Below are 83193 nucleotides of genomic sequence, written 5' to 3'. Positions count from 1 at the left end.
TGATTGCTCAAATACTTGCTGGCGTGCCGCCGTCCCGAAAGACGCGCGGCTCGCTTTGATCTGCGTGAGCTGATCAGTAAGTTGTGCGCGGGCCGTTTTGCGCGGCCGTTGCCTATTGTTGACGTTTTGCTGTTCAGTTTTCAAGGTTCATGGTAAGAATTTTGGAGCGGGTGAAGGGAATCGAACCCTCATCATCAGCTTGGAAGGCTGAGGTTTTACCACTAAACTACACCCGCATATCATATAGAAGAAAACCAATTTGGAAATTGGCGCGCCCGAGAGGACTCGAACCTCTAACCGCTTGATTCGTAGTCAAGTACTCTATCCAATTGAGCTACGGGCGCTTACAAGCGAGATATGGTGCGGCCGAGAAGAGTCGAACTTCCACGGGATTTCTCCCACTAGGCCCTCAACCTAGCGCGTCTGCCATTCCGCCACGACCGCATTAATATTATTTTAAGGACAAATTCTATTGTAGAACATGTTCACTTCATTGTCAACGAGGAACTTCACTTTATTTTCAGCTGAACGTTTTAGGTTCTAGCAAAAAAATGGCTGGGGTACCTGGATTCGAACCAGGGCATGACGGGATCAAAACCCGTTGCCTTACCGCTTGGCTATACCCCAATAAAATGGCGGTCCCGACCGGGATCGAACCGGCGATCTCCTGCGTGACAGGCAGGCATGTTAACCGCTACACCACGGGACCATTTGGTTGCGGGGGCAGGATTTGAACCTGCGACCTTTGGGTTATGAGCCCAACGAGCTACCGAACTGCTCCACCCCGCGACAATAATATAGGTGATACTTTGTTTCTCTTACGCTTGTTTCGTAATGGACATCTGCATCGCCTTCGGCTGCTTCGATGTTACTTCGCCGTCTTCGTACGGCTCGTTGCTCCACCCCGCGACAATAATATAGGTGATACTTTTTTTCTCTTACGCTTGTTTCTCGATCACCCGGAAACTTCGCTGCTTATTCTACAATAACAATTAGCTTCAATTGCTTATGTATAAAAGATGACCCCTACGGGATTCGAACCCGTGTTACCGCCGTGAAAGGGCGGTGTCTTAACCGCTTGACCAAGGGGCCAAAAAATGGCTCCGAAGGTAGGACTCGAACCTACGACCATCGCATTAACAGTGCGGTGCTCTACCACTGAGCTACTTCGGAATAGTGTTGCAAGTGCTGTTTAAGTACTTGTCGACTTTTTCTATTATAAAGAGGTCTTCAAGAATCGTCAACACTTATTTTCCATTTCTTTTATTATTTCAGAGCAAGCTTTCCGGCGCATCTTCCGCACCGGTACCGCTCTACATTCATCCGTATTTTCCGGACATATTCTGTATTGCAGGCGACGCACTCGTAAAGGTACCGGTTTGCCGGACGTTTCGCTCTTTCCGGCTCCACCGAAGAACAGAAACGGGGAGATCCAGTTTCTTTCAACAGCGCCCGGAAATCAGCATCCCGATGCTTATAGCCTTTCCCTTCGATGTGCAGATGGTAATGGCACAGCTCATGCTTGATGATCCCTTCAAGTTCACTGTAGCCGAACCTCTCATATGACTTCGGATTGATCTCGATGTTATGGGAACGCAGCAGGTATCTGCCGCCAGTCGTCCGCAGCCGGGCATTGAAGACACCGGCATGCCGGAACGGCTTATGGAAAACAGTTTCGGAAATCTCTTTGATGAGTTCTGTCAGCTCCAGGTTATTCATGTGGGCTCCTTCAATTCAAAGACCGGCCGAAGAGCCGCTCTTTTTAGCGCTTCTTCGGCTGATCGTTTTCTTATTGTACTGATTGTTCTTTTGGCGGCAGCATCGTCAACGCAATCCGCCCTTTTTCCTTCTCGACTTTCTCGACCCAAGCTGTCACGATATCGCCTACCGCCACTACTTCAAGCGGGTGTTTTACAAAGCCTTTTTTCAATTTCGAGATATGGACGAGTCCGTCCTGTTTTACGCCAATGTCCACAAACGCGCCAAAATCGACAACGTTCCGGACCGTCCCTTGCACTTCCATGCCCGGCAGCAGATCTTCCATCTTCAATATATCGTTTTTCAGCAAGGGCTGCGGGAATTCATCGCGCGGATCGCGGTTCGGCTTTTTCAAGGCGTCCAGAATGTCTTGGAGCGTCACTTGTCCCACGCCCATCTTTTCACTCAACTCTTGCAGATCAAGCTGCTCCAGCTTTTCGGACACTGCCAGCTTGCCGACGTCTTTCTTGTCCGCTCCGACCAATTCGAGCAGCTTCTCGGCCACACTATAGCTTTCAGGGTGGATGCCGGTCGCATCAAGCGGGTTCTTCCCTTCCGGAATGCGCAGGAAGCCGATCGCCTGTTCATATGTTTTCGCTCCGAGCCGCGGAATCTTTTTCAGTTGGGCACGGCTTGTGAAACGGCCGTTTTCGTCACGTACCTTGATGACATTTTCCGCAACTGTTTTGCTGAGGCCCGCAACATACTGGAGCAGTGAAGCTGAAGCTGAGTTGACGTTTACGCCTACTTGGTTAACAGCCGTCTCAACTACGAACGTCAATTGATCGGCCAGCTTCTTCTGGGAGACATCGTGCTGGTACTGCCCCACCCCTACCGCTTTTGGATCGATCTTCACCAGTTCCGATAACGGATCCTGAAGGCGGCGGGCGATGGAAGCCGCACTGCGCTCTTCGACTTGAAGGTCCGGGAATTCTGCCCGTGCAATTTCCGAAGCGGAATAAACGCTGGCGCCGGCTTCGTTCACGATGACGTATGAAATATCAGCGTCGGTTTCAGACAGGAAATCTGCAACGAATTGTTCGGTTTCCCGAGAAGCCGTTCCATTGCCGATCGCCATGATCTGGATCGGGTAATCGGAGACAATCCGTTTCATGACCCGTTTTGCACCGGCTGTATCGTTTTTCGGCGCATGCGGATAAATGACGGCAACTTCCAAGAGTTTCCCTGTCTCGTCAATAACCGCCAGCTTGCAGCCAGTCCGATATGCCGGGTCAACGCCCAACACCATTTTGTTTTTCATCGGCGGCTGGAGCAATAAATTCCGCAGGTTTTCCGAGAAGATATGGATGGCCTGCGTTTCGCCTTTTTCACTCAGCTCGGTGCGGATTTCCCGCTCGACCGAAGGCTGGATCAACCGCTTGTAGCTGTCTTCGATTGCTTCGGCCACGATGCCGGCCGATGGAACAGACGATTTGATCCATTTGTTTTTCATTAACGTGACGATCCGGTCCGTCGGCGGCTGGATGGAAACGCGCAGCACATCCTCTTTCTCCCCGCGGTTAATGGCAAGTATGCGGTGCGGCACGATTTTGCTGATCGCTTCTTCGTATTCGTAGTACATTTCAAAAACCTGTTTCTCGTCCCCGTGGCCTTTTTTAGCGGCGGTCAGGATTTTCCCGTCTTTGCGCGTCATGTAGCGGACTTTTTCACGGATATCCGGGTCATCGGCGAAGAGTTCGGCTAGGATATCCTTCGCCCCTTGAAGCGCATCTTCAGCAGACGCAACGCCCGCTCCTTCGTCCACAAATTCCGCTGCCTTTTTCACAGCATCTTCCCTTGAGAATTCCATCAGCCAATCGGCAAGCGGCTGAAGCCCCCGCTCTTTTGCAATGGTCGCTTTTGTCCGGCGTTTCTGTTTGAACGGGCGGTACAAATCTTCCAGCCGCTGCAAGACAGTCGCCGCCTGGATTTCTTTTTCAAGTTCCGGCGTCAGCTTTTCCTGCTCGGCAATCGAGCGGATCACTTCCGTTTTCCGCTGCTCTAAATTCTGGATATATGTATATCGATCATCGATCGCTTTGATCTGGACTTCATCAAGTGAACCCGTTGCTTCTTTCCGGTAGCGCGCGATAAACGGAACGGTATTGCCGTCTTCGATCAACGCGATTACTTGCTTCACTTGGTCTGTACGCACGCCGGTTTCTTTGGCGATTAACGCATGGATCTTCTGCATTTCCACAAAACCACTCCCCTTAATTTCCTGACAATGCTTAGGCGGCCATCAAGCTCCGGCTTATGCCTGCCGAACCTAAACGGCCGTTTCCGCTTTTCTTTTGTCCAGCTCCAGCGCCTAGGCCCTCGAGGCCGTTTCCGCTTTTCTTTTGTCCAGCTCCAACGGCCAGGTTCTCGGGTCATAAGCCAGCTTGGCTGTGCGGCTGAAAACACCCCGCTTCGCCAGTCCGCCGAAAAACCTTATTGCTCCTGCAGCACTATGTGCTTCGTCGCAAAGAGATGATCCAAACTTCGTTTGGCCCATCTCTTGCCTGTCGAACCTAAACGGCCGTTTCCGCTTTTCTTATTTTATCACACAAAAAAGAAGCCTACTCATTTGAGGAGGCTTCCAGCTATGAACGTGGCGTCGTCGCCCGTTTTGATTTCGCGGAGAATATCGTAATAAAGGCGTTCAGGTATTCCTGCCTGCCTCATCATTGCTTTCGGATTTCGCAGTTCCACTCCATCGGAATGGATCAAGAACAAATCATCTTCTACATAAGTGTAGAGTTGGGTGCGCAACTTTTGCGGACGCCCGGATAAATACCCCATCACCGGCAACGGGTAAATCATTTCGTTCGTGCCTTTTCGGTAGAGGTAAAAGCGGATATTGCCCACACAGCTGTATTCCAGCGTCTTCTTTTTAAAGTCGACTTTGAAAATCGCTACAGCAGCTCCTCGTTTTTGCACCATCAACCCATTGAAGCGCTGCATGAGCGAATCAATCGTTTCATGATGGTATTCTTCAAGAATTTGGGGAATGACCTGCGAAGATTCCCTCGCAATTGGCCCATTTCCCAGACCGTCGGCTATGGAGCAAATGAAATACTCGTCCGTCAGCACTGTATGGTAGCTGTCGCCGGACTCGTAATTCCCTTTTTTTGCTTCATTGAAGATACATGCTTCCACAAATTGGTGTCGGATTGTTTCCACTACGACACTCCACCAGCAGCCAAAATAGCCTCTTGCAATTTTTTGATCGCTTTCCGCTGAAGGCGGGACACATGCATTTGGGAAATCCCCAGCTTATCGCCCGTCTCCTTTTGGCTCAACTGCTCAATATACGTATATTGAATGATCTGCTTTTCGCGTTCAGACAGCACATTCATCGCATTAGCTACGAGCATGCGCTGATCCGCTTTTTCGTACCCGTCGTCTTCTTGCCCGACAACGTCAAATAAAGTCACCGTACTGCCATCGGAATCGGCTTCAAGCGAGTGATCCATGGATAAAGCTTGATAGCTCTTGCCCATTTCCATCGCTTCTAGTACGTCATCTTCGTCGACATCCAGGTATTCAGCAATTTCCCATACTTGCGGCGAGCGCTGAAGTTCCCGTGTCAGCACTTCAACTGTTGATTTGATGCGAGGCCCCAATTCTTTTATGCGGCGCGGCACATGGATCGCCCACGTCTTGTCCCGCAAGAACCGTTTGATTTCTCCGATGATGGTAGGCACTGCAAATGCTTCAAAACTTCTGCCAAAAGAAGGGTCATAGCGCCGGATTGCTCCGAGGAGCCCCAGCATCCCGACTTGCGCAATATCTTCATGGTAAGATTTACCATTAGAATATTTCCGCGCAATGGATTCTACCAGTCGTTTGTAATTCATCACCAACATTGTCTGGGCTTCTTCATCTTCCGTTTTCTGATAAGCCTCGATCCATTCAAGCACCTGCTCTTTGGTCGGCTGATTAGGATGAGATCGTTTCGACATCCTCTTCCACCTGCTCTCCTCCAACATACTTTGTCATGAAGACCGTGACACCTTCTTGATGATGTACTTTTACTTCATCCATCAAAGTTTCAATCAAATACAGGCCAAGACCTCCTTCACGAAGAAAAGCCCCTTCCTCCTGGTCATGGTACGGGCCCACTTTCGCTTTTGTTTCCTCGAAATCAAAACTCTGCCCATGATCCGCTACCATTATTTCTATTTTATCGCCGTAAAGCGCACAGCCGATAACCACTTCGCCTTCTTCACCTTCTGCGTAAGCGTGCTGGACTGCATTCGTTACTGCTTCACTTGAAGCGATTTTCAAATCTTCTATATCATCAAATGTGAAACCGATGCGGCTCGCCAATCCTGAAATCGTCAACCGGGCTACCCCGACATATTGCGATTTCGCCGGCACTCTCATTTCAACATAATCGAAAGGACGCATATTAATTACCACCTTTTCCAACTGATTCGATATCCATGATATCGCCCAAACCAGTTATGTCGAATAGACGTTTCAAACGTGAGGAAAGCCCTTTTAGCTTCACATGTCCGCCTTTGGCATTCACCGATTTATAGAAAGCCACAAAAACTCCCAAACCTGTGCTGTCCATATAATCGACGTCGGATAGGTCCAACTCGGCATTCAAACCGTCTTTATTTTGGTGCAATTCTAATTTTTCACGAAGAACCGGTGCTGTATGCGCGTCAATCTCGCCGCGGATAAAGCCAGTCAATTTGTTGCCCGCTTCTTCTAATTCAACTTGAATATTCATTTATATGACACCCCGTTTTTTATAATTCGCATGAACTTAAAAAAGCCATCGTAAGTCTAAATACCACCTCGCGGTGATTTTTAAACCTACATACTGACTTTTTTATAAATTACTAGCGTAAAATCGTCATGAAGCTGTGCATTTTGCATCCGTTCCAGTTCATCATAGACATGCTGGACAATTGCTTGTGCAGGCTCGTCTTTTTTCTCTTCAATCAATTGGAACAGCACTTCGCGTTCGATGAAGCCTTCATCTGTACGGCCTTCTGTAACGCCGTCCGTCATCATGACGACCATATCATTCTGCTCCAGTTGAACCGTATGCTCTTCATAGACAGCGGCAGGCGAGACGCCGAGCAGCAGCCCTTTTGCATACAATTCACTGAACTCGGCTGTTTTGGCGCGGTATAAGATTGCCGGCTCATGCCCAGCCGATCCATAAGTCAACGTTCCATTGTCGGCATCGTACCTTCCGTAGAACATCGATACGAACATGGAATCATCGATACTTTTTTCCACTACCCGATTGATGACGCCGAGGACTTCTTTCGGTGTGGCCGGGGAATTGTTCAGGCTGTCCATGCCGAACTTGACCATGGACATGCAAAGAGCCGCCGGGAGGCCTTTGCCGATTACATCCGCAACTGCTATGCCGGCATGGCCGTCTGCATCACTGATAAAGTATATGTAATCGCCGTTCATTTTCTTCGCCGGGATTGACAGCAACCCGATATCCAAACCTTCCAGAACCGGCAATGAGGTTTTCAGCAACGTCTCCTGGACGTTTGCCGCTAAATCCATTTCCACCCGGATTTCTTCCTGCCGCTGCAATAGGCTTTGGCGCTCCTGCAATGCCAGGCCGTAATTGATCATCATTTCAATGAGGAAATCAAAGGAATGCCAGACAACGTCCGGCAAATCTTTGTAAATTTCCTGCATGGCCGCTTTATGGACACTGATGACCTCTTCAGGTGAAATATTCTCAGAAATCAGCTGCCGGCTGAAGTTTTGCCCAACGTACAGGTTCTGCTCCGACTGGCGCTGCATGTATTGATTCAGAATTTCCTTGTACTGATTTTCGATTTTGTGGACCATATACGCTCCCCCTATCGAAGCCATTTCGTAGCTCTAATATCTGTCCCTTCTCCTGGGATCGTATCGATCTTGAATTCATCCATTAACCGTTTGACTCCTGGCAATCCAGCTCCTAAACCGCCTGAAGTCGAGAATCCGTCTTCCATCACTTTGCGGATGTCGGGAATGCCAGGCCCCTGGTCAGCGGCGATAATTAAGATGCCCTTAATTCCATTTTCTGACAATTGCTGAATTTCAATTCTTCCTTGGCCTGCATATAAATAAATGTTGCGGGCAAGTTCGCTGATTGCAGTCGTGATACGGGCTTGGTCCACTGTTCCAAAACCCAATTCTTTCGCGACATTGCGGCCTAATTGCCTAGCAGCGACAATATCCCATTCCGTTAAAATTTCCACCGAAGACTGGTTGCTCATTCTTAAGCCTCCAATTCCAGTTGAAGTTTATCCAACCCATTTTCGAGATCCAGTGCTGTCATAACGTCTTCAAGTCGAATTCCTAACTCGATTAAAGTAATAGCCACTGCTGGTTGGATACCGGTAATAACCACTCGCGCTCCCATTAAGCTTGACATGCTGATCACGTCTCCCAGGACCTTAGCGATAAACGAATCGATAAAGTCAACGGAGGTCAGATCAATCACCACACCGCGCGCGCTTGTTTCATGCAGTTTGTTCAGCAAATCCTCTTGGAATTGAATTGCTGTCTGATCGTCCAGCTCCCATTGGATGGAAACGATCAATGTATCTCTAAGCTTTAAGATCGGAATACGAAAGTTCATTCTGCTTCAACCTCCACAATTTTGCGATTTGTCCATGCGAGTGCCTGCTCCACTCCACGCTGCAAGGTACTAGTTGTTGTAAATTCATTCAGATTGATGCCGAGGGTTACGATGGTCTGGGCGATTTCCGGACGGATTCCGACCAGCATGCATTTCGCTCCAACCAAACGGACTGCGTCGGCTGCCTGGATAATGTGGTGGGCCACCATCGTATCAACGACCGGAACGCCTGTGATGTCCAGCAATACCACTTCTGCCCGGTGGTTTACAACGCCTTCAAGCAGGTTTTCCATGATCAGTCTTGCGCGCTCTGTGTCAATCGTGCCGACGAGCGGCATGACGGAAACTTTATCAAATACAGGAATCAGCGAGGCTGACAATTCCTGCAAAGCGATTTTCTGCAGGCTGACAGTGCGTTCCCATGTTTTCGAGTATGTAGCGACTGTGCTGTCACGGATTGGTATGATCCAATTATTGAACTCTTTGAAGAATGCACGGAAATTCTCTTGGGTAATGAGGCCCGCATCTTCCATTCCTTCGAAAACCACTTCCGAGAAATGATCGATCGCTTTGGTCACGAATGTCACCGACCAGCCCAGGCGCACCACTTTTTCCGCAAAGTCATTCAGGCGGCTCTCATAAGCCTGGTGGCTTTCCAGTAGATTTGACAGCATCAAATCTGCAAATTCCTTGCTCGTCTGATCCATCAAATCTTGCGGCATCATTTGAAAAGATCGTTCATTTTTCTCGTTCTTCATCAATTCCTGCCACTTGGCAATGATTTCGCCATTATTCTGTTGAATATATTCAGCCATTTTCTTATTCATCTTTTACCAGAAACCTCCCTGTACTTCTATGCAACGTTCATTTCCCAATGCATTTAGGTAATCTATCTTTTATTGTATCGGAAAACGCAATTTTTCACATCTTTTTTGTCAGGGGGCTTTTGCTTTCCTGGCAAAACAGGCAAAAACGCCTGATGCATATTATACATCAGGCGTTTTTGTTAGGAGTATGTATGCTTAGAATTTCACAAGGCCAACACTGATTTCGAGTGCCTCGTCTACTTTTTCCATCAATGAATCATCAAGCTGGGTAATTTTATCTGTCAATCGGGATTTGTCGATCGTACGCAATTGTTCAAGCAAGATGACTGAGTCGCGCTCAAATCCATATTTCTTGGCGTCGATTTCCACATGGGTCGGCAATTTCGCTTTCTGGATCTGCGCAGTGATAGCTGCGATGATCACAGTCGGACTGAACCGGTTCCCGATATCATTTTGAATCACCAATACGGGGCGGGTCCCGCCTTGCTCAGACCCGACAACTGGTGAGAGTTCTGCAAAAAAAACGTCTCCACGTTTTACAATCAAATTGTCAACCTCCGCTTACAAGTCGCACGGTCGTGTGCTCCGCTTCGTACTCTGCATGAGAACATTCACAAGCGATGGATAAATTGATTTGTGACATCTCCACGTAGCCTTTGATCATTGCTTCCCGAATATGATGTGAATCGTATATATTTTTCGTTACCCTTTGCGTTGAAACGTAAACATAGTCTCCGCGCTCTTGAAACCGTTCATCTGAATGCGTAGTCAACTCTGATATCAATTGTTTAGGCAGTTTCACTACCACTTCTCTTGGTTTAGATTCCTCGTACACAGCCGACACCTCCGAAAATCCCGTTCTTTCTAACTTCACCCCTTCATCTTAACATCTACTAGACGCGCTGAAAAGGCATATTTGAAAGAAGGACTTTCTACCGGTAAACTCTCGGAACTCTTTTTGTTAAATTACAGGGAATTTCATAAGGAATGGTGCCCAATTTTTCTGCCCATTCATTGATTCGAATTTCGGCATTTTCCTGCTTCCCGATTAACTGGACCTTCTCTCCCGCAGGCATCTCCTCCGGAATCCGGATCATGCACTGGTCCATGCAGATTCGCCCGATAACCGGCGCACGGTGCCCGCGCACCAGCACTTCCTGCCCTTGGAGCCCGCGGAGCATGCCGTCTGCATAGCCGATCGGCAGCGTCGCTATCCATTCATCTTCCTCGCTGACGTAGGTCGCTCCATAGCTGACCGCTTCTCCCGCTTTCAGCTTTTTCACCTGGACAATTTCCGTCTCCAGGCTCATGGCCGGCTCGAGGCGGAACGGCATTTCCTGTTCAACATATGGCGACGGAGCGATTCCGTACATCGAGATGCCGATGCGCACTGCATCATATGCCAGATCCGGATGCATGAGCGCCGCGGCGCTATTGGAAACATGGACAAGGACATCCGGATCTCCCACCTGGTGGATGATTTCTGCCATTTGGCGGACTTGCTGGCGGAACAAGCCGCCTTCTTTTTCATCCGCCGTGGCAAAATGCGTGAACAGGCCTTCGAAGGCAAACGGCTGGCTGCGGATAAAGCGGATCGCTTCTTCCGCTTGTTCGTATGCTACGCCGATCCGGCGCATGCCGGTGTCGACTTTTAAATGGAGTTTAAGTGCAGGAAGCGAAGGGTCGATGGCTTCCTCCGCCATCCGGAGCCACTCGAGCGAAATGGCGGCCACCGCGATTTGCCGTTCCTGAGCTACCGGGATGAACGCTGCCGGAGTAGCCCCGAGCACCAGCAGTTTTACGTCAAATCCCTGCTCCCGCAGATAAAGCGCTTCGTCCGGTGTCGCTACCGCCAGAAACTTGACGCCGCTTTCCACAGCCCGCTTCGCCACTTCCACTACGCCGTGCCCGTATGCATCAGCTTTTACAACTGCAATTTGCTCCGTCTCCGGCGAATGCTTTTTAAAAGCCGCCAGGTTGTTTTCGATTGCCTTGAGATCTATGACCGCTTTTGTCGGCCGGTAAAATGCCTTCATGATTCCACTCCTATTCAAGATTGCAGAAGAACTTGCGCAGCTGCGTATTCCTTCGTATGTGTGATGGACACGAGCCCCGTTTCCTGTTGGCGGAAAAAGATGCCCGGCTTGCCCTTGGGGTCTTTCCGGATTTCGATATCCTGAAAAGAGCATCCCGCCCCGATTCCCGTCCCATTCGCTTTTCCGAATGCTTCTTTCGCGGCAAAGCGCCCGGCCAGAAACTCCGTCTTGCGGGCCGGGGACAAGGCGGCGTATTCCGCCAATTCCCGCTCGGTCAGTATGCGTTCGCGGAACTTGGCCGATTTGCCGTCGATTCTCCGGATGCGGCCCAGTTCAACGATATCCAGTCCGATTCCAATAATCATAAATGTTTCTCCTTTCATTCGCAAACGCTAAAAAGGTATAATTACTTGTATGAAAAAGAGGTGACCACATTGTTTATCCGCACAGAAAGTTTTTCGCAATACTTGCGCATGTACCCGGTCGTGTCCACATTGCTTGCCATTAATATAGCGGTCTACCTCCTCGGTTGGCTGCCCATTATCGGCGAATCGATCTATTATTACGGCGTCGGTTCCAATTCTCTTATCGCCGCAGGCGAATGGTGGCGTTTCATCACGCCGATGTTCCTGCACGCCGGCCTCATGCATTTGCTGTTCAATATGTTTTCGCTGTTCCTGTTCGGGCCGGAGCTTGAAAAGCTGACCGGCAAAGTCCGCTTTCTGACGGTCTACGTATTGGCGGGCCTTTTCGGTACCATCGCCACGTATTTCTTGCAGGATTCCACTTATTTGCATGTCGGCGCTAGCGGTGCGATTTTCGGTATTCTTGGTGCATTCGGAGCGTTGCTGTATTACGGGCGCCGCGCGCTGCCTCAATTGCGGCAGATCATCCTGCCGATCATCCTGATCAGCATCGTCATGACATTCCTGACGCCGAACATCAACGCCACTGCCCATATCGCCGGAATGATTACCGGATTTTTGATCGGATTGAGCTATTTCCATCCGAAACGCATCGTCAGCTGGAAAAAGAGAAAATAAGGTCAGCCGGAGAACAACTCCGGCTGGCTTTTTTCTTGCGCTGCGGCTTTTTGATTGGAAGGCTCATACCACGCAAGAATCCGTGCCGCATCCTCCCCGTCCATATGATCGACCCGCGCCGCCGCGCCAAGCATGCCCGATTTGATCGTCGCCTGGATGGAAGCGATCCCTTTGCGCCGCTGGAAATAGCTTTGGCTTGCCTCGATGGCCTGCACCCTTCTTTTCATGATGTAGAAAGTATGTTTGCTGATGCCCCTGAAGCGCATCGCTATCTGTCTGCCGACAAGCGCATAGCCTACCGTGCGGTGCTGCCAGATCCCCAACAGGACGATTGCCGGAACAAGCAGGAGCGACCAAAGTCCGTATGGAAAAAAGAAATAGCTGACAGCGCCGGCCACCGGAAGCACCCATAGGAAATCGAGCCGGTAGAAAAAGCGCCGGCTTCGCTTCGGAGCACCGATCATCTGAGGCTCCCACTGCATTTCTGGAAAAAGTTCCGCTAGTACCGGCAGGATTACCGAGCGCTTAGCGAGCGGGAACAAGCGGATTTTCTCGTCTTTGTCGCCGATCGATCCGCCGGCGCTTTCGACCGTCACAGTTGCATATCCGAACAGTTCACGGAGCGGGTTTTCCGAAATCTTGATGCCCTGAACCCGTTTGAACGGAACGGAAATCTTCTTTTTCTCGAGCAGCCCGCGGGTGATGTAGATATTGTCTTCATCTGTCTGGATCGTGAATTGGTAGTTTGCGAAAATGGTCAAAAATACGGAAATGACCCAGGCAATTGCCAGCACCAGGAAAACCGAAAGTGCTACGATCAAATAGCCGAAGCGGAGAAACAGCATCACTTCCTCGTAGATCGCTTCATACGGAATAAGATCCGAAAACTGCGATAAAAACACGGCCACAGCTGACAGTACCACCCCGATGCCGCCGGATGTTGTCGCGAGAACGACCAATTCCTTGAGCGTCATGCGGTAAAGCACTTTGACGCTTTTTTTGGCTGGGACCTGCTCTTGGGCTTCGGGCTCCCCTTCCGGACGGACGCCGCGCTTCGCTTCTTCCATCTTGCTTTCGATGCGGTCGGCATCTTCCTTGGAGATGGCGGTCAGTTCCGCTTCTGATTCCCCGATTTTTCCGGAACCGGCCGTCTCCACTTTCACCTTCACCAACCCGAGCGGGCGATGGAAGATCCCTTCCGTATAATTAAGGCTCTGGATGCGGTCAAACGGGATATACCGCTTCTTTTTGATGAACAAACCGTATTCGATCCGCAATTCCCCGTCCTCGAACCAGTAGACAAAGCGTTTCCATTTGATAATGCCGCTGACGAGCATAAACAGAACAACGACCAAGCCGACCAGAAACGGCAGCATGCCTTGCCAGCCCTGGCTGAACATTGAGCCCGCTCCGCCGTCCCGGAATAAATTCACCCCGAAAATGACAATGAAAGGGAAGATCAGGTCTTTCAGCCCTTTGATGAAATTCAAAAATGCGGCAATGGGATGCAGTTTATAGCGCTTCTCAGACATCGTCTTCCGCCACCCTTGCCAACACGGAAATCCGTGCTCTGAGCTCATCAGCTTCTTCAGTGACAAGTGCCGGAATCGTGTGAGTAGTCGCTGCAGTAGAAATGGAAATTTCAGCCAAATTGTATTTGCGCAAGAGCGGCCCTTGGGCCGTGTCCACATGCTGCACCCGGACCATCGGGACCAGAGTTCTTCTAACGATGAATAGCCCGTGCTGCAGCTCGATTTCCTGTTCCCTTACCTCGTACCGCCAGCGCTGCCAGCGGATTTTTGGGAAAAGGAAAATGAGCGTAAAAGCGGCAAGAAGAAGAATGCCTATGTATATCGAATAAAGCCAGGACGGCCATTCAAAAAAATAAGTGAGCGCCCAAAATCCGGCAAGAAAAAGCGCAATTACCAGCGTCTCGATACTCCCGTATAGGCGCCATACGGTCAAGCCCTTTCGGGAAATCTGGTTTTTCGGCTGATTGTTCATGGGGTCTCCTCCAATTCTGTCTTTCTTCATTATAATACGGTCAACCACAGCAAACGTTTCAGTCTATTGTACCTGAAAATCGAGACGCAAAAAAGGCAGGCATGAAACAGTTGCTGTTTCGTGCCTGCCTTCTATACATAGAACCTGCCTTAAAAGGCGATTCCGTTTTTCATTCTTATGATTCGTGTCTGCGAGTGCGTCCTGGACGCCCTCCGCCACTTGCACTGCCTTCACGGCGACGGCCTGCGCCTGCACCTGTGCGGCTAGAAGATGGACGGCCAGAACCAGTTGAACGGCTGCCTTTATAACCGCCGCCTCCACTGCTGCGTCCGCCTTTGCCTTTATAGCCTCCGCCTCCGCGGGATGGCAATGGGCGTTCTTCAGAAATTGAAACCGGTACATCTTCCGGCTCTTTCGTCATTGTTTTAAGAGCTGCTGCAATCAAATCAACCGCATCAAACTTCTCAAGCATTTCTGCCGCGAATTCGCGGTAGTCGCCCAAGTTGTTTTTCTCAGTCATTTCTTGCAATTGTTCCATCGCAACGCGCTTTTGGCCAAGTACAGCCTCATCAGCAGTCGGAGGAATCAAAGCTTCCATTTTTTTCTTCGTTGTGCGTTCAACGATGCCCAAGTAGCCCATTTCACGTGGTGTTACGAACGTGACCGCGACTCCTTTTTTACCTGCACGGCCAGTACGGCCGATACGGTGGACATAGCTTTCAGGATCTTGTGGAATATCGAAGTTGTATACGTGTGATACACCTGAGATATCAAGTCCGCGAGCTGCTACGTCAGTTGCAACCAAGATGTCGATTTTGTTTGATTTGAATTGCTTCAACACAGACATGCGTTTTGCTTGGCTAAGGTCGCCGTGAATTCCTTCAGCTACATAGCCGCGGATATTCAACGCTTTTGCCAATTCATCAACACGGCGCTTTGTGCGTCCGAAGATGATTGCAAGTTCCGGCTGTTGAACATTGATCAAACGTGAAAGGATGTCGAATTTTTCGCGTTCTACCGATTTAACGAAGAACTGCTCGATGTTTTCAACAGTCATTTCTTTTGATTTGATTTTAACGATTTCAGGCGTCTTCATGAATTTCTCTGCAATGCGGCGGATTGCATCCGGCATAGTTGCTGAGAACAATAGTGTCTGGCGTTCTTCTGGCACGCTTGACATGATTGTTTGGATATCTTCGATGAAGCCCATGTTCAACATTTCGTCTGCTTCGTCAAGGATCAATGTGTTTACATTGTCCAATTTAAGCGTACGGCGGTTGATATGGTCAAGCAAACGTCCTGGTGTACCAACGATGATTTGTGGGCGGTTTTTAAGTGCACGGATCTGGCGGCTGATTTCTTGGCCACCGTATACTGAAAGGATGCGCACATTTTTATCTTGGCCCAGTCTGTAAAGCTCTTCTGAAACCTGAATTGCTAATTCGCGAGTTGGCGCAATTACCAAACCTTGGACATTGCCGTCTTTAGTGTCGATTTTTTCGATCAACGGAATACCGAATGCAGTTGTTTTACCAGTACCTGTTTGTGCTTGGCCGATAATGTCCTTGCCTTCCATACCTAAACGGATTGTACCTTCCTGGATTGGTGTTGCTTCTTCAAACCCCATGCGTCGTACGGACTTTAAAGTTGTTTCGCTAATATTTAACTCTGAAAATTTTACCAAATGTTTTCAATCTCCTTTTGTCTTCATCTTATTTACAAATGGTGTACATTTTAGATGAAATCGTGACAAAGTCGAGCCTTTATGAGGAAGTTTCACGTCGAAAATCATGCTCTGTAGTTTTAAGTCAGAGGGGATGTGTGAACAGAAAAAGCTCGGGCGTTGCCGAGCGGTCTGATCGGCGGGTTTTTTCATGCCCGGTAAGTAGAACAAACCGTTTTGCTCAAAAAAATACCCTTCACAGGGAAGAGTTCTCAAAAATGTATCCATTGCTTTCATTAGAATAACACGATTATTGGGCACTTGCAATCAATACGCAAAGGTTCCAATAATCAGTTTACTCTAAGCCTTTTTTCATAAATGCCAATGCCCGCCCGAACCAATCTTCACAGTCATCGCTGTAGCAGATCAAATGCCGGCCGGTCGCCGAGTGGATGACCAGCTTTTCTTCAGAGGCTATGTTGTCATAGATGAACTCGGACGCTGTGGCCGGAACAATTCCGTCTTTCAGCCCCTGCACAATGCAAACCGGGACACGGATGCTCTGGTAAAACGGGTTGACCAGCTTCACCACTTTCAGGAATTCGAATGTCGAGAGCATCGGCGTGTGGAGCAGTTTGTATTGGTAATGACGGAACATCTCGTTTTCTGCCAATTTCCGTTTGGCCGCATCCGCCGCCATGCCTTTCATCTCTTCCATGATTTGCCCGACGCTGATATACTTGGCAGCTGCGCTCAGCAGGACCAGTTTCTCGACCTTATAGCGCATCGCCAAGTACAAAGCGATCAGCCCGCCCATGGAAAAGCCCACAATGATGATGCGGTCCGTTTCTTTTTTCAGCTCGCGAAGGGCCAGTTCCGCCTCCATCAGCCAGTGGTCCGCAGTCATTTTCTTCAATGCCAAGGTTTCTCCGTGGCCAGGAAGCGTCGGCACTTTCACTATCCAATCCGTCTCTTGCATGATGTAGTCGGCAAAGGGCTGCACCTCGTAAGGGCCGCCAGTGAAACCGTGGATGCAAAGAACACCGGTCTTCATGCGGGTTCCCTCCTACTTCTCTTGTGCCGTGAACGGTTCAATGACTTTTTCAAGCGCCATGCCGCGGGATCCCTTGACCAGGATGACCGAATTCTCCGTGATGTGCGCTTTTAGAAACTCAATGATCGGCGTGTAATCATCTTCACTCCAGACCAATTGGCCTCCGAACGAACCATCCAGTTTGTCGTACAGCCATTTCATCCGCGGCCCGTACAAGCAGACGCCGGCAATTTCAGAACTGATCGATTTCGCGACGGCTTCATGGTATTGCCGTTCGTCGTCGCCCAGTTCGAGCATATCGCCGAGCACCAGCCATTTGTCTTCCTTCATCGTCGTCTCGCGGATGAAATTCAGTGCCGCTTTCATCGAAGACGGAGCTGCGTTATACGCGTCGTTGATGAACGTTGCGCCGTTGTCCGCCTGGATGATCTGCATGCGCATATCCGTCAGCGCTGCATCCTTCAGAGACAGCCGGATTTCTTCTTCCGTCAGCCCCGCTTCCAGAGCAACCAGAATAGCAGCCAGTGTATTTTTGACCTGATGCTCCCCGAGGACCGGAATGGTGAACGCCGCGTCGATGATGCCGCTGACAAGGAAGCTGCTGCCGGTTTCAGTCGCCTTGATGTCTCTTACCGCGAGTTCATTGTTTTCATCGAAACCGAAAGATACCGCTTGCGGGAAATCTTCCACAAAAGGCAGCAAGAGCGGCTCGTCACCGTCGTAGAACAATTTGCCATGGCTCTCGAGTCCCGCTGTAATTTCGAACTTCGCTTTCGCGATACCTTCCCGTGAACCCAAATCCTGCAAATGGGCTTCCCCGATGTTGGTGATGATCGCATAATCCGGACGGGCGAGTTCTGACAGGAATTCGATTTCGCCGAAACCGCTCATGCCCATTTCCAGCACCGCAAACTTCGTGTCTTCATCAAGCGATAAGATTGTCAGCGGCAGGCCGAGTTCATTGTTCAGATTGCCTTGCGTTTTCTGCACTTTAAAATACGGCTTTAAGACGCTTGCGACCAGGTCCTTGGTCGATGTCTTGCCGTTTGAGCCCGTGATGCCGATGACGATCGTCGAAAGTTCGTCCCGGTAGGCGCGCGCCATTTCCTGGAGCGCCGTTTTGCAGTCGTCAACGAACAGAAGCGGAAGGTCTTTCGGCGGATTCGGCTCATCGCGCTGCCATAGGCTTGCCGCCGCTCCTGCCTCGAATGCCTGATGGACATATTTATGGCCATTGACATTTTCGCCGCGGAACGGCACAAACAGATCGCCCGGCTTGATCGTCCGCGTATTGATCGACACGCCTGTCACTTCAATGCCTTTGAAATTCGTTTTTATGCCCAGCCATTTGGCTACTTGCTCAATCTTCTTTTTCATACAACGTCTCCACTCAGTCTATTTTTACTTGCAGCATCTGTTTTTCTTCAAAGCGTTGGAGCGCCAAGCTGATGAGGCGCTCGATCAATTCCGGATATGGAACCCCTGTGTTTTCCCATAGCAGCGGGAACATACTGTAAGGCGTGAAACCCGGAAGCGTGTTGACTTCGTTGATCAGGATGTCGTTCTCTGCCGTGACAAAGAAATCGGCGCGGACCAGTCCGGAGCAATCCAGTATTTTGAATGCCTTTATCGCCGACTCCACCAGCTCCGCGTAGACCGTTTCATCCAGTTCCGCCGGGATGATCATGGCCGTGTTGCCGTCTTTGTACTTCGCTTCGTAATCATAGAATGCTTTCAGCGGTTTGATTTCGCCGGCAACGGAACATTGCGGCTGATCATTGCCGAGGACGCCAACTTCGATTTCCCGTGCAACGACGCCTTGTTCGACGACGATTTTACGGTCGAATTTCAACGCCTCTTCCACCGCTGCCGCCAATTCTTCTTTGTTGTCGGCTTTGCTGATGCCGACGCTTGAGCCGAGGTTCGCCGGTTTGACGAATACTGGCCATTGCAGTTCTGCTGCAACTTTGTCGATCAGCCCATCGCGGTCCTGCTGCCATTCGCTACGGATAAAGTAAACATAAGGCGTCTGCTTCAGTCCTGCGATCTCGAACAATTGCTTCATGACGACTTTGTCCATGCCGGCAGATGAAGCCAGCACTCCGTTCCCGACATATGGCAAGTTCATGACTTCAAGCAGGCCCTGTACCGTGCCGTCTTCACCATTCGGTCCGTGCAGCAACGGAATGATCACTTCCAGGCTCCCCTCTGCTTGCGAGGGAAGGAAGCCGGAGATATCATTCGGATTCGCTGTCCCCTCGTCCAATTGCAGCTGTTCGATCGATTGGGCAGGCCCTTCGAGCATGCGCCCTTTTTTCCATTCGCCTTCTTGCGTTATATAAATAGGATAAACTTCGTATTTTTCGAAATTGAGCGCTTGTGTTACCGCGCGGGCAGTGGAAAGCGATACTTCATGCTCTGCCGACTTGCCGCCATATAATAAACCGATCTTCTTTTTCATCCCTAAAACCTCCGCTATAGTCCAGCTCAAGAGCACCGTGGCGCTTTCACTTTTGGATTTCTTTTTGCATATTGCTTAGTTTATCATGAACAGCTAAAGACGAAAAATTTTTTCAGGCCAGCTGCACAAAAATCTGCCCGGCTCAGAGTCTATACAAGTCCATAAAAAAATGATGCTTGTTTCCAAGCATCACTTCCATTCCTTCAATTTGCGGTCGAAGATGATTTTGCGGTCAACGTCCTGCTTCAGATAATCCCGGATATCCGACCAAAATTCATCCAGGAAGGAAATTTCCTCCACCGAACGGATATGCAGCTCAATGGTGTTTTTCGTTTTCTCCGGATCTGCAAGGGAAATGAGCGCCCCTTCCCGGTAGTCGTTTTTCAATGAATCCAGAATATCTTTCGGCAATTCCGGAATCAGGTCTTTTGTTTTGCGGCGCCAAAAGTTCTGGCCGTTCGCTTCTCTCCGGATCACTTGCGTGAAGTAATTTCCGACAAGTTCGTTCAGCCGCTCCAAGTAGCGGAAATAAATTTTCGTCGTCTGTTCTTCTTCGCTCGACAAGTAAACGAATTCGTTTTGCAGCGTCGCATAAAAAGGCGGGCGTACCGCTTCTTTTTTATGGCCGACGTACAAAAGCTCCGCCTGTTCCTGCGGGGACAAGGAATTCAGCTGCCGTTCGTTCTTGAAATCGATCCAGCAGAACTCGCTTTTTTTATTGCCCATCGCTTTTCGGAACTGGGAGAACTCTTCCTGGGCAACAAATTCCAAATGCGTATGCATGTTAAAAGACGCATCATCATAAGAATGCTTTAACAATAATAAATTTTTCGGCATTTTCACAGCATCCATGAATTGGGCAAACGTAAGTCCGCTGAAGAGGGCGAATCCTTCGGCTTCGTTCAGGTATATGTAAAGATGCTGTATATAATAGTCCGCGTTCAACGGTTTTTTAACCATGTCCCCCACTCCATTTCCTTTTACATTATACGACCAAACCAATGAAATATGAAACATACTAGCTCTAATGGCGTCATTACTTTTGGTATAGGCATATTTTCTAGGAATGCGCTATAATGTTAACCGACTCTCAATCTTAAAAAAGTACAGGTGAAACGAATGCAAAATAACAAGAGCTTTGCCGATCGCATCGATTGGTCGCTCGCTTTCATACTCTTTCTCTTCTTTATCGTCAGTCTGATCGCCATTTCGTCGGCCCAGACTTCCGGACAGTATTTAACGAATTTCGTGCCCAGGCAAGGGCTTTTCTATATCATATCCATCTGCATGATTTCCGTCCTCATGTATTTCGATCCGGACCAGTATAAGAAAATGGCCTATTATTTATACGCCTTGGGAATTTTCATCTTGATCGTCCTGATGATTTCCCCGGACGGCCCCGGCCAGATTGCAGAACCCGTCAACGGCGCGAAAGCTTGGTTCCATACGCCGTTTGTCAACATCCAGCCCGCGGAGTTCATGAAAACCTTCTATATATTGGCGCTGGCCAAGATGATTTCGGCCCATCATGAAAAAAATCCCTTGAAGACCGTAAAAACCGATTTTGTCCTGCTTGGCAAAATCCTCCTTACGTTGAGCATCCCGCTCGGCTTTATCCTGCTGCAGCCCGATTTGGGAACTGCACTCGTTTTTATCGCAATCACGCTGGCGCTGACCGTTGTGTCGGGCATCTCGTGGAAAATTATTGCCCCGAGTTTCGGCGGGGTGGCCGTTCTCGGCGCTACGCTCCTTTGGATGGCGGTCAACATGCAGCAATTCTTGTCCGATAATTTCGGGTTGAAGCCGTATATGTTCGAACGGATCTATACGTGGCTGGACCCTTATAGCTATGCGGATTCAGGCGGCTATAACCTTATTGCCGCGATGAACGCCATCGGGTCAGGAGAAGTTTTCGGGAAAGGCTATCAGGGACGGCAAGTCTATGTGCCGGAGAACCATACCGACTTCATCTTCACCGTCATTTCGGAAGATTTCGGTTTTATCGGGGCAAGTACAGTCATCATCCTGTTTTTCATGCTCATTTACCATTTGACGAAAATCACGCTCGAGCTGAAGGATACATTCAGCACCTATGTATGCGCCGGCATCATTGCGATGATTACGTTCCATGTGTTCCAGAACATCGGCATGACCATCCAACTGCTGCCGATCACCGGGATTCCGCTGCCGTTTATCAGCTATGGAGGCAGTTCGCTGATCGGGAACATGCTCGCTCTCGGCATCGTATTTAGCATGAAGTTCCATCACAAAACTTATATGTTCGGCAATGATAAAGAAGTTGACTAAAAAACTCCGACGCCGGGCGTCGGAGTTTTTTATGTAAGCTCATTGAATTTGCGGGGTTTGCGGCAAAGCCAAAGCTTTCAGTAATTCCACTCGTGATTTTGTGATTTTTGCTTGGATTCCCAGTTTCGATAAATTTGAAACGATTTTGCGAACTTCTACGTCTTTCGCCATCCATATCACCTCTTTATATTCTGCATACTGTATAAACGTTTCCGGCCAGCCGTTAGTTTCATATGTAACTACGAAATATTTGACTTTTCTGTGTCTACGTATATAATACCATCTTTTCAAGAGTTTAAACTTTTCATTTTGATGACAATGTGAAGAAAGTGTTAATTCTTTTATTCCCTCCAGCACGGGTGCTATGATGAAAATGGAAATAGCAAACGCTGTTTCTCCAAAATCCTATCTGAGGAGGAAGATAAAATGGCAGAACAAGTGACTTTACCGGTTAGCGGCATGTCGTGCCAGCATTGTGTAGGAAAAGTGCAAAAGAGCGTTTCCGCATTGCCAGGCGTGGATAAAGTGGACGTTTCGCTTGAAAATGCTTCTGTAGAAGTGGCATATGACAAGTCCAGCGTTTCCGTCAGCCAGATTGCTGAAGCGATCGAAGACCAAGGCTACGAAGTAGGAGCAGCAAAATAATAAAAGCAACACCTTATAAAGAAGGGTGGGGGAATCTCGGATTCCCCCACCCTTTTCATCTGCTTGCGTCCGCCCACCTAAAGAGAACCGCCGGCAGGACAAAAGCCAGTGCTGCCATTCGTAAAAAAGTGCTTTCTGTTTCCTTCGTTGTTGTTCCTTGCAAACAAAGGTAAAATGAAAGCACAGCCTTATGAGAAAGCAGGAATACTACTTATGAAGAAAACCATTCTTTTGTTGATGTCTGTCCAATTTTTCGTCTATCTCGGATTCGGCATTATTATACCGGTCCTGCCGGAAGTCATTGTCGAGCAAGGATTTGCGGAAATCCATGTAGGTGGATTGATCACGATCTATGCGCTCGCTTCCTTTTTCACCGCCCCGCTTTGGGGGAAGCTGTCCGACAACACCGGGCGAAAGCGGCTGATCTTGGTCGGCCTTGCCGGATTCAGCCTCAGCTTCTTCCTGTTTTCCCTGTTCCTCGATAACCTCGTGCTCTTGTATGCTTCGCGCATCATCGGCGGATTGTTCTCGGGTGCGCTTTATACAGCGGTAACCGGGTATGTCGCGGATATCACGACCGATGAAGAACGCAATAAATACATGGGGCTGCTCGGCATGTCCATCGGCCTCGGGTTCATTTTCGGTCCGGCCATCGGCGGCTTGCTCGGTTCCATCTCGCTTTCCTTGCCGTTCACAGCCTCGGCAGTCCTCATTTTACTGCTGATGGCCTATGCCGCTGCAGTTTTGAAAGAGCCGGTGCGCCAAGGCGAAGCCGTCAAACGCAAATTGCTTCCTAAAGGCGGCGCCATGCTGTGGAACTACCGGATCCGGTATTTGTTCCTGATGTCGTTCATGGTGACGTTCCTATTGGCCGGCCTGGAATCGACGTTCCAATTGTTCCAGATCGAACAGATCGAAATCACACCGCTCCAGCTCGGCTATTTGTTCATCGCAAGCGGGCTCGTGGATGCAGCCATCCAAGGAGGTGTTGTCCGCCGCATCAAGGACGGCGCTGAAACCAAATGGATCATGGGCGCCCAGGTGGTGACAGCAGCCGGACTCTTCATGCTTCCGTTCACGTCGAGCTTAGTGTTCGCCGGAGTCGCCCTCAGCATTTTCACCGCCGGCAACGCCTTGTCGCGAACGGCGCTCGTGTCGCTCACGTCCAAGGAATCGGGCGGCAAATACGGCACTGCTGCCGGCATGACCTATTCAATGGACAACGTCGGCCGCATCATCGGGCCGCTGTTCTTCACCTGGCTGTTGACGCTGCAGTCCGGCTCGGTCTATTATTTGTCCGGCGCATTGGCGCTTTTGAGCATCGGGCTCATCGTTCTTTATAAATCATCCGCTAAAACGCTGCGGACCACAGAAAAAGCAAGCGCCTCCGTGTGAGGCGCTTGCTTTTTGTTGTTCATCTTAGGCTTTCAGAGCTGTGAGTTTCATTTTAATAAGGCGTGCCACCGTTTACGTGGATGACTTGGCCGGTGACGTAGGATGCATCGTCCGAGGCCAGGTAGACATACGCCGGAGCCAGTTCGTCGGGCTGTCCGGGACGGCCGAGCGGCGTGCTTTCGCCGAACCCTTCCACTTTCTCCGCCGCAAACGAAGCCGGAATCAGCGGTGTCCAGATCGGACCTGGCGCCACTGCGTTGACCCGGATACCTTGTTCCGCCAAAGAGCCGGACATTGCACGCGTGAATGACAGGATGGCGCCTTTGGTCGCCGAATAGTCGATTAGGGTCGGCATGCCCTGGAACGCGGTGATCGACGTCGTATTGACGATTGCGCTTCCCGGTTTCAAATGGTCGAGCGCCGCTTTTGTCAGGTGGAACATGCCAAAGACGTTCGTGCGGAACGTCCGCTCCAATTGCTCGGTGGTGATGTCCTTGAGCGATTGCTGGATGTGCTGTTCGGCTGCGTTGTTTACCAGGATGTCCAGCTTGCCGAATTCATCGATCGTTTTTTGGACCGCTTCCTGGCAAAATGCCTCATCGCCGATGTCGCCGGCAATCGTCAGGCAGCGCTGCCCTTCCTGTTCGATAAACCCTTTGGTCTCTTCGGCATCTTCATGTTCATCAAGGTACATGATGGCTACATCTGCGCCTTCTTTCGCGAACGCTACTGCGACTGCACGGCCGATGCCGCTGTCGCCCCCTGTAATCAACGCGGTCTTGCCGGAAAGACGCTGCGCTTTGCCTGCCAGATTCTGCTTGAAGTCCGGGCGCGGCTCCATCTTGTTTTCAAAGCCGGGCTGGCGTTCCTGTTCCTGGGCCGGCACGTGGGAAATTTTATCTTTCTCCATCATCTTTCACCCTTTCCGTATTTTTCATGTCTCTGGCATTTTTCCCTTTGGCCGGCGACTTAAACCTGCCCTTCCGTTGCACATGAGCTGTAGGGAACCGGCCGCACCCCCATAGCCAAGGCGGCTATGGGGGTGCAGGTGTTATCAGGCAGGTGACTTTATTTCATGTAGCGGTTTCACTGTTTTTGGAGAACCGGTTTCTCAGGCATATCTCCTGCAAGTTCAGGGTATGCTTCTTTCAGGACCGATGGGCGGATCATATAGGCGATCAACAGGAACAGGCACAAACTGCTTCCCCATATGACGTATTGGGCAGGCAGCAGGTCGTACAGGAGCCCGAACAGGAGATAGCCCAGCGGCATCATGGCCATTGCCATCGATTCGAGGATGCCGAAGACGCGTCCGCGGTATTCTTCGTCTATATCTTTTTGCATCAGCACACCGATCGGCGTATTGACAAAAACGTTTGAAATGCCGAACCCAAGCATCAGTGCGAGCAGCACGGCCACATTGGCCCAATAGGACAATTCCATGACCAGCGGCAAGCCCATGCCGGCGAGGATTGCAGACATGACCAGGACGCCGCGCTTTGAAGACAGCAACGGGTATTTCAATTCTTTTCGAACGGAAAAATAAATGGAGGCCAGAAGCATGCCGACGGCAATCATCGCTTCGATAAACCCGAAATGGGTCGCTTCGATTTTCAGCCGCTGTACGGCGACGAATGGCAAGCCGATCATCAACGCCGAGAAAAAGAAGTTGAGCCCGATCGCTGCCGTCACGATGGTCATGATCACCCGATTGGATTTCAGGTAGACAAAGCCTTCTTTCATGCCTGCGAGCACCGACCCCTTCGTCTCTCCCACCGTTTCAGCAGCCCGGTTTGTGAAGAGCTTGAAATTCATCGTGGATTCAAGCAGAACCGCGAGCAGGCCAGCCGCAATCTGGATCATCAGGAAGACGTTCATGGAGACGAAGCCGAACAGCATGCCGCCGATTACAGGCCCTCCGATGGTGGCGATGGAAATGGCCGACTGGTTGAACCCCATCGCTTTCTGGATGCGGTCCGGGTCGATCAAGTTCGCAATGGCAGAGGAGAATGTCACACTGGTGAACATTGTGCTCAATGATATTAGCACCGTGGCGGCGTAGATTGCGACAAGCGATAATCCCTGGAACAAGCTATAGGCCAACAGGCCGCTGACTGCCAGGACACCGGCAAGCTGCGAAACGATGATGGTCGCTTTTTTCGGGTATTTATCAGCTACATAGCCGGCGAACGGCGCCATCAAGCTGCGCGGCAGGATGCTGCAAATCAGATTGACCGCAAAGCTTGCGGCCGACCCTGTTAAAGCCAGCACATATAAGCTGATGCCGAAGGTGTAGACGCTGCTGCCGAACGTGGAAATCAGTTTGCTGATGGTGAAGGTGTAAAGGTGATACGTCGCTTGTTTGACGGATGCCGAATGGGTCATGTTCATGCCCTCCATATTAGTTTAATTTAATTAAACAAAATATAGCACGATTTTTCTGGCGCCGCAAGCAAAAGTTGAATATAATTAAACCAACTCAAAAAGAGGGTGATGGAATGGAAACGCTTGGAGAACGTATCCGCAAATTGCGGAAAGAAAAAGGGCTGACCTTGCAGGCGCTTGCCGGCAGTGAGATGACCAAAGGCATGCTCAGCCTGATTGAAAACAATAAAGCGAATCCTTCTATAGAAAGCTTGTCCTATATCGCACAGCAGTTGGAAGTCGATCGCAACGAGCTGCTTGAAGAAGTGCCGACCACAGAGCTCCGCGGCCTCCTGCAGGAAGTGGAGAAACTTTATAAAGAAGAACTTCGCGAATTGAATGACTTCAAGCCGATCATTGAAAAGATCGCCCCATATGCCGACAAATTGCCTTACCGGTATGAATCTGCCCGGCTCCTTGAAATCTACAGCCGCTGCCAATACTATGCGAAAATGTCTGACTGGCAGAAAGCGCTCGAAAAATCGGAAGAGATGTACGAGGGGCTACACCTCGTGAATAACAGCGCAGATGTCCACATGTTCCGCGCCATGATGAAATTCAATGAACATAAATACGCCGAATCCTTGGAAATGCTGCAAGGCTCCCGCCGCTCCTTTGAAAACCGCAACGCTGTGCTGGATTCATTGAAAAAGCTGGATTTCGATTTTCTTGAAGCGATTCTGTATTTTGCGCTCGGCAAGGATGAAGAAGCGGTAAATTTGATGGATGAAGCCATCGAGTACAGCAAGGAACACCAGATTTTTTACCGTATCAATGACCTGTACCGGGTGATGGGCTTCCACGCGATTTTGACCGGCAACCGCGAAAAAAAGGAGTATTACGTCCATAAGCTCCGGCTGTTCGCCGATTTTTCAGATGACGATAAGATCCAGACCACCCTTGATCTTTTAGAAGCCCATGACCTGAATTCGTTTATCCACGATTTCGATAAGGCGGAAGCGCTGGTTGACCGGAACCTTAAAAAAGACAAAGACGGTGATCATCATCAATTCTATCTCGAAAAAGGCAAAGCGCTTTACGGCCAAGGAAAGCTCGACGAAGCGCTCACTTGGCTGAAGCGTCATCGAACTGCTGACTTCCTGCATCACCCCTATGATTTGGCGATGAATTATGAAAAAGACGCCTATATGGCACTGATTTATGAGGCGCAAGGCAAACATAGCTTGGCTAAAAAGCATGCAAAAACCGCCAAAGAGCTGATCGAACCGATGCCCGATTTGCCTTACAAGCAATTCATCCTGGACGTCTATCGGAAAATCAATGGCTGACATGTTTTGCTTTGCATATAAGATAAAGAAAAAATCCCGCCGGACTCCGGCGGGATTTTGCAGACTGTAGACAAAGTCTAATTTGAATAAATAGAGATGCATAAGCCCGACCAGGCTGGCCACTTCGCTTTCCGTGGGCTCGGCTTCAGCCGCTTCCCTTGCTCCTGCGATTACTCGTCGCAAATTGAAAAAACATTCGCTTCGCTCAGTCCAGGGTCTTCAGCTCGAGTCGCTTCGCTGCTCCCACAGGAGTCTCGTGGCCAGCCCGGTCGGGAGACTCCTGTATCTAATAGATAAGATAAGGACTCTGATTCTGCTTTAATCTATAGAGAGCAAGCCGCTGGCTTCAGGATTCGGAACGAAAGGCGGCGAGCAAGTTGGTCGAAGGCAGTTCGGCCGACTTGTTTGCGACGAAGCAGCGAAGCGATGCAGGAGCACCGGTTTTCCCTGCGGGATAGCGAAGTGCCGAACTAACTCGGACGCCAGTCCGAGTTAGTTCGGCGCGAGCCCGCGGAAAGCGTCCGCCTGAAGTGGAGAATCCAACACAGCTTTCGTTAGTTTTATTCATCTACTTGAAAAATTATTCTTTTGTCTATAAGCTCAAAAATCCCGCCGGACTCCGGTGGGATTTTGTTATTCCATTTTTTTAAAAACTTCTTCGATGGGATAAAGGCTCAAGTCGATTGCGAGCTCTTCACCGAGTGCCAGTTTCGCAAGTTCGCGGCCTAGATACGGCCCAGCCGTCAATCCGGATGCCCCCAGCCCATTCGCTGCAAACAGGCGCGGATGCCCCGGAACGGCCCCGATGAACGGCAGTGCGCTTGTAGTAGCCGGGCGGAATCCCGTGACTGCGCCTGCCAATTCGCAAGCGGCAATGCCGGGTGCTGCATCAATGGTCTTGTCGAGGATATGGTGGATGCCGCCTGCCGTCAGTTTCATATCGAAGCCTGCATCGTTTTCATGCGTCGCGCCCGCGACGATCCTCCCGTCTTCGAACGGGACGATATATTGGCCGTACGGCACCATTGCGACCGGCCATTGCCCGGTCGCTTTTTCGTCATTCTGCAAATGGAGGATCTGCGCTTTTTGAGGCACCACATCAAGCAGCAGGCCGAGCGGCTTGAACAAGTCTGCAGCCCAAGCGCCTCCTGCAGAGACGATGCGATCTGCAACATAGTCGCCGCTGTCTGTCCGCACGCCTGCCACTTGCCCGTCTTCGACGATAAGCGCGGCATCCCCGTGCACTTGTACGGCGCCGAGGCTGACGGCTGCATGGATGAGCGCATCACGGACTGCCCGGCCATCGACACGCGCCGCCCCTTCTACATAAAGCGAACCGTAGTGTTCGGAAGCGAACGGGAACCGTGCCCTTGTTTCTTCTGGAGAAAGCCTGCGCACTTCCCCCATTTCGGGCGCACCCAACCGCCGCTCGCGCGCTTTCTCCTCCATTTTATCAAGCTTGCTGTCCTCGTGGATGCTGACGATGCCGACTTGTTTATAGCCGGTTTCGTGTTCGCCGAGCGCTTCCAGCTCCCGGATCAATTCCGGATAATAGGCAGCCCCGCCTTTTGCAAGTCCATACCACGCCTGGTTTCTCCGTTGGGAAATCCAGGGGCAGACGATGCCGGCAGCCGCTCCGGTCGCTTGGCCTGCGTCCCCCCGGTCAATCAGCGTAACCGCAGCTCCCGCTTTTGCTGCGTGATAGGCTGCTGAAGCCCCTAAAATTCCTGATCCGATGATGATAACTGATTGCATATGAACACCTGTCCCTTTTTTGTCTTATCCCTTCATTTTACTGGAGAACAGAATGAGACTCAAACGAATGAAAGGAATTTCCGCCTTTCCTGATTCGATTCGAGGAATTGGGGTAAAACAACCTATAGAGTGAATCGAGAGATCCGGAGGAGGAAAATGATATGGAAAGAAGTACATCAACCGAAAAAGTGCTGCCGGTAACTTCATTCAAGAGCGGTTCCGGCATCGAAGTGGTGCCAGGGGTTTATTGCTACACAGTCCAGGTGGCCAATGTATTTTTCATCGGTAACCCAGCCGTCAGCAACGAATGGGTGCTGGTCGACACCGGCATGCCCGGCATGGCCTACCGTGTGCTTGAAGAAGCGGAAAACCATTTCGGCCCGGACCATAAATTGAAAGCGATCGTCCTGACACATGGCCATTTCGACCATGTCGGCGGCGTCATCGATATCCTTGAAAAATTCAAGGTGCCCGTCTATGCCCATCCGCTTGAATTCTCTTACTTGAAAGGGGCGACCGACTACCCGGAACCGGATACTACGGTCGAAGGCGGCATTGTCGCAAAGATGTCCTGGGAATTCCCGAACAAAGCGATCGACATTTCAGCCCATCTGCGGGAACTGCCGGCGGACGGCACCATCCCTCCTCTGCCGGGCTGGCGCTGGATCCATACACCGGGCCATACCGAAGGGCACGTCTCCCTGTTCCGCGAAGACGGACGTGTGCTCCTTGCAGGAGATGCCTTTGTGACAGTCAAACAGGATTCGTTGTACAAGGTTATTGTGCAGAAAAAAGAAATACACGGCCCCCCAGTCTATTTGACGACCGATTGGCGTGCGGCCTGGGAATCCGTTGTGAAATTGGCGGACCTGCGCCCCTCTGTTGCAGCAACCGGCCACGGCAAGCCGATGCGGGGAGCCCAATTGGCAAAAGGGCTTGTTGACCTTGCGGAGAACTTCCAGGAACGGGCAGTCCCGAAATACGGGAAGTTCGTCGAACACCAGGCAAATTAGTTTTTACTTCCCCTGATTTTTCAGGGGGTTTTTTTATGAAAAACGGGCTTGAAAATCTTTTTGTAAAAAACATGGGAGAAAGTGTTTAGAGATTTCAGAAATCGGGTATAGGAATAACCCGGTCTAAATATTTTTGCTAGACCGGATATTTACGGAATGGAGATGAGCACGATGACGAAAAAAGCGCTTTTTGTTTCCGACCACGGCGACCCGCTTGCTAAACTCGGCGGAAAACAAGCCGGCGGTCAAAACAATTACGTAAAACAATTAGCCCTTGCCCTCGAAAAAGAAGGCTGGCAAATAGATGTAGTGACCCATTGGTGCGACGCTTCAGCTCCGAAGATCGAACAATTTGGAACTGCTTGCCGGGTGATCCGCATCGAGGCCGGCTATAAAGGCTTCGTATCAAAAGATGAAATGTATACAATGCTTCCCGCTTTCTATAAAGAAATGAAAGAAGAACTCGAACTCGAAACATATGATATGGTCCATACCCATTACTGGCTGTCAGGACTGCTCGGAAAACGTTTAAAAGAAGAATTCAACTTGCCGTTCGTCCACACGTCCCATTCTTTAGGCTGGGCAAAAGCGAAAGCTACCGGCATCAAGGATGCGCGCCGCATGAAAGCGGAAAAAGCCATTCTGAAAGCAGCAGACCGCATCATTGCCACTACCAATAACGAGAAGCAGCTCATCCTGGAAAATGTCGATTCACCTTCTCCTATCAAAGTGATCCCCATCGGGGTTGACCAAGCATTTAAAGTGCGTGGAATCCGTACACATCTCAGAAAAAAGTTCGGTTACGAGACACCCCTCTTTGTCTTTGCCGGAAGACTGGAAGAAACGAAAGGCATCTACACCTTGCTGGAAGCTTTCCGTTTGCTCGCTACGAAAAACGATACCGCCTCTCGTCCGCAGCTATTGATTGCCGGCGGCGAAGAAGATGCCATCGATCCGGAAACAAAGTTGCCGACGGATCCAAAGATGCGCGAAATTCTGGCAGGCATCGAAGACCGGGTTGAATTTCTCGGGCCACAGTCACAGGAAGAACTGGCGATGCTGTTCAATATCGCGACAGCCACCATTGTGCCGAGCTATTACGAATCATTCGGAATGGTTGCCGCAGAAGCACAGGCTTGTGGCAGCCCTGTCATTGCCTCCGATGTGGGCGGCTTGAAGAACGTTGTACAGGACGGCATTACCGGCCTTCTGGTAGAGACGAAAAACGAAATCGACTTGGCGATCGCCATGGAAGTGCTTTCCATCAACACCCTTCTCGTTGAGCGCCTTAGCCGCCAGGCAGTGCGCATTGCACGCAAGGATTTTGACTGGGAAGCGATATCAGCACGCATCGACAAAATGTATGAGGTGATCATCAGTGCACGGAGCAAAGCATATACTAGCAACAGACCTGGACGGGACGCTAGTTGGTGACCCTGAGGGCCTGCAGCAGCTATTGAATTTTTATGAAGAACAGGTTTACGACGTCTCCTTGGTCTATATCACGGGACGCTATTACGATTCGGCGATGGGATTGATCGAACAGGAACAATTGCCGATGCCGGATGTATTGGTCACGGATGTCGGAACGAGCATCTATGCCGGACAGCCTTTCCGGAAAGATCCGGAATGGGCAGCCCGTATGCGTGAAGGCTGGCAGCCGGAGCGCATCGAAGCGATTGCCGCTTCGATTGAAGGGCTCACGAAACAGCCCTTGCCGCTCGAGAACCGCTGCTCGTATTTCGCAGACGGCTCCAGGCCGGTTGAGGAATTAAAGCTTCAGCTGGAAGAAGCCGGCATTTTGCACAAGTTGGTATTCAGCGGCGGACGGGACGTGGATGTCCTGCCCCATCGGAGCGGAAAAGGCGAAGCGCTCGAATACCTTTTGGAAAAATACCAAATTGAAGACGCAAAGCTTTTGGTGGCAGGCGATTCCGGAAACGATTTGGAAATGCTGTCTCTCGGCTTCCCTTCTGTCATTGTTGGGAATGCCCAGCCAGAACTCCTTGATAGCCCGGAACACCCAATGATTTACCGTGCGACCAAACACTGCGCAGGCGGCATTCATGAAGCCTGGACCTATTTCCATAGCGAGTAACCTTCCACGGCCCCAAAAGCCTTTGGAAGGTTATTTTATTGACAGGATTCGGCCATGCCTTGAGTAATCATTTGTTTTTTTATTTAATTGGTTTATATTTAGTAGAAAGGCAGTTTCATGATATCCACAAAACCGGCCGTTGCCCTATACATAGCGGGCTTGATATTGCGCCATGAACAGGAGGAAATTGAGATGAGTAAAGTCGCGAATTTGCAAAAAGAGTCCATGGTCATGTTAAAAGAAACAAGCCGGACTTTTTTCATCCCAATCAATTTTTTAGAGCCCACGTTGAAAAAGACGGTTGCGTCTGCATACCTGTGTATGAGAGCGATCGATGAAATCGAGGACCATCCGGAGCTGGAAGATGCAGCGAAACAGAAATTGCTGCTTGAAATCAGCCGCATGCTGCAGACCACATTCGACCGGACTGCCTATGAAGCCCTCATCAAGCCGTACCTTCACCTTTTGCCGCCCGTGACGCAGCGCCTTGCGGATTGGATCAGCGTCTGCCCGGCGGAGATTGTCGGCAAAGTGAAAGAATCGACTTCTGAGATGGCCGGCGGCATGGCCAAATGGGTGGAAAAGAAGTTTTCCATCGAGACCCGGGAAGATTTGGACGACTATACGTATTATGTGGCCGGGCTCGTCGGTACAATGCTGTCGGATATTTGGAAGTGGTACGACAACACGGAAACGGATCCGGACCTTGCCATCGGTTTCGGCCGCGGGCTGCAAGCGGTCAATATGCTGCGCAATTTCGATGAAGACCTGGAACGCGGCGTCTCATTTGTGCCAAAGGGCTGGAACCGGGATGACATGTTCCAGTATGCGAACGAGCATCTTGCCCAGGCGGACCTGTATGTGAAGCCTATCCGGAACAAACGGATTCTGATGTTCTGCAAAGTGCCATTGGCGCTTGCCCATAGCACGCTGAAAGCTTTGAAATCCGGAAAAGAGAAGATGACCCGGAAAGAAGTCGAAGGCATTGTCGAACAGCTGAAAGAACAAGAACAAATCAATTAATTAGCCGAAACGCATTCATTTGGATACTGGATGCGTTTTTTATTTGTCCCAAAAGGGAAGTGAAATAAGAATATATACTTACTTCTGCCGGAACTCTTTTTCATATTTTTCGTCCAAATAGTCTATACTGAATGGTATATGAATACATATCAAAATGGAGGATTCCCATGACCGTCTCAATTATCGGCATATTGACTGCCGCAATTTTCCTGATCAATATTTTCCTTGCGGCTGCGCTTGTTTTCCTTGAACGGCGCGACGCTACTTCTACATGGGCCTGGATTTTGGTGCTGTTTTTCATTCCGATTTTCGGCTTCTTCATCTACCTTCTGCTTGGCCGGAGACTGCGGAAAAAGACCCTCTTCAAATGGGAAGGCCGTTCCCGCGTCGGCATCGAATCATTGATCTCCCATCAAATGGAGCTGCTCCATGAAGGGAAATTCGATTTCAGAAATCCGGATGTCAACAACTACAAGGACATGGTCTATTTGCATCTGCGGAACAACGGCGCTGTTTTGACACAGGACAACTCGGTCCGAATTTTCAACGACGGACGCGAAAAATTCAATGCGCTGATCGAAGATATGGAGAACGCCAAAGACCATATCCATATCCAATACTATATCTTCCGTCTTGACGAACTCGGCACCCGAATCATGAAAGTCTTGACCGCCAAAGCAAAACAAGGGGTCAAAGTCCGGTTGATGTATGACGATATGGGGTCGCGCAGTTTGAGCAAACGGCATTTCCGCGAGTTCGTCAAAGCCGGCGGCGAGGTGGAGACCTTCTTCCCTTCCGTCTGGCCGCTGATCAATCCGCGGCTGAATTATCGCAACCACCGGAAAATCGTTGTCATCGATGGACGTGTCGGCTATATCGGCGGATTCAATGTCGGCGATGAGTATTTAGGGTTGCACCGCAGATTCGGCTATTGGCGGGATACCCATCTGCGCGTCGAAGGCAGTGCCCTCCACCCGCTCCAAACCCGCTTTATCCTGGACTGGAACCAGGCATCCGCCAGGCACGACATCGAATACGATGAATGCTTCTTCCCGGCAATTCCGGAAAAAGGCAATACCACCATGCAAATCGTTTCAAGCGGACCTGATGAAGAATGGGAACAAATCAAGGATGGCTACTTGAAATTGATCAACATGGCAAAAGACTACATTTATATCCAAACGCCGTATTTCATTCCCGATCCGAGCTTTTATGACGCCATCCGGATTGCCACGCTGTCCGGCATCGACGTGCGCATCATGATCCCAAACAAGCCGGATCATCCTTTCGTATACTGGGCGACGTACTCTTACGCCGGGCAATTATTGAAAGCCGGGGCCCGCGTATTCATCTACAACAACGGATTCCTGCATACCAAGATGATTGTCATCGACGATAAAGCTTCGACCGTCGGCACAGCAAATATCGACGTGAGAAGCTTCAAGCTGAACTTCGAAGTGAATGCCTTCATCTACGATTCAGCTGTTTCGAAAGATCTGGCAAACCTATTTTACCAGGATATGGAACTTTCCGACGAACTTACTTACGAAACGTATTTGGCACGGACACGCATGATCAAAACAAAAGAATCGATCGCCAGGCTGCTGGCACCAATCTTGTAGCAATAGTTAAAAGGCGTTTCCGGAAATCCCGGAAACGCCTTTTCTTTGTGGTATAAAGTTTCAAATGCGCCAATTATTGCACGCCTAAATATTGTTCGAGCGTCATGCCTGTCGAGAAAATCTTGGCAGCCGCTTCAGTTCCGACATAGCGGAAATGCCACGACTCATGCATATAGCCAGTCAGGCGTTCGGCGCCTTCCGGATAACGGAGGATAAAGCCGAATTTATGGGCATTCGCTTTCAGCCACTTGCCCCCTGCAGTTGCCCCGAACGATGTCGACGCCCAATGCTGCTCTTGCCCCGCTTCCCCGATATCGAATGCCAGGCCGGTCTGGTGCTCGGAAAAACCCGGACGGGCGCTGTAGCGGTCAGCCGCTTGCTGGCCGTCTTTTGCGACATAGCCCTCGTAAAGGACTTTTTGGCGGGCGAATTCACGGTAGGTGCTAAAAGCATGCAAATTGATGCCCTCCGCCTTCGCGGCTTGTTTCATCGACTCGAAAGCAGCACGCGCTTCTTTGCTTTCCCCCGGCGCGTAATTCTGCGGCAACGGGTAATGCTTGTTGGCCAGCAGGATCCCTTTGATGAATGTCGGCTTCTGCGGCAAAGTGATGTTCGGCGGATACTGCGTGGCATCAGCCGGTTTCTCCTGCACTGCAGGCTTCTCTTCTGCCGGCGGCGCTGGTTCTTCCGGTTCTGCCGGCGTTTCCGGGGCTTCTTCCGCTGGTGGTGTTACCGGTTCGGCTGGCGTTTCCGGTGTTTCTTCAACCGGCGGGGCCGGCTCAGCCGGTGTTTCCTCCTGCGGGTTTTCCGGAACCGGCGCTTCTTCTGTCGGCGCTTCCGGCTGTCCATCCGGCACTTCCGTTTCGGTCGACCGGAATGCCGACAGGCTGCGCTCCACGTTCCAGTCATTGGCAAACAGCCAGGAAGCCGCTGCTAATACTGCTAACGACAAAACGCCGATAAGGGTCCATTTTATATAAGGTTTCTTTTGGTTTTGTTGGAATGAATTACGGGATTTCATAGCTTGCCTTCCTTCTTTGGACTTCTTTGTCATTTTACCATTTGTTTCTGGGAAATTCCCCTTAAACAAGTGAACATTCGGTATACTTTATCATAGACATTATCGGAATGCGGTGAAGTAGTGAAAAAAATAGTTATATGCCGCTTCGGCCGCTTTGGGCAGAGCAAAGACGATTGCTCCTGCGCAAGCTCGTCGCAAAGGCGCTGCCGAAAGTGCCCGGCATCACCTTGGCTCCCGCAATGAGCCGGGAAGGACACCCGTCTCATTGCTTCGCCTAGCCCGAGGACGCGCCGGCGCTGGTAGAATTCTTTGAAAGCTGATAACTTCACCTAGTGAGCAGTACTGTTCAAGATATGAAGCAAAACGGCGGAGAAAACCGTACTGCTCCTGCAGCACTGCGTGCTTCGTCGCAAAGACTTGCCCTCGCAGGCTTCGGGTAAGTCTTGCCTGCGGGAACAGCGAAGTGCTGAGATCCACTCGGGCGTTTAGCCCGAGTTAGCTCAGCGCGAGCCCGCGGCAAGCGCAGCTGTTTTGCGGAATATCGCCTACTACTAATCTCTACTTCACCGTTTCCCGAAGATACGAGGTAATTACTATGAACAATCAAAAATGGCTTTCCCTTAACTTTTTCGCTTTTTTCTTCACCTGGGGCGTCGTCCTGCCGTATTGGACCGGCTGGCTGACGAATGAAAAAGACATGAGCGTTTCTGCAGCCAGCATCATCATGGGCGCCGGCATGATTGCCCGCTCCTTATCAACGCTGCTGTTCTTCCCCGTCATGACCCGCCTGTTCTCACTCGGGCGCCTGATGCAGTGGCTCGCGATCGCTTCTGCGGCCATCATGGCCCTGTACATACCAGCAAACTCATATGCCCTGCTGTTCATCATCACATTCGCCTTCAACCTGGTTTATCCGAATCTCTTGCCCGCCATGGAAAGCGGCGCGACGCTTTTGATGCAGACTGACCGCATCCATTACGGCAAGAGCCGTTCCTTCGGTTCTGTCGGCTATACCATCGCATTGCTGCTGGTCGGGGCGGCCACTGCGGTTTGGCAGGAGAGCGCCATCCTTTGGGTGATGCTGGCCGGGCTCGTTTTCATGGCCTTTACCCTGTCAGCCACTTCGCCCATACCCTTGCAGGTCATTCCAGAACGCAAGAATCCGGCTGCCAGCGGCGCAGTTCGGCATCTGCTAAAATCAAAAGCGTTCGTGACCATCCTGGCAGTGACTACATTGCTGCAAGGCGCACATGCCGCCTACTATAATTACGGATTCATTTACCTGCAGGATCTCGGAGTCAACAGCTTTTACATCGGCATCGTGCTGAACATCGCCATTCTTTTTGAAATCTTCTTTTTTGCCAAAGCCGACACGATTTTCAGCAAATGGTCTGTCTCGTCGATGTTCCTGCTTGCAGGAGCCGGTTCGACCCTCCGCTGGGCGCTGATTTTTCTCTTCCCTTCAGTTTGGGTCTTCATCTTTTCCCAAGTCCTTCACGCCTTATCATTCGGCGTTGCCCATTTCGCGTTTATCCGGTATATTTTCAAATCGCTGCAGCCCGCCCACATTCCGGCTGCCCAAGGAATGTACGCAGCCATCGCCATGAGCCTCAGCGTCGCGCTACTGACCGTAGTCGGCGGCTTCCTGTACGAGATTTCACCAGGCTTGTCGTTCCTCGGCATGGTCAGTTTTTCAGCACCCGCTTTTGTACTGGTGCTCTTGACGAAAAAGAAATACAATTATTAAGCTTTCGACCCCCAGAAAACTCCGTGGATGCGCGAATAAATAAGTACAAACCATTACGAGGAGCTGGGTATTTTGAAACAAATTTCAGAAAAAGACATCTTAAATCTCATGCACCAATTGGATGCCTTATTAGAAGAACGCCAAAAAGAAAAGTTCGACCACGAAGAAAACGTTCCGGCTGCTTGATTCAGCCCTTATCTAATAGAAAACAGCACCAGCCTTTGAGCCGGTGCTGTTTTTAAATTGCCCAAAATGAGGATTGCCGTGGATGGTCAGATGACCACCATGGCGAGCACCACGAAAAAGAGGATGCCGAAGATGACGGCCATGCCGAGCATCCACTTTGCTTCACGGTCCATGCCGCGCGCTTTCATCTGGCGGTAGCGGAAACTATTGGTCAGGACAAACAGCAGCGTCATCAAGAGCACCGCCATATCGAGGTTCCCCATGATCAGAAAAGTGAGGGACGTGATGCTCAGAAAAGCGATCAGTATGCCAAGAAGCAATTTATTGTTCATTATTCTCATCTCCAAAAAAGAAAGCCGGCAACAGGGCCGGCTTTTCATGATTATTTTTTCTCTTCGACAGCTTCAAGCGCTTTTTCAGGATGCTCCGAGTAGAACTTCCGTCCGATGAATGTCTGGATGATCAACAGCACACCGCCGACTGCCCAATAAACCGGCAATGCAGCCATGGACGTGAACGACACGAACATGATCATGATCGGTGAAATGTAGATGAACAGCTTCATCTGCTGTTGCTGTTGTTCCGGCATCGTCCATAGGGACACTTTCGCCTGGAAGAAGTACACGGCACCCGCAATCAAGGTCATCGCAATATCCGGTGTACCGAGGTTGAACCATAAGAACTCATGGGATTTGACATCCGGCGAATACAGGATGGCAAAGTATAGGCCCATGACGATCGGCATCTGGATGATAACCGGCAGGCAGCCCATATTAAGCGGATTGACGTCATGCTTTTTGTAGAGGCCCATCATTTCCTGCTGGATCTTCATCTGCTCTTCTTTGTCTTTTGACGCTTTCAAGCGTTTTTGGATATCTTCCATTTCAGGGCGCAGCTTGTCCATTTTGACTTTCATGCCTTGCTGGCGTTTGTACGTGCGCAGCATGAAGGGCATCAGGACCAGGCGGATGATGACCGTGATGGCGACAATCGCCAAGCCATAACTGCCATTAAACAGATTCCCCAGGTAGTCCAAGGAGAAATCGAACGGTGCTACGAACAGCGTATAGAAGAAACCTTCTTTGTTTTCCACGGCGGAACAGCCGCTAAGCAATAAAACCGCAGCAGTCAGCAACGATAATAACGTAATTTTCTTTTTCAATTTAGTCACCTACACCTTTTTTAACTATAAAGAAGTATACCGATAAGCCGGCCAAAATTCAATCAGGCACTATGAAACGCAGCAGATTCTTACCGCTTGTGACAAAATTGAGGCTGCCGGACCTGCCCCTGCGCTTTTTGAGCGCAAGAAAAAAAGGAGAAAAAATTCTCCTTATTTGGCATTCGGCAGATTGTAGCGGAAATACGGAATGTGCTGGCTATCGCGGAATTGCTTCGGCGTGACCGTCGTGTATTTCTTGAAAATGCGGGTGAAATAGCTTTGGTTGCAGAAATGGAACTGCTTTGAAATATCGGAAATGCCTTTGTCGGAGTGGCGCAAGTAATACTGGGACTCCTCGACGCGGCGCACGTTCAAGTATTCGACAAGTGTAATCCCGGCATGTTCTCGGAAGATGCGGGACAGATGGCTGGTCGAAATATTGAAGTGCTTGGCAATGTCCTCTACTGACAAGTCGCGTTCTACTTCATCGTTGATGAACATGACCACTTTATTGACGGTCTGGTGGCCGAATGAAGGCTGTTTGCGCTCTGAGATGATAGACGTGAAAAATTCGATCAGTTCATCCGCTACGTAAAGGAACTCGGAATCGTTCATGTGCTTTTCCACCAATTCAACGCAAGCCACGTTGAACGCAAAAGCTTTTTTCGGCGGTACGCGCATTTCATAGAGTTTACGAGCCATTACAGACGAAAGGACTATATAATAATTTCTCACTTGCCGGATTGTTTCTTTGCCAGAGCGAACGGCGATCAAATCAATCAATGTACGCAATGTCTGTTTTGCACGGTCTTTTTCCAAATGATGAATTTCGTAAATTAATTGAGTTTCTATTTCAAAAAACTTATCCAATCCTTCATATTGGCCAATTGTTTCACTTTCGTTCATGAAAATTTTGGAAATTGTTTCTTGGATTGTTGGCATTGCTATCATATTCATGTTTTCCCCGTCTTTCTTTGCATAAGTTTTTGCAGTCGTTACTCCTACTATATACCGTTATGCTCAATAATAACATAGCTAGGTGCGTAAATTTTTATTTTTTTATGTATTTTATTCAAATATAAAATGCCTTTTTACCCTATTTAAAGGAAATATATTACCTAAATTTCTTGGAAAAATATTTTTGAGCAGTGGATCCAGCCCCAGCCTGACAAGTAGAATCCAATATTTCCCTTAAAAAAATCAAAAAAGCCAGCCACTTGTTGCGAAGGGCTGACCTCTTTCACAATATAATTTATTTTTCTATGTCTTTTTTGTCGGGCGGCACTAAAGCGCGGATATGCCGCGGCAGTACTTCGACCAAAAATGGCGTGGCACAACCTTCATCCCCATCTATATTACAAGATAATGGTTCATTTGTCCCGATTGAAACCTTGGTAGTATGAATAACTTCTACAGCCGGATCTTTTTCCAGCTTGCCGACCAGCATCGCGCCCGCAATTCGGATAAACGCCGGTAGTGCAGCATTCTTGATAATGTACAAATGCAGCAGGCCATCATCCGTCAGTGCTTCCGGCGCCAACTTTTCAAATCCGCCAACTGAGTTCGTCAGCGCCACTAACACCAATTTGGCTTCTCCTTCCCATGTCCCGTGGTCGTGGGTGATGGTGAAGTATTCTTCAGCATCGGAAGTGATGGCTTTCAGCCCTTCGATAAAGTAGGCAAATGCCCCGAGCTTCGTTTTCTGTTCAGGCGTCACTTCATACGTGGACTCTGCCACTTGGCCGAGCGCGAGGATGTTCATGAAATAATGGTCGCCGACTTTTGCAATATCCACCCGTTTTTCAGATCCGGTTTTCATGCCGGCAATGGCTTCTTCCGGATCGAGCGATATTTTCAGTGCACGCGCAAAGTCATTCACTGTGCCAAGCGGAACCAAGGAAAACAGGGGCTGGTGTTCCTGCTCAGCAAGACCGGAAACCGCTTCATTGATGGTTCCGTCCCCTCCCATCGCTACGACGAAATCGTAGCGCTGCTCGCACGCTTCCCGTGCAAATTGCGTAGCATCCCCCTGTTTTTCGGTTTCACGGGTATCTACGCTATAACCCATCTCGGCGAGCGTCTCTTCAACTTGTTCCCGGTAATCCGACGCTTCTTCTTTGCCGGAAGATGGATTCAATATAAACATCGCTTTTTTCATATGGTTACCTCCGGTGCTATAATGTGGATATACTTCTCTTTACCCCCAATGCATCAAGGATTAATCCATCAGGTTTTTATTTTCGAAAGTGAGGGAATTTTTTGCGCTCGTTCATCTATATCATCATCTTCTTCGCTTTCTTTGACCTTTTCGCCCAATTGCCGATCATGAGCCCCTTTGCCGTCTCGCTCGGCGCTACGCCGTTCCTTGCCGGCTTGGCGGTGGGCATGTATTCGCTGTCCAATATTTTCGGCAATATTGTTTCCGGCGTCGTTTCAGACCGAAAAGGCCCTTATGCCATTCTGGTCTTCGGCCTCCTGGCTACAGGGATTGTCCTGTTTTCCTATAGTTTATCCACCGGCCCCTATAGCTTGCTCGCCATCCGCTTTTTCCACGGATTGGCGGCGGGCTTGACTGTCCCGGCGGCTTTCACTTATCTGGCAAACCGTACCGACCATAGCCGGCGCGGCAAAAGCGCTGCCGTTTCCGGCGCTTTCGTCGGCCTTGCTGCCATAGTAGGGCCTGCGTATGGCGCCATTTTTGCGAGCCGCAGCTCCGTTGAACAAACCATGAGCTTCACGGGGACCTTGTTGGCCGTTTTGGGCGTTTTGGCGTTTTTCGCGCTAAAGGGCCAAACGATAAAAAAAGAGCCCCAGTCCTCAAAACCGTTGGCGTTTTCCGATATGATCCGCAACCGCGGGCTGCTCCAATCATTCACCGGCGCATTTTTCCTGATGTTCTCACAAGGCGTCCTTGCTTATATGCTGCCTTTGAAAGTGGAAGAGCTGGGTTTCGAATCCGAAATGAGCGGGCTATTGCTAAGCACGTTCGGCATTGCAGCAATCCTTGTCTTTTTGTTGCCGGTCAACCGGCTTTTCGATAAGATCAGGCCGCTGCATACCCTATTCGCCGGCTTCATCCTGATGGGGCTGTCGCTGTTTTTGCTCAGTGGATCTTCTTCCGCTTTGGGGATGTATTCCATCATGTGTACATACGGCATCGGTTTCGCGTTCCTATTCCCGTCCATCAATTCCTTGCTCATTGATTCGACGGAAGCCGAATCCCGCGGGCGGGCATATGGCTATTTTTATGCATTCTTCTCACTAGGCGTGGTCGCCGGATCGAGCTTCACCGGCGCACTTGCGCTTTCTGCAGACCAAGGCTTCGCAGTGACCGGCGGCCTGCTTGGCGCCGTAGCCGCCGCTGTTGCGCTTATCGAAAAGAAAAAACGGCAATGAAAAAGGATGGTATGAAAACCACCCTTTATAAATTATCCGTATTGAGCCTAGTTTCAGGTGCGATTGTCTTCGTGTTTTCGGCTTTTTCTTCACTGACATCGTTCGATGACAATTTGAAGTCATCATTTTCAGTGTCTTCTGCCGCGTCTTCGTTGTAATACTGGGCGCCTGCCAGACCGCCTTCGCTTGTCATTTTGTTTTTGCGCATATCGGTAACATCTGTTTTTCTGTCAGTTTCCTTGGCAGCATTTTCACGGTTTTGCGATTCCAGGTTTTGTGATTCCATATAAGAATTCACCTTCTCTTTCGCATTATTGAAAGCTACAGTCGCTTTTTCCCGATTTTCCGGCTTTTTAAAATATGCGTAGGCCCCTGCGGCCAACCCAGCCAGCAACAGCCCTTTATTGCCTTTTCTTCTAGCCATCCTATCCACTCCTTTTAAAATAACTGTCATATCATTTGTATACCCTTTTGCTCCTGTTTTAGTCCTGCCGGCTTATTGGCCGGCATCGATTTTATTTTTGGCCAGCTGCATGTCGACATGCGGGATTCCGTCTTCATCATAAGCTTCCGACACCGGGACAAAACCGAATGATTTATAGAAATCTTGTAGATAGACCTGCCCTTGCAGTTGGATTCCGTCCGGATTCCATTCACTGAAGATATAATCGATCGACCTTTCCAGCAGCTCTTTTGCCAGCCCTCTTCCTCTCGCGTCCGGATGGACAATGACGCGGCCGATAGAAGGAAGGCTGTACTTGACGCCGGCCGGAACCAGGCGGGCATATGCCAAAATCCGGCCGTTTTCCATATAAGCCATATGGATCGATTCCTCATCCAAGCCATCCAACTCCGGGTATGGACAGTTCTGTTCGACGATGAACACATCGACCCTCAATTTCAAAATTTCATATAGTTTTTTCACTGTGAATTCTTCAAAATGGTTGGTAGTCCAGTTCAAAACTCCTCGCCTCCCTTTACTCCCATTATTCCACAACAGTGGCTATTCGGGGGGTTTTTTGATATGATTACGAAAAGAATTTCAGAGGTGATTACATGATCCGTACAGGCACCATTGATGACATTGCATCTGTCCAGGAAATCGCATATATCAGCTGGAATGATACTTATGAAGGCATCATTCCCTCTCCCATACAAAAAAGCTTTTTAGAGAAGTCCTATTCGACGCCCATGATGGAAATGAGATTGAAGAAAACCATCATGCTCGTCGCCACCCATGAAGGGGAACCGGTCGGCTTCGCAAATTTCACGAAGCTTGACCAGGACGGCGATGCCGAATTGATCGCCCTTTACTTGAAGCCGGAGTATCAGCGCAGCGGCTACGGCAAGCAATTGCTCACTAGCGGCCTTTCCTATTTGCTGGACGGCTCCGAGCTGTCCGTTTACGTGGAAGCCGAAAATGAAAAAGGCCGGAATTTCTATGAAGCGACAGGATTTGAATTTGTTGAGGAATTCGAGGATTTGTTTGAAGGCTATCCGCTGCGTACAGCCAAATACGTCTATAACCTGAGAACACCTGCTTTTGTGTAAAAGCGGGTGTTTTTTGTCTACCAGGAATCTTCCCACGAAAAAACAAGGGCTATCCAAAAAGGCTGCTGTCCACGGCGGACGCTTTCCGCGGGCTTGCGCCGAACTAACTAAGAACCTGTGCTCCTGCGCAAGCTCGTTGCAAATACTTGCCCTCGCAAGCTTCAGTCAAGCATTGACTGGCGTCCGAGTGGATTTCGGCACTTCGTCGCTACGCTGCCCCGCTGGGAAAACCGATGCTCCTGTCTCTGCATTGCACCTGCATCGCTTCGCTGCTTCGTCGCAAACAAGTTGGCCGAACTGCCTTCGTCCAACTTGCTCGCCGCCTCCATTCCCAGCAGCCATTTATAGCAAATAGAAAAGACCAGAGGAGAAAAAGCAATGCTTTTTCTCCTCTGGTCTTTTCGTTTCTGGCTTTTAGACAGCGCTTGTTCTCTTAAAGCGGCCGGTTGTCGCTGTCTTTTCTCAGACGCTCATCGGCACGCCTCTTCAAATCTTCACGTTCAACGTAGGTATCGTTGTCTGTATGCTGTTCCTGCTCGCGAATGCGCTGCTGTTCCATTTTATGGCGCTCTTCTTCAAGCTTGCGGTGCTCTTCTTGCAGCCGCTGTTCTTCAGCGCGGCGGTGTTCTTCTTCACGCAAACGCCCTTCATCGCGTTTATGTTCGACTTCGCGCAGGCGGTTTTCTTCATGGCGGACCGAATCCTGATCGCGCAAGCGGTCGTTGTCATAGCGCTGTTTGTCGTTGTTGTAGTCACCATTGTTATTTCGCGGTTTGCGCACTAAGCACATGATTGCCGCAATGTAGAAAAGGATGGAAGTCAAACTCATCAATCCGGCAAGAACTCCTGCCACGATGAACATCACTCCCGCCGCTTTCGGCTTGCGGTTATGCCCCAGACGAGCCACTGCGAAAAGTGCAAAGATGGTGCTCAGGACCAGAAGTGCAACAATGACCCATGCGACTACATCGAAACTTGTCAGCAATCCATCGATCAACGCCTGTGTATCCCCGACATCGCCTATTGTCGGATCTGCAACAATCTGCTCTTCCAGCATCTGGCGGAATTCAGGGTCGTTCTCAATGTTGCCGAGCCCCAAGATGGCGAAGATCAGAAGTGCAATTCCCAGTACATTGAATACAATGCCGATAATGCCAAGCGTCTTCTCGCCCGCTCTGCTAACATCTCTTTCTTCATTCATCAGAATCACCTCTTTCTCAAGATTTTTCCTATTAATAGATAAGGAAAAGAATAGTTCATTCCTTCCATTCCCTCTAAATTTTTTAATAAAACCTGTTTAGAATCCAGGAAGGCGGGTATTTAATTAATATCAGCATGAAAAACCTATTTTTGAAAGGGGAGCTAAATAATGGAAAAGAAATTAATCTTTAACCAAGCAGACTTTATGTACGGTATCGGTGGAGCTTCAATTTTAACAGCAATCGTCTTTTTGATGACAGGACTATAATTGGAGGCCAAGGATGCTCAATTACATACGCGAACCATAGCAAAAGCAATCCACTATTAAAATCAGCGGATTGCTTTTTTGCATGCCTTAAATTTTCACATCATCGTAATCTTTGTAGCGGTCGAACGCCACGACGACGTAGGAGCAGACCGGCTCGATCTTGTAATCATGCTCCCGTGCATATACGGCGGCCTGATCCAACAATTTCTTCGCAAGGCCATGGTTTCTTTTTTCCTCTGCAACAAAAGTGTGCTCGATGACCATGACATCCGCCAACTGCGTCCAGGTGATCTCTCCAACTGTCTTTCCTTCCTCTTCGAGTTGGTAGGCGAACTCTTCATGCCCAAGTTCCTTCAATTTAAATTCCACAGTACTTTCTCCTCCTCGCACTTACTTATTGATTGCCAGCGGACGGAGCGACGCTTCGATCTGTTCGCGTTTCGGCTCCAGGAACGGCGGCAATGCCAGTTTTTCGCCGAGCGTCTCCATCGGTTCATCGGTTGCAAATCCGGGTTCATCTGTCGATAATTCGAAAAGAATGCCGTTCGGCTCGCGGAAATAGATCGCTTTGAAATAATAGCGGTCCACTTCGCCCGATGTCATGAATCCGTTCGAACGCAGGTAATCGTTCCATTTGCTGTATTCCTCGTATGTTTTCACGCGGAACGCGACGTGGTGGACGCTGCCTCTTCCAGGTCTTTCAACAGGCAGGTCTGTCCGTTCCTCTAAATGTACTTCGCCGGCCGGGCCGCCTTTTCCTGTCGAAAACACCAAAATTTCTTTCATTCCCGGAACTTGCGGCGGATACGAGCCGATTTGCTGGAAGCCCATGATCTCCGTCAACACCTTTGCCGTCTTATCGTTTTTCCGGACGGTCAAGCGGACATGGCCGAGGCCGACAATGGCGAAGTCTTCCGGAACGCCCGCTTTGGTCCACGGAATGCCGTATTCAATGCCGGTGCCGTCATCAACGACCAGCATCAGACGGGAACCTTCGAAATCTTGGAAAGCGAGTGCACTGCGCCCAAACACTTCTTCAATTTCGCCGTGCGGCACTCCATGTTCGTTGAAACGGTCCATCCAATAATGGAGTGCCTTTTCGCTCTTGACCCGCAGAGCGGTATTGCTGATGCTCGAAACGCCTGGATAGGTCTGCCCCGCCATTGGAATATCAAAATACGTCATGTCGGTTCCCGGTGTCCCTACTGCATCAGCATAGAAAAGATGGTAGGAAGATGTCGAGTCCTGGTTGACGCTTTTCTTCACCAAGCGCATGCCAAGAATCCGTGTGAAAAAGTCATGGTTTTTGTCTGCATTGGCGGTGATGGCGGAAACGTGGTGAATACCTTCTAGTTTCATTTTTTGTTCCTCCCCTTAATTATCTTGAATTCGAGATATTAATCACATCATAGCACCTCCTTTTCTCCGGTGCAAGAATCCGGATTGGCAGCTGCAAAATAAAAAAACAGGCAGTTCCGGCAATGCCTGGAACCGCCTGTTTATCAAATTAGCTCACCAATCCACGGATCCCGTCGATTAGTCTGTTGAAAAAATTCTTTACGCCTTGCCAAAATCCTTCGTCATTGACGACTGTGCCAATTTTGTCTTCAATCGTTTTGCTCAGATCTTCCAGCTGCGTCGACCATTTTGAAAAGTCGATGTCGAGGTTCCGAATGCGGTCCATCAAATCCACCAGCAGCTGGCGGTCTTCCGGGCTCAATTCAATCTGGAGCTTCGTCAATTGCTCTTCGACAATTTTCTCCACTTCTTCACGGGTAGCTGGATCTTGTGCAGCAATCTCCTTTTTGATTTCTGTCAGGAGTTCGCTGACCTTCTCATCGCTCACGCCGTTATCTGCCAGTTCAGTAGCAACTTCGAGTTCATCGTTTGCGACATCGGTCCGCTCAGGGTCCAATTGTTCGCCGTTCACTTCGTATGCCTTATAGATGCCGACCAGCGCAGAATGTCCCGTTACCGCTTTCGGCGCAGCAACTTCGACCGTTGCATCTTCAATTCCCGCTGTCAGCATCGCATTGGCGTACATTTCAGATGTAACCTGTGTGATGTTATCCGGCGTCACGATTTCGATGACCAGTCCTTCACCGGCTTCTTTGCGGGTGATTTTAGCGGAGGAATACATGCGTGCCCGCGGATCGCCATCTTTAATATACGCGACCAGGTCTTCACCGGTCACTTCGATTTCTTCCACTTCCGCTTCTTCAGCGACGTCCAGGCTTTCTGCGACGCTCTGTTTTTCAGCATCCGACAGATTTCCGCCGTACACGACGATCGGAACCCCCAATTTTTCATTTATGCCTACGTTTGCCGAGCCGGCTTGCGGCGCGAGCAAGGAAATTGCCAGTATGATGGTGATGATGGATATCATTTTCTTCATAGTTATTGCCCCTTTCTCCAAATTAATACGCTTTTAATTGGAAAAGGTTGCATCAGCGTGTTAATTTGGTCCAGCCTTCTTCTTGGATGATTCTGCGCTCTTTATACAAACGCCCCATGGCGCGTTTGAACGCGGCTTTGCTCAAGCCGAACATTTCAAAGATTTCATCCGGCGAAGACTTGTCCGTGAACGGCATTTGGCCTCCGGACTCTTCGAGATAGCGCAAGATCATTTCTGCATCATCCGACAGGCGCTCCTGCTTGCGCGGCAGCAGCGAGCCATTGAGCGTGCGGTCTTCCTTGACACCGATGATGCGCACGGTCTTCTCTTCTCCGAGGCGCGGTTCTGTTTCGCGCTCTGATTCATGGACGAACACGCGGTACATTTCAGGCACCGTCAGCATGAATGAACCGACCGGCAACAAGCGGTACGCCCGCGCTTTCAAGTCTTTGTTGAAGACTTCTTCAGGTGCCGGGGCACTCAGCTCCAGCACCGTCTCTTCTGTCGCCAGCCTTCCGTATAGATCGCCGTAGCGGTCCGTCCGCAGCGTCATGAACAGATGGTCACCTTGCTGCGGCCATAATTCCTGGACTTGCGGAAGGTCCGCGGGCAATACATAGACTTCACGCGTCGTGCCGATATCCACAACTGCGCCTTCACGCGGTGAGACTTTCAGCACTTTCGCCCAGCCATAGACACTCGGCAGGATATGCGGAATCATCGGCGTTGCCGCGATGCCGCCTTGGCGGTTGCGATAGAGAAATACCTCGATTTCCTCTCCGACTTCCTGTCCTTCTTCTATTTCTGATGCATTCATGACAACTTCATCGCCCGATCCATCCGTCAATACCCATAGTGATGTGGAACGGTCGATAATGCGCAAAGTCGCTTTCAATCCTGGGTGCAAACTCATATTGCAGCCTCCTTCTATTTAACTTTCTTTTTGGTCATTCTTCAGTTTCTCCATCTTCGCCAAAAGCTCCGGGCTTTCCTCGAGCACTTGGACCAGATCCGCTATGCGGTCGATGGAATTCCAGCTTAAATGATGTTCGATGCCTTCGACGTCCCCGTAGATGCGTTCCTCTTCCACCCCGATCACGCGCAGGAACTGCTCCAGCAGATCATGCCGCTTCAACAGGCGCTTGCCGAGTTTTTGGCCTTTCGGCGTAAGGACCAGCCCGCGGTACCGTTCATAGATCAAATATCCGTCTTTATCCAGCTTCTGCACCATCTTCGTCACAGATGACGGCAGCACCGACAAAGTTTCCGCGATATCGGATACGCGCGCATAGCCTTTTTGCTCGATCAGTGCATATATTATTTCAATATGGTCTTCCATACTCGGAGTCGGCAAAGTCGTTCCCTCCTTAACATAACTCTCTTCAGTTTACTATACCGCTACCGCTGAAACAACCGAACCCGCAGAAAGGCGGCGCTCACCAAATTTTCTGGATGTTTCATTATAACTAAGCAGGGGTACAGATTAATAACTCGAAAGAAAGGTTAGGTGAAAAGCATGGGACGTATTCTTTGGATTATTTTAGCAGTTATTATTGTTATTTGGTTAATCGGATTCTTAATGGATGTAGCCGGTGGGTTAATCCACATTCTTTTAATTATTGCAGCTATCATTTTAGTTATTAACTTGGTTACAGGCAGAAAAGGCGTTTAGCCACTCATAAGCAACCATAAAAACATGGGGGCTGTCTAAAAAGCTCCAAACTAAAGACCGGAGGAGAAAAAGCATTGCTTTTTCTCCTCCGGTCTTTTCGATTTGCTATAAATGGCTGCTGGGAATGGAGGCGGCGACTCCAGCGGAATAGCGAAGTGCCGAAATCCACTCGGACGCCAGTCAATGCTTGACCGAAGCTTGCGAGGGCAAGCATTTGCGACGAGCTTGCGCAGGAGCACAGGTTCTTAGTTAGTTCGGCGCAAGCCCGCGGAAAGCGTCCGCCGCAATGGACAGCAGCCCTTTTTGGACAGCCCCTTGTTCTATTGCCTGATCTTTGCGTAGACACATGTGTCCCGCAGCTTGTTCTTTGAGATCGAGTCGTTCCGCAGGATGCCTTCGAGCTCGAAGTCCAGCCGTTCAGCAACTGCCCGGCTTCGCACGTTTTCCGGATCGCACCGTATTTCGACACGATTCGCTTCAAGTTCTTCGAAAGCGAAACGCGTGATGCGCTCGACCGCTTCCGTCACGTAGCCCTTGCCTTCGAATTTATGGTCGACCCAATAGCCGATTTCGAATTTCCGGACTTCCCAGTTGATGCGGTGAAGACCGGAAGAACCGATGAATTCCCCGGTTTCTTTCGAGAAGAAATGCAGGCGCAGGTCCTTTCGAAGCTGGAAATTCGCCGCCGCTTCGATCAGCACCGCTTCTGTTCCTTCAAGTTCCGGTTTGTTCTCTGCGAAAGGCAGCCAAGGGCGGAGCGACTCCAGCGAGTGCAGCACCGCTTCGTAGCATTGTACCGCATCTTCCCGCCGGGGTGCACGGATCAAGAGGCGCTCCGATTCGAACTCATCCGGGAACTGGAGCAGCACCGGATTGAACTGGGGCTGTTTTTTGCCGATCAGGATATCATCCCAGTGGACCGGGGTCGTAATGCCGGCTTCCCAGTCTTCCCGCGTCATGCCGTAGGTAACCGCGTCGTAATAGCGGTTTTCCTTCGGTGCGAACCACGCTTGGCGGATATGGGCCTCTTTGACAAAGCCTGTCCGTTCGAACGCCTTGCGCATCGCGAAATTATCATGCCGTGTATTGCCTTCGAGCCGGATTTTCTTCTCCGGCAGGGAAAACACGAAGTCTGCGATCATTTTCAGTGCTTTCGGGCCATATCCCTTGCCGCGGTACGGCTCCGCAATCCGCAGGTCAAACAGCGGAATATCGTCCTGAAGATCGAAAATCTTCACAAGGCCCACTTGTTCGCCCTCGTCATTTTCAATCCAGAAAGTCCTCACTTGATCGCTTTTATAGCCGCCTTCTTCGATCGTCTTTTCGATCAAAGCGCGGACCGGATGCTCCTGCCCGTGGAACGGCCAGGAGTTGGTCGTCATGAATTCAATAAGCTGTTCCTGCTCTTCGATCGTCCACTCCGTCAACTTCACTGCATTATCCCCCATGTTGCTGTTACTTTTGAATCTTCACAAGCCGGAGCGCATTCAAGATGACCAGCAAGGTCGCACCCATATCGGCAAAGATGGCGATCCATAACGTCAGCCATCCTGGAATGATCAGAAGCAAAGCGATAATTTTCAAACCCAATGCGAAAATGATATTTTCCTTTATTATACGCAAAGTTTTTCGGCTTAGTCGAATAGTATATGGAAGTTTCTCTAAATCATCCGCCATGAGGGCGATATCTGCAGTTTCAAGAGCAGCGTCGGTGCCGGCTCCGCCCATCGCAATGCCGACGGATGAGGCTGCCAAAGCCGGCGCATCGTTCACGCCGTCGCCGACCATGGCGACCGGCCCATACTCTGCCTGCAGCTCTTTGATCGCTGACAGCTTGTCTTCAGGCATAAGGCCTGCACGAACATCGGTCACGCCGATTTGGGAAGCGATGGCAGCCGCGGTTGCCGGATGGTCTCCCGTCAGCATGATCACTTCTTCGATGCCCATGCCTTTCAAGCTTTCGATGATGGCCGGGCTTTCGCTGCGGATGGCGTCTGCCACTGCCACAGCACCGATCAATTCCATTTCGGAAAATACCGCCATGACCGACTTGCCGCTTTCCTGCAATTTCCGGTATTCATCCGGCACGGCAAAACCGGCTTCCTCCGCCCAGTCCAGGCTGCCGACACTCACGCGTACGCCGTTGACCAAAGCGCTCACTCCTTTGCCGGTCACGGATTTGAATCCCTTCATGCTATAGGGTTCCGGCACTTGGCTGGTGATGGCGCGTGCCAGCGGGTGCTGGGACATCGCTTCGGCCGAAGCCGTAATTTTCAGCACTTCTTTTTTCGTGTAGCCGGCTTCTGAAAGAACATCGGCCAGTTCAGGGAAGCCTTTCGTCAACGTGCCGGTCTTATCAAACGCAACAGCTTTGATGCGCCCGGTTTCTTCAAGATGGATGCCGCCTTTAATAAGGACGCCTTGGCGTGCCGCGTTGCCGATTGCGGTCACGATGGCGACCGGCGTGGACACGACGAGCGCACATGGACAGCCGACGACGAGCACTGCCAGCCCTTGGTAGATCCAAAGCTCCCAGTTCCCGGTCACGAAGCCTGGCACGAGCGCCACCAGGAACGCGATGACGATAATGGCAGGCGTGTAGTACTTCGCAAATTTATCGACGAATTGCTGGGAAGGCGCTTTTTCAGCCTGCGCTTCTTCCACCAGGTGAATGATTTTCGCAATCGTCGTATCTTCCACGCGCTTGGTCACCATGATTTCAAGCGCGCCTTCTTCGTTCATCGTTCCGGCAAACACTTCATCTCCTGGATGCTTCGCTGCCGGAATCGATTCGCCCGTGATCGCTGCCTGATTGACCGAACTCTCGCCGCGCGCAACCGTGCCGTCCATCGCGATTTTCTGTCCCGGCTTGACGATCATCGTGTCGCCGATGCGGACATCTTCCGTATCCAGCTCGATCAGTACCCCATCCCGTTGGACCAATGCACGCGCAGGCGCCAAATCCATCAGCCCGCGGATGGACTGGCGGGCTTTGTTCATCGAAAACGCCTCGAGCATTTCGCTGATGGCGAACAGGAAGACGACGACGGCGCCTTCCCGCCATTCCCCGATGATTGCTGCGCCGATGATGGCAATCGTCATCAGTGTTTTCATGTCGAATGTAAATTTCACCAAGTTCTTCAGGCCGGTCCAGAACATATGATAGCCGCCGACAAGCATCGAACCGGCGAACAAGCCGACCGCAAGCGGATCCGTTTCAGCCGCCTGGAACGACACCATGATCCCGAGTACCAATAAAACCAGCGAAATTGCTGTTTCGATTGTCTGTCGGCGTTTGTAGAACGGCACATGCGGTGCCTTCTCTTTTTCGGGATATACACGGATATGGTCGAACGCCCCCGCTTTTTCCAATTCTTCAATGGAAACATTGCCGTCCACCATCAATTTTGACGCCCCGAAGTTCAGGCTGACGTCCTTGATGTTCGGCATGGCCCGGATATTCTTCTCGAATTTCGCCGCACAGCTTGTGCAGGAAAGGTTTTCAAGACGGTATGTCTTTTGCATGCTGCCCACCTTCTTTCGCGTGTTCATGCGCAATCGTCACCAATTGATATACGTGGCTGTCTGATAAGGAGTAATACACTTGCTTCCCTTTTTTCCTCGACTTCGCCAGTCCCCGCTCCCGCAAATAGCGCAGATGATGGGAGGCTGTGGCGGTTGAAGAGCCGATGACCGCTGCGATGTCACAGACGCACATCTCCTCTTCGATGGTCAGGGCATATGCAATATTCAAGCGCGTCTCATCGGCCAGTGCCTTGAACAAGTTCGCCACTTCCGACAAGTCCGCCATATGGTTTTGGACATTTTCCACCACTTCCGGATGGACTTTGGTAACTTCACAGATTTCTCTCATGCCGCTTCCCTCTTTCATTCAAACCTTGGTTTGATTGTTAAGGCCAGTATACGTTTTTCCCGCCTCTTAGTCAAACATCCGTTTGAATGAGTATATTTACAGCGGCAGAAAAAAATGATAAAGTTTTACCTATTGGCCAGACCCGGGACTTCTCTGAGAGTGAGCAGTCAACAATAAACTCTATCTAAAAGGAAGTGGAATTTTTTGAACACCCTGTCTTATAAAGAACAATGGTTCGGCTATATCCGTGGGGATATTCTGGCCGGCATCGTTGTTGCGCTAGCCCTGATACCGGAAGCGATCGCGTTCTCGATCATTGCCGGTGTGGACCCGATGGTCGGGCTGTACGCATCGTTCTCTATTGCGGTCATCATCGCATTCGTCGGCGGGCGCCCCGCCATGATTTCAGCAGCAACAGGCGCCATGGCGCTGGCCATGGTTTCGCTGGTGCGCGACCACGGACTGGATTATTTGCTTGCTGCTACCATTCTGACCGGGGTTCTCCAAATACTGTTTGGAGTCTTTAAAATCGCACGCTTTATGAAGTTCATCCCGCGCGCCGTCATGATCGGCTTTGTCAATTCGCTGGCGATCCTGATTTTCATGGCCCAAGTGCCATTTATTTTTGGCGTCAACGCCATTACGTATGTGTTTGTAGCCGCGACGCTTGCGATCGTCTACATCCTGCCGCGCTTTTTCACGGCGATTCCGGCTCCGCTCATCGCCATTCTGGTGCTGTCGGGCATTGTCATGTACACCGGAATGGACATGCAGAACGTCGGCAGCCTCGGCACCATTTCACAGACCTTGCCGACCTTCTTCCTTCCAGATGTGCCGCTTAATTTCGAAACCTTGCAGATCATTTTCCCGACCGCTTTGGCGCTGTCAATCATCGGTCTGCTTGAATCGCTGCTCACCGCCTCCATCATCGATGACGCAACGGAAACCGATTCGGATAAGAACAAAGAAGCGCGCGGCCAAGGGATCGCCAACTTCATCACCGGGTTCTTCGGCGGCATGGCCGGCTGTGCGATGATCGGCCAGTCGGGTATCAACGTCCGCTCCGGCGGCCGGGGCCGGCTGTCCACTTTCGTCGCAGGCGCTTTTCTGATGTTCCTGATCATTGTACTCGGGGAATGGGTGGTCCAGATACCGATGCCGGTACTTGCCGGCATCATGGTCATGGTCTCGATCGGCACCTTTGACTGGGGTTCATTCAAATATGTGATTTCTGCCCCAAGATCCGATGCCATCGTCATGCTGTTGACCGTTGTGGTGGTTGTTTACACGCATGATTTATCGAAAGGCGTCTTCGCCGGCGTCATCTTGAGCGCCATCCTTTTTGCCGCCAAGATTTCGAAAGTGGAAGTGCGAAAAGAAGGGTTGGGCAAGGGTTTGTCGAATGTTTATACAGTACACGGGCAATTGTTCTTCGCTTCCACCCAGGATTTTGTTTCCGCATTCGACGATGTCGAACCGGCAGAACGGATCACCATCGACTTTTCAGATGCCCATGTCTGGGATGATTCAGGGGTCGGTGCAATCGATCGGGTCATGAACAAGCTCCAGGCAAAAGCGGAAACCGTAGAAATCACCGGATTGAATGAATCGAGCCAGAAGCTTGTCAGCAAATTGGCAACATTCGGCAATCCCGGCAGAAGTTCAAGCCAACATTAAGGGGGACTTGCTATGTACCAGAAAATCCTCGTCGCAGCAGATGGTTCCGACCATTCAAAACGCGCCGCACGCGAAGCCGTGAAGATGGCAAAATCGAACCCCGACGCTGTCGTCACATTGCTTTATGTCATCGATTATGAAAAAGCACGCAATGAAATCCTCCATGGACAAAGCAGCGATGAAGTCCATTTCGAGCGCCGAAAGCATCTCTTGCCGCTCGAGGAAATCTTCCGCGATGCCGGCGTAGCTTTTGAAACAAAGACCTTACACGGCACCCCGGGCCCGACCATCGTCAAACACGCCAACGAAATCGGCTATGACGTTGTCTTTATCGGCAGCCGCGGGTTGAATGCCTTGCAGGAAATGGTACTCGGCAGCGTCAGCCATAAAGTGGCAAAGCGCGTACAGGCACCTGTCATTATTGTGAAATGAAAAAGAGCAGTCCACCGAAATTCGGGGGACTGCTCTTTTTGGTATAATCGAGGAAAAAGAAAATGGTGATGTCAATGGAAAAAGGAAACTTGAATTCGATAGCAGACATTGAAGGCGTAACAGTCGGCCACACGACGCTGGATGCGGACCTTTCGGAAACCGACGCCGTCCGCACGGGCGTCACGGCCATCCTGCCCCATGCCGGCAATTGGTTCGAAGAGAAAGTGCCTGCTGCGAGCTTTGTGCTGAACGGCTTCGGCAAAACCGCCGGCCTTATTCAGGTGGATGAACTCGGCGTACTCGAGTCGCCGATCATGCTGACGAATACGTTCAGCGTAGCGGCCGTGCTGCAAGGGACCATGGACTGGATGCTGAAACAGAACCCGGCAATCGGCGATTCGACCAGTTCACTCAATATCGTAGTCGGCGAATGCAATGACAGTTACTTGAATTCGATGCGGCTCATGGCCGTCAAACCGGAGCACGCAGCCCAAGCGATCGATTCCGCTTCCGCCGATTTCGCCCAAGGAGCTGTCGGGGCCGGCAAAGGCATGATCTGCTACGGCGTCAAGGGCGGCATCGGCTCCTCTTCACGTATTGCGCGGTATGAAGATGAAGCGTTCACCGTCGGCGCATTGGTGCTGTCGAATTTCGGGCGCAAGGAGGAAATCGCCATTGCGAATTGGCTGTCCGATTCTCCCGCTCCTGAAAAACCGGATGGTTCGGTCATCATAGTGATCGCCACTGATGCCCCGCTCGATAGCCGCCAGTTGAAGCGCATTGCCAAACGGGCTGCCATCGGCCTCGGACGCACCGGCACCCATATCCACAACGGCAGCGGCGACATCATCATCGCCTTTTCCACCGCCGGGCGCGTTTCCCACCATTCCAAAGAAACGTTCCGTACCGCCACGCTGCTCCGGGATGAGCATCCGCTGATGGCCGAATTGTTCCAAGGCACCATCGAAGCAACCGAAGAAGCGGTCTACCAGTCGCTGTTCCATGCAGAAACCACCACGGGGCGGCTAGGCCGCGTCATTGAAAAAGGGGAATTCAATTAACAAAACCGCTCCGGGTCATCGGAGCGGTTTTTGACTATAGACACAGTCTAATTTAAATGAATAGAAATGTATAAGCTCGAACGGGCTGGCCACGAAACTCTAGCGGAAGAAGAGAAACAATGCAGAAACAGTTCGGGTATCTCCGCTTTTTGCTTCATGTTTCCTAGAATTTTTGATAAACACGATTCGTAATTTGGATTTCCCTCTGATTGAAATCCTTTCCAGCGCCGGCGCGTCAAAGGGCTAGGCAATAAAATGGGCCAAAGGTAGTTTGGGCCATTTTATTTTCGACGAAGCTAGCGCAGCGATGCAGGAGCAGAAGGTTTTTCACAATGAGACGAGTGTTCTTCTCGGCTCATGGCGAAAGCCATGCCCAAAGCGGCCAAAGCGGTGTAAATAGGTTATTTCTTTCATTACATGAAATAATAGCCGGCACTGAATAGCAGGATGCCGCTCAAGAGTGTAGCCCCTAGGTAGCCCGCTGCCTGCAGCAGGCGGCCGTCCTCGAAATCCTTTACGGCATCGAGCGCCATAGTGGAAAACGTGGTAAAGGCACCGAGGAAGCCGGTTATCCAGAACAGGGAATCACTCCCGGCACCAAGGAATGCGCCAAGCGCGAAGGATCCGGCGCTGTTGACAAACCAGGTGGCAATTTTCGGCTGGGCAGAACGGCTTTCAGCCAGCATATAGAAGCAATAGCGGGCAAAAGCACCCAAGAAACCGCCAACAGCGATTGCAATCATCAGGCGCCCCCCTTTCTGCCGGCGGCCAGTCCGGCTGCAGCGGCTGCTGCTGACAAAACTGTCATTCCCACCGCAAACAGCAGCCCTTGCACAAAGGAAGCTTCGATCAAGCGGAACCATTCTGCCGAAAACGCGGAAAACGTCGTGAAGGAACCGAGCAGGCCGGTGGAAACGAACAGCCGGAACGGAGCAGATTTTTGCTGAAAGCGGCCTGCCACCCAGCCAAGAAAGAAGCTCCCGAGCAGATTCACTGTCCATAACGCTGCCACAGAGGAAGCCAGTTCATATACGCCTGCCCTTAACAAAGCACCCGCCATCCCGCCAAACCCTACTGCTAATCCGTTCTTCACCCTGACCGACCCCAAATCCGTTTTCTCCAGTATAACTCACTCGGCAAGCAAGGTTAAGACCGACCCTTCCACTTCCCCTTGGAGCACAGTTTCATGGTAATCGCCGTTCGCCCAGTCTTCCACTTGGTTGTGGAAGAACTCCGACTTCATGTGGCCGCTCAATCCCGGGCCGACGATGTGATGGGCACTCGACAAATCGCTCAGGTCCGCAACGAACCGCCATGAGGCTCCATGGTCGACATTGCCTTCGCTGTCAAATGCAGCTGCTTGTACTGTGATATTCGAACCGCCGATCGGGACGGGATCCGGATTCAGAAACTCGGCAAATATCGGAGAAGCTCCGGCAAGCGGATGCGGGAAGGTCAGCTTATGGTCTTCGCCCCATTCCCAGTCTTCAGGGTCCTCCCCGAATTCCTCTTCGATTTCCCGGACGCTTTCCTCCAAAGCATCCGCCAGCCATTTGCTGGTGCCGCCATACTCCTTGACCCAAGCGCCTTCGTTCCCTTCGAATGCATCCCGCATCATTTCGTCAGTGATGTGGTTTTTGCCGGGCAAAAGCGTGAAGACATCTTCCGGGAAACTTTCAGCGAGCAGGGTTTCCGGCAGCTGCTTTATCCATTTATGGAACACGAGCGGCGCTGCCTGATGGCGGCTGTCCACCTGATCCCACTCCTCCATCATTGCAAAGAGTTCATCGAATCGATCAGTCTCTTTCTGCACTTCAGCCATCATGCCGTCGAGAAACTCGGCCGCATATAAATTTTTCTGGTCCATCTGCAGCGCGATCATGTCTTCTTTCGTCAAGTCGTCCGAGGCTTCCAGCACTTCGGCAATCCGTTCATAGCGGTAAGGCTGCGCCCAAAAATCGGAGATATGGTACGGGTAGGAATCATCGACGACCTCGTTATTCGCCGTAGCGATAAATCCGCTTTCCGGATTCACGACGGTCGGCAGCTCATCGAATGGCACAAATCCTTCCCAGCCGTATTCCGCAGAATCGCCTGGTACCGGCAATTGGCCGTTGCCATTCTTCCGGATCGGAATGCGCCCGTTCGCTTTATAGGCAATTGTCCCATCGGTTGAAGCAAAGACAAAATTCTGAGCCGGCGCCTGGAAATCTTCGAGTGCCGTTTCAAATTCGGCCCAGTCCGAGGCTTTGTTAAAGCTCAACACTGCCTGGAGCTCGAGCGTCGGTTCGAGCGCAGTCCATTGCATCGAGAATTGTGCTCCGGGATCCTCTTCTTTATAGATGACATCCGAGATAATCGGACCGTGCCGCGTTACGAGCACTTCAAAATCTTCGGTCTTGCCGTCTTTCACTTTGATCGGCTCTTTCCGGACTTCCGCCTGTTCCCATTCGCCTTCATAGAGGAATTGGGTCGGATCCTCCGGATTTGGCGTCTCAATGTACAAATCCTGCACATCCGGACCGACATTCGTCACACCCCAGGCGATTTTCTCGTTATGGCCCAGGATGATACCAGGAATCCCGGCAAAAATGACGCCGCTGACATTCTGTGCCGGCGACTCCAGATGCATCTGGTACCAGATCGATGGCGTCGACAAGCCCAAATGGGGATCATCCGCCAGAAGCGGCATGCCGCTCTCCGTCTTGTCGCCGGAAACGACCCAGTTGTTGCTGCCGTTGAACTCCGGCGGGACTAGCGATGAATCGAATGCTCCCGCGACTTGCACCGGGTGTTTTTTATTCGCTGCAATGATGGCAGGTGCGTCTTCGGGATATTGGATGAAAAGCTCTTTCGCTTTGGGTTCCGGAAATTCGTTCAGCGCCCAGTGGCGGACGGCAAGCGAAGACCAGTGGCCGCCCAGGTCATAAGCCATGAATTTGCCGATCGTCAGCGAGTCGGTCGGCGTCCATTCTTCCGGTTCGTAGCCAAGCAAGGCAAACTCATAGCTCAGCTTGCCTTCCTTTTTCGCTTCTTCCATGAATGCATTGACCCCTTCGGCGTACCACTGGAGCACTTGCTTCGCATCCGCATCATAGCCCTCCCAAGATTTTTCGGCTGCATCGCGCAAACTGAACGTGCGGAAGAATTTATCCCGGTCCACTGCTGCAGCGCCCACCACTTCCGCAAGCCTTCCGCTTGCCTGGCGGCGCGACAAGTCCATCTGGAACAGGCGGTCCTGCGCCTGGACGTAGCCTTGTGCTCGGTAGAGGTCCGCATCCGACTTCGCTTCGATGTGCGGGACGCCAATCGAGTCGCGCGTCACTGTGACATTGCTGTCAAGGACGCCGACCGCCAGTTCCCCCTCCACCTGCGGGCTCGACTTCCCTATGTAAACGTTTACAAAAATGAGCGCCGCGACTGCCAATACCAACACGCCGCCTAAAATCCCCAAAACCCACTTCAGCCATTTTCTATTTTTCGGCTCTTTCCCCACTTGCTTTTCCCCCTTATTGCTTTCTTTTTGTTCTGCCTATTCCTTTCGACCGGCCAGCGGCAAATCCCTTTTTCCCCCATAAATAAAAGCCCGCCAGAAGCGGGCTCAATGGTTGATATCTTCTTCGCCAAGCACCATTTTCACTTTCGGCACCTGCTTTTTCTCCGTCAGCACATAAAGGACGTCGCCGACTTTCAGTTTCGTCGTACCGGTCGGCATGACCAGCTTTCCTGATCGGATAATGGCACTGATCAACGTCTGCTTCGGAAGGCCGATTGTCTGAACCAACTGCCCGGCAAACGGCGATTTCGCCGTCAGCTCCACTTCCAGCATTTCCGCATTCGCCCGGTCCATTGAGATCAACTCAAGAGAATGAATGCGTTTCGGCAAGGCCCGGCCGTTCAATTTCAGCTTCATGGCCATATAGGGAATGGTCGAACCCTGGATCAATGCAGAGGTCAACACGATAAAGAACACGATATTGAAGAACAGGTAGCTGTTCTCTACACCCGCAAGCATCGGGAAAGTGGCCAGCACGATCGGCACCGCCCCCCGGAGCCCTGCCCATGAAAGAAACAGCTTCTCGTTCAAACTGTAATTGAAGAACAGCGTGGAAATAAAGACAGCAATCGGGCGCGCCACTAAAATGAGCACGAACGATAGCACAAGTCCTCTCCACATGAGATCCCAGTCGAACAATTGGCTCGGGAATACCAGGAGCCCGAGCAAAACGAACATGATGATCTGCATCAGCCACGCGACCCCTTCATGGAAACTGATGATCGAGTAGCTCTGTGTCAATTGCCGGGTCCCGATGACAAGCGCCGCCAAATAGACGGCGAGCAAGCCGCTGCCGTGCAGCATCGCGGTCGCACTGTAAATGAAGATGGCAAATCCGGCGGACAGGACGGGGTACAGCCCCGAAGCGTCCAGACGGATCCGGTTCAGCGTCCAGGAAGCCAGGAAGCCCAAAGCCACTCCAAACACAGCCCCAAGGCCCATTTCCAGAATGAAACTGCCGAACATGGTCCCGATGGAAGCTTCGGGCAAAGTAATAAGTTGAATGAAGGCGATTGTCAGAAACATAGCCATCGGATCGTTGGTTCCGGATTCCGCTTCCAGCGTTGAAGAGATTTTTGATTTGATATTTTGTCCGGCTAGCACGGAAAATACCGCCGCCGCATCGGTCGAGCCGACAATCGAACCTAGAAGAAAGGCCTCAAGCCAGGAAATATCGAGGATATAATTTGCGGTGACCGCTACAATGGTCGTGGTGATGACGACTCCAATGGTCGCGAGGGACAAAGAACCGCCGAGAACAGGCTGGATGTGCTTCCACTTGGCTTGCAGCCCCCCTTCGAAAAGGATGAAAATGAGTGCTACGATGCCGACCAGCTGGGCAATTTCCGCGTTTGAAAAATAGATCAATCCCGAGACGTCGCTTCCCAGCACCATTCCGATAATCATGAACAGCACCAGGGACGGCACACCGGCCCTCGATGAAACCTTCGTCATCAGCACTCCGGCCAACAGGAAAATCCCACCCATGAGGATCAAACCGTTAGTCGAGAATTCAATCATAACGGACCTCCTTTTATTGTCAGATAGTTTAGTATATCATAATCCTCTTTCGACATAAAAAACGGCCGCCTTCTAAAGGCAGCCGTTCAGGGGATCAAAAAGAATCTTCCCCAACGATTTTCACTTCAAGTTCAAGATCGATCCCGAACTTTTCACGGACTGCCGATTTCACCATTTCAATCGTCTGGATATAATCGTTCGCAGTTGCGTTGTTCTTATTGACAATAAATCCGGCATGTTTTGTGGAAACTTCCGCTCCGCCAAAACCTTTGCCCTGCAGACCGCTTTCCTGGATCAGCTTGCCGGCGAAATTTCCCGGCGGGCGTTTAAAGACACTGCCTGCTGAAGGAAACTCAAGCGGCTGCTTGGATTCCCGCTGATGCGTCAAATCGCTCATCTTTGCATCGATTACTGCCTGATTGCCGAATTCTAGCTCAAACTCTGCAGACAGGACGTAATAGCCTTTTTTGGTAATGATACTCTTCCGGTAGCCGAGTTCCAAGTCTTCCTTGGAAAGGACCATTTTATCGCCTTCGCGCGTCAGGACCGTCGCTTGCTTGATGATGTCCTTGATTTCACCGCCGTAAGCACCGGCATTCATCGCCATGGCTCCACCGATGGAACCCGGGATCCCGCAGGCAAATTCAAATCCGGTCAACCGGTTGGATGCTGCAACCTTTGAGACCTCTTTGATATTGGCTCCGCCTTGTGCATAGACGGTAGTGCCTTCGATCCGGATGGTTTTGAGGCTTTTCAAATTCAGGACGATGCCCCGGACGCCGCCGTCGCGGACCACCATATTCGATCCGTTGCCCAAAAGCAGCAGCGGAATATTGTTCTCGTGCGCATATTTCACTGCATAAGCAGTTTCATCTTCAGTTGTCGGTGTAACAAATACATCGGCCGGCCCACCCATTCTTGTTAACGTATGGAGGTGTAGCGGTTCATCGATTTTCACATGATCATCAGCCAAAAAACGGCGGAGATCGGTCATCCATTGTACTTTCGTCATCCCAAGCAAATCCCTTCTTAACTTTTCACTTCTAATAGTATCTATTTTTCTGGCCGATTTGACAAGGGAAAGCCCTATCTTCCGTTCAAAAGACCGATAAAATAAATATCTCTAATTCAAGATATTTTAATACGAGATTATTGACACCGAGATAAATGTGGGTTATAGTTTGAAAAGAATAAACATTCTAGGAGGAACTCACAATGAAAAAATGGACAATCGACCCGGCACACTCTGAAATCGGCTTTTCAGTAAAACACATGATGATCTCGAAAGTAAAAGGCTCATTCACTTCATTTGACGCAGAAGTAGAAGCGAACGAAGAAGATTTGACGAATGCCTTGATCGACTTCAAAATCGATACTGCCAGCATCACTACAAACAACACGGACCGCGACAACCACTTGCGCTCTGCAGACTTCTTTGATGCTGAACAATACCCGCACATTACATTCAAAGCTAACGAAATCGTCCAAAAAGACGATGAATATGAACTGAACGGCGACCTTACAATCAAAGGAGTTACCCGCCCTGCTACATTCGAAGTTGAATACGGCGGCAAAGGAACCAACCCATGGGGCGTCGAAGTCGTCGCTTTCAATGCGGAAGGCAAAATCAACCGTAAAGATTTCGGCCTTACGTGGAACCAATCGCTTGAAACAGGCGGCGTGCTAGTAGGCGAAGATATTAAGATTTCGCTAGAACTGCAGGCAAATCCTGCTTAATTTAAAAAAACTCTAAAAAAGCAGTGCGGATATTTTTCCGCACTGCTTTTTTGCTTTATATGGATCCCGGTTCCTGAATCTTCTTGAGCGGCTTCACCGCAGGGCCTTCCAGCACTTCGCCGGCATAGCCGAACCGCGAGCCGTGGCATGGACAATCCCATGATTTTTCCGCATCGTTCCATTTCGTTTCACAGCCCATATGCGTACAGGTCGCATCCACTAGATGGACTTGCCCGTATTCATCGCGGTAGCCGCCTGCTTTTTTGCCGGCAACTTTGACCCAGCCGCCTTCGCCTTTTTGCAGCTCGTCCACCGTTTTCGAAGCTGATTGCAATTTGCCTTTTACGAGCTCCTTCGCGACAGAACCATTGTCTTTCAGGAAGCTCAGCGCATCCGCTGCTTTCACTTTGGTGCGGGTCGGATCGAACACTTCTGCGTAAGGGTTTGCTTTTCCGAGAATCTGGTCGGTCAGCATCTTGCCGGCAATGGCCCCGTTCGCCATGCCCCATTTATGAAACCCTGTCGCAACGAGGATGTTGTCGTAGCCCGCGGTGATGGTGCCGACGTAAGGCACCGTATCGAGCGTCGTCATGTCTTGTGCTGACCAGCGGTAAGGGATGTCGGTCAAACCGAAATGCTCTTCGCCGAATTTCTCCAGGTTTTCATAATGTTCCATCGTCGGCGTCTTGCTTTTGCCGGTCGGATGGCCGTCGCCGCCGATCAGCAGCATCTTCTCGCCGTTTTCATCCAGTGCATAACGGAGGGAACGGGACGGCTGGTCGACACTGACATACATATCCTCCGGAATCTTGCCGGCCGTCCGCGCGGCGATGATATAGGAGCGGCTAACGGACATCCGGGCAAAATAGAAGCCGTCCGAATCGTTGAACGGATAATGCGTTGCGACAATCACTTTGTTGCAGGACAGATGGGACATGTTCTCGGTTTGGATGACCGGATCGTGTTTGCTGAGAATTTTTTGGGCGCGGGTGTTTTCATAGATCTTGCCGCCCATGCGCTCGATTTCACTGACCAGCTTCGCCAAAAATTTCACCGGGTGGAACTGCGCCTGATTGCGCATGACGACCGCTTCTTTCACGTCAAAAGGCAGCTCGACTTCATCTTTCGCCAGGCCGCCGGGGATGCCCAGCTTTTCATATGCTTCCGCTTCTTTTTTCAGCAATAAGGCACCAGGCGCCGTGTTGGCGTAGACAAAGGCGTTCAATTCAGCAAAGTCACAGTCGATGCCCAGCTCCGAAGCCGTCTTTTCGATGAAATCCTTCCCTTCCATATTCGCTTCGTAATACAAGCGGGCTTTTTCTTCGCCTACAATTTTGATCAGCGGATAATAGAACGCGCCGTGCTGAGCTGTCACTTTCGCCGTCGTGTAACCGGTCACGCCGTCAATCAGTTTGCCGGCATCGATGAGCGTCACTTTCCGTCCGGCCTTCGCGAGCAGGTAGGCGCTGATGATGCCGACGATTCCGCCTCCGACAATCCCGACATCAGTCGACTCATTTCCTTGCAGGGCTGGGAAGCCGGGAACTTCTTTATAGGTTCTCCAATACGATTCGATATCCTTTGGTACGCGGCTGAAATGTTCGTTTTGTGCCATGCCGTCCCTCCTAGTTTCGTTTACTAGTTATCTACCCTGTCTCTCTTTTTTTAATCAAAAGAAAAACCCGGAAGCGCGTCTGCGCTTCCGGGTTCCGGTTTGTTGTTTATGCGTTGATTCCTTGCAGGGAATGAGCCGCTTCTTTCACGCGTTCCATGCCTTCTGCAATGATTTCCTGTGCACGGTCTGGATCCAGTGCATGGCCTTCGATAATCACTTCGTTGATATCCTGGATACCGAAGAAATTCATGATGTTGCGGATATACGATACACTCATTTCAGCCGGAGCCATTTCAGGAGTGGAATAAATACCGCCGCGTGCATTCAGAATGATGACTTTCTTTTCAGGGACAAGGCCGACCGGGCCGTTTTCCGTGTACTTGAACGTCACACCCGCACGATAGATATAATCAATGAATGTTTGCAGAGCTGCCGGAATTGTCATGTTCCACAACGGGAAGGCAAAAACGACAATGTCCGCATCCATGAATGCATCCATCGCTTTTGAGGAAGCTGTCAAGATGCGCTGTTCAAGCTCACTCATCGGTTCAGCCTGAGCAGATTTTTGCATTGCATCAAAAAAGTCCTGCCCGAAATACGGCATGTCTTCTTTAAAGACATCAAAAGTCTTAACATTGGCATCGCTGCCGATTTCATTCATGAACACTTCGTACATTTTACTTGAAACCCCTTCAGTAGCAGGGCGGTTGTTCGCTTTTACAACTAGAACGTTCATTATTTATAAAACTCCTTTTTCGCTATTATTAGTATTCTCGAATTTGAGATACGTTTAAGTATAATAAAATTCCGGAGTCATTTCAATTTATCTGCTCACGCCTCGCACGAATCACCCGTACAATAGGAAGTCTTACTTTGCCCCATCGGCTTCAGTTTCGGACGGATGCCCTCTTCTTCTGCAATTTGGACAATTGAATCGACGAATGCCTGGAGCGGCTGTGCGCCTGAGATCGCGTATTTGCGGTTGATGACAAAGAACGGCACGCCTTGCACACCGATTTGGCGCGCTTCTTCGATATCGCCTGCCACTTCGGCGGCATACTTGTCCGTGTTCAGGACTTCTTCCGCCTCTTTGCGCGGCAGCCCGGCCTCTTCAGCCAACTCCAGCAGCGTTTCAGAATTGCCGACATTTTTTGCCTCGACAAAATACGAGCGCAGGAGCACTTCGGCCAATTCTGCATCCTTCCCGGATTCTTCCGCCAACTTCACCAAACGGTGTGCAGCAAACGTATTGGCTTCCACCATACCGTCAAAATTATATTCAAGGCCGACAGACCGGGCGTGGTCTGCAACACCTTTTGTCATCTCTTTTGCTTCATCGACCGAACGGCCGAACTTCTTGGCCAAAGCCTCATAAGTCGGTACTGTAGAATCGACCGGCGTCTCCGGGTTCAGCTGAAAAGCTTTATAAGTAATTTCTGCTTGTGTGTGAAAACCTGATTTCTCCAATGCTTGTTCCAGTGTGCGCTTGCCTATGTAGCAAAACGGACATACATAATCTGACCAAACTTCAATTTTCATTCTCTCACCTCACGGAATACTATAACAACGAACCCCGACCCCCTCAATTTTTTTGCTTGAGAGAAATGTGGAGATGCCCGCGCAAGCCCCGACAAGCGCTGGAGGGCTGGGGGTGAATGGCGCTTTTTGCCATTCGGCACCAGACCGAAGCGACCTCGAGGGGCTGGGCATCGGAACTGGACAAGAGAAATGCGGAAGCGGCCGTTTAGATTCGACCGGCGTAAGACGATTCGGCGAAGCGGCATGTTTTCAGCCGCACAGCCACGAAAAGCGAAAGTGCCCGGTCAGCTCTGTCAGGCATAAGGTGAACCAGCGACGTGGCGCTCTTTGCCACATAGCTGGTTTGACTTATGTCCAGAAGAGCTGGGCACTGGAGACTAGACACGAAGTGGCTTACGACCCGAGAATCTGGCCGCTGTAGCTGGACAAAGAAATGTGGAGATGCCCGCGCAAGCCCCGACAAGCGCTGGAGAAAATAGCTATTTGGACGGTTCTGTGTTTTATCGGCGATTCTAGGAGTTTATCAGCGATTCTCAGATTTTATCTGCGATAAAGAAAATCTATCTGTGTTCCCCAAAAACTGCCGCTCCTTGCCCCAACGCAACCTCTCCTCCACTTGCGGCGTCCTATTGCCTGTGCCTTCTTAAGACAGCCTATCCAAATAAAAAAACTGACCCCAAAAGGAGTCAGCTTAATGCTTCGGTGATGACCGGTATAATCTGTTTTTTGCGGGATACGACGCCCGGCAATAGGACGCGGTTGTCGACCACGCTCGACTTGAACGCGCCTTCGATGATGCCTGAACGGCTGCCAAGGACAATTGCCGTAGAGTCGTTGTTCAGAATATCCGTGACAACGAATACGAAAAGATCCAGGCCTTTGCGGGCGATTTTTTCATTCATCAACACTTCGATTTCTTTTTGGCGGCTGGTGACTTCTGCCACGTCTATTGCATTTACTTGCGCCACTTCAAAGCGGTGGCCGCCAGCTTCGAATTCCTTGGAATCCAGCGACATCAAGTCTTCCAATGTTTTATTGCTGAGGTCTGCCCCTGCTTTGAGCATGGCCAGGCCGTATTCTGCAGCGTCGACGCCGGCCATTTCCGCCAGTTCGCGGGCCGCCTGGACGTCCTGTTCTGTGCACGTCGGGGATTTGAACAATAGGGAATCGGAAATGATCGCCGACAGCATCAGCCCAGCTATGTTCGCCGGCACCTCGACCGCATTTTCCTTGAACAGCTTCAACAGGATCGTTGTCGTACAGCCGACAGGTTCAGCGCGGAAATAAAGCGGATCCGTCGTTTCAAAATTCGCGATGCGGTGGTGGTCCACCACTTCAATCACTTGGACATCGGCGATATCCACAGCGCTTTGCTGGCGCTCGTTATGGTCGACCAGGATCACTTGCGAAACTTCTTCCGAGACGCGTTCAACCAGGCGCGGCTGATCGAAGCCGAATTTTTGGAGCGCGAATGCCGTTTCGTTGTTCACATCGCCCAGACGGATCGGCTCTGCATCCATTCCAAGCTGATTTTTCAAGTATGCATACGAGATAGCGGAACAGATGGAGTCTGTGTCCGGATTTTTATGGCCTAATACAAAAACGTTTGACATGTTTTAGCCTCCTGAATGGTGTTGGTTTCCGTGATAATTTTAACACAACTGCCCCGGCAGCCAAAATACAATCGTGCGGCGGGACCTTTAATGCATTTCCATCGTGAATTATGCATTGAAACATAAGAAAACTGCATTCCTTTTTCTAAAATCGGTTCTTTGAAAAGGAAAATTCGAATTTTATTTCTTTTTGTAGAGAATTGTAATTCTTTATACCCATTATTATATATAATATAGGAAAAATGAACATGATAATTCTCTCATATAAAAATATTTTAAGAAAAAGGAAATAATTATATACATTTAAATAGGACAAATGATATAATCCCCATAACTAATCCAATTCTTTTCAAGAAAGGAGAGTTTAGAGTGACTATAATTTTGGAAAAAAAATACATTCCTTTAGCCGATTATTTCGCCTCTGCATCTAATCCAAAAATTACCTTATCTTTCAATGAAATCGAACAAATAATGGGTCAGCAGCTGCCGAACGCCGCCTACCTGAACAAGAGCTGGTGGAAGAAAACCAAGCCGCCTGCTAAACATTTCCACGCATGGATGGATGCCGGCTACTATGTAAGCGATGTGATTACGAACCGGTTGGTGACATTCGAGAAAATCGATTCCTCTGAAAATGACCTGGAAAAAGCGGGCAATGAAGATATTCTCTTGATCCGCCAGGCAGAACACGGGGATGCCCGCTCCCTTATTGCGCTTCAGCGCGTGGTGGAAGGCGAATCCGATTTTATGCTTTACGGCAAGGACGAACGCATCCAGTCTACCCAAAGCATGCGGAAGCAGATCATCGAATGGAAGCAAAAGGGCCATTCCGCGATTTTCATCGCCATCCTGAACGGCGAACACGTCGGTTATTTGATGATTATCGGCAATACCGCAAAACGTGCGGCGCACCGGGCAGCAATTGTGCTCGGCGTCCAGGAAAGCGCACAGAACAAAGGCATCGCCACTTCCCTTCTGCAAAAAGCGGAGGAATGGGCGGCCGAAAAAGGCGTCAAGCGCCTGGAGCTGACTGTAGTGGAAGAAAACACAGCAGCCCGAAAACTTTACGAGAAAACAGCTTATGAACAAGAAGGCGTCCGCAAGCAGGCGTTGATCATTGACGGCAAGCCGCATAACGAACTTTATATGGCGAAGTTTTTAGACTAAAAAGAGGATCGCAGCCGCGACCCTCTTTTTTCTTTAATTTAAAATCATCAATGATACATACAAGCCGGTCAAAGTGATAAACAGAATCGGAATCGTCAAAATGATGCCCACTTTGAAGTAATACCCCCAGCTGATTTCGACGCCTTTCGCCTTCAGCACATGAAGCCAAAGCAGCGTCGCAAGCGATCCGATCGGCGTGATTTTCGGCCCCAGATCGGAGCCGATGACGTTGGCATAGATCAACGCGTCGCGGACAACGCCGGTCGTATTGGTTTCCGCAATCGCCAGCGCATCAATCATGACGGTCGGCATATTGTTCATGATCGACGATAGGATCGCTGCGATAAAGCCCATGCCGATCGTCGCCGCAAACAAGCCGTGGTCCGCTGTCCATTCGATTGCAGAAGCCAGCACGGAAGTCAGCCCGGCATTGCGCAAGCCGTAGACGACAACGTACATGCCGATCGAGAAGAAGACGATCGCCCACGGTGCGCCCTTAAGCACGGTCATGGTCTCCACCGCTTCACTTTTGCGGGAGATCATCAGGAAGATGATGGCCACCGCACCGGCGATGAACGACACGGGAATGCCGAGCGGATCGCCGATGAAATAGCCGATCAGCAGGATGCCGAGAACCACCCAGGACAGGCGGAACATCTTCAGGTCTTTGATGGCAGCGCTCGGCGTCTTCAGCGCCCCTTCGTCAAAATGCGCAGGGATGTCTTTGCGGAAATACAAGTACAGCACGAGCATGCTCGCCGCTACGCTGAATAAATTCGGAAGGAACATGTTCAACGCGTATTGGGTGAAGCTGATGTCGAAAAAGTCCGCGGAAACGATGTTCACCAGGTTGCTGACTACAAACGGCAAAGATGCCGTGTCGGCGATAAAGCCGGAAGCCATGATGAACGGCAGGATCATCGCATCCTTGAACTTCAGGGCCCGCACCATCGCGAGCACTATCGGCGTCAGGATTAGCGCCGCTCCATCATTGGCGAATAGTGCCGCCACAACCGCTCCAAGCGCGATGACAAGCAGGAACATCCGCACGCCGCTGCCTTTGGCAAAACGGGCCATGTGCAGGGCTGCCCATTCAAAGAACCCGATTTCATCGAGGATCAGGGAAATGATGATCAACGCGACGAACGTCAATGTCGCATTCCAGACAATGCCGGTCACATCCCAGACATCCCCGAAATCGACGACGCCGAACAACAGCGCTACAACCGCTCCGGCAATCGCCGACCAGCCGATCGACAGCCCACGCGGCTGCCATATGACAAATATCAATGTTACAAGAAAAATAAAACTGGCTAACCAAATATCCACTCTCTACAGCTCCTTAATCACAAACTACTTTTTTCCCTTGCGCAATCAGCGTTTCCACCGTCCGCTCCGGCTCCGGCAACAAACTCAGCAGATGAATCAGCATCGGGTATTGGGCATGCCGGATGTTCAACGACCAGATTGTCCAGCGGCCGCGTTTTTCCTCTGTGACCAGCTCAGCCTGCTTCAGTTTGCGCATATGCTGGCTGATGGCCGGCTGCGTCATGTCAAGAAGTTCGGTGAATTCGCAAATGCACAGCGAATCTTTCATCAAGTATTTCAAGATCAGCATGCGGTTATGGTCGCTGATCGCTTTCAAGTATGATTCCATTTGAAGATAATCCATTTCTTCACCTCGTTTTTTCAACGCTTTCACCATTATATAAGCAGATACTTATAAGTTCAAGAGGCGAAACGCTTTTTGCTTGCGGCAACTCATACTTCAGTTGCAGCAGCCCCGGATTCCCCTGCGCGCCCCCTTTTCGCGAATACCCCCCTTTTTTTCCCAAAACAAAAAGCCCCGCCTAAGCGGAGCTTTCGTTTGGTTTCATTATCCTAATTTTTCGAGCACTTTCAGCGCTTCACGATTGAATGCCGGAATATCATCCGGCTGGCGGCTGGTCACCAGCTGTTCCTGGCAGACCACCACTTCTTTGTCGACCACTTTCGCGCCGGCGTATTCCATATCGACCTGGATCGATTTGTAGCCGGTCGCATCGCGGCCTTCAAGCGACTTCGCCGAAATCAGAAGCTGCGGCCCGTGGCAAATGGCAAAGACCGGTTTTTTCGCATCCATGAATGCTTTCGTAAACTGGACAAAACGGTCATCTGCGCGCAGCTGGTCGGGAGAAAAGCCGCCCGGCAGGAACAAGGCGTCGTAATCTTCCGGTTTCACGTCGTCGATCCCTTTGTCGATGGAGACAGTCGCTTCCCCTTGCTTGCCGGTCACTTCTTTGCCCGCTTCCTTTTCAATCGTAAAGACTTCGTGGCCGGCTTCATTAAACGCTTTCGTCGGCTCTGTATATTCAACATCTTCAAACATATCTGTAATCAACGTTGCAATTTTCGCCACAATCTTTCACTCCTCTGTTTAATTAGTCTCTCTTATTATTCCACGAGAGACTGTTCTTAAACCCCGGAATTACCGGAACTTCGAAACGAACGGGTTGTCCTGCTCCCAGAAGCGGTATGGGTAATCGACCGCTTCCCCCGAGTTGCCGATGCCGACGCGCGGCCCGACTGCGACCGCGTGGACCGGATCGCCTTCAGCGATGTAGAGCGGGCGTTCCGTGAAATGGTGCCCGTAATATTCCATCGTGATGCCCATCGCTTTCGTGAGCTTGCCAGGGCCGCTTGTCCACTGCTTGATGGGCAGGTGTTTGCCGCGGAGTTCGGCCATCAGATCGATGCCTTCGACCGGTTCCACCGCGCGGATCAAAATCGCCCGCGGCGTGTCGACCGGGCCGCTGACGACATTGATCAATGTATGGGTATGCATTTGATACGTATAGACGCTGCCGGCTTTGCCGAACATGATTTCGGTGCGTTTGGTGCGGCGATTGCCGAAACTGTGGGCAGCCCTGTCCCCGGCTCCCATGTATGCTTCGGTTTCAACGATGCGGCCGGCGACGATACCTCCAGGCAGTTCATGGACCAGAATCTGGCCGAGCAGGCTGCGCGACAGTTCAAGCGTCGGCGCATCAAAAAATGATGCAGCGATTGGTGTAAACATAGACAGATCCCTCCTATCCGCTATTATACCGGATTCGGGGCCGTCACCGCTTCTATCAAGGGTTTGATATGGTCAATCCGGCCTTCATGGAAAGCCTGGACAATCGCGCTCCCGACAATAAATCCGTCGACATCCCCGCGCAGCATGTCCACATGCTCCGTCCGCGAAATCCCGAATCCGGCATAGACCGGCACCGGGCTTTTCGCCCGGACGCGGCGCATGAAATCGCGCACGCTTTCCGACATTTCATCCCGCGCTCCGGTGATGCCCGTTACAGTGACCGCGTATACGAACCCTTCCGCTTCCTGGAGGATGGCCTCGAGCCGCTGTTCGGTCGTGGTCAGCGTCACCAGCTGGACGAGGGCGATCCCCGCTTTTTCCAGATGGCCTTTGGCCAGCTGCCGGTGCTCGTACGGCAAATCCGGTATGATGATGCCCGCCACCCCTGCCTCTTTGCATGCGCCCACAAAACGTTCGATGCCGAACTTGATGACCGGGTTCAGGTAGGTCATCACGAGCAGCGGCACCGTGACTTCAAACTCCCAGCTCTTCAGCTCGGCCAGCACTTTTTCGAGTGTGACGCCTTCTTTCAGCGCACGGTTGCCTGCAGCTTCAATTGTCGGGCCATCCGCAACGGGGTCCGAAAATGGGATGCCGATTTCAATTGCCGTCACGCCCGCTTCCTGCAGGTATTGCACTTGGCTCTTCAGCCGGTCCAAGCCGCCGTCCCCTGCCATGATATAGGCGACAAATGCCTTGTCGCCCGCTTCTTTCAGTGCTGCGAGTTGTTTCATGCCAAGCCCTCCAGTCTTTCTGCGTAAGTCGCCATGTCTTTGTCTCCGCGCCCCGATACACAGATGACGAGTATTTCGTCCGCTGACATCTCTTTTGCGGTTTTTTCTGCCTGCGAAATCGCATGCGCGGATTCAAGCGCCGGAATGATTCCTTCAAGGCGCGAGAACGTGACGACCGCTTCGAGCGCCTCCGCATCGGTGATGGCTACATATTCTACACGTCCGATATCCGCCAAGTAAGCGTGCTCCGGTCCGATGCCCGGATAGTCGAGGCCGGCAGAAACAGAATGTGCTTCCAGCACCTGGCCGGATTCCGACTGCAGGAGTTTCATGAACGCGCCGTGGAGGACGCCTTCAGTCCCTTTGGACATCGTGGCCGCATGCTTGTCTGTATCCAAGCCTTCTCCCGACGCCTCAACGCCGATCAAGCGGACCGCTTCGTCTTTCAGAAACGGATAGAACATACCGATTGCGTTGCTGCCGCCGCCGACGCAAGCGAGTATCGCATCCGGCAAGCGCCCTTCATGCTCAACGATCTGGCGGCGCGTCTCTTCCCCGATGACGCTCTGGAAATCACGGACCATTGTCGGGAAGGGGTGCGGCCCTAACGCGGAGCCGATCAAGTAATGCGTGTCTTCAACATTGGTGACCCAGTAGCGGAGCGCTTCGTTGACCGCATCCTTCAGCGTCGCACTGCCTTTGGTGACGCTTTCGACACGGGCGCCGAGCAGTTTCATGCGGAAAACATTCAGTTGCTGGCGCTTGATGTCCTCTTCCCCCATGAAGATGACACATTCCAGGTCGAACAGCGCGCAGACGGTCGCCGTTGCGACGCCGTGCTGTCCTGCCCCGGTTTCAGCAACGATTTTCCGTTTGCCCATGCGCATGGCCAAGAGCGCCTGGCCGAGCGCATTGTTGATCTTGTGGGCGCCTGTATGGTTCAAGTCCTCACGCTTCAAATAGACTTTCGGGCCGCCCCACGCCTCGGTCAGCCGTTTCGCGAACGTCAAAGGCTGCTCCCGCCCGACATATTCCTTTAAATACGTATGGTATTCCTCTTGGAAAGCGGGGTCCGCTTTCGCTTCCGCGTATGCGTCCTCCAACTCCTTGACCGCCTTCATCAGCGTTTCCGGCACGAACTGCCCGCCGTATTTCCCGAAAAATCCGGTTTTCTCAACTGCCTGCTGCATCGAATCACCCTTCGCTTTCCGAATAAATTCCGTTATTTTCATCGTGTCTTTTCTTCCATCTGTTTCGACGCCGCTTGAAACGTCCACCATATAAGGCGCTGTCTGGCGGATTGCCGCATTCACATTCCCCGGATTCAATCCGCCCGCAACAATCAGGCGGGAGGTTTCAATATCCGCGCCTTCCAGCAGAGACCAGTCGAAAACATGTCCGCTGCCGCCGCGGTAATCCGTACCCGGCGCATCCACCAGGACAAAGTCGGCACCCGACCCCTTAAGCCGGGCAGCATCTTCTGTGTTCCGGATCGAAAACGCCTGGATGACCGGGACGGATATAGAGCGGACCAATTCGTCCGGTTCGTCGCCGTGCAATTGCACCATCGTCAGCGGCACTTCCCGGACCGCCCGTTCGATATCTTCAAGAGAGGCGTTGACAAAAACGCCGATCCTTTCCACGTCCGCCGGTGCATGTTTCGCAAGTCCGGCCGCCTGTTCGATGGAGACGCGCCGCTTGCTCGGGGCAAAGACGAAGCCGATGGCATCCGCGCCCGCTGCTGCCTTTACATGCTGCGGCTCCATCAGCCCGCATATCTTCACTTTTGTCATCTCGCCGCCCCCTTCGCTACCGCTTTCTTGATCCAAGCTCCCGGGTCCCCGGCACGCATCAGCGCTTCGCCGACCAGGATGCCGGACGCTCCGTGGCCGAAGACAAATGCCGCATCCTCTTCCGTATGCAGCCCGCTTTCGCTGATCAGCAAGCGGTCGCTGCCGAACGGAAACTTTGCCGCAAGCTCAGCGGTCCGCTCAAGCGACACCTGGAACGTCTTCAAATCGCGGTTGTTGATGCCGATCAGTTCTGCTCCGAGGTCCAGCGCTTCCGCCAGCTCCTCCGCATCGTGCACTTCCACCAATACTTCCAGGCCGAGCATGCTGGCATAGCCGAACAGCTCGCGCAGCTCTTTTTGCCCGAGCGCCGCCACAATGAGGAGGATAATGGTCGCGCCGGCCTCTTTTGCACGGTCAATCTGGACTTCGCTGATGATGAAGTCTTTGCAGAGCACCGGAATCGACACCGCTCCTGCCACTTTCCGTAAATCTTCGATGGATCCTTTGAAATACGTTTCATCAGTCAGCACCGAAATTGCCGCGGCTCCGGCTGCTTCGTATTTTTTTGCCTGCGCGAGAACATCCACTTCCATCGAAATGTCGCCTTTTGAAGGGGATGCCCGTTTAATTTCCGAAATGACCCCGCGAGCATTGCGGAGGGAGTCAGCCAGCCGGTTTTTCGCCGGATAGCGGGTCTCCCCCGCCCCGATTTCTGTATAGGTCTTGATTTCCTGCCGTTTGGTTTCGATGATTTGGTCGAGGATCGTCATACCAGCACCCCCGAAGCCAGCCGGTGCAATTCAAAGACGCGCGCCGTTTCACCTTCGAGAATCGACTTCCGCGCTTGGTGTACGCCTTCTGCAATGCTTGACGCGCGCCCGCTGATGAACAGACAGGCACCTGCATTCAGGGCCACCGTATCCAAATACGGGCTTTCCTTGCCGCTGAGCACTTCCATGAAAATCTCAGCGTTGCGCTTCGGATCGCCTCCCTGTATGGCTTCGATCGGCGCCGCTTCCAGGCCGGCTTCACTCGGATGGAAAGCCATCCGGCGCTTGCCGTTTTCATCAAACACGACGAGTTCGCTTGTGCCGATCAGCGATAATTCATCCAGCCCGCCAGCGCCGTGGATAATCGCGCCGCGTTTTCTGCCCAATCGCATCAACGCATCCGCCATCGTCTCCATGACATCGCTGCGGTAAACGCCCGTCATCTGGACCGTTACCGGCAGCGGATTGGCCAGCGGCCCCGCCAGGTTGAAAATGGTCGGCGTGCCGATGCGCTTGCGCACTTCCCGCAATTTCCCGAGAGCCGGATGGATGGCCGGGGCGAATAAAAACGCGATGCCGGTCCCTTCCAGCAGTTCAGGGATTTTTGAAATGTCTGTATCCGCTGAAATGCCGAGTGCCTCGAGCACATCGGAACTGCCTGTTTTGCTGGATACACTGCGGTTGCCGTGCTTGGCCACTGCCATGCCGCATCCCGCCAGCACAAAAGCGGACATTGTGCTGATATTGAAACTGTTCGACCGGTCGCCGCCGGTTCCGCAGACATCCACCAATTCTCCGCTCACTTCAGGAAGCACTACTGCTTTTTGGCGCATTGCCTTGACCAGGCCGACCAGTTCATCTGCTGTTTCACCTTTCTGGTGAAGGTCCACCAGAAAACGCTCCACCTGGCCTTCTTCCATGCGGCCCTCCAATAAATCCAATGACCGCTCCATCATCTGCTGTTCTGTCAAATGCTCTACTCTGCTCATTCTCAGCTCTCCTCAACTCGTATTAAAATGCAAAAACCCCCGCAACCGGACGGATATCCGGTTGCGGGGACGGGGTTAAACCGCGGTACCACCACGCATTAATGCAATTTTGCACTCACTTAAAACAGGCTCTTCGCCTTTCCCTTTAACGCAGGGCCTACGTCTCCCTTACTCGCTTCCGCTTTCAGGACAGCTCTCCTAAGTCCATTCGCACAAGGAATCCAATCAGCTTTCACCAGCCGCTGACTCTCTAAGATGGATTTCCTTGCCTACTCGTCTCAATCCTCGATTTATACGCTCTTCTATTCTGGTCTCTTCTGGGCTCTTCTCTCAAATAGACTTGCTGCTCGTTCAACAAGTTGTCCCTCATATTAAAAGGTTTTGTTTATTCTGTCAAGTCTTATCTTTGAACTTCGGCATCCCGGCCGTCGTAATATTCGCCGAGCTCCCTGCGCAGCGCGGCTTTCAGGAATTTCCCGACCGATGTTTTCGGTACTTCTTTCAAGAAGACGATGTCGTCCGGCACCCACCATTTTGCAAACTGGCTTTCCAGGTAAGCGAGCAATTTTTCCTTCATCGCTTCCCCCTCCTCGTACCCTTCTTTCAGGACAACACAAGCAAGCGGGCGCTCCAGCCATTTTTCATGCGGAATGGCGATGACCGCGGCTTCAAACACCGCTTCATGCGTCATCAGCGCATTTTCCAGATCGACCGACGAGATCCATTCGCCGCCGCTCTTGATCAGGTCCTTCGTCCGGTCGGTCAGCTTGATAAAGCCGTCCGGCTCGATGACGGCGATATCCCCGGTATAGAGCCAGCCGTCGCGGAACGCTTCGTCCGTCCGTTCGTCCTTGTAATATTCATCGGCAATCCACGGCCCTTTGACGTTCAGCTCGCCCATCGTCTTGCCGTCCCAAGGCGCTTCGCCGTTTCCATTGACAATGCGCACTTCAAGGCCTGGCATCGGCAGGCCGGCCATTGCACGCCGGTCGATGCGCTCATCCATCGACAGGTCCGCCATCGCGGAAGTCGTGACCGCCAGGCTGACAAGCGGCGACGTTTCCGTCATGCCGTAGCCGGTGACGAACGGCACTTTGTACTTCTCTTCAAATGCACGGATCAAGCCTTTTGGAGACGCCGAACCGCCGCAGATGATCATGCGCAGCGTGTCGATGTTGCGCGGATTGGCTTCCAGCTCTTTCAGCACCCCTAGCCAGATCGTCGGCACGCCGGCGGTCAGCGTAACCCCTTCCTGCTCGATCAAATCGAGCAGCATGCCCGGCGCAAAGCCCGGCCCCGGCAAGACTTGCGTCGTGCCGAATAAAACCGCCGCAAATGGCAGCCCCCATGCATTCGCATGGAACATCGGGACGATCGACAGCGCAATGTCCCGCTCCGACAGCGCCATGGAGTCCGCCATGCCGAGCGCATAACTATGCAATACAAGCCCCCGGTGCGTATAGACGACGCCTTTCGGATTGCCGGTTGTCGCGGACGTGTAGCACATGCCGGCCGGCGTGTTTTCGTCCAGGTCTTCCGGAAATTCATAGCTGCCGTCTTCTGCCGCCATCAGCTCTTCATAGGAATGGACATTTTGGAGCGAGGTCTGCGGCAAGTCCGTGCCGTCTTTCATGACGATAAAATGCTTGACCGTTTTCAGCTGCGGCGCAATTTTTTCAATCAGCGGGAACAGGTCATGGTCCACCAGCAGAATTTCATCTTCCGCATGATTGATGACATAAATGATGTGTTCCGGCGACAGCCGAATGTTGATCATGTGCAAGATCGCCCCTGCTCCCGGAACTCCGAAATACAGCTCCAAATGGCGGTGATGATTCCAGGCGAAGCTGCCGACTTTTACACCTCTGTCCATCCCGAGCTTTTCGAGCGCCGCCGCCAGCTGGCGGGTGCGCTTGGCAAAATCTTTGTACGGGATGCGGTGGACCGTATTTTCGCCCGTACGGGAAATAATCAGTTTTTCAGGGAAGTACCGTTCAGCTCTTTTCACAAAAGACGATAATAACAGCGGTGCATTCATCATAAAATGTCCAACTCCCTTTTTCCCTCGATTTTTTGGCGCAGCATCCGGATTTAGCGGCACGCGGCCTTCTTGCCCCGAGCGATAAACTGCGGATGCCCGAACCGTTCATGCGCTTTCAGGACGGGCGCCAGGCAGCAGTCGGCACTGAGCGACAGCTCATACCATTCGCGCCAGGTCTTTCCTTTCATGAAAACTGCCACTTCCCGATGTTCCGGGCTGCCCTGCCTTTTGGCGCTCCAGCTTTGCCAGTGCGGCTTTCCGGCCAGGAGGCAGAAATTATGCCAGAACTTCTCTTCGAGCGCACCGAGCGTGACGTAACGGCCGTCTTTCGTTTCATAAATGGCATAGCTGATGCGGGTGCCCCCGATTTCCGGGATGCCGCTGTCCGACACACCTGCTTCGTGGTAAATATCGTGGTTCCCTTGGAACTCAGCCATCGCTTCCGCCAAAGCGATATCGAGATGCTCCCCTTCACCGGTGCGGAACTTCTTCAAAAGCGCAGCAATGATCTGTTCAGCCGCCAGCAAGCCGCCCGTGTAATCCGCAAACGTATTGGCCGGATGGACCGGGCGGCCGTTGCTGTCCGCCATCTGGTCCAACGCCCCGGAAAGCGCCAAATAGTTCAAGTCGTGGCTTCCGAGCATGGCAAGCGGCCCTTCCTGCCCGTAGCCCGACAGCGAACAATACACGAGGTCCGGTTTGACCTTTTTCAGGCTGGCATAATCGAGTCCCAGTTTCCTCATGACGCCGGGCCGGAACGTTTCCAACAGCACATCCGCCCCTTTGACCTGTTCGATCATTTCCGCATGGCCCACTTCTGTTTTCAGGTCGATGTTGATGATCTTCTTCCCTTGGTTATTGGCTTTGTGCACCAATCCGCCGCCCATCGAGCGGGCCGGATCGCCGCCCGGCGGCTCGATTTTGATGACATCCGCGCCCAACTCCGCCAACCGCATGCCCGCATAGGGGCCAGGCACGTAATACGTAACGTCCAGCACCCGGACCCCTTTCAGCGCATCCTTCATATTACAAACCCATCCGCTTGGCGATGATGGTTTTCATGATTTCATTGGATCCGGCATAGATGGCTGCGACCGGAATATCACGGTAGCGCCGCGCAATCTTGTATTCCTCCATATAGCCGTAGCCGCCGTGAAGCTGCATGCATTCACTGGAAATCTTTTTCGCGGTATCCGTCAGCCAATATTTCGCCATCGAAACTTTTGACACGACATCTTTGCCGGCCATATGGTCTTCGATGAGCGATTCGAGGAACGAATGGCCCAGCTCGATTTCCGTTACCATCTCGACCAGTTTAAACTGTGAATTCTGGAACGAGCCGATCGGCTTGCCGAACGCTTTCCGCGATTTTACGTAATCGAGCGTCATCTCGAGCATGTCTTCCGAAGCGGTCTGTGCAGCGATCGCCACCACCAGGCGCTCCTGCTGCAGTTTTTCCATCAGATATGTAAAGCCCTTGTTTTCTTCGCCGATCAGGTTGGCGGCCGGTACGACACAGTCCTCAAAATACAGCTCGGACGTATCCTGTGCATGCAGGCCGACTTTATCGAGTTTCCGGCCTTTCGAGAAGCCCGGCATCCCTTCTTCAATCATCAGGAGTGAAATGCCGCGGTGCTTCGGTTCCGCTTTCGGATCCGTTTTCACCACGACGACCACATGCGTCGAATTGATGCCGTTGGTGATAAAGGTCTTCTGGCCGTTGACGATGTAATTGTCCCCGTCACGGACTGCTGTCGTCGATATGTTCGCAAGGTCGGACCCCGCTCCCGGCTCCGTCATGGCGATTGCGGTGATAAAATCCCCCGTCACACAGCCCGGCAGCCAGCGCTGCTTCTGTTCTTCATTGCCGTAGGCTTCGATGTACGGAACTGTGATGTCATTGTGGAGTCCGACGCCGGTCAAACTGGCCCCGACCCGTTCCATTTCTTCGCTGATGATGACAGCATAGCGGAAATCAAGACCCAGCCCGCCGTACTGCTCTTCCACTTGGGGACAAAGGAAACCCATTTCGCCCAAGCGCTTCCAGAACGATTTCGGGATCAAATGGTCGCGCTCCCATCCTTCGTACTGCGGCACCGCTTCTTTTTCCAGGAATTTGCGGAGCGATTTCCGGAACATCACGTGTTCTTCTTCTTCAAAACGGTACTTGCCCATTCAGTTCTCCCCCTTATTTCGGCTGCATGCGGATCGCGCCGTCCAAGCGGATCACTTCGCCGTTCAACATCGTATTTTCAGCAATGCTTTGCACCAATTGCGCGTATTCATCCGGCCGGCCGAGGCGCGCCGGGAACGGGACGGAAGCCGACAGCGATTGGACCGCCGCTTCCGGCAGCCCGTCAAACATCGGCGTCTGCATGAGCCCCGGCGCAATCGCCATGACCCGGATGCCGTCGCGCGCCAATTCCCGCGCTATCGGCAGCATCATCGAAACAATCCCGCCTTTCGAAGCGCTGTACGCTGCCTGCCCGATCTGCCCTTCGTATGCAGCAACTGATGCAGTCGAGATGATCAACCCTCTTTCACCGGCTGCATTCGGCTCATTTTTCTGCATCGCCGCAGCCGCAACGCGGATGACGTTGAACGTCCCGATCAAATTGATTTGGATCACTTTTTCAAACTGGTTGAGCGCCGCCGGCTCGCCTTTGGATACGACTTTCCCCGGCGTCCCGATGCCCGCGCAATTGATCGCCGCATTGATGAGGCCGAACCGCCCGATCACTTCTGCGACGTTCGCTTCCACTTGTCCGGCGTCTGTTACATCGGTTTTCAAGTAGATGACCGATTCTCCGCCCAGTTCTTTCACCAGCCGCTCGGCTCGTTCGCCGTTTACGTCAAAAATTGCCGCCCTGCCGCCGTTTGCCGCAATACGCCGGACCGTCGCTTCCCCCAGGCCCGATGCTCCACCGGTTACGATTGCTTTCATATCACGAAATTCCATTGCATTTCTCCCCTTCCATTAAAGCCGCTCGATGATGGTGGCATTCGCCATTCCCATGCCTTCGCAGATGGCAAGCAGCCCGTAGCGCCCGCCGCTCCGTTCCAGTTCATGCAGCAGCGACACCATCAATTTCGCGCCCGTCGCCCCGAGCGGATGGCCCAGCGCAATCGCTCCGCCGTTGACATTCAGCTTCTCCGGGTCGCCCCCGATATCCGCGAGCCAGGCAAGCGGCACCGGCGCGAACGCTTCATTGACTTCGTAGCGGTCCATGTCTTCGATTCCAAGCCCTGCCTTCTCCAGCACTTTCTTCGTCGCTGCAATCGGCCCGGTTAGCATCAGTGTCGGATCCGAACCGACGACCGTGCGCGCCACGATGCGCGCTTTCGGCGTTAAGCCCAGCTCATCCGCTTTCTCGCGCGACATCAGCAATACCGCGGAAGCGCCGTCACTCATCTGGCTGGCATTGCCTGCCGTAATGACGCCGTCTTCCTGGAATGCCGTCTTCAGCCCCGCCAGCACTTCCATCGTCGTCCCCGGACGCGGGCCTTCATCGGTAGCCACTGTCCGTTTTCCGCCTTCACCGTCTTCCACTTCAACCGGCACGATTTCTTTTTCATAGTTCCCGCTGTCGATTGCCCGCTGCGCCCGCGCGTGGCTTTCGACGGCGAAAGCATCCAGCTGTTCGCGCGAGAAGCTCCATTTTTGCGCAATGCGTTCTGCAGACAAGCCCTGGTTGATGATTTCGTACTGCTCTGTCAGCTTTTTGCTCGGCTCCGCCCCTTGCATGTTCGAAAACATCGGAACCCGCGTCATGCTTTCAACCCCGCCTGCGATGACGATATCCATATCGCCTGCCATGATGGCCTGCGCGCCGAAATGGATCGCCTGTTGGCTCGAGCCGCATTGGCGGTCAATCGTGACGCCCGGCACGTAATCTGGGAAGCCGGCAATGAGCGCTGCCGTCCGGGCGATATTCCCGCCTTGTTCGCCGGACTGCGAAACGCAGCCGAGAATGACGTCTTCCACAGCACCCTTCTCAACGCCTGCACGCGCGATCAATTCCTCCAATACCAATGCCGCCAGTTCGTCCGGACGCGTCCCGGCGAACATTCCTTTGCGCCGGCCGACCGCCGAACGCACGCCTTCTACGATTACAACTTCTCTCATAATTTGCACCCCATCTTCAAATTTTATATGTGAGCGTTTTCATTTTCCTGAATTGAATGACTATTCACTCATTAAAATTATTGTACAAGAATACCCTTGTAAATGCCATAGAAAAAATCCCGCAGAAGCTCTGCGTGAACTGAACCCCAAATGGTAGACACTTTATAAAAGTGACCCCATTTGGGGTTTTTTCTATTTTCACACCCCGGTATACTGA

General features: G+C 51.3%; 82 protein-coding genes, 8 tRNA genes and 1 other annotated feature. Of the genes, 19 read left to right on the top strand and 71 right to left on the bottom strand.

Translation table 11 applies throughout. The features are described 5' to 3' along the window. Positions 1-162 precede the first annotated feature (162 nt). From ACFSDB_RS12555 to acpS, 22 genes are all read right to left on the bottom strand, one after another. Positions 163-236 (bottom strand) — tRNA-Gly (locus ACFSDB_RS12555). A 31-nt stretch (positions 237-267) separates the two neighbouring features. Beyond that, positions 268-344 (bottom strand) — tRNA-Arg (locus ACFSDB_RS12550). 14 nt (positions 345-358) lie between these two features. Continuing rightward, positions 359-444: transfer RNA gene (locus ACFSDB_RS12545), tRNA-Leu, on the bottom strand. Between the two features lie 108 nt (positions 445-552). Continuing rightward, positions 553-627, bottom strand: a tRNA-Gln gene (locus ACFSDB_RS12540). Positions 628-633: 6 nt separating this feature from the next. Continuing rightward, positions 634-709: transfer RNA gene (locus tag ACFSDB_RS12535), tRNA-Asp, on the bottom strand. A 3-nt stretch (positions 710-712) separates the two neighbouring features. Continuing rightward, a tRNA-Met gene (locus ACFSDB_RS12530) sits at positions 713-789 on the bottom strand. Positions 790-1020: 231 nt separating this feature from the next. Next, positions 1021-1092: transfer RNA gene (locus ACFSDB_RS12525), tRNA-Glu, on the bottom strand. Between the two features lie 6 nt (positions 1093-1098). Further along, positions 1099-1173, bottom strand: a tRNA-Asn gene (locus tag ACFSDB_RS12520). 93 nt (positions 1174-1266) lie between these two features. After that, on the bottom strand, positions 1267-1719 hold the full coding sequence (locus tag ACFSDB_RS12515) for a SprT family protein (RefSeq protein ID WP_204893377.1): 453 nt from the start codon (positions 1717-1719) through the stop codon (positions 1267-1269). Between the two features lie 70 nt (positions 1720-1789). Next, entirely contained in the window at positions 1790-3958 is a 2169-nt protein-coding gene (locus ACFSDB_RS12510; RefSeq protein WP_377340237.1) for a Tex family protein, read from the bottom strand. A 365-nt stretch (positions 3959-4323) separates the two neighbouring features. After that, a complete protein-coding gene (locus tag ACFSDB_RS12505) occupies positions 4324-4923 on the bottom strand; it encodes a PP2C family serine/threonine-protein phosphatase (protein WP_204893378.1) in 600 nt (199 codons plus the stop codon). Further along, positions 4923-5705, bottom strand: a complete 783-nt coding sequence (gene sigB, locus ACFSDB_RS12500) for an RNA polymerase sigma factor SigB (RefSeq protein ID WP_204893379.1) — start codon at positions 5703-5705, stop codon at positions 4923-4925. Before sigB ends, ACFSDB_RS12505 begins: the two co-directional genes overlap by 1 nt. Beyond that, a complete protein-coding gene (gene rsbW / locus ACFSDB_RS12495) occupies positions 5683-6153 on the bottom strand; it encodes an anti-sigma B factor RsbW (protein WP_204893380.1) in 471 nt (156 codons plus the stop codon). Before rsbW ends, sigB begins: the two co-directional genes overlap by 23 nt. A 1-nt stretch (position 6154) precedes the next feature. Continuing rightward, positions 6155-6484 carry an anti-sigma factor antagonist gene (locus tag ACFSDB_RS12490; protein WP_204893381.1) on the bottom strand — a complete coding sequence of 110 codons (330 nt, stop codon included), beginning with the start codon at positions 6482-6484 and terminating at the stop codon, positions 6155-6157. Between the two features lie 86 nt (positions 6485-6570). Continuing rightward, positions 6571-7578 carry a PP2C family protein-serine/threonine phosphatase gene (locus ACFSDB_RS12485; RefSeq protein ID WP_204893382.1) on the bottom strand — a complete coding sequence of 336 codons (1008 nt, stop codon included), beginning with the start codon at positions 7576-7578 and terminating at the stop codon, positions 6571-6573. 11 nt (positions 7579-7589) lie between these two features. Beyond that, positions 7590-7991: an anti-sigma regulatory factor gene (locus ACFSDB_RS12480; protein ID WP_204893383.1), complete on the bottom strand. Its 402-nt coding sequence runs from the start codon at positions 7989-7991 to the stop codon at positions 7590-7592. Positions 7992-7993: 2 nt separating this feature from the next. Then, complete coding sequence (locus ACFSDB_RS12475) at positions 7994-8356, bottom strand: STAS domain-containing protein (RefSeq protein WP_106534565.1); 363 nt, start codon at positions 8354-8356, stop codon at positions 7994-7996. After that, positions 8353-9183: an RsbT co-antagonist protein RsbRA gene (locus ACFSDB_RS12470; protein WP_204893384.1), complete on the bottom strand. Its 831-nt coding sequence runs from the start codon at positions 9181-9183 to the stop codon at positions 8353-8355. The genes ACFSDB_RS12475 and ACFSDB_RS12470 overlap by 4 nt, the downstream gene beginning before the upstream one ends. 195 nt (positions 9184-9378) lie before the next feature. Beyond that, positions 9379-9729, bottom strand: coding sequence for a type II toxin-antitoxin system PemK/MazF family toxin (locus tag ACFSDB_RS12465; RefSeq protein ID WP_204893385.1), 351 nt, complete (start codon positions 9727-9729; stop codon positions 9379-9381). A gap of 4 nt (positions 9730-9733) precedes the next feature. Continuing rightward, entirely contained in the window at positions 9734-10018 is a 285-nt protein-coding gene (locus tag ACFSDB_RS12460; protein WP_377340230.1) for a transcriptional regulator, read from the bottom strand. A gap of 97 nt (positions 10019-10115) precedes the next feature. Continuing rightward, positions 10116-11219, bottom strand: coding sequence for an alanine racemase (gene alr / locus ACFSDB_RS12455; RefSeq protein ID WP_204893386.1), 1104 nt, complete (start codon positions 11217-11219; stop codon positions 10116-10118). Positions 11220-11233: 14 nt separating this feature from the next. Then, positions 11234-11584, bottom strand: a complete 351-nt coding sequence (gene acpS / locus ACFSDB_RS12450; protein ID WP_204893387.1) for a holo-ACP synthase — start codon at positions 11582-11584, stop codon at positions 11234-11236. A gap of 69 nt (positions 11585-11653) precedes the next feature. Here acpS and ACFSDB_RS12445 point away from each other — a divergent pair, with 69 nt between their 5' ends. Beyond that, on the top strand, positions 11654-12262 hold the full coding sequence (locus ACFSDB_RS12445; RefSeq protein ID WP_204893388.1) for a rhomboid family intramembrane serine protease: 609 nt from the start codon (positions 11654-11656) through the stop codon (positions 12260-12262). Between the two features lie 2 nt (positions 12263-12264). Here ACFSDB_RS12445 and ACFSDB_RS12440 read toward each other — a convergent pair whose 3' ends face one another. The 7 genes from ACFSDB_RS12440 to ACFSDB_RS12410 all read right to left on the bottom strand — a co-directional run bounded on the left by ACFSDB_RS12440 (position 12265) and on the right by ACFSDB_RS12410 (position 20404). Continuing rightward, positions 12265-13794 carry a PH domain-containing protein gene (locus ACFSDB_RS12440; protein ID WP_204893389.1) on the bottom strand — a complete coding sequence of 510 codons (1530 nt, stop codon included), beginning with the start codon at positions 13792-13794 and terminating at the stop codon, positions 12265-12267. After that, complete coding sequence (locus ACFSDB_RS12435; protein WP_204893390.1) at positions 13787-14266, bottom strand: PH domain-containing protein; 480 nt, start codon at positions 14264-14266, stop codon at positions 13787-13789. Before ACFSDB_RS12435 ends, ACFSDB_RS12440 begins: the two co-directional genes overlap by 8 nt. A gap of 175 nt (positions 14267-14441) precedes the next feature. Then, entirely contained in the window at positions 14442-15950 is a 1509-nt protein-coding gene (gene cshA / locus ACFSDB_RS12430; protein ID WP_204893391.1) for a degradosome RNA helicase CshA, read from the bottom strand. Positions 15951-16284: 334 nt separating this feature from the next. Further along, complete coding sequence (locus tag ACFSDB_RS12425; protein WP_204893392.1) at positions 16285-16983, bottom strand: alpha/beta hydrolase; 699 nt, start codon at positions 16981-16983, stop codon at positions 16285-16287. 12 nt (positions 16984-16995) lie between these two features. Then, positions 16996-18360 carry a UDP-N-acetylmuramoyl-tripeptide--D-alanyl-D-alanine ligase gene (locus tag ACFSDB_RS12420; protein WP_204893394.1) on the bottom strand — a complete coding sequence of 455 codons (1365 nt, stop codon included), beginning with the start codon at positions 18358-18360 and terminating at the stop codon, positions 16996-16998. A gap of 13 nt (positions 18361-18373) precedes the next feature. Next, positions 18374-19444 (bottom strand): D-alanine--D-alanine ligase, encoded by a 1071-nt coding sequence (locus ACFSDB_RS12415; protein WP_204893396.1) that lies wholly within the window; start codon positions 19442-19444, stop codon positions 18374-18376. A 189-nt stretch (positions 19445-19633) separates the two neighbouring features. Next, positions 19634-20404, bottom strand: a complete 771-nt coding sequence (locus tag ACFSDB_RS12410; RefSeq protein WP_204893398.1) for a hypothetical protein — start codon at positions 20402-20404, stop codon at positions 19634-19636. Positions 20405-20563: 159 nt separating this feature from the next. On the opposite strand from ACFSDB_RS12410, the gene ACFSDB_RS12405 reads away from it, so the two are divergent. After that, complete coding sequence (locus ACFSDB_RS12405; protein ID WP_204893400.1) at positions 20564-21751, top strand: FtsW/RodA/SpoVE family cell cycle protein; 1188 nt, start codon at positions 20564-20566, stop codon at positions 21749-21751. A 39-nt stretch (positions 21752-21790) separates the two neighbouring features. Here ACFSDB_RS12405 and ACFSDB_RS12400 read toward each other — a convergent pair whose 3' ends face one another. Then, positions 21791-21922, bottom strand: a complete 132-nt coding sequence (locus tag ACFSDB_RS12400) for an Lmo0850 family protein (protein WP_377340221.1) — start codon at positions 21920-21922, stop codon at positions 21791-21793. A gap of 255 nt (positions 21923-22177) precedes the next feature. Here ACFSDB_RS12400 and copZ point away from each other — a divergent pair, with 255 nt between their 5' ends. Next, positions 22178-22396: a copper chaperone CopZ gene (copZ, locus tag ACFSDB_RS12395; RefSeq protein ID WP_204893402.1), complete on the top strand. Its 219-nt coding sequence runs from the start codon at positions 22178-22180 to the stop codon at positions 22394-22396. A gap of 213 nt (positions 22397-22609) precedes the next feature. After that, positions 22610-23791 carry an MFS transporter gene (locus ACFSDB_RS12390; protein WP_377340217.1) on the top strand — a complete coding sequence of 394 codons (1182 nt, stop codon included), beginning with the start codon at positions 22610-22612 and terminating at the stop codon, positions 23789-23791. Between the two features lie 52 nt (positions 23792-23843). On the opposite strand, the gene ACFSDB_RS12385 is transcribed toward ACFSDB_RS12390, so the two are convergent. Next, the gene (locus tag ACFSDB_RS12385) at positions 23844-24704 is read right to left on the bottom strand and encodes an SDR family oxidoreductase (RefSeq protein WP_204893405.1); all 861 of its coding nucleotides are present in this window, start codon (positions 24702-24704) and stop codon (positions 23844-23846) included. 173 nt (positions 24705-24877) lie between these two features. Beyond that, entirely contained in the window at positions 24878-26176 is a 1299-nt protein-coding gene (locus ACFSDB_RS12380) for an MFS transporter (protein ID WP_204893407.1), read from the bottom strand. A 113-nt stretch (positions 26177-26289) separates the two neighbouring features. Between ACFSDB_RS12380 and ACFSDB_RS12375 the strand changes: the two genes are divergently transcribed. After that, positions 26290-27504, top strand: a complete 1215-nt coding sequence (locus tag ACFSDB_RS12375; protein ID WP_204893409.1) for a helix-turn-helix domain-containing protein — start codon at positions 26290-26292, stop codon at positions 27502-27504. Between the two features lie 633 nt (positions 27505-28137). On the opposite strand, the gene ACFSDB_RS12370 is transcribed toward ACFSDB_RS12375, so the two are convergent. Next, positions 28138-29259, bottom strand: a complete 1122-nt coding sequence (locus ACFSDB_RS12370; RefSeq protein WP_204893411.1) for an NAD(P)/FAD-dependent oxidoreductase — start codon at positions 29257-29259, stop codon at positions 28138-28140. A gap of 161 nt (positions 29260-29420) precedes the next feature. Here ACFSDB_RS12370 and ACFSDB_RS12365 point away from each other — a divergent pair, with 161 nt between their 5' ends. The 5 genes from ACFSDB_RS12365 (at position 29421) to cls (ending at position 35015) form a co-directional block, all read left to right on the top strand. Further along, positions 29421-30272 (top strand): MBL fold metallo-hydrolase, encoded by an 852-nt coding sequence (locus ACFSDB_RS12365; RefSeq protein WP_204893413.1) that lies wholly within the window; start codon positions 29421-29423, stop codon positions 30270-30272. Between the two features lie 171 nt (positions 30273-30443). After that, complete coding sequence (locus ACFSDB_RS12360) at positions 30444-31706, top strand: glycosyltransferase (RefSeq protein WP_204893415.1); 1263 nt, start codon at positions 30444-30446, stop codon at positions 31704-31706. Beyond that, complete coding sequence (locus ACFSDB_RS12355; RefSeq protein ID WP_204893418.1) at positions 31651-32370, top strand: HAD-IIB family hydrolase; 720 nt, start codon at positions 31651-31653, stop codon at positions 32368-32370. The genes ACFSDB_RS12360 and ACFSDB_RS12355 overlap by 56 nt, the downstream gene beginning before the upstream one ends. 192 nt (positions 32371-32562) lie before the next feature. Then, on the top strand, positions 32563-33393 hold the full coding sequence (locus ACFSDB_RS12350) for a squalene/phytoene synthase family protein (RefSeq protein WP_204893420.1): 831 nt from the start codon (positions 32563-32565) through the stop codon (positions 33391-33393). 167 nt (positions 33394-33560) lie between these two features. Next, positions 33561-35015 carry a cardiolipin synthase gene (cls, locus tag ACFSDB_RS12345; RefSeq protein ID WP_204893422.1) on the top strand — a complete coding sequence of 485 codons (1455 nt, stop codon included), beginning with the start codon at positions 33561-33563 and terminating at the stop codon, positions 35013-35015. Positions 35016-35088: 73 nt separating this feature from the next. On the opposite strand, the gene ACFSDB_RS12340 is transcribed toward cls, so the two are convergent. Then, complete coding sequence (locus ACFSDB_RS12340) at positions 35089-36036, bottom strand: M15 family metallopeptidase (protein WP_204893423.1); 948 nt, start codon at positions 36034-36036, stop codon at positions 35089-35091. 595 nt (positions 36037-36631) lie between these two features. Between ACFSDB_RS12340 and ACFSDB_RS12335 the strand changes: the two genes are divergently transcribed. After that, entirely contained in the window at positions 36632-37783 is a 1152-nt protein-coding gene (locus ACFSDB_RS12335) for an MFS transporter (RefSeq protein ID WP_204893425.1), read from the top strand. A 272-nt stretch (positions 37784-38055) separates the two neighbouring features. Here the strand turns inward: ACFSDB_RS12335 and ACFSDB_RS12330 are convergent, their stop codons facing one another. The 4 genes from ACFSDB_RS12330 to ACFSDB_RS12315 form a co-directional block, all read right to left on the bottom strand. Continuing rightward, complete coding sequence (locus tag ACFSDB_RS12330; RefSeq protein ID WP_204893427.1) at positions 38056-38301, bottom strand: hypothetical protein; 246 nt, start codon at positions 38299-38301, stop codon at positions 38056-38058. 50 nt (positions 38302-38351) lie between these two features. Continuing rightward, positions 38352-39131 carry a membrane protein insertase YidC gene (yidC, locus tag ACFSDB_RS12325; RefSeq protein WP_204893428.1) on the bottom strand — a complete coding sequence of 260 codons (780 nt, stop codon included), beginning with the start codon at positions 39129-39131 and terminating at the stop codon, positions 38352-38354. A 171-nt stretch (positions 39132-39302) separates the two neighbouring features. Then, entirely contained in the window at positions 39303-40088 is a 786-nt protein-coding gene (locus tag ACFSDB_RS12320; RefSeq protein ID WP_204893430.1) for a helix-turn-helix domain-containing protein, read from the bottom strand. Between the two features lie 295 nt (positions 40089-40383). After that, a complete protein-coding gene (locus ACFSDB_RS12315; protein ID WP_204893431.1) occupies positions 40384-41289 on the bottom strand; it encodes a diacylglycerol/lipid kinase family protein in 906 nt (301 codons plus the stop codon). A gap of 101 nt (positions 41290-41390) precedes the next feature. On the opposite strand from ACFSDB_RS12315, the gene ACFSDB_RS12310 reads away from it, so the two are divergent. Beyond that, positions 41391-42527, top strand: a complete 1137-nt coding sequence (locus ACFSDB_RS12310; protein ID WP_204893433.1) for an MFS transporter — start codon at positions 41391-41393, stop codon at positions 42525-42527. 25 nt (positions 42528-42552) lie between these two features. Here the strand turns inward: ACFSDB_RS12310 and ACFSDB_RS12305 are convergent, their stop codons facing one another. After that, positions 42553-42951 (bottom strand): hypothetical protein, encoded by a 399-nt coding sequence (locus ACFSDB_RS12305; RefSeq protein ID WP_204893435.1) that lies wholly within the window; start codon positions 42949-42951, stop codon positions 42553-42555. A 72-nt stretch (positions 42952-43023) separates the two neighbouring features. Next, positions 43024-43488, bottom strand: coding sequence for a GNAT family N-acetyltransferase (locus ACFSDB_RS12300; RefSeq protein WP_204893437.1), 465 nt, complete (start codon positions 43486-43488; stop codon positions 43024-43026). 95 nt (positions 43489-43583) lie between these two features. Here ACFSDB_RS12300 and ACFSDB_RS12295 point away from each other — a divergent pair, with 95 nt between their 5' ends. Further along, positions 43584-44078, top strand: coding sequence for a GNAT family N-acetyltransferase (locus tag ACFSDB_RS12295; RefSeq protein ID WP_204893439.1), 495 nt, complete (start codon positions 43584-43586; stop codon positions 44076-44078). Between the two features lie 433 nt (positions 44079-44511). On the opposite strand, the gene ACFSDB_RS12290 is transcribed toward ACFSDB_RS12295, so the two are convergent. From ACFSDB_RS12290 to mntR, 6 genes are all read right to left on the bottom strand, one after another. Continuing rightward, entirely contained in the window at positions 44512-45279 is a 768-nt protein-coding gene (locus ACFSDB_RS12290) for a DUF4064 domain-containing protein (RefSeq protein ID WP_204893442.1), read from the bottom strand. A 354-nt stretch (positions 45280-45633) separates the two neighbouring features. Next, positions 45634-45915, bottom strand: coding sequence for a GNAT family N-acetyltransferase (locus ACFSDB_RS12285; protein WP_204893444.1), 282 nt, complete (start codon positions 45913-45915; stop codon positions 45634-45636). 21 nt (positions 45916-45936) lie between these two features. Then, positions 45937-46905, bottom strand: a complete 969-nt coding sequence (locus ACFSDB_RS12280; protein ID WP_204893446.1) for a ring-cleaving dioxygenase — start codon at positions 46903-46905, stop codon at positions 45937-45939. A 148-nt stretch (positions 46906-47053) separates the two neighbouring features. Beyond that, positions 47054-47941, bottom strand: coding sequence for a DUF1002 domain-containing protein (locus ACFSDB_RS12275; RefSeq protein WP_204893447.1), 888 nt, complete (start codon positions 47939-47941; stop codon positions 47054-47056). A 52-nt stretch (positions 47942-47993) separates the two neighbouring features. Then, positions 47994-48854 carry a CvfB family protein gene (locus ACFSDB_RS12270; protein WP_204893448.1) on the bottom strand — a complete coding sequence of 287 codons (861 nt, stop codon included), beginning with the start codon at positions 48852-48854 and terminating at the stop codon, positions 47994-47996. A gap of 18 nt (positions 48855-48872) precedes the next feature. Continuing rightward, positions 48873-49295 (bottom strand): transcriptional regulator MntR, encoded by a 423-nt coding sequence (mntR, locus tag ACFSDB_RS12265; RefSeq protein WP_204893449.1) that lies wholly within the window; start codon positions 49293-49295, stop codon positions 48873-48875. A 162-nt stretch (positions 49296-49457) separates the two neighbouring features. Here mntR and ACFSDB_RS12260 point away from each other — a divergent pair, with 162 nt between their 5' ends. After that, positions 49458-49613, top strand: a complete 156-nt coding sequence (locus tag ACFSDB_RS12260; RefSeq protein ID WP_204893450.1) for a lmo0937 family membrane protein — start codon at positions 49458-49460, stop codon at positions 49611-49613. 320 nt (positions 49614-49933) lie between these two features. On the opposite strand, the gene ACFSDB_RS12255 is transcribed toward ACFSDB_RS12260, so the two are convergent. From ACFSDB_RS12255 to ACFSDB_RS12245, 3 genes are read right to left on the bottom strand one after another with little or no spacing between them, the layout of a single operon-like run. Next, positions 49934-51046 carry a GNAT family N-acetyltransferase gene (locus ACFSDB_RS12255; RefSeq protein WP_204893451.1) on the bottom strand — a complete coding sequence of 371 codons (1113 nt, stop codon included), beginning with the start codon at positions 51044-51046 and terminating at the stop codon, positions 49934-49936. 22 nt (positions 51047-51068) lie between these two features. Next, positions 51069-53138 carry a heavy metal translocating P-type ATPase gene (locus tag ACFSDB_RS12250; RefSeq protein WP_204893452.1) on the bottom strand — a complete coding sequence of 690 codons (2070 nt, stop codon included), beginning with the start codon at positions 53136-53138 and terminating at the stop codon, positions 51069-51071. After that, positions 53116-53487, bottom strand: a complete 372-nt coding sequence (locus ACFSDB_RS12245) for an ArsR/SmtB family transcription factor (protein ID WP_204893453.1) — start codon at positions 53485-53487, stop codon at positions 53116-53118. The genes ACFSDB_RS12250 and ACFSDB_RS12245 overlap by 23 nt, the downstream gene beginning before the upstream one ends. 204 nt (positions 53488-53691) lie before the next feature. Here ACFSDB_RS12245 and ACFSDB_RS12240 point away from each other — a divergent pair, with 204 nt between their 5' ends. The 3 genes from ACFSDB_RS12240 (at position 53692) to ACFSDB_RS12230 (ending at position 56657) form a co-directional block, all read left to right on the top strand. Beyond that, on the top strand, positions 53692-55164 hold the full coding sequence (locus tag ACFSDB_RS12240; protein WP_204893454.1) for a SulP family inorganic anion transporter: 1473 nt from the start codon (positions 53692-53694) through the stop codon (positions 55162-55164). Positions 55165-55176: 12 nt separating this feature from the next. Beyond that, on the top strand, positions 55177-55596 hold the full coding sequence (locus ACFSDB_RS12235) for a universal stress protein (RefSeq protein WP_204893455.1): 420 nt from the start codon (positions 55177-55179) through the stop codon (positions 55594-55596). 74 nt (positions 55597-55670) lie between these two features. After that, positions 55671-56657, top strand: coding sequence for a DmpA family aminopeptidase (locus ACFSDB_RS12230; RefSeq protein ID WP_204893480.1), 987 nt, complete (start codon positions 55671-55673; stop codon positions 56655-56657). A gap of 413 nt (positions 56658-57070) precedes the next feature. Here the strand turns inward: ACFSDB_RS12230 and ACFSDB_RS12225 are convergent, their stop codons facing one another. The 5 genes from ACFSDB_RS12225 to murB form a co-directional block, all read right to left on the bottom strand. Then, a complete protein-coding gene (locus tag ACFSDB_RS12225; protein ID WP_204893456.1) occupies positions 57071-57400 on the bottom strand; it encodes a fluoride efflux transporter FluC in 330 nt (109 codons plus the stop codon). Continuing rightward, positions 57400-57750, bottom strand: coding sequence for a fluoride efflux transporter FluC (locus ACFSDB_RS12220; RefSeq protein WP_204893457.1), 351 nt, complete (start codon positions 57748-57750; stop codon positions 57400-57402). The genes ACFSDB_RS12225 and ACFSDB_RS12220 overlap by 1 nt, the downstream gene beginning before the upstream one ends. A 36-nt stretch (positions 57751-57786) precedes the next feature. Beyond that, a complete protein-coding gene (locus tag ACFSDB_RS12215; protein ID WP_204893458.1) occupies positions 57787-60153 on the bottom strand; it encodes a penicillin acylase family protein in 2367 nt (788 codons plus the stop codon). 105 nt (positions 60154-60258) lie between these two features. Further along, positions 60259-61734, bottom strand: a complete 1476-nt coding sequence (locus tag ACFSDB_RS12210) for a potassium/proton antiporter (RefSeq protein WP_204893459.1) — start codon at positions 61732-61734, stop codon at positions 60259-60261. Between the two features lie 94 nt (positions 61735-61828). Next, complete coding sequence (gene murB / locus ACFSDB_RS12205) at positions 61829-62746, bottom strand: UDP-N-acetylmuramate dehydrogenase (RefSeq protein WP_204893460.1); 918 nt, start codon at positions 62744-62746, stop codon at positions 61829-61831. 203 nt (positions 62747-62949) lie between these two features. Between murB and ACFSDB_RS12200 the strand changes: the two genes are divergently transcribed. After that, the gene (locus tag ACFSDB_RS12200) at positions 62950-63471 is read left to right on the top strand and encodes a YceI family protein (protein WP_204893461.1); all 522 of its coding nucleotides are present in this window, start codon (positions 62950-62952) and stop codon (positions 63469-63471) included. 55 nt (positions 63472-63526) lie between these two features. Here the strand turns inward: ACFSDB_RS12200 and ACFSDB_RS12195 are convergent, their stop codons facing one another. The 4 genes from ACFSDB_RS12195 to ACFSDB_RS12180 all read right to left on the bottom strand — a co-directional run bounded on the left by ACFSDB_RS12195 (position 63527) and on the right by ACFSDB_RS12180 (position 68238). Next, positions 63527-65086 carry an FAD-dependent oxidoreductase gene (locus tag ACFSDB_RS12195; RefSeq protein WP_204893462.1) on the bottom strand — a complete coding sequence of 520 codons (1560 nt, stop codon included), beginning with the start codon at positions 65084-65086 and terminating at the stop codon, positions 63527-63529. 106 nt (positions 65087-65192) lie between these two features. Beyond that, positions 65193-65822: an FMN-dependent NADH-azoreductase gene (locus tag ACFSDB_RS12190; RefSeq protein ID WP_204893463.1), complete on the bottom strand. Its 630-nt coding sequence runs from the start codon at positions 65820-65822 to the stop codon at positions 65193-65195. 95 nt (positions 65823-65917) lie between these two features. Then, on the bottom strand, positions 65918-66625 hold the full coding sequence (locus tag ACFSDB_RS12185; RefSeq protein ID WP_204893464.1) for a DsbA family oxidoreductase: 708 nt from the start codon (positions 66623-66625) through the stop codon (positions 65918-65920). Between the two features lie 686 nt (positions 66626-67311). Further along, on the bottom strand, positions 67312-68238 hold the full coding sequence (locus tag ACFSDB_RS12180) for a manganese-dependent inorganic pyrophosphatase (RefSeq protein WP_204893466.1): 927 nt from the start codon (positions 68236-68238) through the stop codon (positions 67312-67314). A gap of 369 nt (positions 68239-68607) precedes the next feature. On the opposite strand from ACFSDB_RS12180, the gene ACFSDB_RS12175 reads away from it, so the two are divergent. After that, entirely contained in the window at positions 68608-69405 is a 798-nt protein-coding gene (locus ACFSDB_RS12175; protein ID WP_204893467.1) for a GNAT family N-acetyltransferase, read from the top strand. 33 nt (positions 69406-69438) lie between these two features. Here ACFSDB_RS12175 and ACFSDB_RS12170 read toward each other — a convergent pair whose 3' ends face one another. The 13 genes from ACFSDB_RS12170 to ACFSDB_RS12110 form a co-directional block, all read right to left on the bottom strand. Then, positions 69439-70734 carry an arsenic transporter gene (locus ACFSDB_RS12170; RefSeq protein ID WP_377340197.1) on the bottom strand — a complete coding sequence of 432 codons (1296 nt, stop codon included), beginning with the start codon at positions 70732-70734 and terminating at the stop codon, positions 69439-69441. A gap of 13 nt (positions 70735-70747) precedes the next feature. Then, positions 70748-71077 (bottom strand): ArsR/SmtB family transcription factor, encoded by a 330-nt coding sequence (locus ACFSDB_RS12165; protein ID WP_204893468.1) that lies wholly within the window; start codon positions 71075-71077, stop codon positions 70748-70750. A 204-nt stretch (positions 71078-71281) separates the two neighbouring features. Continuing rightward, the gene (locus ACFSDB_RS12160) at positions 71282-71803 is read right to left on the bottom strand and encodes a type 1 glutamine amidotransferase domain-containing protein (RefSeq protein ID WP_377340194.1); all 522 of its coding nucleotides are present in this window, start codon (positions 71801-71803) and stop codon (positions 71282-71284) included. Between the two features lie 69 nt (positions 71804-71872). Next, positions 71873-72463: a DNA-3-methyladenine glycosylase gene (locus ACFSDB_RS12155; RefSeq protein ID WP_204893469.1), complete on the bottom strand. Its 591-nt coding sequence runs from the start codon at positions 72461-72463 to the stop codon at positions 71873-71875. 23 nt (positions 72464-72486) lie between these two features. Next, the gene (gene trpA, locus ACFSDB_RS12150; protein ID WP_204893470.1) at positions 72487-73257 is read right to left on the bottom strand and encodes a tryptophan synthase subunit alpha; all 771 of its coding nucleotides are present in this window, start codon (positions 73255-73257) and stop codon (positions 72487-72489) included. Next, positions 73254-75050, bottom strand: a complete 1797-nt coding sequence (gene trpB / locus ACFSDB_RS12145; RefSeq protein WP_204893471.1) for a tryptophan synthase subunit beta — start codon at positions 75048-75050, stop codon at positions 73254-73256. The genes trpA and trpB overlap by 4 nt, the downstream gene beginning before the upstream one ends. Continuing rightward, positions 75047-75820 (bottom strand): indole-3-glycerol phosphate synthase TrpC, encoded by a 774-nt coding sequence (gene trpC / locus ACFSDB_RS12140; protein ID WP_204893472.1) that lies wholly within the window; start codon positions 75818-75820, stop codon positions 75047-75049. The genes trpB and trpC overlap by 4 nt, the downstream gene beginning before the upstream one ends. After that, positions 75817-76809: an anthranilate phosphoribosyltransferase gene (gene trpD / locus ACFSDB_RS12135; protein ID WP_204893473.1), complete on the bottom strand. Its 993-nt coding sequence runs from the start codon at positions 76807-76809 to the stop codon at positions 75817-75819. The genes trpC and trpD overlap by 4 nt, the downstream gene beginning before the upstream one ends. 62 nt (positions 76810-76871) lie before the next feature. Then, positions 76872-77104, bottom strand: a binding site (T-box leader). 105 nt (positions 77105-77209) lie between these two features. Then, the gene (locus ACFSDB_RS12130) at positions 77210-78850 is read right to left on the bottom strand and encodes a long-chain fatty acid--CoA ligase (protein ID WP_204893474.1); all 1641 of its coding nucleotides are present in this window, start codon (positions 78848-78850) and stop codon (positions 77210-77212) included. Between the two features lie 50 nt (positions 78851-78900). Continuing rightward, entirely contained in the window at positions 78901-79875 is a 975-nt protein-coding gene (locus ACFSDB_RS12125) for a CaiB/BaiF CoA transferase family protein (protein ID WP_204893475.1), read from the bottom strand. Between the two features lies 1 nt (position 79876). After that, positions 79877-81025 (bottom strand): acyl-CoA dehydrogenase family protein, encoded by a 1149-nt coding sequence (locus ACFSDB_RS12120; RefSeq protein WP_204893476.1) that lies wholly within the window; start codon positions 81023-81025, stop codon positions 79877-79879. Between the two features lie 13 nt (positions 81026-81038). After that, complete coding sequence (locus ACFSDB_RS12115) at positions 81039-81809, bottom strand: SDR family NAD(P)-dependent oxidoreductase (protein ID WP_204893477.1); 771 nt, start codon at positions 81807-81809, stop codon at positions 81039-81041. Positions 81810-81827: 18 nt separating this feature from the next. Next, positions 81828-82976 carry a thiolase family protein gene (locus tag ACFSDB_RS12110; RefSeq protein WP_204893478.1) on the bottom strand — a complete coding sequence of 383 codons (1149 nt, stop codon included), beginning with the start codon at positions 82974-82976 and terminating at the stop codon, positions 81828-81830. Positions 82977-83193 lie beyond the last annotated feature (217 nt).

Source organism: Planococcus chinensis (assembly GCF_042681545.1).
In the GTDB taxonomy this organism is placed as follows: Bacteria; Bacillota; Bacilli; order Bacillales_A; family Planococcaceae; genus Planococcus; species Planococcus chinensis.
The sequence above is the reverse complement of the archived record's forward strand: the minus strand, read 5'-3'. Positions and strand labels throughout refer to the sequence as shown.

Bases quoted from the DNA above. Each gene is read 5' to 3' on its own strand.
- copZ (WP_204893402.1), top strand. From the start codon at position 22,178: ATGGCAGAACAAGTGACTTTACCGGTTAGCGGCATGTCGTGCCAGCAT.
- ACFSDB_RS12280 (WP_204893446.1), bottom strand. From the start codon at position 46,905: ATGAAACTAGAAGGTATTCACCACGTTTCCGCCATCACCGCCAATGCA.
- ACFSDB_RS12275 (WP_204893447.1), bottom strand. From the start codon at position 47,941: ATGAAGAAAATGATATCCATCATCACCATCATACTGGCAATTTCCTTG.
- murB (WP_204893460.1), bottom strand. From the start codon at position 62,746: ATGACGAAAGTACAATGGATGACCGATCTCCGCCGTTTTTTGGCTGAT.
- sigB (WP_204893379.1), bottom strand. From the start codon at position 5,705: ATGTCGAAACGATCTCATCCTAATCAGCCGACCAAAGAGCAGGTGCTT.
- ACFSDB_RS12270 (WP_204893448.1), bottom strand. From the start codon at position 48,854: ATGAGTTTGCACCCAGGATTGAAAGCGACTTTGCGCATTATCGACCGT.
- ACFSDB_RS12350 (WP_204893420.1), top strand. From the start codon at position 32,563: ATGAGTAAAGTCGCGAATTTGCAAAAAGAGTCCATGGTCATGTTAAAA.
- ACFSDB_RS12210 (WP_204893459.1), bottom strand. From the start codon at position 61,734: ATGATTGAATTCTCGACTAACGGTTTGATCCTCATGGGTGGGATTTTC.
- ACFSDB_RS12230 (WP_204893480.1), top strand. From the start codon at position 55,671: ATGGAAAAAGGAAACTTGAATTCGATAGCAGACATTGAAGGCGTAACA.
- ACFSDB_RS12400 (WP_377340221.1), bottom strand. From the start codon at position 21,922: ATGGCGAAAGACGTAGAAGTTCGCAAAATCGTTTCAAATTTATCGAAA.
- rsbW (WP_204893380.1), bottom strand. From the start codon at position 6,153: ATGCGTCCTTTCGATTATGTTGAAATGAGAGTGCCGGCGAAATCGCAA.
- ACFSDB_RS12305 (WP_204893435.1), bottom strand. From the start codon at position 42,951: ATGGCTAGAAGAAAAGGCAATAAAGGGCTGTTGCTGGCTGGGTTGGCC.
- ACFSDB_RS12260 (WP_204893450.1), top strand. From the start codon at position 49,458: ATGGGACGTATTCTTTGGATTATTTTAGCAGTTATTATTGTTATTTGG.
- ACFSDB_RS12415 (WP_204893396.1), bottom strand. From the start codon at position 19,444: ATGAAAAAGAAGATCGGTTTATTATATGGCGGCAAGTCGGCAGAGCAT.
- ACFSDB_RS12440 (WP_204893389.1), bottom strand. From the start codon at position 13,794: ATGTCTGAGAAGCGCTATAAACTGCATCCCATTGCCGCATTTTTGAAT.
- ACFSDB_RS12340 (WP_204893423.1), bottom strand. From the start codon at position 36,036: ATGAAATCCCGTAATTCATTCCAACAAAACCAAAAGAAACCTTATATA.
- ACFSDB_RS12315 (WP_204893431.1), bottom strand. From the start codon at position 41,289: ATGAAAAAAGCGATGTTTATATTGAATCCATCTTCCGGCAAAGAAGAA.
- ACFSDB_RS12480 (WP_204893383.1), bottom strand. From the start codon at position 7,991: ATGAGCAACCAGTCTTCGGTGGAAATTTTAACGGAATGGGATATTGTC.
- ACFSDB_RS12155 (WP_204893469.1), bottom strand. From the start codon at position 72,463: ATGTTTACACCAATCGCTGCATCATTTTTTGATGCGCCGACGCTTGAA.
- ACFSDB_RS12290 (WP_204893442.1), bottom strand. From the start codon at position 45,279: ATGAATGAAGAAAGAGATGTTAGCAGAGCGGGCGAGAAGACGCTTGGC.
- ACFSDB_RS12225 (WP_204893456.1), bottom strand. From the start codon at position 57,400: ATGATTGCAATCGCTGTTGGCGGTTTCTTGGGTGCTTTTGCCCGCTAT.
- ACFSDB_RS12410 (WP_204893398.1), bottom strand. From the start codon at position 20,404: ATGGTTAAAAAACCGTTGAACGCGGACTATTATATACAGCATCTTTAC.
- ACFSDB_RS12385 (WP_204893405.1), bottom strand. From the start codon at position 24,704: ATGATGGAGAAAGATAAAATTTCCCACGTGCCGGCCCAGGAACAGGAA.
- ACFSDB_RS12335 (WP_204893425.1), top strand. From the start codon at position 36,632: ATGAACAATCAAAAATGGCTTTCCCTTAACTTTTTCGCTTTTTTCTTC.
- ACFSDB_RS12470 (WP_204893384.1), bottom strand. From the start codon at position 9,183: ATGAATAAGAAAATGGCTGAATATATTCAACAGAATAATGGCGAAATC.
- ACFSDB_RS12180 (WP_204893466.1), bottom strand. From the start codon at position 68,238: ATGTCAAACGTTTTTGTATTAGGCCATAAAAATCCGGACACAGACTCC.
- ACFSDB_RS12405 (WP_204893400.1), top strand. From the start codon at position 20,564: ATGCAAAATAACAAGAGCTTTGCCGATCGCATCGATTGGTCGCTCGCT.
- ACFSDB_RS12425 (WP_204893392.1), bottom strand. From the start codon at position 16,983: ATGAAGACCGGTGTTCTTTGCATCCACGGTTTCACTGGCGGCCCTTAC.
- ACFSDB_RS12115 (WP_204893477.1), bottom strand. From the start codon at position 81,809: ATGGAATTTCGTGATATGAAAGCAATCGTAACCGGTGGAGCATCGGGC.
- cls (WP_204893422.1), top strand. From the start codon at position 33,561: ATGACCGTCTCAATTATCGGCATATTGACTGCCGCAATTTTCCTGATC.
- ACFSDB_RS12435 (WP_204893390.1), bottom strand. From the start codon at position 14,266: ATGAACAATCAGCCGAAAAACCAGATTTCCCGAAAGGGCTTGACCGTA.
- alr (WP_204893386.1), bottom strand. From the start codon at position 11,219: ATGAAGGCATTTTACCGGCCGACAAAAGCGGTCATAGATCTCAAGGCA.
- ACFSDB_RS12490 (WP_204893381.1), bottom strand. From the start codon at position 6,484: ATGAATATTCAAGTTGAATTAGAAGAAGCGGGCAACAAATTGACTGGC.
- ACFSDB_RS12360 (WP_204893415.1), top strand. From the start codon at position 30,444: ATGACGAAAAAAGCGCTTTTTGTTTCCGACCACGGCGACCCGCTTGCT.
- ACFSDB_RS12320 (WP_204893430.1), bottom strand. From the start codon at position 40,088: ATGAATATGATAGCAATGCCAACAATCCAAGAAACAATTTCCAAAATT.
- ACFSDB_RS12365 (WP_204893413.1), top strand. From the start codon at position 29,421: ATGGAAAGAAGTACATCAACCGAAAAAGTGCTGCCGGTAACTTCATTC.
- acpS (WP_204893387.1), bottom strand. From the start codon at position 11,584: ATGATTATTGGAATCGGACTGGATATCGTTGAACTGGGCCGCATCCGG.
- trpC (WP_204893472.1), bottom strand. From the start codon at position 75,820: ATGACGATCCTCGACCAAATCATCGAAACCAAACGGCAGGAAATCAAG.
- ACFSDB_RS12200 (WP_204893461.1), top strand. From the start codon at position 62,950: ATGAAAAAATGGACAATCGACCCGGCACACTCTGAAATCGGCTTTTCA.
- ACFSDB_RS12125 (WP_204893475.1), bottom strand. From the start codon at position 79,875: ATGAAGGATGCGCTGAAAGGGGTCCGGGTGCTGGACGTTACGTATTAC.
- ACFSDB_RS12420 (WP_204893394.1), bottom strand. From the start codon at position 18,360: ATGAAAAAGAAGATTGAGCAAGTAGCCAAATGGCTGGGCATAAAAACG.
- ACFSDB_RS12475 (WP_106534565.1), bottom strand. From the start codon at position 8,356: ATGAACTTTCGTATTCCGATCTTAAAGCTTAGAGATACATTGATCGTT.
- ACFSDB_RS12370 (WP_204893411.1), bottom strand. From the start codon at position 29,259: ATGCAATCAGTTATCATCATCGGATCAGGAATTTTAGGGGCTTCAGCA.
- ACFSDB_RS12120 (WP_204893476.1), bottom strand. From the start codon at position 81,025: ATGGGCAAGTACCGTTTTGAAGAAGAAGAACACGTGATGTTCCGGAAA.
- ACFSDB_RS12235 (WP_204893455.1), top strand. From the start codon at position 55,177: ATGTACCAGAAAATCCTCGTCGCAGCAGATGGTTCCGACCATTCAAAA.
- ACFSDB_RS12195 (WP_204893462.1), bottom strand. From the start codon at position 65,086: ATGGCACAAAACGAACATTTCAGCCGCGTACCAAAGGATATCGAATCG.
- ACFSDB_RS12165 (WP_204893468.1), bottom strand. From the start codon at position 71,077: ATGGATTATCTTCAAATGGAATCATACTTGAAAGCGATCAGCGACCAT.
- ACFSDB_RS12515 (WP_204893377.1), bottom strand. From the start codon at position 1,719: ATGAATAACCTGGAGCTGACAGAACTCATCAAAGAGATTTCCGAAACT.
- ACFSDB_RS12390 (WP_377340217.1), top strand. From the start codon at position 22,610: ATGAAGAAAACCATTCTTTTGTTGATGTCTGTCCAATTTTTCGTCTAT.
- ACFSDB_RS12185 (WP_204893464.1), bottom strand. From the start codon at position 66,625: ATGAAAATTGAAGTTTGGTCAGATTATGTATGTCCGTTTTGCTACATA.
- ACFSDB_RS12380 (WP_204893407.1), bottom strand. From the start codon at position 26,176: ATGACCCATTCGGCATCCGTCAAACAAGCGACGTATCACCTTTACACC.
- ACFSDB_RS12330 (WP_204893427.1), bottom strand. From the start codon at position 38,301: ATGAACAATAAATTGCTTCTTGGCATACTGATCGCTTTTCTGAGCATC.
- ACFSDB_RS12130 (WP_204893474.1), bottom strand. From the start codon at position 78,850: ATGATGAATGCACCGCTGTTATTATCGTCTTTTGTGAAAAGAGCTGAA.
- ACFSDB_RS12245 (WP_204893453.1), bottom strand. From the start codon at position 53,487: ATGAGAGAAATCTGTGAAGTTACCAAAGTCCATCCGGAAGTGGTGGAA.
- trpA (WP_204893470.1), bottom strand. From the start codon at position 73,257: ATGAAACAACTCGCAGCACTGAAAGAAGCGGGCGACAAGGCATTTGTC.
- ACFSDB_RS12110 (WP_204893478.1), bottom strand. From the start codon at position 82,976: ATGAGAGAAGTTGTAATCGTAGAAGGCGTGCGTTCGGCGGTCGGCCGG.
- ACFSDB_RS12250 (WP_204893452.1), bottom strand. From the start codon at position 53,138: ATGCAAAAGACATACCGTCTTGAAAACCTTTCCTGCACAAGCTGTGCG.
- ACFSDB_RS12295 (WP_204893439.1), top strand. From the start codon at position 43,584: ATGATCCGTACAGGCACCATTGATGACATTGCATCTGTCCAGGAAATC.
- trpD (WP_204893473.1), bottom strand. From the start codon at position 76,809: ATGAGCAGAGTAGAGCATTTGACAGAACAGCAGATGATGGAGCGGTCA.
- trpB (WP_204893471.1), bottom strand. From the start codon at position 75,050: ATGACAAAAGTGAAGATATGCGGGCTGATGGAGCCGCAGCATGTAAAG.
- ACFSDB_RS12375 (WP_204893409.1), top strand. From the start codon at position 26,290: ATGGAAACGCTTGGAGAACGTATCCGCAAATTGCGGAAAGAAAAAGGG.
- ACFSDB_RS12190 (WP_204893463.1), bottom strand. From the start codon at position 65,822: ATGAACGTTCTAGTTGTAAAAGCGAACAACCGCCCTGCTACTGAAGGG.
- ACFSDB_RS12485 (WP_204893382.1), bottom strand. From the start codon at position 7,578: ATGGTCCACAAAATCGAAAATCAGTACAAGGAAATTCTGAATCAATAC.